The sequence below is a fragment of the Ensifer sp. NPDC090286 genome (genome assembly GCF_044769565.1).
Classification (GTDB): Bacteria; Pseudomonadota; Alphaproteobacteria; order Rhizobiales; family Rhizobiaceae; genus Ensifer.
On sequence record NZ_JBIVYF010000007.1, the window covers coordinates 339,669 to 442,780 of the forward strand.

The following is a 103,112-nucleotide window of genomic DNA, read 5'->3' on the forward strand; positions in this document are numbered from 1 at the left end:
TCGTCACGCATCGAGCCGCCGGGCTGGATGACAGCCGTGGCACCCGCCGCAATCGCCGAGAGCAGACCATCGGCAAACGGCAGGAAGGCTTCGGAGGCAACAGCCGAGCCCTTAGTGAGCGGCGTTGCGAGGCCGAGCGCCTTGGCGGCTTCTTCGGCCTTGATCGCGGCAATACGGGCGGAATCGACGCGGCTCATCTGGCCGGCGCCGATACCGGCGGTCTGGCCGTCCTTTGCGTAAACGATGGCGTTCGACTTCACGTGCTTGGCGACCTTGAAGGCGAACTTCATGTCTTCAAGCTCCTGCGCCGTCGGCGCGCGCTTGGTGACGACCTTGAGTTCGAGGTCCTCGACCATGCCGTTGTCGCGCGTCTGCACGAGCAGGCCGCCCGAGACGGTCTTGGCCGCAAGGCCCGGGATGCGCGGGTCCGGCAGACCGCCGGTCGTAAGCAGACGCAGGTTCGGCTTGCGCGCAATCACGGCCTTGGCTGCGTCGCTGACAGCAGGCGCGATGATCACTTCGGTGAAGAGCTTGACGATCTCTTCGGCCGTTTCCGCGTCGAGTTCCTGATTGAGCGCGATGATGCCGCCGAAGGCCGAGGTGGAATCGCAGGCAAGCGCCCGGCGATAGGCTTCAACAAGCGTCGGACCAGTCGCGACGCCGCAAGGGTTGGCGTGCTTGATGATGGCGACAGCCGGTGCCTTCTCGGGCAGGAACTCGGCCACCAGCTCGAAGGCCGCATCCGTGTCGTTGATGTTGTTGTAGGAGAGCTGCTTGCCCTGCAGCAGCGTCGCGGTGGCGACACCCGGGCGGTTCTCGCCGGTCAGGTAGAAGCCCGCCTTCTGGTGCGGGTTCTCCCCGTAGCGCATCTCTTCCTTCAAGACGCCGCCGATCACCCGGTGGCGCGGCATCGGCGTGTCGAGCGCCTCGGCAAACCAGTTGGAAATGGCGGCGTCGTAAGCCGCGGTGCGGGCATAGGCCTTGGCGGCCATCTTCTGGCGGAAGGCATAGGTCGTCTTGCCGGAAGCAAGCTCTTCGAGCAGCACCGGATAGTCGGCCGGATCGGTGACGATCGTCACGTAAGCATGGTTCTTGGCCGAAGCGCGGATCATGGCCGGACCGCCGATATCGATGTTTTCGACGGTTGTCGGATAGTCGCCGCCCTTGGCCCGGACTTCCTCGAAGGGATAGAGGTTGATAATCGCAAGATCGATGGCGGTGATGCCGTGCGTCGACATGGCAGCAACGTGATCCGCATCGTCGCGGATCGCCAGGAGGCCGCCGTGAACGCCCGGATGCAGCGTCTTCACGCGGCCGTCCATGACCTCGGGGAAACCGGTCAGCTCGGAAACGTCGCTCACCGGCAGGCCGGCCTCGGAGAGCGCCTTGTGCGTGCCGCCCGTCGAAACGAGCCGGATGCCCTTCTCGTTAAGAGCGCGCGCGAGCTCGACGACACCCGTCTTGTCGGAGACGGAGAGGAGGGCGGTGCGGACCGTAACCTCGTTCGGGGCGGGGATTTTCTTGGAGGCGACAGCCACAACCATGCTCCTTTGGCGGCGCCGGACGCCCCGGGAGGAAGCTCCGGCGGTTGAGATGGCTGCCCGTTAGCATAGCTTGCCGGGCGAAGGAACCTCGCCGAGCCTGAAGATCGCGATGAATTTGGATCGGATCGATCCAAATTCATCGATGCGACCGTTCCTGAAACGTGACCGGAAAACCTGAGGCGCTTTCTTGGCCTTGCCCGACCTCAAGACAGGCGGCTCAGTTGGCGCGCGAAAACGTCCACTGGATCTCCGGCTGCTGCGCGATCGCAAAGGTCACCGTCAACTGCTGCGAGGCCCGGATACCCGAGGGATCGGCAAAGAAGATATCCTCCTCGACCGCAAGCTCGCCGTCCTGGCAGGCAAACAGCCAGATCTCGCCGTCGGGCGCCGTCAGGAAGATCTCGCGCGCGCTGTTCTGGCGAATGGCGACCGCTGGGTGAATGTGAAAGCGCGCCACGGCAACCGCCGTTTCCCCTGGTTCCGGATCGCTGCCGTCGGCGCGCGACAGCCGGTCGCGGCCGCGGATCATGCGGCCGCCGTTCAGGACACCGATGCCACGCTCGTGAACGAGGCCGAAGGCGGAAAGGTAGCCGTCATGGCTTGCCGTCACCGACTCGAGCCCGCCCGCCTCGTCCTTGCGGGCCGCCGTCACTTGTCTGACGCCCGACGTCATGATCGGTCCGAGAAAGCGCGACTGCGAGAAGCGTGATGACGAGGTGTCGTTCACCGTCACGGTCGAATGGGCAGCCGTCATCCGCGCCATCTGGCGGAACCGCTCCCCGGCAAACTTCGGCGCACCGGAATTGACGACGAAACGCGTCTTGCCCGAGGACATTTCGAAGGACAGGCAACCGGCATGGGCGCTGCGCGACAGGTCGACCGAAAGCGGCCGCCCGGTGTCCATGATGACGACTGTGTTTTCCATCGCCATACGTTCGTAGTGGGCGTGGGGCAGCGAGCGGAAGGGTTCGCCGGCCGTCTCGTCATAACGCAGCACCGACGCCAGTTCATGCGCCAGGACCGAAGTGGCGCCGTTGAACAGTGCCAACTCACCACCCTGATGCCGGAAGAAGCGCAGGGCCGGGTACATCCGGTCGATGCAGGGAATGAGGCGCGACGGCACGTCATGGCCGAGATTGACGTAGGTCTGGCGGAGCGGCAGCAGGTCCAGCAGCAGTTCGAGGCCGGCGCGCGGGCTGCGCGAGAAGTGGCTGCCGTCCGCCAGGATCTGCCGGTCGAGTTCGAGATCGAGGTGGCGCGATGCCTTGCGGATGGCGCTGGGCGATGCCGGCATGGAAACCGACGCCATGGCAAGCGCAAGCCGCACCCGAAGCCTCTGCTCACCGTCGCGCACCGTATCGGCGATATGCCTGAGATAGCGCACCTGCAGCGCCAGGCTCTTGAGGAAGCGCCGGTAGAAGCCATGCTCGGCATTGCGCAGCACGACGGGCGAATGGGACAGCCAGGCGATGATGCGCTGCGCCATGATATCCGCATCCCAGGCAACGCCGCCGAGATCGCGTCCATGGGTGCCGATCCAGTCGTCGACGATCTGCCGCAGCCGGACGAAGCCTGCATCCTCGCGGATCGCCCGCAGGTGTCGCAACCAGCCGAAGGAATGCAGCCGGGCGGCAAATTCGCGCGACGGCAAATCGATCTCGAACGGCGACTCGCCCTCCGTGTCGAGCACGCGGCCGGCGAGCGGGAAACGCCCGGCAAGAATTTCTTCCGCGACAAAGGGATCGACGGCCCTGAGATCCGTCGGCGCAACAATCAGACGATTGGGGGTGGAGCCGGTGAAGCGCAGCGTGGAGACGCGCCCGATCGACAGGCGACGCGACACACGGCGCCAGCCTTCACGCACATACAGGTAAGAAAGCCTTCGCCTGCCGGAAAACAACATCAACGCCGCCGGTTACCTCATTTCTGGCACGATCGCTCACGTCATCGGAGCCGGCCAGGACCTCGCGCCAGCGCCCGCATGGTGCCGCGAAGACCATTAAACTTTTATCAATCCTGCCATCTTTGATAGGCTTCCCGGTCGAAAGCGTCAAATGATGCGGTGGAACAGGGCCTTGAGGCCCAGTTCCAAGCGCTGAAATGCGAGTTCGCGCTGCTATTTGCGGCGAATCACCGCTGCGTAGAAACCATCGAGGCCGCTCGAAAACGGAGCGTCGAGCGGCAGCATGGCAGGCGTCGTCCGCATTTCGCCGACCGGCGTGATCGCGTCCTCGAGCCCCGGCCAGTCGGCGGCGGAAATCGGCACCCGCTCGTAGCTTTCGCCAGAACCGATGACCCGAGAAACGACCTCTTCGCCTTCGCGCGGGTCGAGGGAGCAATTGGAGAAGACGACCGTGCCGCCGGGCTTGACCACCGTCAGCGCATGACGAAGCAGCCGCTCCTGCAGGTCGGCGAGCTTTTCGATGTCTTCCGGTCCCTTGGTCCACAGCACGTCAGGGTGACGGCGGGTCGTGCCGGTCGAAGAGCAGGGGGCGTCGAGCAGGGCGGCATCGAACAGCGTCTCCGGCTGGAAGTCCGCCATGTTGACTTCCTTGGTCTCGGCCTCGAGCCCAAGCCGCTTGAGATTGCCCTTCAGCCGACGCAAGCGGCTACCGGACTGGTCGAGCGCCGTCACTTCGGCGCCGGCGAGGATGAGCTGGGCGGTCTTGCCGCCGGGTGCGGCGCAGAGATCGACGGTCCGCTTGCCCTTGAGGTCCCCGAAGAGCCGCGCTGGGATCGATGCGGCCGCGTCCTGGACCCACCATGCGCCATCATCGAATCCGGCTAAGGAAGGGATCGAGCCGGAGAATGCGCCGAGCCGTACCGAGCCGGTCGGCAGGACGGTACCACCAAGCCGCTCTGCCCAAGCCGCAGGCTCGGATTTGACGGAGAGATCGATCGCCGCCGGAGTCAGCTGTGCCTCGGCGATCTTCTCGGCCGCCGCGGCGCCATAGTGGGCAATGAGGCGCTCGAAGAACCATTCCGGCATCGCCGGAATGTGGCGCGTGCTTTCGAGAACGGCATCCTTTTCACGCGATAGACGCCGCAGCACGGCGTTCACGAGATTGGCGAAACGGCGGTTACGCGGATCGTTCTGTGCCTGTTCGACAGCGAGATCGACAGCGGAATGATCAGGCACGTCCAAATAGAGGATCTGTGCCGCCGCCACGGCAAGCACGTGGTCGAGCGCCCGCGCACCCTCCGGCAAGGGCGTCTGCAGCAGCGAGTTGATCGCAGCCTGCACGCGCGGCAGATGGCGAAGGGCGGAATTGAGAATTGCCCGGACCAGGGCGCGGTCGGCTTCATTCAGCTCGCGATAGGCAGGGTTGCCGTGCTCGCTGTCGAGCATGCCGTCGAGCGACGTCTTGCGGTCGATAACGGCCGCCAGGATCTTCGCGGCGGCCTGACGCGCTCTCAGGCCAGGCTTCTCCGGACCACGCGGCGCCGGGGCAGGCTTCTTCGACTTTACTGCGCCGCCGTTGCGGTGCGATCGTTTCGGACGTGAATCGTTGTTGTTTTCTGCGGACATCAGGACCAGGGACCTTTGGGCGGTTCGGAACCACCGCGACCCCAACCGGTAGAGGGCACAGAGCGCGATTTGCGCACGGGATTATCAGCCCGAACCGGCGGCGTCGAGACCGAAGACATCTCCTGGGCCATCTGCTGCAGGGCGGCGATGCGGTTTTCGGTGTTCGGGTGGGTCGAAAACAGGTTGTCCATGCGCTCGCCGGAGAGCGGATTGATGATGAACATATGCGCCGTAGCCGGGTTGCGCTCGGCATCATCGTTGTGGATCTGATGGGCGGCGCCTGCGATCTTCTGCAGCGCCGAAGCGAGTGCGAGCGGCTTGCCGCAAATCTCGGCGCCACGACGGTCGGCCGAGTATTCGCGCGTGCGGCTGATCGCCATCTGCACCAGCATCGCCGCCATCGGCGCCACGATCATCGCCACCAGCGTGCCGATGAAGCCGAGCGGATTGTTGTTTTCACGGTTGCCGCCGAAGAAGAAGGCAAAGTTGCCGAGCATCGAGATCGCGCCGGCAAGGGTGGCCGTCAGCGTCATCGTCAAGGTGTCGCGGTTCTGCACGTGGGCGAGTTCATGCGCCATCACGCCGGCGACCTCGTCATAGTTGAGAGCGTGAAGCAGGCCGGTCGAAGCGGCGACCGCAGCATTCTCCGGATTGCGGCCGGTGGCAAACGCGTTCGGCTGCGGGCTGTCGATCACATAGACGCGCGGCATCGGCAGCCCGGCATTGCGCGCGAGGTCGCGAACGATGCCGTAATATTCCGGCGCGCTGCGCTCATCGACCTCCTGCGCGCGGTACATGCGCAGCACCATCTTGTCGGAGTTCCAATAGGAGAAGAAGTTCATGCCTGCGGCCATGACGAAGGCGATCATCATGCCACCGCGTCCGCCGATGGCGAAGCCTACCGCCATGAACAGGGCGGTCATGACTGCAAGCAGCATGGCGGTGCGGACAAGGTTCATCAGAAGGCTCCGGGTCGTCGACGTTTCACGTGAATCAGGGTTCCCGTACGGGGAACGGCATCCTATATGATGGGTGCAAACACCCAATTCTTCAATATTGATGCACGAATCCGGATACCGTTCAGATGCAGAACGACAATGACAACGTTGCCGACCGCCCGAAGAAGCCGCTGACGCCTGCCGCCGTGCGGGCGCTGAAGGAGGCGGAAGAGCGGCGCCAGGCCGAAATCAAGAAGGAACTGCCGCCGGAGATCGGCGGGCGCGGGGGCGAAGATCCAGCCCGCTACGGCGATTGGGAGATCAAGGGTCGCGCAATCGACTTCTAAGTTCGGGTCGGTCGCCTGCGACCGCGATCTGAATCCGGCTCACGAAATTGTCCGGCTTGCCGAGACAGGTGCCGCATCGGCGACACCGGAGATCTTACACCATCTGCGACGTTAGGAGAGCCGCCGCACGCCCGAGAGGCGCGCGGCGGCTTTTCAAGGTCAGGCCTTGTTCTGGCGGTTCGCGATCAGATCGTCGACGACGGCCGGATCGGCGAGCGTCGAGGTATCGCCGAGCGCGCCGAAATCATCCTCGGCGATCTTGCGCAGGATGCGGCGCATGATCTTGCCCGAGCGGGTCTTCGGCAGGCCCGGAGCGAACTGGATCTTGTCCGGCGTGGCGATCGGGCCGATTTCCGAACGGACATGCTTCACCAGGGCGGCGCGCAGCTCGTCGTTGCCGATTTCACCAGCCATCAGCGAGACATAGCAATAGATGCCCTGGCCCTTGATCGGGTGCGGATAGCCAACGACGGCCGCTTCCGAGACGAGGTGGTGCGACACGAGCGCCGATTCCACTTCGGCCGTGCCGAGACGGTGGCCCGATACGTTCAAGACGTCGTCGACGCGGCCGGTGATCCAATAGTAGCCGTCTTCATCGCGGCGGCAGCCGTCACCGGTGAAATACTTGCCCTTGTAGGTTGCAAAGTAGGTCTGGCCGAAACGCGCGTGATCGCCATAGATCGTGCGCATCTGGCCCGGCCAGCTGTCGATGATGCAGAGGTTGCCGTCGGCAGCGCCCTCGAGCACGTTGCCTTCATTGTCGACAAGCTGCGGCTGAACGCCGAAGAACGGCCGCGTAGCCGAACCCGGCTTGAGGTCTGTCGCACCCGGGAGCGGCGTGATCAGGATGCCACCAGTCTCGGTCTGCCACCAGGTATCGACGATCGGCGATTTCTGCTCGCCGACGACATTGTAATACCACTCCCAGGCTTCCGGGTTGATCGGCTCGCCGACCGAACCGAGCAGGCGAAGCGACGAGCGTGAGGCGCGCTTGACGAAGTCGTCGCCGGCGCCCATCAGCGAACGGATCGCCGTCGGCGCGGTGTAGAAGACGTTGACCTTGTGCTTGTCGACCACTTCCCAGAAACGCCCGGCATCCGGGAAATTCGGCACCCCTTCGAACATCACGGTCGTCGCTGCATTCGCGAGCGGACCATAGACGATATAGGAGTGGCCGGTGACCCAGCCGACGTCGGCGGTGCACCAGTAGACCTCGCCATCGCGATAGTCGAAGACATATTCGTGCGTCATCGACGCATAGACGAGGTAGCCGCCGGTCGTATGCAACACGCCCTTCGGCTTGCCGGTCGAGCCCGAGGTATAGAGGATGAACAGCGGATCTTCCGCCTTCATCTTCGCCGGCTCGCAATGCGGCTTCACGGTCGCGATTTCCTGGTGATACCAGAGGTCACGGCCCGGTGCCCAGGCGGTCTTGCCGCCGGTGCGGCGCACGACCAGAACCTTGTTGACGATGACATGCTGCTTGGCTGCGATGTCGATCGCCGTATCGGTGTTTTCCTTGAGCGGGACCGGCTTGCCGCCGCGAACGCCCTCGTCGCAGGTGATGACGAAGGTGGACTCACAGTCGACGATACGGCCGGCAAGCGCATCCGGCGAAAAGCCGCCGAAGACGACCGAATGGATGGCGCCTATGCGGGCGCAGGCAAGCATCGCATAGGATGCTTCCGGGATCATCGGCATGTAGATGGTGACGCGGTCACCCTTCTTGACGCCATGCTTCTTCAAGACGTTGGCAAGGCGGCAGACCTGCTCGTAGAGCTGGTTGTAGGTGATCTTCTTGTCGATATAGGGATTGTCGCCTTCCCAGATGATGGCGGTCTTTTCCCCATGCGTCTTCAGGTGGCGGTCGATACAGTTGTAGGAGACGTTGGTAAGGCCGTCTTCATACCACTTGATCGAGACCTTGCCCTTGAAGGATGTGTTCTTGACCTTGGTATAGGGCTTGAACCAATCGATCCGTTTTCCGTGCTTGCCCCAGAACTTTGCCGGATCGGAAACGCTCTCTTCGTACCACTTCAGGTATGTGGCGTTATCAAGCAGCGTCCGGCTCTTGGCAGACTTCAACACCGGATAGATTTTGGCGGACATATTTTCCTCCCTACGCATTCCTAGTGCGGTTCGCCCCTCCTAGGGCTCCCCCGTTTCGCGCACATTCATAGCAGGTCAAATGCCCGCCGCAATTAGACAAAAGGACATTTGGAACTGAAGAATTGCAATTTCGCGACAACGACGGTATAGAGGCCCACATTTCCCGGAAATCAGTGGTAGACTCCACGGCCCGCGACACCGGCGCGGCGGACAAAAGGACTATATCCATGGCTCAGCAACTGCTTATGCCCAAGGCGACCGCCGTCTGGCTGGTTGACAATACCGCGCTGTCCTTCGACCAGATCGCGCAGTTCTGCAAGCTGCACCCGCTCGAAGTGAAGGCGATCGCCGACGGTGAATCCGCGCAGGGCATCAAGGGCCTCGACCCGATCGCGACCGGTCAGCTTTCGCGCGACGAGATCGCCCGCGCCGAAGGCAACCCCAACCACAAGCTGAAGCTGTCCGAGCCGAAGGTTCGTGTGCCTGATAGCAAGCGCAAGGGCCCGCGCTACACCCCGGTTTCCAAGCGCCAGGATCGCCCGAACGCCATTCTGTGGCTGGTTCGCAACCATCCGGAACTCAAGGACGCGCAGATCTCGCGTCTCGTCGGCACCACCAAGTCGACGATCGAACAGATCCGTGAGCGCACCCACTGGAACTCCGCCAACCTGACGCCGATGGACCCGGTAACCCTCGGCCTCTGCTCGCAGATCGACCTCGACCTCGAAGTCGAACGCGCTTCCAAGGGCCGTCCGCTGCCGACGGCTGCCGAACTCGGCCAGACGCTGGAATCGGCCCAGGAAACCGAAAAGCTGGGCTTCAGCTACGAGCGCGAGGAAGAGAAGGAAATCGACGCCGATGCCGTCTTCGCCAAGCTCAAGTCGCTGAAGTCGGACCGCAAGGACGAGGACGAAGACGATCAGTACTGATCGCCGTCCAGCCCAATGAAAAAAAGCCCGGATCGACGATCCGGGCTTTTTTGTTGGTCGGTGCTCGGCAACGAGTTCAGTAGGCCGAGCCGGACGGATCGTTGAGATTGTGCCGCTCGGTCCCCTTGAGCGGCGGATTGAAGATGCTGACGAGGATCAGGTCTTCGTCCTTGCCGCCGCGCAGGAAATGCTTGTCGTGCTGGTCGAGCACGTAGATATCGCCCTTGTTGATCGGGAAGACCTTGCCCTGCATGTCCTCGACCTCGCCGTGCCCGGCGATGCAATAGCAGGCTTCGAGATGGTTGCGGTACTCGAGCAACGATACCGTTCCGGCGCGAACGACCGTGTGGCAGACGGTGAAGCCCATGCCATCCCGCTCGGTCAGCAGTCGGTGGCTGGTCCCGCTGCCCCATTCGACAAAATGGTCGGTAGCTTCGATCTGCTGCAGGCTGCGCACGAACATAGATTTCTCCATCTGTAAGGATTTCTAATGTCTACGGACGGGAAGCTCTCTCCCAATCCGGTGATAACCCCAGTATCCGTTGACAACGGTGACCAATCAAACGACCTTTCCTCAAGCCATTGATGAGGAAAGCTTACAGATGATGTTGCCACCACTCGGCATGCTGCGCGCCTTCGAAGCCGCGGCGCGTCTGGCGAGCTTCTCCCGCGCCGGCGACGAGTTGCATGTGACGCACGCGGCCGTCAGTCACCAGATCCGGCTGTTGGAAGAGTGGTTCGGCCGACCGCTCTTCGTGCGCGAGAAGCGTGGGGTCAGGCTGGCTCCAGAGGCCGAGAACCTGGCCGCGGTATTGACATCGGCATTGGAGCGCATCGCTGCGGAAACGGAACTGCTGCGACTGAACGCCAAGGCGCAGGTGAGCGTTGCCTGCATACCCTCGATCGCCACGCGCTGGCTGATCCCGGCACTCGGCGAATTCCTGCACCGTCACCCGGAGGTGGACGTCAAGGTCGTCTACGCGATGGCCGAGCAGCAATTGCGGGAAACCGGCTGTGACGTCCTCATCACGCTCGGGGCCGACAAGAGCGAAGGGACGCGTTCCGACCCGCTGTTCTCCCGCATCAACCGTCCGGTTGCGAGCCCTCGCTATCTCGAACGAAAAGGCGCGCTCACGTCACCGCAGGCGATCGCGTCAGCCGATCTGTTGCACGACGAAACGACGTCACGCTGGCGCGATTGGCTGGCAAGGGCAGGGCAGGAGGCCACGCAGACGTTACGTGGCCCCGTGTTTCAGGACTTCAACCTTTTGGCAACGGCAGTCATTGCCGGCCATGGCGTGGCGCTTTGCCCGATCGAAGTCTTCCGGCGCGAAATAGACAACGGAGACCTGGTGATCCTGTCCGATATCGCCACCCTGGAGGACGAAAGCTACTTCCTGATCACCAAAGTCACACGCTCAAAGGCCGCAGCCAGTTTCAGTGATTGGTTTGCTGCGGTCGTGCACGCCTAATGCGGCGTGCACTGCGCAAATTCATGAGCCGGCTTAGCAATCACTAGACGCCGATGCCTCGCCCATGCAGAGCGACGGTGATTTCGTCGAGGATGACGGGATCATCGATCGTCGCCGGCATTTTCCAGGGCTGACGGTCGGCGATCTTCTGGATCGTGGCGCGCAGGATCTTGCCCGACCGCGTCTTCGGCAGCCGCTTGACGCAGATCGCCAGCCGGAAGGCAGCAACCGGTCCGATGCGTTCGCGCACGAGGCTGATGACTTCGCGTTCGATCTCCGACGTTTCACGGGAAACATTGGAGTTGATGACGAGGAAGCCGGCCGGGATCTGGCCTTTCAAATCGTCGGCAATACCGATGACGGCACATTCGGCGACATCGGGGTGGCTGGAGCAGACCTCCTCCATCGCTCCGGTGGAGAGGCGATGGCCAGCCACATTGATGATGTCGTCCGTTCGCGCCATGATGAAGATGTAGCCATCCTCATCAAGATAGCCGGCATCGGCAGTCTTGTAGTAGCCGGGAAACTCGTCGAGATAGGCCGCTCGGAACCGGTGGTCTGCATTCCAGAGCGTCGGCAGGCATCCGGGCGGAAGCGGCAGCTTCACGACCACATTGCCGAGCGTACCGGCGCCCACCGGATGTCCGGCATCGTCGAGGATCTGAACGTCGTATCCCGGCAGCGGAACGGCCGGCGATCCGTATTTTACCGGCAGAAGGCCGAGCCCCATGGGATTTCCTGCCACAGGCCATCCGGTTTCCGTCTGCCACCAGTGATCGATGACGGGCACGCCGAGCGCCTTCTCGGCCCAGTGGATCGTGTCGGGATCCGCCCGTTCACCGGCCAGGAACAATGCGCGGAACTTCGACAGGTCGTATCGGCGAACGTGAGAGGCCTCCGGATCCTCCTTGCGGATTGCCCTGAGCGCCGTCGGCGCGGTGAACATCACCACGACGCCGTGCTCGGCTATGATACGCCAATAGGTTCCGGGGTCCGGCGTGCCGACCGGCTTGCCTTCGAACAGGATCGACGTGCTGCCATTCAGGAGCGGGCCGTAGACGATGTAGGAATGGCCGACGACCCAGCCGATGTCGGATGCGGCCCAGAAGACTTCACCCGGCTGCACGCCGAAGAAGTTCTCCATGGACCATTTGAGCGCGACCATGTGGCCGCCATTGTCGCGCACCACCCCCTTGGGCTGGCCGGTCGTGCCCGAGGTGTAGAGCACATAGAGCGGATCGGTCGAGGCGACCGGCACGCATTCGGTTTCTTCCCCCGCCTCTTTCGCCGCGGCGAGCGCCCACGCGAAATCGATGTCGCGTCCCTCGGTCATGGCGGCTTCCGCCATCTCGCGCTGGAAGACGAGGCAATGGGCCGGCTTGTGGGACGCGATGTCGAGCGCCGCATCCAGCAGCGGCTTGTAGGCGACGGTACGACCGGGCTCGATACCGCAGCTTGCGGACACGATCAGCTTCGCCTGGCAATCGTCGATGCGTACGGCGAGCTCGTTGGCGGCAAAGCCGCCGAAGACCACGGAATGCACGGCGCCGATGCGCGCAGCCGCGAGCATCGCAACCGCCGCCTGCGGGATCATCGGCATATAGATGATGATCCGGTCGCCCTTGCCGACCCCCAGCTTGCGGTAGACGGCGGCCAGGGCCGCTACGTCGGCGAGCAGAGATGCGTAGGAGATGCGCTCCACCCGCCCGGTGACGGGGCTGTCATAGATGAAGGCGATCTGCTCGCCACGACCCGCGGCCACATGGCGATCCAGGCAGTTGTAGCAGGTATTGGTAACGCCATCGGCGAACCAGTGCCCATAGATGCCGGCGTCCGCATCGAACGCCCGTGCCGGTCTTGCAAACCAGTCGATCGCATTGGCTGCATTGGACCAGAAACTCTGCGGGTCCGCTTTCCAGCCCGCGTACACGTCGGCATAGCTGCTCGCCATGTCCGTTCCTCCCTGCGCATGTTGCCGGACATGTCCGGCCTCCTCGTGCACAAGGATAGGCTAATGAGAGACGAGGGGAACCCCGACGAAAGCGGTATGTGGCGAAGTGACCTCAGCGTGCGCCGAAAATGGCCGAACCGACGCGAACGCCGGTGGCGCCGAACTGGATAGCCGTCTCGAAATCGCCGGACATGCCCATCGACAGCTTCTCGAGCTTGCAGGCAACGGCCAGCTTGGCAAGCAGAGCAAAGTGCGGACCGGGATTTTCCTCGACCGGCGGAATGCACATCAGCCCCTCGATCGAAAGACCCAGTTCGCTGCGGCAGAGATCCACGAAGGCAACCGTCTCGTCCGGCGCAATGCCGGCCTTCTGCGGCTCCAGTCCGGTGTTGACCTGCACATAGAGCCTGAGCGTTCGGCCCTGCTTCTGCATTTCGGCTGCGAGCGCGCGGGCGATCTTCTCGCGATCGACCGTCTCGATGACATCGAACAGCGCGACGGCTTCCGCCGCCTTGTTCGACTGCAGCGGGCCGATCAGGTGCAGTTCGAGACCGGGCGTCTCGGCCTTCAGCTCCGGCCACTTGCCCTGCGCTTCCTGCACGCGGTTCTCGCCGAACACCCGCTGTCCGGCCGCGATCACCGGGCGGATGGCATCAGCGTCGAAGGTCTTGGAGACAGCCACCAGCGTGACGATGCCCTTGGCACGACCGGCGGACTTCTCCGCCGCCTGAATCCGGCTCACGACATCCTGCAACCGCTCTTGAACTTCCATGGACCTGCTCTCCGACACGGGATTTCCAAACCACTGACCGAGCGGCTTAGGCAAAGTTGAGCCGATTGCCAAGGCCGCTCCGCCGCGGACCGGCTCAAATCCGCCAAAGTGTCGCGCCAAACCCTTCAAAAACTTGACCGTCAGGCGGTTTCGTGGTGAAGGTCACCCCAACTATCATGAGGCGCAACTATGCGCCGCAGAACTTCCGGAACATCGAAAAGACATGTCTAGCGAACGATACAATCCGCGTGATGCCGAGCCCCGTTGGCAGCAGGAATGGGAAAAGAACGAGGTCTTCCAGACCGAGAACGATGATCCGCGCGAAAAGTACTACGTGCTCGAGATGTTCCCCTATCCCTCGGGCCGCATCCACATGGGCCACGTGCGCAACTACACCATGGGTGACGTGGTGGCGCGCTACAAGCGCGCCCGCGGCTTCAACGTGCTGCACCCGATGGGTTGGGACGCCTTCGGCATGCCGGCCGAAAACGCCGCCATGGAGCGTGGCGTGCACCCGGCCAGCTGGACCTACCAGAACATCGCATCGATGAAGGCGCAGCTGAAGGTCATGGGCCTGTCGCTCGACTGGAACCGCGAGTTCGCAACCTGCGACCCCGCCTATTACCAGCGCCAGCAGTACCTGTTCCTGGACTTCCTGGAAAAGGGCCTCGTCTACCGCAAGCAGTCCAAGGTCAACTGGGATCCGGTCGACAACACCGTGCTGGCCAACGAGCAGGTGATCGACGGCCGCGGCTGGCGCTCGGGCGCTCTGGTCGAACAGCGCGAACTGACGCAATGGTTCTTCCGCATCACCGACTTCAGCCAGGAACTGCTCGACGCGCTCGATACGCTGGATCAGTGGCCCGAGAAGGTGCGCCTGATGCAGAAGAACTGGATCGGCCGCTCCGAGGGCCTGTCGCTGCGTTGGGAAATCGTCGAAGGCACCGCCGGCGACGCGAAGGAACTCACCGTCTACACCACCCGTCCCGACACGCTCTTCGGCGCCTCGTTCCTGGCGATCGCTGCCGATCACCCGTTGGCAAGGCAGGTGGCGGCCAGCAACCCCGAGGTCGATGCATTCTGCGAGGAATGCCGCCGCGCCGGCACCTCGCTCGCAGCCCTTGAAACGGCCGAGAAGAAGGGCATCGACACCGGCATTCGCGCCAAGCACCCGCTCGATCCGAGCTGGGAACTGCCAGTCTATGTCGCGAACTTCGTGCTGATGGACTACGGCACGGGCGCCATCTTCGGCTGCCCCTCCGGCGACCAGCGCGACCTCGACTTCGCCCGCAAATACGATCTGCCTGTCGTTCCGGTCGTCATGCCGAAGGACGGCGACGCCGCGACGTTCGCTATCGGTGACGAGGCCTATATCGGCGACGGCGTGATGATCAATTCGCGCTTCCTCGACGGCCTGTCGACGGAAGACGCCTTCGAGACCGTTGCTTCGAAGCTCGAGAAGGAACTGCTCGACGGCGCGCCACGTGCCGAGCGCAAGGTCAATTTCCGCCTGCGGGACTGGGGCATCTCGCGCCAGCGCTACTGGGGCTGCCCGATCCCGGTCATCCATTGCGAAGACTGCGGCGTTGTGCCAGTTCCAAAGGCCGATCTGCCGGTCGTGCTGCCGCCGGACGTTACCTTCGACAAGCCGGGCAATCCGCTCGACCGTCACGCCACATGGCGCCACGTCGCCTGCCCGCAATGCGGCAAGGACGCTCGCCGCGAGACGGACACGATGGACACCTTCGTCGATTCGTCCTGGTACTTCACGCGCTTCACCGCGCCGTGGGAAGACAATCCGACCGACCCCAAGGTCGCCAACCACTGGCTGCCGGTCGATCAGTACATCGGCGGCATCGAGCACGCGATCCTGCATCTGCTCTATTCGCGCTTCTTCACCCGCGCGATGAAGGCGACCGGTCATGTGGCCGTCGACGAGCCGTTCAAGGGCCTGTTCACGCAAGGCATGGTCGTGCACGAAACCTATAGCCGCGGCGAAGGCGCCCAGCGCGAATGGGTGACGCCGGCCGAAATCCACATCGAGGAGATCGATGGACGCCGCCGTGCGACGCTGATCGAGACAGGTGAGGACATTGCCATCGGCTCGATCGAAAAGATGTCGAAGTCGAAGAAGAACGTCGTCGATCCCGACGACATCATCGCCTCCTATGGCGCCGACACCGCCCGCTTCTTCGTTCTCTCCGATTCACCGCCGGATCGTGACGTGATCTGGTCGGAAGCCGGTGTCGAAGGATCGCATCGCTTCGTGCAGCGCGTCTGGCGCCTGATCAGCGAAGCGGCCGAGAAGCTGCGCGCGATCGAGGCCGCTCCAGCGCTCGAAGGCGAGGGACTGTCGGTTTCGCAAGCCGCGCACAAGACGCTGCGTGCGGTGGAGGCGGACTATGACAAGCTCGCCTTCAACAAGGCCGTGGCGCGCATTTACGAGCTCGTGAACACGCTTGCCGCACCGCTGACACAGGTAGCCGCCGGCAAGGCCGACACGGCCCTGGCAAGTGCCGTAAAGGACGCAACGACGATCCTGATCGACCTGATCGCACCGATGATGCCACACCTCGCCGAGGAATGCTGGCGCCAGATCGGCGGCGAGGGGCTGATTGCGGAACGCCGCTGGCCGGCGTTCAACCCGGCCTTGGTCGTCGAGAACGAAATCACCATGCCGGTGCAGATCAATGGCAAGAAGCGCGCTGATTTGACAATCGCGCGCGATGCGGATCAGAGTGCGATCGAAAGCGCCGTCCTGGCGCTCGATGCCGTCAAGTCCGCGCTCAACGGCAGCAGCCCCAAGAAAATCATCGTCGTGCCCCAGAGGATCGTCAATGTCGTTGTCTGATAGAGCTGGTTTCCGTATCCGGTCGATTCCGGTACTGGCTGGCGTGCTCATGTTGACCGCGCTCGCCGGCTGCCAGGTCCGGCCGCTCTATTCCGACCCGGTCGGCACCTCGACGGCACTGGCGGCGATCGAGATTTCCGAAGCCAACGACCGTGTCGAGCAGGAAGTGCGCAACGCGCTGATCTTCCTGGCCGCAGGTGGCCAGGGAGAGCCCGCGAACCCGCAATATCACCTGGCGCTCACCGTCACCCACCGCTCGATGGGCGTGCTCTACGATCAGGCCAAGGACCGCGCCGGCGCCGGCCGTATCGTCGTCAAGGCGGACTACAATCTGACGAAGATCGGTACGGGCGAGACCATTAAGTCGGGCAACCGCACGGCCGTGGCCCTCGTTGACTTCCCGGTTCAGGAATTTGCCAAGGTGCGCGCCGTCCGTGACGGTGAAAACCGCGCGGCCAAGGAACTGGCCGAGCTGATCCGGGCCGACATCGCCGCGGCTCTCAGCCGCTAACCGGTGTCGGCATGAGCGAGGTCAAGTCGCACGAGTTTGACTCCTTTCTCCAGAAGTCAGCCGGAGTCTACCGGCTTTTCATCCTCTACGGGCCCGACCGCGGGCTCGTCTCCGAGCGTGCTTCGGCAATCGCCGGGCGCTGCGGCGTGCCGCTCGACGATCCCTTTTCCCTGTTGAAACTCGACGTCAGCGAGCTGACGCAGTCGCCCGGGCGACTGCTCGATGAAGTGAACTCGATCGGCCTCTTCGGCGGAGAAAAGCTCGTCTGGGTCCGTGGCGCAGCCAACGAAAAGCCGCTGGTCGATGCCTTGCAGATCCTGTCCACCGAACCACCGACCGGAAGCTATGTGATCGTCGAGGCCGGCGACCTGAAAAAGGGGTCGGCACTTCGAAAGATCGGTGAAAGCGCCCGTTCGGTCGCCTGTATCGCCTGTTACAGCGACGATACGCGCATCCTGCAGGCGCTGATCGACAAGGAACTCGGCGACGAGAAGCTGGGCATCAGCCCCGCGGCGCGGCAAAGGCTGCTGGAGGCGCTCGGCGGCGACCGCCTAGCCTCGCGCAACGAGTTGCGAAAGCTCGCGCTCTACTGCCGCGGCAAGTCCACGGTGGACGAAGAGGACGTTCTCGATATCGTTGGCGATGCCAGCGCCATCTCCGTCGACGATGCCGTCGATGCGGTGCTGAAGGGCGACCTCGATGGTTTGCTGCACGCCATGCAGAAGATCACGACATCCAAGACGCCGGCCTTTCTGGTGCTGCAGGCGTGCCTGCGCCAGTTCCAGCAACTCGATGTGATGCGCGCCGAGATGGACGCAAGCCGTCAGCAGGCCGGCCAGGTGATCGCCACCCTCGGACGGGGTCTGCACTTTCGCCGCAAGCCGATCGTCGAGGCAGCCTTGAAGCACTGGTCGGCCCCGGCCATCCGCCGCGAACTCAATCGTCTGCAGACGACCATTTTTCAGAGCCGCAGCCGTGCGAGCCTGGAAGAAAGCCTCGTGCTACAGAACCTGATGGCGATCGCGGTGCAGTCGGCGCGACGCTGAGCTCTCCGCCCAGGCCTATTGCCGCTTCCAACGCTGAGTGCGAGTTTCACCGGCAGGCTTAGGGCGTGTCTGCCTGAGATGTTTGGGTGCCTTCAAGTCACCAGCCGAATTAAGCTGGATGCGAAAAGATCTCGTTATATCAAACAATTAGGCGCACCGCTCATCGAGCGACGCGCCATCGATGCATGAATTCGAGATCTGAAGGAGTGGCTTATCGCCGCTCCAGCAGCCGGCAGATTTCTTCAAGCTGATCCAGCGTCTTGTAGGCGATGCGCAGATGGCCACCGGACGCCTTGTGGTTCACGGTGACTTCAAGCCCGAGGCTATCGGACAGCGTGCGCTCGAGCGCCAGCGTGTCCGCATCCTTCTCGTCGCGACGGGCGGTCTTGCCGTAGTTCGGATCGTTCTGCGCCCGAATGTCGTTCTGCGCGATACGCTCGGCGTCACGCACCGAGAGACCCTTGGCAATGATCGCCCGGGCGAGGGTGGCCGGATCCGACGTCGGAATGAGCGCGCGCGCGTGTCCGGCCGACAGCGTGCCTTCCGACAACATGTCTCGAACCGGCTCCGGCAATTTCAAGAGACGCAGGCTGTTGGCCACATGGCTTCGGCTCTTGCCGATGATCTCGCCGAGATCGTTCTGCGTATAACCGTGCTCGGCAATCAACTGCTCGTAGCCAAGCGCTTCGTCCAGCGGATTGAGATCCGAGCGCTGGACGTTTTCAACGATGGCGATTTCGAGCGCCGTGCGATCGTCGACGTCGCGAATGATGACCGGGATTTCGGTGAATCCGGCCAACTGTGCTGCACGCCAACGGCGTTCGCCAGCGATGATCTCGTAGCGATCGGCGCCGATCGTCCGGGCAACGACCGGTTGAACGATCCCATGCTGGCGGATCGAATTGGCAAGATCCTGCAGTTCAGCCTCGTCGAACTGACGACGCGGGTTGCGCGGATTGCGCGATACGAACTCGATCGGTACGCGCCGATCGGGATTAACCGGGGCAGGGGCGGCCGCGCCCGTTTGCAACGGCTGATCCATCTCGCCGATCAACGCGGCCAGTCCGCGACCGAGCCGCCTCTTCGAGCTATCGTCGTTCATATCGTCACCCGAGTTAAATTACGCTACCGAAATGATTATGCCGCCTTGCGCTGGCGCTCACGCTGAATGACTTCCGAGGCCAGCTGCAGATAGGCCTGGCTACCGGCGCATTTCAGATCATACAGAATGGCCGGTTTGCCGTAGGACGGCGCTTCCGAGACGCGAACATTGCGCGGGATCAGAGTGTGGTAGACCTTGTCGCCAAGATGCGTCCGCACGTCGCTGACAACCTGCTGTGCCAAGTTGTTGCGCGAATCGAACATGGTCAGGACGATACCCTGGATATCCAGGCTCGGATTCACGGTCCGGCGTATCTGATCCACGGTCTCCAGCAGCTGGCTCAAGCCCTCGAGCGCGAAGAATTCGCACTGCAGAGGCACAAGCACCGAATGGGCCGCTGCCATCGCGTTCATCGTCAGCAGGTTGAACGATGGCGGGCAATCGACCAGCACGTAGGAGTATTCCATTGCGGCGGGGCTGACCAAGGCCTTGCGCAAACGGAAGACACGATCCGGTTCCTGCGCGATTTCCATCTCGACGCCGAGAAGATCCATTGTCGACGGAATGATCGCAAGGTTGGGGACCGCCGTTTCCTGGGCGATCTCGCCGATCCCGTGCGATCCCATCATCAATTCATAGGACGACAGGTTTCGATCGCGGCGCTGGATACCAAGACCGGTACTGGCGTTGCCCTGAGGGTCGAGATCGACAATCAGGACGCGCTCGCCGATGGCCGCCAATGCGGTCGCCAGGTTGATGGCCGTCGTGGTTTTACCCACGCCACCCTTCTGATTTGCGATTGTGATGATCCGGTTTTTGCCACCAAACATGTTTCCGCTCGCGATCACTAAGCCTTGCGTGACAGATTTGCGATCTCGAGCACAACAGAATCCGGCTCGACCACGCTTGGATGTTTTACCAGATCAAACTGATAGCGGCCAACGGCTTTGTCGATTTCGCGCTGGTAATCCCGCCCTTTGTGAAAATAGGCGACTGCTTTTTGGTCCTGTGCCGTCATCCACGGCGCAGAATAGTCAAGCAGCAAGGTCAAATCCGCGAGCGCGCGCGCAGAAACAGCATCGGCGCGGGGAATAATTGCGCCCGCATCTTCGATTCGAACCGGGTGAACGGAGCCGCGTGCGCCCGTTTCTGCCAAGGCGACACGCAAAAAGGCAGCCTTCTTGTTGTTGCTTTCGACGAGATGCACCCAGCCGTCAGCAAACTCGGCGAGATAGATCGCCGTGATCACGCCGGGAAAACCACCACCGCTGCCGAGATCGACCCAGGTCTTCGGACCCGGCGACAGCTGCGCGAGTTGCAGACTGTCGACGATATGCCGGCGCCAAAGATCCTCGACCGTCGACGGCGCTACAAGATTGATCGACTTCGCCCACTTCTGAAAAAGTCTGGCAAAATGCTCGAACCGTTCATTCGTTTCACGTGAAACACGCAGTCCGTTCAAGACATCGATTGGACTCGCCTTCATTGTACGCTGGCCTTTTCTTCACGTTCTACGTTACGGTTCTGTCGCTTCAGCCATGCCAGGATCAGCGATGCCGCGGCCGGCGTCATGCCGTCGACCTTCATCGCCTGAGCCAGATTGCGGGGCGCCTGCTGCTTGAGCTTCTGCTTCAACTCATTGGAGAGGCCCGAGAGCATTTCGAAGTCGAAGCCATCGGGTATGACGAGATTTTCCTCGCGCTGAATGCCGGCAATATCCGCGGCCTGGCGATCCATGTAGACGGCATAGACCGCATCGATCTCAAGCGCCTCAACGACGCGCGGACCAATCGACGACAGCTCGGGCCAGATCGGCTGCAAGCCGGCAATCGACTGATCGGGATAGGACAGGATCTCGAAAGCGGTGCGCCGTTGGCCATCCTGATTGAGCTTCAAGCCATGACGGTTACCTTCAGCCGGGGTAACCGAGAGGCTCTTCAGCAGCGCGCGCCCCTCATCGAAACGCGCACGCCAATCGACGAAGCGATCGCGGCGCGCATCGGAGATGCAGCCGATCTCCATGGCAAGCGGTGTCAGGCGTGCATCGGCATTGTCAGCCCGCAGCGACAGTCGGTACTCCGCGCGGGAGGTGAACATGCGATAGGGCTCGGTGATCCCACGCGATGTCAGGTCGTCGATCATGACACCGATATAGGACTGCGTCCGGCTGAACACGACCTCGGGACGGTTCGTCGCGATCAACGCGGCATTCAATCCGGCAACGAGACCCTGGGCGCCCGCTTCTTCATAGCCAGTCGTGCCGTTGATTTGCCCGGCCAGAAAAAGCCCCGGCATCTTGCGCACGGCAAGGGTCGCATTCAATTCGCGCGGATCGACGTGATCATACTCGATGGCGTAACCAGGCTGGAGGATTGCGACATTCTCCAGGCCGGGGATCGTCTTGATAAAGGCTTCCTGAATGTCTGCCGGCAACGATGTCGAAATACCGTTCGGATAGATCGTGTCGTCGTCAAGCCCCTCCGGTTCCAGGAAGATCTGGTGACCATCACGCTCGCCGAACCGTACGATCTTGTCCTCGATGGACGGGCAATAGCGCGGTCCAACACCCTCGATCTGACCCGAATACATCGCCGACTTGCCGATATTGTCGGCAATTATCTTGTGTGTCGCTTCCGTGGTGCGCGTCACGCCGCAATCGATCTGGCGGTTCACAATCCTGTCAGTCATGAACGAGAAGGGCACCGGATCCTCGTCCGGGCCCTGGCGGCCAATACTTGCCCAGTCGATGGTGCGTCCATCCAGGCGGGCGGGCGTTCCAGTTTTCAGGCGGCCAAGCCGCAAGCCAAACCGTAACAAAGTGCCGGAGAGCCCGACGGACGGTTCCTCACCAACGCGACCGGCGGGGATCTTTTGATCGCCGATATGAATGAGGCCCTTCAAAAACGTGCCCGTCGTCAGGACAACGGACCTGGCTCGGAAGCTTCGGCCATCCTTCATGACGACACCTTGGATATGGCCCTGGCCTTCCAACAGGTCGAAGGCATCGCCCTCGATAACCGTCAAATTGTCGATGGCAGCGATCTCCCGCTGCATGGCTTCGCGGTAGAGGCGACGATCGGCTTGGGTGCGCGGTCCACGCACCGCCGGTCCCTTGCGGCGATTGAGCAGACGAAACTGAATGCCGCCGGCATCGGCGACGCGCCCCATCAAGCCGTCCATCGCATCGATCTCGCGCACCAGGTGTCCCTTGCCCAGGCCGCCAATGGCCGGGTTGCACGACATAACCCCGATCGTCGATGCCTTGTGCGTGATCAACGCCGTGCTGGCGCCCAGACGCGCGGCTGCAGCCGCGGCCTCGCAGCCGGCATGGCCACCGCCAATGACGATTACGTCAAATTGCATCTTTGCCTCTTCTCCGGGGTTGACCCCGGCACGAATCGTTTCACGTGAAACACGATGAAGGACTCGCACACGTTGTATTGCTCTGCCCCACGGCCTACTTCCCGATACAGAATTCGGAAAATATCACATCGAGAAGGTTCTCAACATCCACGCGGCCGGTTATCCGTCCAATTGCGTCGCCAGCAAGGCGCAAGAGTTCCGCGCGTATGTCCAGCCCCAGATCCTGCCTTGCCAGGCTGTCGTCGATCGACCGTTGTGCCTGCCGCATGCTATCGACATGTCGCCGCCGCGACGGTAGCGACAGCGACGTCCGCCCACTGAGATCGGGCAGGTGTCCCGCGATCGCGTCCAGCAGTTGTTCCATGCCGGCGCCGGTTTTTGTCGAAACCAACACGTCGGCAGAACCATCGCGCCAACTATCACTGCCGCGATCGAGTTTGGTTCCGACGCGCAGCACCGGCGTCATCTCGGATGCAAGGTCGGATATGACATCAAATCCATCCGGCGCATCGGCCAGCAGCAAGATCAGATCCGCTCTCTCGATAATTTCTCGCGCGCGACGAATGCCTTCTTGTTCGACTTTCTCGTCGGTCTCCCGCAGCCCGGCAGTGTCATAGAGCTTCACGGAGAATCCGGCTAAGGAAAGGTCCACGGAAAGAACATCGCGCGTTGTGCCGGCGATCTCAGTGACGATGGCAATGTCGCGCTGGGCCAGCGCGTTGAGCAAGCTCGACTTGCCGGCGTTCGGCTCACCCGCGATGACGATCTTCAGCCCGTCGCGGATGATCTCCGCGATCGGTGCGTCGGCAATATGCGCTGCGATCTCTTGCGACAGCAAAGACATGTCCCGCCAGATGCGCTCGCTGACCGATCCCGGCACGTCGTCTTCATCGGCAAAATCGAGTTCGGCCTCGATCATCGCCCGCGCATGGGTCAAGCGCTTCGCCCAGCCGGCATAGACCTTCGACTGTCCGCCGCCGGAATGCTCGATCGCCAGCCGACGCTGCATTTCCGTCTCGGCAACAATCAGGTCAGAGAGACCCTCCACCTCGACCAGATCGAGCTTGCCGTTCTGAAACGCGCGGCGCGAAAACTCACCGGCTTCCGCATGGCGCAAACCCTCGAGCTTCGAGAGTTCCTCAAGCAACGCGTTGACCGCGGCGCGGCCACCATGGATCTGGAACTCGGCGCAATCTTCACCGGTAAAGGAGGCAGGTCCGCGAAAGTAGAGAACAAGGCCGCTATCGATGACATCACCGTTACGAGACCGAATCGATCTCAATGCCGCCGACCGCGGCGAGGGCACCCCACCACATAGTGCCTGCAGCACTGCTTTGGTATGCCTTCCGCTGACACGCACGACTGCGACGCCGGCGGGCAGAGCTCCGCTGGAAAGCGCATAGATCGTTTGCGTCGCTGTCATGGGCTCACCTGAAAAGACCGCGGGCGCCTGTAGGCGCGTCGATGGTCGAAACAATGGGGATCGTCGAAGTTCCCGACCGGATCGTCCTGCTTCGCGGAGTGCGCTCACACAGAGCCGAACGGTATCTCAAAGGGTCGGCGTGCTTATGCCGAAAGAATGCTGAAATTTCAAGATGCCGCTGCATCCTCGCGTTTCACGCCCGCACGTGTTTCACGTGAATCAGCAGGAGCGACGGCGATCCAAAGGCGGGGTAGAGCGGAGATCGTTGCGAAACCGAATCGAAGGCAGTGGTGAATCCGGCTAAGGTTTTGAAACGAAAAAACCGGCCGACACATGGTCGACCGGCTTATCACAATTGGCGATAAACGCGTCTTAGGTGTTCATCGAGTCGAAGAAATCGCCGTTGTTCTTCGTTTGCTTGAGCTTGTCGATAAGGAACTCGATCGCGTCCGTCGTTCCCATCGGCGCTAGAATACGGCGGAGCACGAAGATCTTCTGCAGATCCTGGCGCGGAACGAGCAGGTCTTCCTTACGCGTACCGGACTTGAGAATGTCCATCGCCGGGAAGATGCGCTTGTCAGCGACCTTGCGGTCAAGCACGATTTCCGAGTTGCCGGTACCCTTGAACTCTTCGAAGATGACTTCGTCCATGCGGCTGCCGGTATCGATCAGCGCCGTTGCGATGATCGTCAACGAGCCACCCTCTTCGATGTTGCGGGCGGCACCGAAGAAGCGCTTGGGGCGCTGCAGGGCGTTCGCGTCGACACCACCGGTCAAGACCTTGCCCGATGACGGAACAACGGTGTTGTAGGCGCGGCCGAGGCGGGTGATCGAGTCGAGCAGGATGACGACGTCACGACCGTGTTCCACGAGGCGCTTGGCCTTTTCGATCACCATTTCGGCGACCTGAACGTGGCGCGTCGCCGGCTCGTCGAAGGTGGAGGAAACGACTTCGCCCTTTACCGAGCGCTGCATGTCCGTCACTTCTTCCGGACGTTCGTCGATCAGGAGAACGATCAGGTAGCATTCCGGATGGTTCGCGGTGATCGAATGGGCGATGTTCTGCAGGAGAACGGTCTTACCGGTGCGCGGCGGCGCGACGATCAGGCCGCGCTGGCCCTTGCCGAGCGGTGCGACCAGGTCGATGACGCGGGCCGAAAGATCCTTCGAGGTCGGAACATCGAGTTCCATCTTGAAGCGCTCGTTCGGGTAGAGCGGCGTCAGGTTGTCGAAGTGAACCTTGTGACGGATCTTTTCCGGATCGTCGAAATTGATGGTGTTGACCTTGAGGAGGGCGAAGTAGCGCTCGCCTTCCTTCGGTCCGCGGATCGGACCCTCGACCGTGTCGCCGGTCTTCAGCGAGAAGCGGCGGATCTGGGAGGGCGAGATGTAGATGTCGTCCGGGCCTGGGAGGTAGTTTGCATTCGCCGAGCGCAGAAAGCCGAAGCCGTCCTGCAGCACTTCAACGACGCCTTCACCGATGATCTCGATATCCTGGGCCGCGAGCATCTTGAGGATTGCGAACATCAGCTCCTGCTTGCGCATCGTGCTGGCGTTCTCCACCTCGAGCTCCTCGGCGAAAGCGAGCAGATCGGTCGGCGTCTTGTTCTTGAGTTCTTGTAGCTTCATTTCAGCCATGAAGGATCCATGTTTGGTATGGGTAGTGGAGAGATGGCGAGTATTGATTAGGGAGCTGCAGCTGGAAGGGGCAGGCTCTTGTCTTTGTCACAAGCCATGAAGAGGAGATGGCAGAAAATAGCGATTCACGTGAAACCCTGCAAGGGGCTGTCGCAAATTAGAAACGCCTATGACAGGCCGCAAATCGATTAAATTCAAAATGGCTTCACGACGACCATGATGACGATGAGGATCATCAGGAGGGTAGGGGCCTCGTTCATCAACCGCCAATAGCGCGCGTCGTGTCTGTTTTCGTCGCGCTGAAAGGCGCGCACCGCACGGCTGAAACGCATGTGGACAACCGTCAGCAGCACCACGAACAGAAGCTTGGCATGCAGCCAGCCACCCTGGAAGCCATAGACGCTCCAGGCGAGATAAAGCCCGAGCACCCAGGAAATCATCATCGCCGGGTTCATGATGACCTTCAGGAGCCGCAACTCCATCATCTTGAAGGTTTCCGACTGGGCCGAACCGGGCTCGGCATCCGTGTGGTAGATGAACAGCCTGGGCATGTAGAGCAACGCCGCCATCCAGGACATCACGGCGATAACGTGCAGCGCCTTGATCCAGAGATAGAGATCATCCGGACGCCAGACGAACAGACCGACAAGAAGCGCCGCGAACGCGCCGAGCGCGATCGCTGCCCTGAGCCGTGCCCTGTTGCCGGGCGCCCGATCGGTCTGCTTCTCCGTCATCACCTTGCTCCGCGAACCCGGGCAACCAGCGCCGAGACGTGATCGGGATCTGCCTGCGGCGTTATGCCATGGCCGAGATTGAAGATCAGCGGACCGTGACCGAGTGCCTCGAGAATGCGGTCGATGCCTTCCTCAAGCGCCACGCCGCCGGCGACCACCCGCATCGGATCGAGATTGCCCTGTACCGGCCCTTCCTTCTGCAGGTCCCTTGCGAAGGAAAGCGGAACCGTCCAGTCGAGGCCGATCGCGTCAGCGGCGGTCGCCTGCCGATAGCCGTTCAGAAGCTGCCCTGCGCCCTTTGCAAAGGCAATGATCTTTGCCTGCGGCCGCTGCGCTCGAACGGAGGTGATGATCCGCTGCACCGGCTTGATGGCATAGCGGGCGAATTCCTCTTCGCCGAGAACACCCGCCCAGGAATCGAAGATCTGCACCGCATCGGCGCCGGCATCGATCTGCCGCACGAGATAATCCGCCGACACATCCGCCAGAAAGGCGAGCAGATGATCGAAGGCTTCAGGATTGCGATAGGCGAAGAGACGGGCAGGAGCCTGATCCGGCGTACCGTGTCCGGCGATCATATAGGTCGCAACCGTCCAGGGAGCGCCACAGAAGCCGAGCAGCGTCGTTTCCGAGGGAAGTTCTGCGCGCAACCGCGAAACCGTCTCAAAGACCGGCTGGAGGTGCTCAGCGATGCCCTCTGGCTTCAGGAGCCGGATACCATCGACATCGATCGGATCCATTCGCGGCCCATGACCTTCTTCGAAGCGCACATTGCGTTTCAGTGCATCGGGAATGACCAGGATGTCGGAGAAGAGAATGGCAGCATCGAAAGCGTAGCGACGGATCGGCTGCAAGGTGACCTCGACGGCGAGATCGGGCGTGTAGCAAAGATCGAGGAAGCTTCCGGCGACAGCACGTGTCGCCCTGTACTCCGGCAGGTAGCGTCCCGCCTGCCGCATGAGCCAGATCGGAGGAGGTGACACCGTCTTCCCTGCCAAAACTTCCAGAACCTTTCTGCGCGTTTCGGTCACGGATCGTCTCTCCCAATTTAAAATCAAAGATATTTAGAAGGTTTCTATTTCTTAGAGTCGGTGGGTATCAAGGATTAAAACAACCCACCGACTTATCCACGACCGGCGATCGCGGCGCCACCTGACGGGACAATGAGAGCGATCTCTGGAAAAACAGCGTGGTCAATCTCGGAAACGTTTTTTGAATCATGTCTTTAAGCCGCGCTCGATTTTTGCCGCGCCTGTGGAAAAGCGGTTGATACGCGTGACACTTTGTCCCCACCGCGAGTCTTGTCCACATCCGTCCCGAAACAATGTCCGCGACAGTGCCAATTGTGAATAACTCGGCTGTTTTCCACTTGCCTGGATCCAGGCCCCGTCGTTAGCTGTGTTTCATCCCGGCTTATCAACAGCACCAGGAGAATTGCGTGGAGAACAAGAAAAACTACTTCCACCTTCACCTGATTTCGGACTCAACGGGCGAGACTCTCATTGCCGCCGGGCGCGCTGCCGCGGCCCAATTTCAAAGCTCGCATGCGCTCGAGCACGTCTATCCGCTGATCCGAAACCGCAAGCAGCTGCTGCAGGTTCTCGACGCCATCGATGGCGCACCGGGCATTGTTCTCTATACGATCGTGGATCGCGAACTCGCCGACATCATCGATCGCCGTTGCCGCGAGATGGGTGTTCCTTGCGTCTCGGTGCTCGATCCGATCATCGACCTTTTCCAGTCCTATCTCGGATCCCCGTCGCGGCGGCGCTCCGGTGCTCAGCATGTGATGGATGCGGAATATTTCGCCCGCATCGACGCACTCAACTTCACCATGGACCATGACGACGGTCAGCTGCCGGCCGATTTTGACGACGCGGATGTCGTTCTCGTCGGCATCAGCCGGACGTCGAAGACGCCGACCAGCATCTATCTCGCTAACCGTGGCATCAAGACGGCCAACATCCCGATCGTCCCGGGCGTGCCCCTGCCTGAAAGATTGATGGAAGCGACGAAGCCGCTCGTCGTCGGGCTGATCGCGACGGCCGACCGTATTTCGCAGGTGCGCCAGCATCGGGTGCTCGGAACGACGCAAGGCTTTCACGGCGATCAGTACACAGACAAGGCCTCGATTACCGAGGAACTGAAATATGCCCGGTCTCTCTGTGCCCGCAACAATTGGCCGCTCATCGACGTCACCCGCCGTTCGATCGAGGAAACCGCGGCGGCGATCGTTGCCCTGCGTCCACGTCTGCGTTAGAGCGGATTCGAACAATTCGGGAACCTGAATGATGACATCTTCGCTCGTCCTGGCCTCGGCCAGCCCGTTTCGCCGGGCGCTTCTGGAAAATGCCGGCCTGGTTTTTAAAGCGAGGGCAGCCGAGATCGATGAGCGCGCGCTGGAAAAGCCGCTTGAAGATAAAGGTGCAGCACCCGAGGCCGTCGCTCTCGAACTGGCGGAAGCAAAGGCGCGGGATGTGGCGCGGCATTTTTCCGGAGCGCTGGTGATCGGTTCCGATCAGACGATGTCCCTGGGCTCGCGGGTCTACCACAAGCCGAAGACCATGGCGGAAGCCGCCGCACACCTGCTTTCGCTTTCCGGCCAGACGCACCGACTCAACAGTGCGATCGTGCTTCTTCGTGATGACGAGATTGTCTGGCGGCACCTGTCGTCCGCCCACATGACCGTACGACCGCTGACAGCGGGGTTCGTCGAGCGCCATCTGGAGCGTGTCGGCGAGAAGGCGCTTTCGAGCGTCGGCGCCTACCAGCTGGAAGGTGAGGGCATCCAGCTCTTCGAAAAGATCGAGGGCGACTACTTCACCATCCTCGGTCTTCCGATGCTGCCGCTGCTCTCCAAACTCCGCGAACTGGGAACGATCGATGCGTGATTCACGTGAAACATTTGTTAACCACGCCTTCGTCACCGGCTATCCGATCAAGCATTCCCGGTCGCCGTTGATCCATGGTTATTGGCTGAAAAAGCTCGGGCTGCCCGGCAGCTACCGCGCCCATGAGGTCAAGCCGGAAGACTTTGCCGTCTTCGTGGCCAGCCTCAAGGATGGGACATCCGGTTTCAGCGGCGGCAATGTCACCATTCCCCATAAGGAAGTGGCCTGTCGGCTGGCGGATCAGCCGGATGAGCTGAGCCAGGAACTCGGCGCTGCCAACACGCTGTGGGTTCAGGATGGAAAGGTGCATGCCACCAACACCGACGGCCGCGGTTTCGTTGCCAACCTCGACGAGCGGGCGGCCGGTTGGGACAAAACGTCGACGGCGGTCATCCTCGGCGCCGGCGGCGCCAGCCGGGCGATCATCCAGGCTGTTCGCGACCGAGGCATCAAGACGATCCATGTCGTCAATCGCACCGTCGAACGGGCGCAGGAACTTGCCGACCGGTTCGGCCCGGCGGTCGAAGCCCACCCGATGGGCGCACTCAAGGACGCAATGACCGGCGCAGGCCTGTTCATCAACACCACCTCACTCGGCATGGACGGCAGCGAAGCACCGGCAATCGACTTCGGTGTCATGGCTCCGAGCGCCGTCGTCACGGATATCGTCTATGTTCCCTTGAAGACGCCGATCCTGGCACAGGCAGAAGCGCAAGGCTTTGCGACCGTCGACGGTCTGGGCATGCTTCTGCATCAGGCGGTGCCCGGCTTCGAACTCTGGTTCGGCTGTCGGCCGACGGTGGACGCCGCTCTTCGACAATTGATTATCGACGACATGGACAGGCACTGATGATTATCCTCGGGCTCACCGGATCGATCGCCATGGGCAAGTCGACGACCGCCCAGATGTTTCGCGACTTCGGGGTGCCGGTGAACGATGCCGACGAAATCGTGCATCAGCTCTATAGCGGCGAGGCGGTCGCACCGGTGGAAGCGGCCTTTCCCGGAAGCACGAGAGATGGAAAGGTCGATCGCGCCGAACTTTCGCGCCAACTCATGCAGGCACCAGAACGGCTGCGCGAACTCGAGGCGATCGTCCATCCGCTGGTGCGCGGCAAGGAGCAGGAGTTCCTTGCGGAAAACCGCGCCGCCAATGTGCCCTTTGTGGTCCTCGACATTCCTCTTCTGTTTGAAACGGGCGCGGAAAAGCGGGTCGATCGCGTCGTCGTGGTGACCTGTTCGGCCGAGCTGCAACGCCAAAGGGCGCTGAAGCGCCCAGGGATGACCGAGGAAAAACTCGCGATGATCCTTGCGCGGCAGGTCCCGGACAGCGAAAAGCGTAAACGCGCCGACTACATCATCGATACCAGCGACAGTTTCGACGTCACCCGGGCCCAGGTGAAGGCCGTCGTCGACCAACTCGCAGCCAGCAACGGAGACGCGGATGCGTGAGATCATCTTCGATACGGAAACGACAGGCCTCGACAATCGCGAGGACCGAGTGATCGAAATCGGCGGCGTCGAACTCGAGAACCAGTTTCCGACCGGCCGCACGCTGCACATCTTCGTCAATCCCGGCAGCCGCAAGGTTCACCCGGATGCGCTCGCCATTCACGGGATCACCGACGAGTTCCTGAAGGACAAGCCGCCCTTTGCCGATGTCGTCGAGGAAATCCTCGGCTTCTTTGGTGATGCCCGCTGGGTCGCGCACAACGCCACCTTCGACATGGGCTTCATCAACGCCGAGTTCGCACGGCTGGGAATGCCGCCGATCGCGAACGATCGGGTAACGGATACGCTGGCGCTCGCCCGCCGCAAAAATCCGATGGGACCGAACTCGCTCGACGCACTGTGCCGCCGGTATGGTATCGACAATTCGCATCGCGCCAAGCATGGCGCTCTTCTCGACTCCGAACTGCTGGCTGAAGTCTACATCGAGATGCTCGGTGGCCGTCAGGCCGCACTCGGGCTCGTGTCCAGCAAATCGACCGGCCAGGCGATCGAACTCGATGAAGCGCCGATCCTAATCGGCCAGCGGCCGCGCCCCTTGCCGAACCGGCTCTCGGAGGCTGACCTGGCCGCTCATGCGGCGTTGATTGCAAAGATCGGTTCCAAGGCGATCTGGACAAAATACGAACCTCAGGAATGAGGCAGATACGAAAAGCCCGGCACATTGGCCGGGCTTTTCGTTTCAGCAATCTGAAATTCGATCAGTTTGCGGTTTCGTTCGAAACCTGGGCGCGGACCTTTTCTTCGGCCATGCGCTGGGCAAACATCTGCGCGAAGTCGATCGGGTCGATCATCAGCGGCGGGAAGCCGCCGTTGCGGGTTGCGTCGGCAACGATCTGACGGGCGAACGGGAACAGCAGGCGCGGGCACTCGATGAAGAGCAGCGGCAGCATGTGCTCCTGCGGGAAGCCGGCAACGCGGAAGACGCCGCCATAGGCGAGTTCGACGTTGAACAGAACGCGGTCACCGTCCTTGGCTTCTGCGTTCAGCGAGAGCACGACGTCGAAATCGTTCTCTGCGAGCGGGTTTGCATTGACGTTGACGTTGATATTGATCGCCGGCGCCTTGTCACGGGCCTGCAGCGAACGCGGCGCGCCCGGGTTTTCGAAGGAAAGGTCCTTGATATACTGGGCGAGGATGTTCAGCGTTGGGCTCTGCTGCGCGCTGCCGTTGCCGTTGGATGCGGTATCAGTCGTCATAAGGGTTCCTCGACAAAAATAGGTGAGGCCATCTAGCATTTCGGCCTAGGGCTTACAACCCTGCGGGCCCGGCGCTTTCCAGCGGACGCGCGGCCTTACGCTCCAAGCGGAGAGCTGAAAGAATGCTCCGGAATATGGGCGATAGCGTGCCGTTCCTGCATTCTGCCGGTATGGTCTTGGCTAGGGCCGGCGGCGATCACCGACCTGCGGCGGGTCCTCGTCGTCGGTCCGCGAAAATTCGCCGTCTTCCAGATCGATGACGCGCGGTGAAGGGCCCGGTTCGCGCGGACGTGTCCAGCCGGCACTGGAGGCAGCGGTCACGATCGTCATTCGCTTGCGCAGGAAACCGGCAACCGCATTGCGCACGAAAGGCAAAAACAGCAGGAGGCCGATCACGTCGCTGACGAAGCCCGGTACCACCAGCAGGATCGCCGCGACGAACAACAATGCGCCGCCAAGCACCTCCCGGCCCGGGTCGCTGCCGTTGCGCGCGGCGTCCTGCATCCGACGAATGACGGTAAATCCCTGGACTCTCAGCAGGATAACGCCGACAAATGCACTGGCAAGAACCAGAAGCAACGTCATCAGGAGGCCGATCTCTCGGCCGACGACAACGAAACCGGCGATCTCGGCCAGCGGAAGCCCGAGGATGGCAAGGGGGATAAGAAATGAACGCATCGATGCTGCCCGAAAATGTAACCTGGTGTCACATCCCCGTCTAAGGGTGCGACATCGCCATTTGAATGATCTATTCTTGCGGACTATATGGAATAGCCACGAGAAATTCTAACAGCGGTTCCGGGTGGAAATGGGCTCTTTTGACTTCATCACGTTTTTTTTCCTGATCGCCGCGGTGGTCATTTTCCTGCAACTGCGCAGCGTCTTGGGCCGCCGGACCGGGAACGAGCGGCCGCCGTTCGATCCGTATTCGCCACGCGACATGAGCCAGGGGCCGGATAACGGCGACAAGGGCAAGGTCGTGCAATTGCCGCGCCGCGAGAATGCGGACGAAGAAGCGAACCGCTACGAAGCGATCGACGCCTTTGCCAAGACCGGAACGACGCTGAACACGCAGCTACGGGCGTTGAGCGATGCGGATCAGGGTTTTGATCCCAAGGAATTCGTCAACGGCGCCAAGATGGCCTACGAGATGATCGTCATGGCTTTCGCGGACGGCGACCGCAAGACGCTGAAGAATCTGCTGTCCCGCGAGGTCTATGAAGGCTTCGACGCAGCGATCACCGATCGCGAGCGCAAGGGCGAAGTCGTCAAGTCCACCTTCGTCGGCATCGACAAGGCGGACATCATTCACGCCGAAGTGAAGGACAGCGAAGAGAACATCACCGTTCGCATCGTCAGCCAGCTGATCTCGGCGACCTACGACAAGCAGGGCGGTCTGATCGACGGCGACGCCGAGTCCGTTGCGGAGGTCAACGATCTCTGGACCTTCGCGCGCGACATTCGCTCGCGGGATCCGAACTGGAAGCTGATCGCCACCGAATCCGAAAACTGAGCGGACGCGGTACCGATGTCCTATCGACTTGAGCCAGCCCGTTTCTCCGAGCTTCCGGGCTGGCAGGATGATGATCCGACCACGGTGATCGAGGCGATGCGTCGCTGTCACCAGCATGTCTCGACGGTCAAACCCTATCGCACGGGTTCTCTCGGGATTTCGGTCGACGATCTCGCGCCGGCCTTCTCCGCATCGCAGCAGCAGGTTGAAAGCGCAGAGAACGCGCGGGCGTTTTTCGAAGCGCAGTTCGTCCCCTTCCGGATCGTGCCCGAAACGGGTTCCGGTTTTGTCACGGCCTTCTACGAGCCCGAGATCCATGTCCGCGCCGAACCGGACGAGACCTATCGCTATCCGCTCTACCGCCGGCCGGACGATCTGGTCGATGTTCATGATGGCAACAGGCCGGAGGGCATGGATCCCTACTTTGCCTTCGGCCTCTCCGAGGGTGGACGCATCAGCGAGTATCCGGACAGGCAGGCAATCGAGCAGGGCCATCTGGCCGGCCGCGGCCTGGAGATCGCCTATGCGAAGTCCAAGGTCGAGATCTTCTTCGTTCATGTCCAAGGTGCCGCACGGCTCCGGTTCCCGGATGGTTCGCGTCGTCGCGTCACTTATTCGGCCAAGACCGGGCACTATTTCTCAGCGGTCGGCAAATTGCTGATCGAGCGCGGCAAGATCGATGCCGCCACCGTTTCGATGATGAGCATTCGCGACTGGCTGGAAGCCCATCCCGACGAGGTCGATGAAGTTCTCTGGCACAACCGGTCGTTCATTTTCTTCCGCGAGGCAGAGGTCGAGGACGAGCGGTTGGGGCCGATTGCCGCCGCCAAGGTCTCGCTCGAACCGAACCGCTCATTGGCCGTCGATCGGCTGATCCACACTTTTGGCGTTCCCTTTTTTATCGCCAGCGAGAGCCTGACGCGGCTCGATGACGGAAAGTCCTTCCAGCGTCTGATGCTGGCACTCGATACGGGCTCGGCGATCGTCGGCCCGGCCCGCGGCGATATCTTCACCGGGTCCGGTTTCGAGGCTGGCGAACGGGCCGGAGCGGTTCGCAATGCGGCCGACTTCTATGTCTTCGTTCCCAAGGCGGCCGCGGCCCGTTACGGCCATGGCTAAGGACAAGAAGCTCTCGGCCGAGGATCGCATTCTCTGGGGCAAGGTTGCCCGTTCGGCGAGACCGATGCCCGGTCGGCTCGTCGACCTCATGGAGATTCTGGCCGAGGCCGAACAGGCAAAGCCTCCGGAAGAGGCGAAGGCCAAGCAGCAGCTGCAACAGCCGGCAACGGCCGCCGAGCAGTCGGGCATAGCGCTGACGAAGAAGCCCGGCGAAAAAGTGCATCATCCTCTGGAGCGGCCGGTCAAACGCAAGCTGGCCAAGGGGCACCTGGTGCTCGAGGGGCGGATCGACCTGCACGGCATGATCCAGAGCGAAGCCCATGGTCTTCTTCTGCAGTTTCTGCTGAGGGCGCACGAGCGGGGGCTGCGGCATGTGCTCGTCATTACCGGCAAGGGTACCTCGTTCGGCAGCGACGGCGCCTTGAAGCGAGCCGTGCCGCTCTGGTTCTCGCTTCCCGAATTCCGGCCGCTGATCTCGTCCTATGAACCTGCCGCCCGAAACCATGGCGGCGACGGCGCGCTCTATGTTCGCCTGGCGCGGGTGAGGGGCAGTGCGCTATGACACCCTTCGGCCAGGCTCTGCGCGAACTCCGGCGCCGCAAGGGCGTATCGCAGAAGGAGATGGCGAAGGCGATCGGCGTCTCTGCGGCTTATCTCTCGGCGCTTGAGCACGGAAAGCGCGGTGCACCGAGCTTCGATTTCCTCCAGCGCGTCACCGGTTACTTCAACGTGATCTGGGACGAGGCGGAGGATTTGTTCCGCATCGCCAATGTCTCCTCGCCGAAAACGGTGCTCGACACGTCGGGTCTGACGCCCGAGCACACCGCATTTGCAAACCGTCTGAGCGAGCAAATTCGCGCTTTGTCTCCGGAGACGATCCGCAAGCTGGAAGATGTTTTGGAAAAAGCCACATTTCCTGATAATGACAGGGGATGAATGCTTGTTTCCGGCCGCTGCCTGGCGGTCCGGGATTTGGAACCGTGGACAAATTTCCTATAGTCCGCGAGGCGTCCGAGACGTGATTCGCAACGAATCACCATGTCCGAAGAACCTGGAAAGACCCGTACCGTATGACCGATACTCCTGAAACCGCAGCCGGCGCCAGCGCCGAATATGGTGCCGATTCCATCAAGGTGTTGAAGGGCCTCGACGCCGTACGCAAGCGGCCGGGCATGTATATCGGCGACACGGACGATGGCTCCGGCCTGCATCACATGGTGTACGAAGTCGTCGACAACGCCATCGACGAGGCGCTTGCCGGCCACGCCGACGTGGTCACGGTGACGCTCAATCCGGACGGATCCGTAACCGTGACCGACAACGGTCGCGGCATCCCGACCGGCATCCACAAGGAAGAGGGTATCTCGGCCGCCGAGGTCATCATGACCCAGCTGCACGCCGGCGGTAAGTTCGACCAGAACTCCTACAAGGTTTCGGGCGGCCTGCATGGCGTTGGCGTGTCGGTGGTCAACGCGCTTTCGGTCTCCTTGAAGCTGAAGATCCGCCGCGACGGCAAGATCCACGAGATGAGCTTCACCCACGGCGTCGCCGATGGTCCGCTCGCCGTCACCGGCGATGCGGGTGACGCGACAGGCACCGAGGTGACGTTCCTGCCGAGCGCCGAGACCTTCTCCAAGACCGAGTTCGACTATAGCACGCTCGAACATCGCCTGCGCGAGCTCGCCTTCCTCAATTCCGGCGTCCGCATCATGCTGACCGACAAGCGCCATTCCGACGTCCGGCAGGACGAACTGATGTATGAGGGCGGCCTCGAAGCTTTCGTCGCTTATCTCGACCGCGCGAAGAAGCCGCTGGTGCACAAGCCGGTGGCTATCCGTGGCGAAAAGGACGGCATCACCGTTGAAGTGGCGATGTGGTGGAACGACAGCTACCACGAAAACGTGCTCTGCTTCACCAACAACATCCCGCAGCGCGACGGCGGTACGCATATGGCGGGCTTCCGCGGGGCGCTGACCCGACAGGTCACGTCCTATGCCGATACGTCCGGCATCACGAAGCGGGAAAAGGTCACGCTCCAGGGTGAGGACTGCCGCGAAGGCCTGACGGCCGTGCTTTCGGTCAAGGTTCCCGATCCGAAGTTCTCGTCGCAGACCAAGGACAAGCTGGTGTCGTCGGAAGTGCGACCGGTGGTCGAAAGCCTCGTCAACGAGGCGCTGAGCACCTGGTTCGAGGAACACCCGACCGAAGCCAAGATCCTGGTCGGCAAGGTCGTCGAAGCGGCTGCCGCCCGCGAAGCCGCCCGCAAGGCCCGCGAATTGACCCGCCGCAAGGGCGCGCTCGACATTTCCTCGCTGCCCGGCAAGCTGGCGGACTGCTCCGAACGCGATCCAGCCAAATCCGAAGTCTTCCTGGTGGAAGGTGACTCGGCAGGCGGTTCCGCCAAGCAGGGCCGGTCGCGCGAAAACCAGGCGATCCTGCCGCTGCGCGGCAAGATCCTCAACGTCGAGCGCGCGCGCTTCGACAAGATGCTGTCGAGCCAGGAAATCGGCACGCTGATCACCGCGCTCGGCACCTCGATCGGCAAGGACGAGTTCAACGCCGACAAGCTGCGCTACCACAAGATCATCATCATGACGGACGCCGACGTCGACGGCGCCCACATCCGTACGCTGCTGCTCACCTTCTTCTTCCGGCAGATGCCGGAACTGATCGAGCGCGGCCACATCTATATCGCCCAGCCGCCGCTCTATAAGGTGACGCGCGGCAAGTCGGCGCAGTATCTCAAGAACGAACAGGCGCTCGAAGATTACCTGATCTCGATGGGTCTCGAGGAAGCGACGCTGCAGCTTGAATCGGGCGAAGTCCGCGCCGGGCAGGACCTGCGCGAGGTGATCACCGACGCGCTGCGCCTGCGTAACCTCATGAATGGGCTTCACTCGCGCTACAACCGGGCGATCGTCGAGCAGGCGGCCATTGCCGGCGCGCTGAACGTCGAGCTCAACGGCCAGCGCGACGAGTACGAAAAGACCGCCGCCGAAATCGCCCGACGTCTCGACGTGATCGCCGAGGAAACCGAGCGCGGCTGGACCGGTACCGTCACCAGCGAAGGCGGGCTGCGGTTCGAACGCATGGTGCGCGGCGTCAAGGAAGCCGCGGTGCTCGACATGGCGTTGATCGGTTCGTCCGATGCGCGCTACATCGACCAGCTGGCGTCGAAGCTGAAGGAAGTCTACTCGGCGCCGCCGGTATTGCGTCGCCGTGACGGCACGCAGGAGATCAGCGGCCCGCGCGCGCTTCTCGACGCGATCTTCGCCGCCGGCCGCAAGGGCCTGTCGATGCAGCGCTACAAGGGTCTGGGCGAAATGAACGCCGAGCAGCTCTGGGAAACGACGCTCGATCCGAACGTCCGCTCGCTGCTGCAGGTCCGGGTGACCGACGCCACCGACGCCGACGGTCTGTTCTCGCGTCTGATGGGCGACGAGGTCGAGCCGCGTCGCGACTTCATTCAGGAAAATGCGCTGAGCGTCGCCAACCTCGACATCTGATCGAGGTCATTGCAGAGACAAAAAGAAAATCCCGGCCTGAGAGCCGGGATTTTTGTTTGTGCTTCACTCGCCCTTGAACTGGCCCTCGAAGGCGAATTCGCCGACCGGCTTGCGCTGGCTCGGGATTTCGCGTGCGCGCAGATCGTCCGGCAATGTCGAGGAATCCGCAAGCCGGCCGATCGCGACGGCGGCTTCGACCCGGTAGTGTTCGGGAACGTTCAGGGCGTGCATCGCCTTGTCGCGATCGATGCCCGCCATGCCATGGGTGTGCCAGCCCGCAAGCGAGGCCTGCAAGGCGAGGCTGTACCAAGCCGCCCCGGTATCGAAGGCGTGGGTATAGGCATGCCGCATTTCGCCGTTCTGTGCTGCATTATGCGTTCTTGAAATCACAATCAGCAGCGCTGCCGCGTTCTTCGCCCAGCGTTGGTTTCCCTCGTCGAGCGTTTCGAGCAGCACCGGAAAGCGATCCGTGCCGCGACGCGCATAAACGAAACGCCAAGGTTGGCGGTTGCTGGCAGACGGCGCCCACCGGGCCGCTTCGAAGAAGGAAAGTAGGGTCTTTTCGTCGATTTCCTCGTTGGTGAAGGCGCGGGGCGACCAGCGCTCGATGAACATGGCATCGATCGGATGGTCAGCTTTTCTGTTGTCGGTCGCCGTCATGGACATGCCTCTTCTCGGTGTCGCGTGAACTTGGGAACGCCGCCGGACCGACGGGCGGCCCATGGTTTGATTCGTTTCGAACGCTACATGAGGACGGATGGCGAAGGAACGGGTTGGATGCACGCAAACGTGAGCGCCCGTTCGCCTAGTGCGCCTCAGGAAATTGCAGAAACGGCGACTTGAGGTCATTGCCGTTTCCAAGAAAAAAGTTGTATAAGTTCTGTAGGATTTGAGAGAGGACGGATCATGTCGTTTAAGGACCCATCATTGTTTCGCCAGGCAGCGCTTATCGGCGGCGAGTGGATCGAGGCGGACGCGGCAAACGCGATCGAGGTGAACAACCCGGCGACGGGTGAAATCATCGGTCGCGTGCCGAAGCTCGGCGCCAAGGAAACCAAGGCTGCGATCGAGGCCGCGCGTGTCGCCCAGAAGGGCTGGGCAGCGCGCACGGCCAAGGACCGCGCCGGCGTCCTGCGCAAATGGTTCGAGCTGATGATCGAGAACAAGGAGGATCTCGGCCGTATCCTGACGTTGGAGCAGGGCAAGCCGCTGGCCGAAGCGACCGGCGAAATCGTCTATGGCGCAAGCTTCGTTGAGTGGTTTGCCGAAGAGGCGCGCCGTCTCTATGGCGACCTGATCCCCGGCCACCAGCCCGACAAGCGCATTCTGGTCATGAAGCAGCCGATCGGCGTCGTTGCAGCGATCACGCCCTGGAACTTCCCGAACGCGATGATCACCCGCAAGGCCGGCCCGGCCTTTGCCGCCGGCTGCGCCATGGTGCTGAAGCCGGCCGCCCAGACGCCGTTCTCGGCGATTGCGATCGCCGTTCTGGCCGAGCGCGCCGGCCTGCCCAAGGGTCTCTTCAGCGTCATCACCGGTTCCGCCCGCGAGATCGGCGCCGAGATGACCTCGAACCCGGTCGTGCGCAAGCTCACCTTCACCGGCTCGACCGAAGTGGGTGCGGAACTCTATCGACAGAGCGCGGCCACCATCAAGAAGCTCGGCCTCGAGCTTGGCGGCAACGCGCCCTTCATCGTCTTTGACGATGCCGATCTCGACGCGGCCGTCGAAGGCGCGCTGATCGCCAAGTTCCGCAACAACGGCCAGACCTGCGTCTGCGCCAACCGCATTTATGTGCAGGACAAGGTCTATGACGCCTTCGCCGACAAGCTCGCCAAGGCGGTCGCCAAGCTGAAGATCGGCAATGGCGTCGACGAGGGCGTGATCCTCGGCCCGCTGATCGACAAGGCGGCGCTGGAGAAGGTGGAGGAACATGTCGCGGACGCCACCTCGAAGGGGGCTCGCGTCATCCAGGGCGGCAAGCGTCACACCCTCGGCGGCACCTTCTACGAGGCGACGGTTCTGGCTGACGTCACCCAGGCGATGGCGGTTGCACGCGAGGAAACCTTTGGGCCGGTCGCCCCGCTCTTCCGCTTCACCGACGAGGCCGACGTGGTCGAGCAGGCAAACGACACCGAGTTCGGCCTTGCCTCCTACTTCTACGCCAAGGATCTTGCGCGTGTTTTCCGTGTGGCTGAAGCGCTGGAATACGGCATGGTCGGCGTCAACACCGGGCTGATCTCCACGGCCGAAGCGCCGTTCGGCGGCGTCAAGCTGTCCGGCCTCGGACGCGAGGGCTCGCGCTACGGCATCGAAGAGTTCACCGAGATCAAATACGTCTGCCTCGGCGGCGTCGCGTAAGATACGGTACCCAATCTGAAAAACCGGCCGGAAAGTTCTGGCCGGTTTTTTTCTTTGCCGATAGAAATCTCGTAATTGCGGGATCGAGGCATCGCTCGTCCCGTCGCATTGCAGGAGGAGACGACCCATGCCGGCACCGAAGAACCCCTTCAAAGCAGCGCTGCGCGAAAACCGCTTCCAGCTCGGGCTGTGGGTGGCGCTTGCCAGCCCCTATGCAGCCGAGGTGGTGTCCGGCAGCGGTTACGACTGGCTGCTGCTCGACGGCGAGCACGCGCCGAACGATATCCCGTTGCTGTCGGCGCAGTTTCGTGCCGTCGCCGCATCGGCGAGCCACCCTATGGTTCGCCTGCCGGTGGGCGATACCGTGCTGATCAAGCAGATCCTCGACACCGGCGTGCAGACGCTCCTGATCCCCATGGTCGAGAGCCTGGCCCAGGCGCAGCAGCTGGTGCGCGCCACCCGCTATCCGCCGCATGGTGTTCGCGGGGTCGGCGCCGCCCTCGGGCGCGCCTCCGAGTTCGGCCGCATCGGCGATTATCTCCAGACCGCCGGCGATGAAATCTGCCTGATCCTGCAGATCGAAAGCCGCGCCGGTCTTGCCGCCATCGACGAGATTGCCGCGCTCGATGGCGTCGACGGCCTCTTCATCGGTCCCTCCGATCTGGCCGCCGACATGGGCTATCTCGGTAAGCCAGGCCATCCGGAGGTGCGCGCGGCGATTGCCGACGCGTTCGAGCGCATCAAGAAGGCCGGCAAGGCACGCGGCATCATGACGCTCGATCTCGAGCAGGCGCGCGACTATCGCGAGATGGGCGCCGATTTCATGGCGATCGGCACGGACGTCACTTCGCTCGTGCGTGCGACGACGACGCTGCGCCAGGTGTTTCTCGGCGAAGAGACGTCGGCTCCGAAGAAGCAGGAATCCGGCTACTGATCGCAGATTGCCTGGAGTTCGGGCATCGCTACGCCCGGGCTCCAGCGCCGCAAATCGACGATCCGCCGCTCGATTTTTTCGCGGTGGTGGTTGGCGATATCGCTGAGGCGGTGATTGAGGAACGGGTTTCTGAAGCGTTCCAGCGTCGCGACAACATAGTCTGCCGCTTCGCTCTCCAGGCCCTTCGTAGCGAAAGCGGGGATCACTTCCGACTGATAGATGCGGTCGAGACGCGCTGCGACGTCGGCGTCGGCCAGGATTGCCCGCACAGTCTCCTTCGGGTCGCGGACTTGCCTAAGCCAGAGATCGGCCAGCACCGTGTGGCCGAGATTGAGGATGTGGAGCTTCAGTTTCTCGTAAGGCGTCAGGTCATCCACGAGCTTTACGCAGGGGTGGATGCATGGGGGCCGCAAGCCGGGCTGGTTTTCGATTGCCCAGAGCGCATAGGGCTCGGCAATGGCACCGGCCGGCTCGAGCGGCTCGGAGACGATGCGGTCGACCAGCGTATTCGCCCAGACGACATCCTTGTCCAGCCAGTCGGCAAAGGCTTTGTCTTTCACCCGCTCCGCCGCGAGCCGCAGCATCAGCGCCTTCAGCACGTCGCCGTTGCGTGACACCAGTTCGCAGGGAAGCATCGTCAGGGGACGCCCGCCTGCGTCGAAGCGCGCCTTCAGGAGCAGAAGCAGCTTGCCCGGAAAGGAACGGGGAACTTCTGTTATCGGATCGTCCTCGCCGACCTGGTAGCCCGTGTCGCCGGTGTTAGAGATCAGGATTTCGGCTTCCTCGGCGACAATCGCCCGGATCTCGCTCCAGTTTTGGTTGGTTGAAAGCGCGCGCACGACGCTTGTCACGTGCTGCGTCGCGTCGATCCTCTCGCCTCCCTGGATGCCACGAATGATAACGGGAAAGCCCTCGGGGCGGGCGAGCGCTGAAAGCCGCCCTGACCGTTCGCTTGACCCGGTCGTCTGAACGATCGTGATCGGTCCTGCTGCCTCTCCTCTCTTCAAAGCCTCGCTGATGAAGAGATCGGCATGCGCCTGAAGGAAACGGCTCGTCCCGAATTGCACGATCGGCGTCGGCATGCGTAGGCTCCGATAGCTGGCTATGGAATGGATTGGAGAAGGGTTTCGCGCGCCGACTGAAGGTGTCGCCGGCAGGCCTGTTCGGCCTTTGCCGGATCGTGCGAGCGCAGCGCTTCGATATAGGCGAGGTGTTCTTCCAGCGCACGGGCGTTGCGCTGGCGGGCGTTCGTCTTGTTCCACTGGTAGTGATAGTGGAAGACGATCGCGATGATGTCGTAGAAATCGACGATGAACCGGTTGCTCGATGCCTTGTGCACCAGCAGGTGAAATTGCTCGTCGAGCTCGGAGAACTCCCGGTAACGGTTGTCGATGTCGGCGAGGATGTCCCGGTGCAGGGCCTCGATCTCCCCGAGTTCTTCCCAGGCCGGATGGTCGTCGGGCAGGGAGACAAAGCGCGCCGCCGAGCGCAGCTCGAACATCTCGCGCACTTCTGTCAGTTCCAGCGCGAATTCGCGGGTAAAGCCTTTCAGGATCCAGTGGCTGTTCGGCCGCTTCTCGATCAGGCCGAAGCGGCTGAAGCGGATCAGGAACTCGCGCACGCTGGTCGTACCGGTCCCGATGTCGCGTGCCAGTTCCAGTTCGTTGATCTGCATGCCCGGCTCGGCACCACCGGCGAGAATCCGGCGCATGAAGCTGCGCTCGATGATCTCGGCCAGTGAATCCGTCTCTTCCGTCGGAAAATAATCGTCGGGCCGGGGTTGGCGCAGCACGCTCTTCTTGCGCTTGTCCCAGGCGATCAGATGCAATTCCTCGAAGCGGCCAAGGATCGCCCGCACCGTCGTCCGGCTGACGCCGAGCATCTGCCCGAGCTCCGGCTCGGAGGGCAGCGAGGATGTGTCCGCCAGCAGCTTGAGGCAGCGGTTATAGGCATCCTTGAAGACGGTGTTCTGTTTTGCCATGGGCGACGTCCGGATCGTTCGAAGTTTTCTGCGCTTACGCGGAACGCTCCTCTATCCCGTCGCTCCGGTTTTGTCTGCGTCTGTCGTCCATATCCGTTCCTCTCAGCCGCTCCGGGGCATCTCGGCCGTGCCGTCGATGTTTTCGCTATAATACCCATTGACGGCAATCTGTCTATTGTAGATAAAAGACAGAACGAAAATCATTAGGGAGAAATCGGGTGTCCGCGCCGTCCACCATCCTGCTCGCACCGGAGGACAATGTTGTCGTGGCGACGCTGGCGATTGCCGCCGGCGACGTTCTGCCAAACGGCGTGCGCGCGGCGGCAAAGGTCGATGCCGGACACAAGATCGCCATCCGCGCCATCCGCGCCGGCGAACCGGTCGTCAAATATGCCCAGGCGATCGGCCGGGCGACCGCCGATATCGCGCCGGGTGACCACGTGCACGCCCATAACCTCGCCTTCGACAAGGACCGCCTGGCGATCAGCCCTCAAGGGGCGCCGGAGGCGGCAAGCGATGCCGACAGGGCGCGCACCTTCATGGGCTATCGAAGAGGGGACGGCCGGGCGGCGACGCGAAACTACATCGGGGTCGTCGCCAGCGTGAACTGTTCTACCACCGTCTGTCGCGCCATCGCCGAGGAGGCGAACAGGCGCATCTTGCCGAGGTACGAAGGCATCGATGGTTTCGTGCCGATCGTGCACGATCAGGGCTGTGGCATGTCTTCGACCGGCGACGGCATGGCCAATCTGCACCGCACGCTCGCCGGCTACGCCCGCCATGTCAATTTCGGCGGCGTGCTGATGGTCGGCCTCGGCTGCGAGGTCAACCAGTTGACGCTCTATGGCCAAAGCGGCGCCGGCGCGGAGAAACGCCATTTCAACATCCAGGAAGCCGGCGGCTCGCGCCGTTCCGTCGAAAAGGCGCTGGGCATTCTCGAGGAAATCGCTGCTGAAGTCGGCAAGGAACGTCGCGTCGCTATCCCGGTCAGCGAGATCATCGTCGGTCTGCAATGCGGAGGGTCGGACGGGCTTTCGGGCATTACGGCCAACCCGGCGTTGGGTGCTGCGGTCGACATCCTTGCGGCCGCCGGCGGCACGGCGATCCTCTCCGAAACTTCGGAAATCTATGGCGCTGAGCACCTGTTGCGCAGCCGTGCCGTCAACGACGCGGTCGCGGTGAAACTCGATGGGCTGATTGCCTGGTGGGAGAACTATGTGGCGATGCATGGCGCTTCGCTCGACAACAATCCTTCGCCGGGCAACAAACGGGGTGGCCTGACCACCATCCTTGAAAAATCTCTCGGCGCCGTCGCCAAGGGCGGTCGCTCGCCGCTGAACGCGGTCTATCGTTACGCCGAGCGCGTGACCGAGCACGGGCTCGTTTTCATGGATACCCCCGGCTACGACCCGGTATCGGCCACCGGACAGGTTGCCGGCGGCGCCAATGTCATTGCCTTTACCACCGGTCGCGGCAGCTGTTTCGGCTGTCGGCCGGCGCCGTCGATCAAGCTCACCAGCAACACGGCGCTCTACCGGGCGATGGAAGAGGACATGGATATCGATTGCGGCGTGATCGCTTCGGGGGAGGCGAGCATTGCCGGGCTCGGCCGCGAGATCTTCGACCTGATCGTCGAGACTGCCTCCGGCCGCAAGACCAAGAGCGAGCTTTTCGGCTACGGCGATAATGAGTTCGTGCCCTGGCATTTGGGCGCAACGCTCTAAATACCTAAGGCATCCTGGGAGGAGGAAACGGGGAATGCAGACGAGACGGATCGGTCGAACCGACCTATCGGTGACCGAGTTTAGCTTCGGCGCTGCCGGTCTTGGCGGCCTCTACCGCGAATGCACCCGCGACTCCGCGATCGCGACCCTGGACGCTGCCTGGCAGTCGGGCATGCGCTACTTCGATGTCGCGCCTTTCTACGGCCTCGGTCTTGCCGAGCGTCGTGTCGGCGACTTCCTGCGCGACAAGCCGCGTGATCAGTTCGTGCTTTCTACCAAGGTTGGTCGTCTCCTGCGTCCGGTGCCGGAAGACAAGGTGCCGGACTATTCCTACGTGAACCCGCTGAATTTCGACGTCACCTACGATTACAGCTATGACGGCATCATGCGCTCGGTCGAGTTCAGCTATGCCCGGCTCGGGCTCAATCGCATCGACATCCTCTATGTGCACGATATCGGCGTCTACACCCATGGAGCCGCTCGCAACGCGGTCTACCTCCGGCAATTGCTGGAGGGCGGCCTCAAGGCGTTGGAGGCGCTGAAATCCTCGGGAACGATCGCGGCCTATGGGCTCGGCGTCAACGAGGTGCCGGTCTGTCTCGACGTCCTGCGTCAGGCCGATCTCGACTGCATCCTGCTCGCCGGGCGTTACACGCTGCTCGACAGGTCCGCTGTCGCCGAACTGCTGCCGCTCTGCGAGAAGAAACAGACTTCGCTTGTCGTCGGCGGGGTGTTCAACTCGGGCATCCTGGCGACGGGGCCGGTCGAAGGCGCGCATTTCGACTACATGCCGGCGACGGACGATATCCGGCAAAAGGTTGCCGCCATGGACGCGGTTGCGCGCGGCATGAATGTGCCGCTTGCCGCACCTGCCATGCAGTTTCCGCTCGCCAGTCAGCAGGTCGCCTCGGTGCTGCTCGGCACCGCCAAGCCGCAGAGCCTGGCGCGCAACATGGCGCTCGCCGAGCACCGGTTTTCCGCCGCCGATTTTGCTGCTTTTGAACCGTTCACACTGGTCGCACCGGAGCTCGGAGACGAGCCGGTTCGGGTCTAACGGACGGCACCAAAGCGCCGTCTGAAATGCTGTTCCGGCAGCTTGCCAAGCCGGGATTGTCGTATTAGCATTCCAATATGTTTTTTATCGATAAAAGGTCGATAAGCCAGCACCTGCGATCGACCTCCAAGAAGTGGAACACGGTGCACCAAGAGGAGAAACCTGGGATGAGCATTCTGAAAAGCAGCCTGACCCGCCGCGCCTTTACCGCCTTGGCCGGCGCCGCGATGATCGCCGGCATGTCGCCGGTCGCCTCCTTCGCACAGGACGTGACGATCCCGATCATCGTCAAGGATACCACGTCCTTCTATTGGCAGATCGTGCTGGCCGGTGCCCGCGCCGCCGGCAAGGATCTCGGCGTCAACGTGCCGGAACTCGGCGCTCAATCCGAATCCGATATCAACGGCCAAATCAGCATTCTCGAGAACGCGGTTGCCGGCGCCCCGGCTGCCGTCGTTATTTCGCCAACGGAATTCAAGGCGCTCGGCAAGCCGATCGATGAAGCAGCGAAGGCCGTGCCGATCATCGGCATCGACTCCGGTGCCGACTCCAAAGCCTTCTCGTCGTTCCTCACCACTGACAACGTCCAGGGCGGCCGCATTGCTGCTGACGGTCTCGCTGCAGCGGTCAAGGAAATGAGCGGCAAGGAAGAGGGCGAAATCGCCATCATCACCAGCCTTCCGGGTGTCGGCTCGCTCGACCAGCGCCGCGAAGGCTTCCTCGATCAGGTCAAGACGAAGTATCCGGGCTTCAAGGTCGTCGTCGATAAATATGCCGACGGCCAGGCAACCACCGGCCTCAACATCATGACCGACCTGATCACCGCCAATCCCAACCTTGTCGGTGTCTTTGCGTCCAACCTGATCATGGCGCAGGGCGTCGGCCAGGCGATCGCCGAAAACAAGCTCGGTGACAAGATCAAGGTGATCGGCTTCGACAGCGACGACAAGACCGTCGGCTTTCTCAAGGAAGGCGTTCTGGCCGGTCTCGTCGTGCAGGATCCCTACCGCATGGGGTATGATGGCGTGAAGACAGCGCTCGCGGTCTCGAAGAAGGAGAAGGTCGAGGCGAATGTCGATACCGGCGCCAATCTGGTGACCAAGGCCAACATGGCCGAGCCGAAGATCGACGCTCTCTTGAACCCGAAGGTCAAGTGACGACGGCTGCGGCGGGCGTTGAGCCTGCTGCACCCGCTTGCGGCCGGAACGAGGACCGGCCGCAAGCGATCTCTGCGATGGGAGGAATGCGCAGATGACCGACTTGCAAGAGCAACGCGACATCAGGACCGAAGGACTGCATGTGGCGACACGCCACCCGGTTCCGAAAGGCGAGCCTATCCTGGAGCTGCGCGCCCTGCAGAAGAAGTATGGTGCCGTCGAAGCCTTGAAGCCCGCATCGCTGACCTTTCTGTCCGGTGAAATTCACGCGATCGTCGGTGAGAACGGTGCCGGCAAGTCGACGCTGATCAAGCTTCTGACCGGCGTCATCAAGCGCACGTCCGGCGAAATCTTCTGGTGCGGAAAACCCGTTCAGCTCGGTACGCCGCAGGAGGCGATCGAGCGCGGTATCAATGCCGTGCATCAGGAGGTCGTGCTTTGCGCTCACCTGTCGGTCGCGGCCAATATGTTTCTGGGCGACGAGATCAATCGCAATGGCCTCATGCGCAAGCGCGCCATGACCGATGCGGCACAAAGCGTGCTGGATGATCTCGGCTTCAACCTTCCGGCCGGTGCCGTGCTTGGTAGCCTGACGATCGGCCAGCAGCAGCTCGTCGCCACGGCGCGTGCCGCCATGCGCGGCACGCAGTTTCTGATCTTCGATGAGCCGACCGCCTATCTCACCCGGCAGGAATCGGCGCAGCTCTTCCGGCTGATCCGAAGGCTGCAGGCCGAAGGGGTGACGATCGTCTATATCAGCCACCGCATGGAGGAAGTCTTCGAGCTTGCCGACCGTGTCTCGGTGCTGCGTGACGGCACCCATGTCGGCACCCGCAAGATCGGCGAGACCAACGAGGCGGAACTGATCGCACTGATGATCAACCGCACGATCGAGCAGATCTATCACAAGGAACATTTTCCGCCGGGCGCGGCCATCGTCGAGACGCGCAACTTGAGCGGTCCCGGCTTTCAGGATGTGTCGCTGACAGTGCGCGCCGGCGAGATCGTCGGCCTTTATGGGCTCATCGGCGCGGGACGCAGCGAGTTTGCGCTCGGCCTTTATGGCCGGCACCGGCCAACGGGTGGAGAGGTCTACTGGCAGGGCCGCAAGGTGGAGATCGCCAACGAACGTAAGGCCATGGACCTCGGCATTGCGCTTGCGCCGGAAAGCCGGCGTGACCAGGGCCTCTGCCTCAACCTGCCGATCGGCCTCAACATCAATCTGCCGGTATTCAACCGGCTGACGCGCGGCCTGACGATCAACGGCCAGCAGGAGCGGGAAAACGCCGACCGGCAGATCCGCGACCTGAAGATCAAGACGCCGTCACGCCGCGTGCTGGCGTCTGCCATGTCCGGCGGCAACCAGCAGAAGATCGTCATCGGCAAGTGGTTGAGCCACGGCGCCAAGCTTTTCATCTTTGATGAGCCGACGGTCGGGGTCGATGTCGGCACCAAGGCGGAAATCTATCGCCTTTTCGCGCGGCTTTTGGAGAACGGGGCGGGCATCATCCTGATCTCGTCCTATCTGCCGGAGGTCTACGAATTGGCGGACCGGCTGCATGTGTTCCGGCGCGGACGACTGGTCGCCAGCCACGACTATCGCGCCGCCAGCCATGAGGAAGTGCTGACGCAGGCGATTGGCGTTTGAACCGATAAAAACAAACTTGAAGGATGCAGGGAGGAAGACGATGAGTGCGGAAACGGTGGAGAGCGGCGCCAGCGCGGCGCCACGCAAGGGCGTGAGCATTCTGTTCGGCCTCACCCTCCTAGGGTTGCTTCTGTTCCTGTGGATGCTGCTGGGCTTCGCGACCAACAGCTTCTGGACGCCCAACAACATCAGCAACCTGCTGCGCCAGGGGGCGATGACGGCGATCCTTGCGGTTGGCCAGACCTTCGTCATCATCACCGCCGGCATCGATCTGTCGGTCGGTGCCGTGGTAGGCTTTACCAGTGTCATCGTCGCATGGCTGCTGGCCGCCGGCGTTCCGCTCTGGATTGCCATCATCCTGACGCTCGCCTTCGGTGTGCTGATCGGCGCCTTCCATGCCTTCGGCATCGTACGCATGGGGCTGCCGCCCTTCATCATCACGCTGGCAACGCTCACGTCGCTCCGTGGCATCGGCCTCCTGATCACCAATGGCTCGACTATCTCGATCACCAATGAGGCCTTCACCAATTTCTCGCGGGCGGATTTCCTGGGCGTTCCGAGCCTGTTCTGGATGGTGATCGTGGTGGCGATCCCGGCCTATGTCTTCCTGCATTTGAGCCGTTTCGGCCGCTATCTCTTTGCTGTCGGCTCCAACAGCGAGGCGGCGCGCCTCTCCGGCGTCAACGTTCACCGCACGATCTATCTCGCCTATATCCTGTCGTCGACTTGCGCCGCCTTCGTCGGCCTGCTGCTTGCCTCGCGCATCGGCATCGGCAACGCCACTCAGGCGGAGGGCTGGGAGCTTCAGGCGATCGCCTCGTCGGTCATCGGCGGCACCAGCCTGTTCGGTGCGGTCGGCTCGGTACATGGGCCGCTGCTCGGCGCCTTCATCCTCGCGACGATCAACAACGGCGCCAACCTCTTGAACGTCAACTCGTTCTGGCAGCGCATCATTACCGGGGTACTGATCATCGTTATCGTCTATTTCGACCAATTGCGTCGCCGCAGCGCCCGCTAGGCGCTGCCGTATTCGAGAGAATTGCCATGAAAGCCGTGCTCTGCCCGCAACCCGGTCGGCTGGAGGTCGTCGACCGCACGCCAATCGAAACCGTGCCGGACGGTTGGGTCCGCCTCGCCGTCAGCCATGTCGGCATCTGCGGTACGGACTACCATATCTTCGCCGGCAAACATCCGTTCCTCGAATATCCGCGGGTCATGGGCCATGAGATTTCGGCGACGGTGATGGCCGGCGGGAAAGGGACGACGATGGCGCCCGGCACGCCGGTCGTGGTCAACCCCTATCTCGCCTGTGGTGCTTGCGTTGCCTGCCGCAAGGGCAAGCCCAATTGCTGCACGGCCATCAAGGTTCTCGGCGTCCACACCGACGGCGCGTTTTGCGAAGAGATCGTCGTGCCGGAGGGCAATCTTTATCCGGCGCAGGGCCTTTCGCCGGAGGCCGCCGCCACCGTCGAGTTCCTGGCGATCGGCGCCCACGCGGTCCGCCGTGCATCGACGGATGCGGGGTCACGGGCGCTTGTTATCGGTGCCGGACCGATCGGACTCGGCACCGCGATCTTTTCCCGCATCGCCGGCCATGACGTGGTGCTCGCCGATACCAGCGCCGAGCGGCTGGAGTTTGCCGCCCGCAAACTCGGCTTTGCCAAGGGCATCGTCGTGGATAGCGATACGGCGGCGCGCGTTGCCGCGGCGACGGATGGAGACGGTTTCGATGTCGTCTTCGACGCGACCGGGCATGGCGGCTCGATGCAGGCGGCCTTCGCCCACGTCGCCCACGGTGGCACCCTGGTCTTCGTCAGTGTCATCAAGGACGATATCCGCTTCTCCGATCCGGAGTTCCACAAGCGCGAGATGACGCTGGTCGGCAGCCGCAACGCGACCCGGCAGGATTTCGACCATGTCGTCGCATCGATCGCGTCCGGCCTGGTACCGGTGGAGGCGCTGATCACCCACCGCACCACGCTGGACGGCGCGGTTGCCGATCTGCCGCGATGGGCGGAGGAAAAGGCGGGCCTGGTGAAGGCTGTCATTCAAGTGGCGGCCGCTTGAGCGATGGCGGGTTTGCTGCATTGCCACAGGGATGCGCACCCCATCTTTGCTGCTGAGAGGCGCCAATTATCCCAGAAAAGGCCAGGCATTGCGGCTCGACGCACGAAAATAGCGGAAAACGGCCAGTTTCGAGCAAGCTCGTTTGCAAATCGTCAGGAATCCGGATTCATTCTGGCTTCAGGCCTTGTATCGAGGCGAGACGGGTATATTTGTTGCACTGCACAAGAAAAGTGGTAGTCTGGCAGCGATTGCGGACACCAAGACAAACAATCGCAAGCTTGCGTCCGACCGGGAGCGGCGTTGTCGTTGATTGAACCAAGGGGTACGCTTCCCATGTTCTACCAGCTCTATGAACTGAACCACGCAATGATGGCGCCGTGGCGCACGGCAGCCGACGCCATGCGGCTCGCGTTCAGCAATCCGATGAACCCCGTCTCGCACACCTATTTCGGTCGCGCCGCCGCAGCCGGTCTTGAAGTGTTCGAGCGCTCCACCCGCCGTTATGGCAAGCCTGAGTTCGGTCTTCCCGAGACGGTCGTCGATGGTCAATCGGCTTCGATTTACGAGCGCATCGTCTGGCGCGCGCCGTTCTGCAACCTCATTCATTTCGAGCGTGCCCTGCCCAAGGGCCGCGCGCCCGATCCGAAGGTGCTCATCGTCGCGCCGATGTCCGGCCACTATGCGACGCTGTTGCGCGGCACGGTGGAAGCCCTGCTGCCGCATTCCGACATCTATATCACCGATTGGATCGATGCCCGCATGGTGCCGCTCAGCGAAGGCACCTTCGATCTCGACGATTACATCGACTACGTCATCCAGATGCTGCATTTCCTCGGGCCTGACACCCATGTGATCGGCGTCTGTCAGCCCGCGGTGCCGGTGCTTGCTGCCGTCGCATTGATGGAAGCTGCCGATGATCCGCTGTCGCCGGCGACGATGACGCTGATGGGCGGACCGATCGACACCCGCATCAACCCGACCGGCGTCAACCAGCTCGCGGAAGAGCGTTCAATCGAATGGTTCCGTGACAATGTCATCATGCCGGTGCCGTGGCCGCAACCGGGTTTCATGCGCATGGTCTATCCGGGCTTCCTGCAGCTCTCCGGCTTCATGTCGATGAACCTCGACCGGCACCTGATCGCCCATAAGGAGTTCTTCGCCCACCTGGTGAAGAACGATGGCGACGCCGCCGAAAAGCACCGCGACTTCTACGACGAATATCTCGCCGTCATGGACCTGACGGCCGAATTCTACCTGCAGACGGTGCAGGTGGTGTTCATGCAGCATGCGCTTCCGAAGGGCGAGATGATGCATCGCGGCAAGCGCGTCGACACGACGGCGATCAAGAAGGTGGCGCTCCTGACGGTCGAAGGCGAGAACGACGATATCTCTGGCGTTGGCCAGACCCAGGCGGCGCAGACGATCTGCACCAACATCCCCGACCACATGCGCCTGCATTACATGCAGCCGGATGTCGGCCACTACGGCGTCTTCAACGGCTCGCGCTTCCGTCGCGAAATCGCGCCGCGCATCGTCGCTTTCCACCGCGAGCACGCGCGCCACGCGAAACCGGTGAAGCAGCTGATCAAGGGCGGCAAGTCGGCCTGATCTCGGCGGCGCGGCCGTTTTGACCGCGTAGAGTCAAGGGTTTGTCCGATTCCGGGGGAGGGCGTCTTGCAGAGCCAAGAGCGCCTTCCCACATCGTTTTCATCGGGCCGCATGGGCGGCCCGGATGATTGCGAGGAATCCTGAAGATGAACCAATCTGCAATGATCCGTCCGGATTGGACGCCCGCGACCATCGCCCTGATGGTGCTTGGCTTCGTGGTCTTCTGGCCGCTCGGCCTGGCCATGCTCGCCTACATTCTCTTTGGCGAAAAGCTCAAGACGTTCAAGAAAGACGCAAACGATACGGTGGATGGCATGTGCTCGGCTTTCAAGCGCGGCGGCCGCCGTTCCAACTGGACGCATCGCACCGGCAACGTCGCCTTCGACGACTGGCGCGAAGCTGAACTTACCCGTCTCGACGAGGAACGCCGCAAGCTCGACGAGATGCGCGAAGAATTCGACAGCTATGCGCGCGAGCTTCGCCGCGCCAAGGACCAGGAAGAGTTCGACCGCTTCATGCGCGACCGCAAGAACGGCGGCTCGGGCCCGATTGTCGAAGCCCACTGACCTGACGAAACCGCTTCCGGCGTTTCACATGAAACGCCGGATCACTTTTGGCATGCACCCCAACCTGTGAACTGTAGGCGAAAGCCCCGCGAATCGGTTAGAAAGCCTGCATGTTCCCTTCCTTCAAGCGGCGCATTCAACCTGCACCACCCGCAACGACGCGGCAGATCGAGGTCGCCGGCAAGTCCCTGCCGCTGACGATCAAGCAGAACGCGCGCGCGACGCGCATGACGCTGCGCATCGAGCCGGGCGGCCGGGCGCTGAAGATGACGGTGCCGCAGGGACTCTCCGAGCGAGAGGTCAACGCCTTCCTGACACGGCACCAGGGGTGGCTGATGACCAAGCTCGCCCGCTTCTCCGGCGAGAGCCAGATCGAGGAGGGCGGTTCCATTCTCATTCGCGGCATCGCCCACCGCATCGAGCGTACCGGCAAGATCCGCGGGCTCACGGAAGCGATCGTGATCGATGACGAACCGGTGCTGCGCGTCAGCGGCGGCGAGGAACACCTCAACCGGCGCATCGTCGATTTCCTGAAGAAGGAAGCCCGCCAGGATCTCGACCGGCTGGTGGCGATCTACACCGGCCGTATCGGCCGACGGGCAAAGTCGCTGTCGCTCAAGGACACGCGCAGCCGCTGGGGATCATGCTCGGCCGACGGGGCGTTGAGTTTCTCCTGGCGCATCGTCATGGCGCCGCCAAGGGTCATCGCCTATCTCGCGGCGCATGAAGTGGCGCATCTGCAGGAAATGAACCACGGCCCGAACTTCTGGGCGCTCTGCGGCAGATTGTGCCCCGATACGGAGGACGCCAAGCGCTGGCTCCGCCGCAACGGCACGATGCTTCACGCGATCGACTTCGATTGAATCCCGGAGGGCGATGAGCGGCTCGTTATGCGCGGTGGCGCAGCGCTTCGCGGATCTTCTCGTCGGTCTTGTATTGGCTGAGCGCATAGACCGACCAGATCGCCGCCGGAACCCAGCCGATCAGCGTCAGTTGCAGGATCAGGCAAATGAGGCCGGCAAAGGGGCGGCCGATGGTAAAAAACTGCAGCCAGGGCAGGATAAGCGCGAGCAACAGGCGCATCAGTCTCTCCGTTGTGGTAAAATGCATATGGTGAAAGCGCGCCTGCCGCGCAAGGGGCGCACACCCGGCGAAGGACGGGTGCAGGGGCGCTGAGTGACCGCTTTTGCGTCGGTTTTTGGCTCGACTCGCGCGGCATTTCATGCAAGGTCGCTTCTCATGAAAACCCAAGTGAAGATATGCGGGCTGAAGACCGCGGAAGCGGCGGAGCGTGCTGTCGCGCTCGGCGCATCCCATGTCGGCTTCATCTTTTTCCCGAAGAGCCCCAGGAACATCGAGCCCGACGATGCCGGCCGCATCGCCGACAGGATTCGCGGCCAGGCGAAGATCGTCGCCGTCACCGTCGATGCCGACAATGACGAGCTCGACGAAATCGTTTCGGCGCTCAACCCGGATATCCTGCAGCTTCATGGCAGCGAGGACGCGGATCGACTGCTGACGGTCAAGGCAATGTATGGCCTTCCCGTCATGAAGGCCTTTTCGGTGCGCGAAGCATCGGACCTTGAAAAGATCGATGCCTATATCGGCATCGCCGATCGCTTCCTCTTCGATGCCAAGCCGCCAAAAGGGTCCGAATTGCCCGGTGGCAACGGCGTTTCCTTTGACTGGAAGCTGCTCGATGCGCTTGACGGAAGCGTCGATTACATGCTTTCCGGTGGTCTTAACGCCGACAACATCGGCGAGGCCATGGCGCAGACCAGCGCGCGTGCCATCGATATCTCCTCCGGCGTCGAGAGCGCGCCGGGCGTCAAGGATCTGAAGCTCATGGAATCGTTTTTCAATGCCGTTCGCCAGGCGGAGGCGGGCATGCCACGGTCAGGGAGCAGGACGTGAACCAGGCGCCAAAGTTGAATTCCTTCCGGGGTGGCCCGGACGAGGACGGCCGTTTCGGTATCTTCGGCGGCCGCTTCGTGGCCGAAACTCTGATGCCGCTGATCCTCGACCTTCAGAACGAGTGGGACAACGCGAAGAACGATCCGGCCTTCAAGGCGGAGCTGGAGCATCTCGGCGCGCATTATATCGGCCGCCCGAGCCCGCTCTACTTCGCTGAGCGGCTGACGGCCGAGCTTGGCGGCGCCAAGATCTACTTCAAGCGCGAAGAGCTGAACCACACCGGTTCCCACAAGATCAACAACTGCATTGGCCAGATCCTGCTCGCCAAGCGCATGGGCAAGACGCGCATCATCGCTGAGACCGGCGCCGGCCAGCATGGCGTGGCTTCGGCAACCGTCGCCGCCCGCTTCGGCCTGCCCTGTGTCGTCTACATGGGCGCGACCGACGTCGAGCGCCAGGCGCCGAACGTTTTCCGCATGAAGCTCCTGGGCGCCGAGGTAAAGCCGGTAACCGCCGGCAGCGGCACGCTCAAGGATGCCATGAACGAGGCGCTGCGTGACTGGGTCACCAATGTCGACAACACCTACTACCTGATCGGCACGGCTGCTGGCCCGCATCCCTATCCGGAGATGGTCCGCGATTTCCAGGCCGTCATCGGCCAGGAAGCCAAGGAGCAGATGCTCGCTGCCGAAGGCCGGCTGCCGGATCTCGTCATTGCCGCCGTTGGCGGTGGCTCCAACGCGATCGGCATCTTCCACCCGTTCCTCGATGACGAGAGCGTCAAGATCGTCGGCGTCGAAGCCGGCGGCAAGGGCATCGAGGGCGACGAACATTGCGCCTCGATCACCGCCGGATCGCCCGGCGTGCTGCACGGCAACCGCACCTATCTGCTGCAGGACGGCGACGGACAGATCAAGGAAGGCCATTCGATTTCGGCCGGCCTCGATTATCCCGGTATCGGTCCGGAGCATGCCTGGCTCAACGATGTCGGCCGCGTCGAATACGTGCCGATCATGGACCACGAAGCGCTCGAAGCCTTCCAGACGCTGACCCGTCTCGAAGGCATCATCCCGGCGCTCGAGCCGTCGCATGCGCTTGCCGAGGTGATCAAGCGCGCGCCGAAGATGGGCAAGGACGAGATCATTCTGATGAACCTCTCCGGCCGTGGCGACAAGGACATCTTCACCGTCGGCAAGTTACTGGGAATGGGGCAGTAAGATCATGACCGCACGCATGGACAAGCGATTTGCCGATGTCGCGGCCGAAGGACGTCCGGTCCTCGTCACCTATTTCATGGGCGGCGATCCGGATTTCGAGACGTCGGTCTCGATCATGAAGGCGCTGCCGAAGGCCGGCGCCGACGTGATCGAACTCGGCATGCCGTTCTCTGACCCGATGGCCGACGGCCCGGCGATCCAGTTGGCTGGCCAGCGCTCGCTGAAGGGCGGCCAGACGCTTGAAAAGACGCTCGAAATCGCCCGCCGCTTCCGCGAGGACGACGAGCGCACGCCGATCGTGCTGATGGGTTATTACAATCCGATCTATATCTACGGCGTCGATCGCTTCCTGACGGATGCGCTTTCAGCCGGGATCGACGGCCTGATCGTCGTCGACCTGCCGCCGGAAATGGACGACGAGCTCTGCATCCCGGCGCTGGAAAAGGGCATCAACTTCATTCGCCTGGCGACGCCGACCACGGACGACCGTCGCCTGCCGAAGGTGCTCGAAAACACCTCCGGTTTCGTCTATTACGTGTCGATGAACGGTATCACCGGATCGGCTCTGCCCGATCCGTCGTTGATCGGTGGCGCCGTCGGGCGTATCAAGGCACACACCAATCTGCCCGTCTGCGTCGGTTTCGGCGTCAAGACGGCGGAACATGCAAGGGCCATCGGAGCATCTGCCGATGGTGTGGTCGTCGGTACGGCGATCGTCAACCAGATCGCGTCGAGCCTGACCGAAGAGGGCAAGGCGACCGATGCGACGGTTCCGGGTGTCGAAGCGCTGGTGAGAGGGCTCTCGGCAGGCGTGCGGTCCGCACGTCTCGCAGCAGCCGAATAATTGCCTATATTAGCGCGCACAACCCGAAGGAAATCTTCAGGAGTTACTAAGTGAACTGGATCACAAACTACGTTCGGCCGAAGATCAACTCGATGCTGGGCCGCCGGGAAGTTCCGGAAAATCTCTGGATCAAGTGCCCGGAAACCGGCGAGATGGTGTTCCACCGCGATCTCGAGGAAAACAAGTGGGTCATCCCGCAGTCCGGCTTCCACATGAAGATGCCGGCCAAGGCGCGGTTGAAGGACCTGTTCGACGGCGGCATTTTTGAAGCGTTTCCGCAGCCGAAGGTTGCCCAGGATCCGCTGAAGTTCCGCGATTCCAAGAAGTATTCGGACCGTCTGCGCGACAGCCGCGCCAAGACCGAACTGGAAGACACGATTGTCGCCGGTCTCGGCCGCGTGCAAGGTGTCAAGCTCGTCGCCGTCGTGCACGAATTCAACTTCATTGGCGGCTCGCTCGGCATGGCTGCCGGCGAGGCGATCATCAAGGCCTTCGAACGGGCAATTTCCGAGAAGTGCCCGCTGGTCATCTTCCCGGCTTCGGGCGGCGCGCGCATGCAGGAAGGCATCCTGTCGCTGATGCAGCTGCCGCGCACCACGGTTGCCGTCAACATGCTCAAGGAAGCCGGCCTTCCCTATATCGTCGTGCTCACCAACCCGACCACCGGTGGCGTTACCGCATCCTACGCGATGCTCGGCGACATCCACATGGCCGAGCCGGGAGCGGAAATCGGCTTTGCCGGCAAGCGCGTGATCGAGCAGACCCTGCGCGAGAAGCTGCCGGAAGGTTTCCAGACGTCGGAATACCTGCTGGAGCATGGCATGGTCGACATGGTCGTCAAGCGCCACGATCTGCCGTCGACGCTCGCCCGGGTCCTGAAGATCCTGATGAAGAAGCCGGCGGAAGCCTCGAAGCTCAACGGCGGCACGCAGCCGGCCGCCTTGCCGGTCGCTGCCAGCGCCTGAAGCGCTGCGTCGGCGGAACTGTATAGAACAAAATGATGCATCTCCGCGATTTCTATTGTGCGGAGATGCTGCAACTCAGGGCGTTACAGCGATCGGTAGAAGGCCTATAGGGCGCGCGCTGTAGCAGCCGAGCGTGTCGGGGCGGGGTTAAGAGATGGCAGCGGTGGAAGCCAGCGAAGCGGGCTACGAGATCGAAAAACTTCTCGCCCTTCACCCCAAGGGCTTCGACCTGTCGCTGGACAGGATCACCCGGCTTCTCGCAGCACTCGGCAATCCGCAGGACCGCCTGCCGCCGGTGATCCATGTCGCCGGTACCAACGGCAAGGGCTCGGCAACCGCGTTCTCTCGGGCGATCCTGGAAGCGGCCGGCCTCAGTGTTCACGTCCATACCTCGCCGCATCTCGTCAACTGGCACGAGCGCTATCGCCTGGGCGTCAAGGGCGGCAAGGGAAAGCTCGTCAGCGATCCCGTTCTCGCCGATGCCGTGCGCCGCGTTGCTGAAGCCAATGGCGGCGAGAAGATCACCGTCTTCGAGATCCTGACCGCCGTTACCTTCGTGCTCTTTGCCGAGCATCCGGCCGATGTCGCGATCATCGAGGTCGGCCTTGGCGGCCGTTTCGATGCGACCAACGTCATTGCCCGTCCGGCCGTTTCGGTCGTCATGCCGATCTCGCTCGACCACCAGGCCTATCTCGGTGATCGGGTGGAGCTGATTGCCGCCGAGAAGGCCGGTATCATGAAGCGTGGTTGCCCTGTGGTGATCGGCCAGCAGGAAGAAGAGGCCGCCCGGGATGTGCTGGTCTCGACCGCCGAGCGTCTCGGCTGCCCGATGTTCGTCTATGGCCAGGATTTCATGGCGCATGAGGAGTTCGGTCGCCTCGTCTATCAGGACGAAGGCGGGCTCGCCGACCTGCCGCTGCCGAAGCTGCCGGGCCGGCACCAGTATGCCAATGCTGCAGCGGCGATCCGCGCGGTGCGGGCGGCCGGCTTCGATGTTTCCGAAGCGGCGATCGAGCGTGGTCTCGCGGGCGTCGAGTGGCCCGGACGCCTGCAGCGGCTGACCAGTGGCAAACTCACGCATTACGGTCCGGTAGGCGCGGAAATCTGGGTCGATGGCGGCCACAATCCCGGCGCCGGCCAGGTGATCGCGGAGGCGATGGCGACCTTCGAGGAGCGCGAATCGCGACCCTTGTTCCTGATCATCGGCATGATCAACACCAAGGAGCCGATCGGCTACTTCCGCGCTTTCCTCGATCTCGCCGAACAGGTCTTCACCGTTCCGATCCGCGGCTCCGATGCTGGGCTTGATCCGGTGGCGCTTGCCAGCGACGCCGCATCGGTCGGCTTCGAGGCCTCCGCGGTCTCGTCCGTCGCCGAGGCGCTGACGATCATCTCCAATCTGGTCGACGAAGACCCGGCGCCGCCGCGCATCCTGATCGGCGGCTCGCTCTATCTGGTGGGCGACGTGCTTGCCGACAACGGCACGCCGCCGAAGTGATCAAGGTCTGGCTCAGCCAGACCGCTTCCAGATTGAAGACAAGAAAAAAGCCCGGCATGCCGGGCTTTTAATATTCTCAGCGGTGAATCCGCCTTATGCGACCGCCGTGGAGATCCACGAGGACAGAGCCGTCTTCGGAGCGGCGCCAACCTTGATGTCGGCCACTTCGCCGGCCTTGAACATGGCGAGCGTCGGGATCGAGCGAACGCCGTACTGGGCGGCCAGTTCCGGGTTTTCGTCGATGTTGAGCTTGGCAACCTTGACCTTGCCGGCGAGTTCGTTCGAGATTTCCTCGAGGCTCGGCGCGATCATCTTGCACGGGCCGCACCATTCAGCCCAGAAATCGACAACCACCGGCTCGGCGGAGTTCAGCACTTCCTGCTGAAAATTGGACGTATCGACCTTTACAGTAGCCATAGACTGCTCCTTGCGTTCGGAATCTCAGTATCCAGATGTTGTGTCTCATGTGAGAAGGCACCGCTGGATTTTCAATATCGGGTATCTCACTTTGTCGCGAGGTCTTCAAGGCTCCTGTCGAGCGCTTGATCGGGAACGACGTGGATTGCCGGCCCCTCGGTGAAGATCAACACGCATCGAAACGCATGCGCCGGATAAAGCGGCTGCAGGAGGGCGCGGTAGATTGCAAGCTGTGCCGTGTAAGCGAAGGGAATGTCGCCGGGCGATACCGGCACCTGCCGGTTGGTCTTGAAGTCGGCAATCGTCACGACGCCATCGCCGACGGCCAGCCGGTCGATCCGGCCGGAAACCGCATGCTCGCGCTTGCCGAGCGTCAGCGTGCCCATGACCGAAACCTCGGCCCGGCTGCTCGCCGAGAACACTGCGCCGAGGTCCGGATGGGCGAGCACCGTTTCGATGCTGGCGATCAGTGCGGCGCGCTGAGCCGGCGGCCAGCTGGGCACGGATCGTTCGAGATAGCGTTCGGCCGCGGCCCGGCGATCGTCTTCCGTCATCGAGGGCAGAACCTGCAGCAGACGGTGCAGGATGGCGCCCCGCAGCATCGAGAGATTTGCCGGCGCCTTTTCCGAGAAAAGAGCCGAGCCGACGAGCGCATCGCCGTCATCCTCGTCGACCGCAATGCCGACGCCGGAAGGGGTGAGCGGGCGCGGCAGCCGCTTTTGCGGCGGTAACGGCGTCGAAAGTGCCTTCGGCAGCGCGGTTGCGGGACGGCCGGAATCGGCCGAGAGCGCATCGCCGGAGGGCAGATCGCGCTCGAGCTGTTTGTCGCGCCAGGCATGGCCAGACCATTCTTCGCCGCCGGCATGGAAGCTGGTCGGGTGGCCGCGGCCGCTTTCATCTCCGGCAAGGCTCGCCTGAACCATGGCATGCCATGTATCGGCCACGGCCCGCTGGCCGCGATAACCGCAGACGATCAGGCGGTCGGCGGCGCGGGTCATGCCGACATAGAGCAGGCGACGATATTCCTCCTCTGCCAGCGTCTTCAAGCGCTCGCCGTCGGCGCTGATAAGCGAGTTCGATTCCGCGCCCGGCGCGCGCCACACCGGAAGCGGCAGGACGGTGCCATCCCTCTGGGCGAGTTCCAGAAAGCGGAGCGAGGGCACATGCTGGTTGCTGAACGCCGCCCCGCCACCATCGGCGAGGAAGACGACCGGCGCTTCCAGGCCCTTGGCTGCGTGCACCGTCATGATCCGGACTTCGTCGCGTTCCTTGTCCTGCTCGCGCTTGACCGTCGGTGCTTCCATTTCCAGCGTCGAGACGAAGGCCTGCAGGCCGGGCAGGCCGCTTCGCTCCTGGTCGAGCGCGAAGGTCAGGAACTCGTCGAGAATGTCGCTGACCTCGGTGCCGAGACGCGCGAGAAAGGCGGCGCGGCCGCCATGCACGCCGAGGACGCGGGCATAGAAGTCGTGCGGCGCCAACTGGCTTGCGAGCGCCATGTAGGATTTCAGCGTTCGCGACGTCTGGTGAAACAGGATGCCGTCATCGGCTTCGTGCTGCAGCCGCTGCCAGAGGCTTTCGCCCTCGCCGCGCCGCGCCGCGAGTTCGAACAGCGCGTCCTCGCCGAGGTTGAACAGCGGGCTCTTCATCAGCGCGGCCAGCGACAGGTCGTCCTGCGGCAAAAGCACGAACCGCCCAAGGGCGAGCAGGTCCTGCACGGCAATATGCTTGGTGAGCACCAACCGGTCGGCGCCGGCGACGGGGATGTTGTTGCGGCGCTTGAGCGCTCTCGTCAGCGCGTTGACAAAGGCGTCGCGTTTGCGAACCAGCACGATGACGTCGCCCGGACGCATCGGCCGGCGAACACCCTTCTCGACGATCGTCTCCTTGCCGATCCAGCTTTCCAGCGTGGCCGCGATCCGCCGGGCGAGGATATTGACCGGCGCGCTCTCCGGTGTCGCGTCGAAGGCGGCGGTCCATTCCTCGTCCGTATCCACCGGTTCGGCGGCGATCACGTCCCAGATGTCGACGGCGCCGGGATGGCCGATGCGGTTCGAAGCATGCACCACCGGCTCGCTGCGGGCGCTGAGGCCCCGCGCATGCGCCGGATTGGCAAAGACGGCGTCGACGGCCGAAAGCACGTCGACGGTCGAGCGGAAGGAAAGCTGCAGGCGGATCGGCTCGAAAGCCTTGCCGCCGTCGCGCACCCTGCGCTCGGTTTCCTGGCTCTCGCGCGAAAACCGCTCCGGACGCGCACCCTGGAACGAGTAGATCGACTGTTTCTCGTCACCGACGGCAAACATCGTGCGGGCGGCACCGCGTGCGCTCTCGCCCGAGAAGAAATCCGAAGCCAGTGCTTGGATGATCGTCCACTGCGCCGGGCTGGTGTCCTGCGCCTCGTCGACGAGGATATGGTCGATGCCCTGATCGAGCTTATAGTGCACCCAGGCGCTGACATCGCCGCGGGCAAAGAGCGCTGCCGTCCGGTTGATCAGATCTTCGAAATCGAGCTGGCTGCGCCGCCGCTTCAGTTCCTCATAGTCGGCATTCAGCCGCTCGGCGAGCGTCAGCGCCGCCAGCGTCGCCTCGAACATGCGGAGGATGCTGATGTGATCGATGCAGGCGACGACATGGCGATGCGCCTCGTCCAAGAGGTCAATGAGATCGGGGGCAGCCTGCTGCATCGCCTTGTTGAGGAAGGCGGATTGCGCCCGCGGCTTGCCGGTGCCGGTGAAGAACAGATGACGCAGGCCGTCATAGCGCGCGCTGAGGTCCGTCATCTTCGAAACGGTCCGCAGTCCCTCCGCGAAGTCGAGCACCTTCGTGCCGCCGACGCTGGCGGCGAGCGAGAAGTACCGCTCAAGGGCCGCGCCGTTCAGACCCGCCAAGGGCCAGATCGTCGCCATGGCGCTGTCGACGCTTTCCCCCGGGACTAGCTTCAGCGCCCGGCGCAGCTCGGCCTCGGTGCCGCCGAGCCCGTCGGCATGTTCGAGAAAGACCTGGATCGCGGTTCGGTTTTCGACGATTGCGGCCAGAAGTTTTTCCAGGCCGGTATCGTCGGCGATGTCGAGCACGGTGGCAAAGGCGTGGGCAAGCGCCGGATCGTCCTTGGCCGCGGTCGCGGTCAGCAGCAGCCGGCGCGCATCGGCCAGCAGAACCGCAGCCGCGCGATCGTCGAGAACTGAGAAATGGCCGGCGACGTTGGCCTCCAGCGGGAACTGGTGCAGCAGCGCCTCGCAAAAGGCGTGGATCGTCTGGATCTTCAGGCCGCCCGGGGTCTCCAGCGCGCGGGCAAACAGGCGGCGCGCCTCCTGCAGCTTCAAACGCCCGGGCCGTTCGCCCTCGATCGCCTCGATCCGCTTTTCCAGCGTCGCGTCGTCGAGCGTTACCCATTCGGCCAGCCGTTCGAAGACGCGGTTCGACATTTCGGACGCCGCCGCCTTGGTATAGGTGAGGCACAGGATCGCCGATGGGCGGCAGCCGGCAAGCAGCAGCCGGATCACCCGCTGGGTCAGCACATGGGTCTTGCCGGAGCCGGCATTGGCCGACACCCAGGCGGAGCGGTCCGGGTCCGAAGCCAGCGACTGCCGGCGCGAGGTCCAGTCGAGCCAGCCCTGAGGCGTCGCCTGCTCGGGGCCGAGGCTGTCATCCCTCATCGCCATCCTCCTCTTCGCTGTCGGCCGTCGACCATTCGGCTACGCGCGCCAAATGGTCGTATTCGCCGCCGTAATCGCGCTCTTTCTGAACAATCACGCGCGAGGCAAAGCCATGTTTTCCGGAGAGCAGCGCAGCCAGCAGCTTCCTGAGTTCGGCAAGCGACTCGTCCGCAAGCTGATCGGCGGACTTCGTCTCCTTCGACTTGCTGCCTTCGTTGTTGACCGCCTCCGATTTGAAGCGTGCGCCGGGCTTGAGCCGGACATAGAGCAGTGACTGCGGGTGGCTGGGCGGCATGTCCTTGAAGGCGCCTGCCTTGAGCGCGGCCGCTTCCAGCGCCAGCTGCGGGTCGAGCAGCACGCGCGCTTCCTTGGTCGATGGGCTGGAGCCGGTCTTGTAGTCGATGATCTCGACGCTGCCGTCGGTCAGCGTGTCGAGCCGGTCGGCAATGCCGGTCAGCCGCATGTCGGCGACGCCGAGTTCCATCGATGCCGCGACTTCGGTGCGCGATCGGCGGATGAAGCGTGCGCGCTCGCGCTCCCATTTGATGAAGGCCAGACCGACGGCCGCGAAGCGTGGGCGCCAGATCGTGTCGATATGGGTGGGCAGTCGCGCCTCGTTAAAAGCCTCGTTCAGCAGCCGGTGCATGATTTCTTCGGCCGACGGCGACATCAGATCGACGCCGGAGCGCACGAAACGTTCGACGATCTGGTGGTAGAGCGTGCCGCGCTCGGCCGGGCCGGGGTCGCTGTTGAATGGCAGCAGCGGGTGCAGCCGAAGAATGCGTCGCGCATAGATCGCATAGGGGTCGCGCCGCAGTCGCGACACTTCGCTGAAGGAGTATTTGCGCGGCTGCAGGTCGGCCGGTGGCTTGGGGGCAGGGCGCTCGGCCAGCGGCTGGCGGCCGCCATCGTCCAGCATGCGGGCCCAGGCGAGATAGTCGGCGCCATTGGCGTGCAGCACTTGCGTCAGCCGCTCGCCGCCGAGCGCCAGCAGTCGCTGCAGCCAGCGCGAGGCGACGGTCGGTGCTGCGCCCTGGCGCATCGAGCGAGTGAAGATCAGCCTCCGTGTGCCGCAGGCCATCTGGAAGTCATGCGCAAGCTGGCCGATCCGTCGTTCCGGCGGCTCGAGACCGATGCCGGTCTTCATGGTGCGCGACAGGAAGGGATCGTTGGCGGTCTGGCCCGGCCAGTTGCCCTCGTTCAGGCCGCCGAGAACCACCAGGTCCATGCTCTGCAGGCGCGATTCCAGCGCGCCGAAGATGAACACCCGCGGATGGCGCATGGAGCGCGGTTTGACCGAGGCGCTGGCCGACAGTGCCTCGACAACATCGCACCATTGCGGCCCGTCCGCAGTCATCTGGCCGTCGGTTTCGATGATGCCGCGAAGGAGGGTTGCGAGCGTATCGGCGGCCTCGCCGGACCAGAGTCCGCCGAGGTCGCCGCGCTCATCGGCGCAGGCCGCTTCCAGGGCCTCGCCGGTGCGCATCGCCCAGTCGGCAAAGCTGAACTCGTCCGAGAACACGCGGCTGCCGTCCCGGCTGCGCGTCAGCGCGGAGGCAAGCGGTGCGACCGCGAGACTGATCTTCGCCGCCACGTCGCGGGCGGCCTGAAGCGCGTCATCACCGATGCCGATGCGCCATTCCGGCGGGTGGCGATCGGCCTTGTGCTGGACGATCGCCGCGTCGAGCACAGCTTCGAGGGCCAGCAGATCGACTGTCGCGGTGCTGCCGCGCAGTGCCATGCGTTCCAGCGCGTCGGCGCCTTCGCGCATCCTGTCGCGGGCAAGCCCGAAGCGGGCCAGCGGATGCTTGAGCAACGCGACGAACGGCACGGGATCGCCGGGGCGCAGGCAGGCTTCCAGCAGCAGCCGGAGCAGGCTGCCCTGTGGCGTCGCGGTGAGAGGCGTGCCGGCGGAATCGTCGGCCTCGATGCCGAAGCGGGCAAGCTCGGCGCCGACCCGCCGTGCGAGATTGCGGTCCGGCGTGATCAGCGCCGCCTGGCTCTCGTCGCTGCCTTCGAGCGCGAGCCGCAAGGCGACCGCGATTGCGGCCGCTTCCTCGCGCTCGTTGGCGGTTTCGATGAGCGCTGCATCCTCGAAAGCCCTCTGCAGCAACGCCGGATCCAGTTCGCTGCGCATCTCGGTCCAGGCATTAGTCGCCTTGGCCGGCAGAAGTGCGTGCGACAGGATCTCGGCGCGGAAGTCGAGATCGACCTCGGCGCTGGCCAAGGTGACTACGTCGGGCCGCAGAACGGCCATGCGCTTCAGCAGCCGGTAGAAGCCGTATTGCGGGTGGCTGCGGCTTGCCGGGTCCGGCCTGCCGTCAAGGGCGGCATCAGTGACGATCATGTCCCATTCGGCCTCGCTCATCGTCTGGTCGAGGCCAGGCAGTACGATCGTGCCATTGGGCAGCTTCTGCACGGCGGCAATAAGTGCAGCCGTTGCGGGAATGGAGCCGGTCGAGCCGGCAATGATGATCGGTCCCTCGAGCTTGCCGTCGGCGATGCGCTGCGTCTCGGCCTGCAGGATGGCGTTGCGGTGGCGCGCGGGCGAGGATTGTTTCAGCTCCTCGAGCCGCTCCGGCCAGTAGCTACGGGCGATCTTCAGGAATTCGAGCGTCAGCTGCCACCAGAGCGCATGTTCGCCTGCATCGAGTTTGTCGAGCTTGTCCCAGTTGAGCTCTTCCGTTTCCATCGCGTCGACGAGGTCGGCAAGGTTGCGCGCAAGCCAGATCGCATCGGCGGGACTTGCCGGCGCAATCAGCGGGCTCTCCGCATGGATGTCGAGCACCACCTTCGGCAGCCGATTGCGCCAGGCGAGGATCAGCCGGCCAAGCTCGATCAGGCGTGCGGTGCCGGGAAGGGGCGGAGCCAGATCGAGGATCGCCGGTACCTCGGCATCGAAGAAGCCGCTGTCGTCTTCGGTCTCGCCGAGCGCCTTGATGGTGGGCAGGATGGTGGAGCGGCCGCCGAGCAGGTCGACGAACTCGGACCGGAGCACGCGGGCCGAGCGCCGCGTCGGCACGAAGATCGTTACCCCCGCGAGCGGCAGGGGATCGGCCGGGTCGTAGCGGAAGTCCGGGGTCAGGCTACCGTCACAAAGCTTTTCGGCGAGCGTCTTCAGGAAGGGGAGACCGGGCGGGATCGTGAAGACGTTGGACCGGCGGCCACGCACGCTCATCCCTCCGGCTGGTGGCGGCGGATCGCCGCCTCCGCTTCGCCGATCGCCTCGGGCGTTCCGACTGTCATCCAGTGACCGTCGAGCAGCAGGCCGTAAAGACGGCCCTCTTCGGCGGCGCGATCGAAATAGATGTTGAGATTGAAGGCGTCGTCGGGCGCGTCGGCAAAGAGCCGGGAATGCAGCGCGATTGCACCGGCATAGACGACCGGGTTCGGCAGGCCTTCGGCGTAACGCGCGAGCTTGCCGTCGTCACCCAGCGAGAAATCCCGCTTGCCGTTGTGTCCGGTCGTATCCTCGTCGCGCACGCACAGGAGCAGCATATCCATGCGCTCCGCGTCGAAGGCGGCGGAGAGGCGCACCAGGTTGCTCGGCTTGCCCTTGGGCTCGCCGACCCAGAAGAGATCGGCATTCATCACCAGAACCGGACCTTCCGGCAGCAGTTTCAGCCCCTTGGCGAGACCGCCGCCGGAATTCATCAGGGCCTGGCGCTCGTCCGAAATCACGATCTCCGGGGCACTGCGTCGGCTGAGATGGCCTTCCATCTGGTCGGCGAAGTGGTGAACGTTGACCACCGCCGTGCTGACGCCGGCCTCGACCAGGAGGTCCAGGACGTAGTCGATCATCGGCTTGCCGGCGATCTCGACGAGCGGCTTCGGCATCGTGTTGGTGATCGGACGAAGACGGGTGCCGAGGCCCGCGGCGAGCACCATCGCATTGCTGATCGACATTGATTCTCTGTCAGTTCGCTGATTCGGAAACGAGGATTCCGGTCTTCATACACCAGTCGTGCAAGGGTTTCAGCGATTCATGTGAAAGCGCCGCCTTAAGATAGGCGAAAGTGCGCGGCATGTGTTTCATGTAGCCGGGCTTGCCGTCGCGCTGCATCAGCCGCACCCAGATGCCGACGAGCTTGCAGTTGCGCTGTGCCGACATCAGGTGCCAGTCGCGCAGGAACGTTGCCTCGTCGAAGCTGCCGCTGGCGCGCCGTTCGGCGAGATAGGTCTCCATCATCCGGCCTGCGAGCGAAGGCGCGATGGTGACGCGGGCATCCTGCACCAGGGACGCGACATCATAGGCGGTCGGGCCGATCATTGCGTCTTGGAAGTCGATGAGACCGATCCGGTCCAGGCCTTCGCGGTCGTCCCGCCAGATGATGTTCGGCGAGTGGAAGTCGCGCAGCAGCAGATTGGTTTCGGAGGTCCGCAGAAGGTCGATCAGGCCACCCCAGATTTCGCCGTATTCGCGTTTTTCGTCGTCGCTTGCCGCTTCGCCGCGTTTCCAGGGGAGATACCAGTCGGTCAGGAGCCGCGTCTCGATCTTCATCGCCGTCCGGTCGAAATCCGGAATGCGGTGGATCACAGTCGGCTCGACGCTGATCTCGGCCTCGGACCGTTCCGCGTGCAGGCGGGCAAGCAGCCGTGCGCTCTCGATGTAGCGTTCGTCGATCGGTTCTCCGTTCGCATCGAGAACGCCTCCCGAGCCGAGGTCCTCGATCAGGAGGATGCCCTCATCGAGATTGCGGGCGTAGATTTCAGGCGCCGCAAAGCCGCGGGCAATGAGCATCTGGTCGACGGCGACGAAGGGAACGACATCCTCGGCGATGTGCGCCAGTTGCTGATAGTACTTGCCGTCCTGAAGGATCGGGCCCGGCTTGTGCCGCGGCGAATCCATCAGAATCCGGCTAACGGAACCATCCGCCGGGTAAATGCGCTCATAGGCTCGGATCGAGGCGTCGCCACTCAGGTGCCGGCGCCGCGCTTTCGAATGTCCGTTCGTATCGAGAAACGCGCGGATCGCCAGCGTCCGGGCGATGCGCTGTAGCGTGGCATCAGGTGCCGAAATTTCGACGCGCCGTCCGTCCTTCTCGTGGGTGATGGCAAGCGTGATGCGGCTTGAGGGCAGGGCGTCGTCCGCCCGTTCCGGCCACTCAACCAGGCAGATGCCCTGCGACAGGGCTTCATCGAAGCCGAGTTCGTCGAGTTCGCTGGAATCGGCCAGCCGGTAAAGGTCAAAATGCGCGACGGGTATGCGCAGGTCGTAGCTCTGGACTAGGGTGAAGGTCGGGCTCGGCACTTCCAGGCCGTCGTCATCGGCGACGGCTCTGAGAAACGCGCGTGCCAAAGTGGATTTGCCGGCGCCGAGATCGCCCGAAAGGGCGACGCAGTCGCCAGGCTTCAGGGCGAGCGCCAGGTCTTCACCAAGCTCGATCGTTGCCGCCTCGTCCGCAAGATGGCGTTCGATCGCCGGCATTATTCGGCCGCGACGGTGGAGGGCACGTCGGCCGAGGGAATGCGGCAGGTTACTTCCGTGCCTTCGCCTTCCTTGCTGCGGATCGCGACAGTGCCGTGATGCAGGCTGACGAAGCTCTCGACGATTGAAAGCCCGAGCCCGGCGCCGCCGCGTTGGCCATGGCTTTCGAAGCGGTTGAAGACGGTGTCGAGCACGTCCTGCGGAATGCCGGGGCCGCTGTCGGAGACCGAGAAGATGAAGTCGCTGCCCTCGCGGCGGCAGGCCAGTTCGATGACGCTGCCATCGGGCGCGAAGTTCGCGGCATTGGTGAGCAGTTTGACGAAGATCTGCTTCAGGCGCTGCTGATCGGCGACCATCCGGCCGAGATTGTCGGGTGCTGCGATCCTCAGCGTGACGCCACTCTCGATCAGCCGGTCGGCCATCTGATGGGCGATGTCGTCGAGGAAGTCCGTCAGGCTGATGTCGGCGAGGTCGAGCTGGACGATACCGGCATCGACGGTCGCAAGATCGAGGATGTCGTTGACAATCGTCAGAAGCAGCGACGAGGACGTGGCGATGTGCTCGACATATTCGGCCTGGCGCTCGTTGAGGTCGCCGAAGGCAGGCGTCTTCAAGAGATCGGCGAAACCGATGATGTTGGTGAGCGGCGAGCGCAGCTCATAGGATACATGGTGCACGAAGTCGTTCTTCAGCGCGTCGGCCTTGCGCAGCGCCTCGTTCTTTTCGGTGAGCGCGCGCTCGACCCTGACGCTATCGGTGATGTTGACGAAGGTCAGCATTGTCTGGGCGTTCGGCAGCGGGATGACGGCGTAGTCGAGGATCAGCCCGGTGCGGAGTTCGAGAATGCCGCGGCTCGAGGGCCGTTCGTCGTCGAAGCTGGTGATGATGTGCGTGAAGCGCTTCCAGCCGTCCGGCTGGTCGTAGGAGAGTAGGCAGGCCTGTTCGATCGCCCGGATATGGGTGCCGGGTTTCGCTTCCGCCTCGCTGATACCCCAGATCGCGCGAAACGCTGGGTTCGACAGGCGGATGCGGCCGTCCGGACCGAACACGGCCACGCCTTCGGCCAGATGATCGATGGTTTCGCCCTGGACCTGGACGAGGGTGTTGTAGCGCGTTTCGAGATCAACCTTCTCGGTCAGGTTCTCGAACACCCAGGTAACGCCACCCTGCGGACGGGCGGTTGCAAAGACCCGCAGCGTCTGACCGTTCGGCAGGTGCCAGAGGTCGCTCTGCGTGTCGAGCGCCTGGTAGACCGACAGCGCGTTCGCCTTCCACTGTTTCCAGTTGAGCTGTTCCGGCAATTGGCCGCCGGCGCGCAGCCGGTCGAGCACTTCGCCGTTGTCCGGCTTGCGCTCGAGGAAGCCGATATCGAGGTTCCACAGGCGCTGGAAGGCCTGGTTGTAGAACTGCAGACGCTGGTTGCCGTCGAAGATCGCGACGGGCGTCGCCAGATGGTCGAGCGTTTCCGCATGGCTCTTGAGCGTGCGGTTGAGCTCTTCACGCACGGCCTCGATGCCCGAGATATCGACTGCGATACCGGCCGAACCAGCAGCGCTGCGGGCGTCGACGACGTCGAAGAAGGTGCGATTGCCGCGCACGACGGTCGAGACCTTGTCGTGGAAAGGCGTATCGAAGGTCGAGACCGACCGGATCTTTTCACGCGCGACGGTCGCAAGCAGTTCGCGCTTCTCCGCGACGGCGGTGGTGACATCGGGCGCCTCGACGGCGTCGGCATAGGCTTCGTTGACCCAGACGAGCGCGCCGTCGGTGCCGCGCTGCCAGACGGGCAGGTCGATCGCGTCGAGGAGCGTATGGAAGGAGCGAAGCGCGGCATTGAGCCGATCGTGTTCGAGCTTCAGTTCGGCGAGCTCCGCCCGCATGTTGTTGAGCGCGATGAAGCGCACGAAGGCGCGGCCGCCGGAAACGCGTCCCTGAGCCTCCAGCACTTCGTTGCGCTGTGTTTCAATGACGAGATCGAAGCTGCGGGCCTGGGTGCGCAGCGCCTCGATCGATTTTTCCAGCTCGCCGGCGGACTGCGCTTTGACCCAGCGGCCGAAGGCCAGGAAGTCGCGATCGTCGGAAGGCGCGCCGGTTTCCGCTGGCAGCTGGCCGAGCAGTTCGGCGCGTTCAAGCAGTCCGTCCCAGATGACGATCCGGCGGTTCTTGTCGGCGACCAGCGCCTGGTAGCGCGAGAGGCGCTGGTTGGCGTCGGAAAGGTCGGACCTAAGCTCGCGGTTTTCCGCCTCGATGTTGCCGCGCTGGCGGATCAGCCAGATCGCCGAGATCATCGCGGCGGAAATGACGCCGATCAGCACGGAAAAGGTGACGACCTCCGACGAGCCGAAGATGCCGGCCTTTTGCGGGACAACCTGGGCCAGTGCGTCCGTGGCGGTGAAAAGCGTGGTGCCGGCCAAAAGGCGGCGCAGGAATTTCGGACCCTTGCGGCGGATGGCCGGAAAATCTGTCTGGTCTTTGTTCATGGCGCTGCCATCCCCGTCTGTCCGAAGGGTGCTGCCGGCCTTGCTGCGCCTTGCACAGTTCCACCGGGGCCCTGTTCAAGGGTCCGCGTCAGTTCCGCTTGCATCCCCGGTCTGTCTCCGTCTGTTTGCCGCTAATTCGACAAGACATCCCATCCGCGATGCCCAAGGTCCGCACCGGCATCACGAATCAATGGGTTAGAGCATACTTCCTAGTCGAATCGTCGGGAAGGGAGAGGCCCAAAAAAGCGGCCGCGCTCTCTTGTCAAGAACGCGGCCACAAGATGTTGTGGATTGCCCGGGTAACGATTAGTACCGGTAGTGCTCAGCCTTGAACGGGCCCTGGGTCTTCACGCCGATGTAGTCGGCCTGCTCTTCGGAAAGTTCCGAGAGCTTGGCGCCGAGCTTCTTCAGGTGCAGGCGAGCGACCTTCTCGTCGAGCGCCTTCGGCAGGACATAGACTTCGTTCTTGTACTTCTCACCCTTGGTGAAGAGCTCGATCTGAGCCAGGACCTGGTTGGAGAACGAGGCCGACATCACGAAGGACGGGTGACCGGTGGCGTTGCCGAGGTTGAGCAGGCGACCTTCCGACAGAAGGATCATGCGGTTGCCCTTCGGGAACTCGATCATGTCGACCTGCGGCTTGATGTTCGTCCACTTGAGGTTACGCAGAGCCGAGACCTGGATCTCGTTGTCGAAGTGGCCGATGTTGCCGACGATCGCCATGTCCTTCATCTCGCGCATGTGGTCCATGCGGATGACGTCCTTGTTGCCGGTCGTCGTGATGAAGATGTCGGCCGAAGAAACGACGTCTTCGAGCTGAACGACTTCGAAACCGTCCATGGCAGCCTGGAGCGCGCAGATCGGGTCGATTTCTGTGACCTTGACGCGGGCGCCGGCGCCCGAGAGCGAGGCAGCCGAACCCTTGCCGACGTCGCCGTAACCGCAGACAACGGCGACCTTGCCGGCCATCATCACGTCGGTGCCGCGACGGATACCGTCAACCAGCGATTCCTTGCAGCCGTACTTGTTGTCGAACTTCGACTTGGTAACGCTGTCGTTGACGTTGATCGCCGGGAACGGCAGCAGGCCCTTGGCCTGGAGCTGATACAGACGGTTGACGCCGGTGGTGGTTTCTTCGGTCACGCCCTTGATCGCGTCGCGCTGCTTGGTGAACCAGCCCGGCGAAGCGGCAAGGCGCTTCTTGATCTGTGCGACGAGGATTTCTTCTTCTTCCGAACCCGGGTTCGAAAGCACGTCCTCGCCGGCTTCGGCGCGGGCGCCGAGCAGGATGTACATGGTGGCGTCGCCACCATCGTCGAGGATCATGTTGGAAACGCCGCCGTCGGCCCACTGGAAGATCTTGTCCGTGTAGGTCCAGTATTCTTCGAGCGTCTCACCCTTGACGGCGAAGACCGGAACGCCGCTGGCGGCGATTGCGGCTGCGGCGTGATCCTGGGTCGAGAAGATGTTGCAGGAGGCCCAGCGCACGTCGGCGCCCAGCGCAACCAGCGTCTCGATGAGGACGGCGGTCTGGATGGTCATGTGCAGCGAGCCGGTGATGCGCGCGCCCTTCAGCGGCTTCGAAGCGCCAAACTCTTCGCGGCAGGCCATCAGGCCCGGCATTTCCGTTTCGGCGATCGCAATTTCCTTGCGTCCGAAATCGGCGAGTCCGATGTCGGCGACAATGTAGTCCTGAGTGGTGGTCATGGAGTTCTCCGGGCTGATCTCTTCAAGCCGCGCGGCCTTGGGCCATCGCCGCGGCGCGATTATGCCTCCCACGCCTATACGACGCGGTGAGAGTGCGACCGATCTATCAGGATTCAGGGTGAAGAGCAACCGTGATATAAAGAAGTCTTTATATCTTTATATTGCTGTCAGATTTCTTCGCCGAACTTGTCGGCGACCAGCGCGTCGAGCGCATTCAGCGCCTCTTCGGCCTGCACGCCGCTGGCCGTCACGCAAACGCTGCAGCCGGTGCTGGCGGCCAGCATCATCAGCCCCATGATCGAGGTTCCGCCAACGGTCATGCCGTCCTTCGAAACGGTGATCTCGGCGTCATAGGCCTCGACCGTCTGCACGAACTTTGCTGACGCCCGCGCATGCAGGCCTCGCTTGTTGATGATCAGCAGTTCGCGCGTCAGCGACATGTCGGGGCGGTGATCCATTACTTTCCACTCAGGACGCGGCTGGCGACGTTGATGTACTTCCGTCCGGCTTCCGAGGCCTCGACCAGTGCCTTGTCCATGTCGCTCTCGCCGCGCACGCCGGCGAGCTTGATCAGCATCGGCAGGTTGACGCCGGCGATCACTTCGACCGTGCCGCTGCGCATTACCGAGATGGCGAGGTTGGAAGGGGTCCCGCCGAACATGTCGGTGAGAATGATCACGCCGTTGCCTTCGTCGACATTGGTGACCGCGTCGAGGATATCCTGCCGACGCTGGTCCATGTCGTCCTCGGGGCCGATGCAGACGGTCTCTATAGCTTTTTGCGGACCGACAACATGCTCAAGCGCATGTCGAAATTCCTCAGCCAGCTTGCCATGGGTGACAAGCACAAGTCCGATCATGGGTATCTTCGCTCCAACTGCACACGCAATTCACTGATGGCCAGATATCGCAATGCAGCAATTTCGTCCACCTGTTGGGGAGGGCATCTTGGCAAGGAAAAGGGGAAGTGCAAGCCAAAAATGCCGAAAAACCGGTCGCGCTGACGGTAAATCGGGCTAGAAACCTATTTTTTCAGCGATGAGCGCCTGCAAAATATTGAGAACCTGTGCGCCATCTTCAACGGGAACGCGAACAATCGGCAATGCTCGCCCGAGTGGCAGGGGCAATGTCTCATCATCAGGCGGTAGGCGCGGGTCGAATGGGGCGCTGATGGGTAGCAAGGCCCAGTCCATCACGGCGCTGGGCACGGTTTCGATCGTGCCGATCCCGGCGCCGCGGATTTCGATAAGGCCGTGAATGGAGGGCGGGCAGCGCGCCACGATCCGGTCGTGTTCGAGCGTAAGATCCACTCGGTCATCGGCGACCAGCGCTGCAAAATGTCCGGCCTGCCGGGCGGCCGTGATGCAGGCGAGCGCCAGTCTGGATTTGCCGGAGCCGGACGGCCCGGTGATCAGGAAGCCGCGCGTCCCGAGCACGATCGCAGTGCCGTGGACATTGGCGCGGGCTGTTGTCACGCGTGCGGCTCGGCGGGAAGGGACAGGATGAAGCGGGCGCCGGCGATACGGCCATCCGGTCCGGCGATGTTTTCGGCCTTGAGCGTGCCGCCATGGGCTTCGGCGATCTGCCTGGAGATCGACAGCCCGAGGCCGGAATTCTGGCCAAAGTCCTCGCCTTCCGGACGGTCGGTATAGAAGCGCTCGAAAATGCGGTCGATGTCTTCGGCCTGGATGCCGGGACCATTGTCCTCGATATAGACGAGGCAGCGTGAGCGCGAGCGCGTCAGGCGCACGACGATCCGCCCGCCGTCCTCGGGCACGAAGGACCGGGCGTTTTCGATCAGGTTGGTAATGATCTGGCCGATGCGCAGGTCGTAGCCGCTGACGGCAAAGCGCGCCTTGGGGCTGTCCTTGCGGTCGATGACGAAGTCGAGCAGCACCGACTTCTTCTTGCTGCGGACCTGGCGCGAGATATCGACGAGGTCGCCGAGAAGTTTTTCCAGATCGATCGTCTTGGCGTCGCTGCGGGCAAGTTCCGCGTCGAGACGCGAGGCGTCGGAGATATCGCTGATCAGGCGGTCGAGGCGCCGGACGTCGTGCTGGATGACATCCATTAGCCGCTTCTTCGATTCGTCGGTGCGCGCCAAAGGCAGCGTCTCGACGGCGCTGCGCAACGAGGTGAGGGGATTTTTCAGCTCGTGGCTGACGTCGGCGGCAAAGTTCTCGATCGCGGCGATCCGGTCGTAGAGCGCAGTCGTCATCTCACGCAGCGCGACCGAAAGGTTGCCGATCTCGTCCTGGCGCGAGGAGAAGTCGGGAATTTCCTCGCGCTCCTTGGCGCCGCCGCGGCGCACGCGCACGGCGGCTGCAGCCAGGCGCCGCAGCGGATTGGCGATCGTCGACGACAGAAGCAGCGACAGGATGATGTTGACGAGGGCCGCGACGCCGAAGACGCGGATGATGGCGAGACGCTCAGCCTGGACGATCTTGTCGATGTCGCCGGCCTGGGTCGAAAGCAGGAGCACGCCGAGAACGGCGCGGAAGCGCTGAACAGGCACCGCCACGGAAACGATGAGCTCGCCCTTCTCGGTAACGCGTTCGACATAGCCGCGCACGCCCGTCAGCGCATTGGTGACCTCGGGATAGATCGAGCCGTTGCCACCCGGCGGTTCCTTGTAGAGCGGCAGGTTGCCCGGCTGCAAAAGCTTGTTCAGCCAGCTGTTGAGCTTTTCGCCGATGCCCGTCGATTCCGGCTCGATCGGCGGCAGGTCGAAGCGCAGCACCTGGCCGCCGCTATAGAGATGGCGCGAATCGAGCAGCAGGTCGGCGTCCGCATCGAACAGGCGGGCGCGGGTGCGCGTCGGCGAGATCAGGCGCCTTAGAACTGGCGCGACGCGTTCCTGGATGATCGGGAAGTCGAGGTCCTCGTCGCTCGGCAGCGGCGTGATGCTCTGGCCGGCCTGCAGTTCCAGCAGCTTTTCGGGATCGATGGTGATCGAATTGGTATCGACGGAAGCGGAGGCCGAGATCGCGCCGGCGATGATTTCGCCCTGGGTCAAAAGGCTTTCGACGCGCGCATCGATCAGCCCCTCGCGGAACTGGTTGAGGTACATGATGCCGCCGACCAGAACGACGAGCGCTACCAGGTTGAAGAAGACGATACGGCGGGTGAGGCTCGAGAAGACGGCATTGCCGAAGAGACGACGAATGAGCGTGAAGGGATGCGCCCAGCGGCGCTGGCCCTTCAGTGCCTGGGCACGCCCGTCATTGTCTTCAATGTCGCCCTGCAAGACTTCTACCAAATGTCCCGCTCCCGCGCGGACTGTCCTTCATAATCGTTCGATGGCGGCGGCGCTGCCGGCCGGTTGCGCCGCCTTCCATGGTTTTGATCCGAAGAGGGCGGAGATCGTGTCGAGCCTCACAGGAGGCCGTCACCATCGCGCCGCTTCAAATGCGCCACTCTGGGCGCAATGGCAAGCCCCGTGGCTCAGGCACTCTCCCGGAAACGATAGCCGACACCGTAAAGCGTCTCGATCATGTCGAAGTCGTTGTCGACCATCTTGAACTTCTTGCGCAGCCGCTTGATGTGGCTGTCGATGGTGCGGTCGTCGACATAGACCTGTTCGTCATAGGCCGCGTCCATCAGTGCGTCGCGGCTCTTTACCACGCCCGGGCGCTGCGCCAGCGAATGAAGAATGAGGAATTCCGTCACCGTCAGCGTCACCGGCTCGCTCTTCCAGGTGCAGGTGTGGCGCTCCTGGTCCATCACCAGCTGCCCACGCTCGAGCGAGCGCGACGGCGCGTCGGTTGCCTTGACGGTATTGTTCGTGTTGGCCGCCGCGGCTTCGCGGTTGGCGGCGCGGCGCAGGATCGCCTTGACGCGTTCGACCAGCAGGCGCTGCGAGAACGGCTTGGTGATGAAGTCGTCGGCGCCCATCTTCAGGCCGAAAAGTTCGTCGATCTCTTCATCCTTGGAAGTGAGAAAGATCACCGGCAGGTCCGACTTCTGCCTCAGGCGGCGCAGCAATTCCATGCCGTCCATGCGCGGCATCTTGATGTCGAAGATCGCAAGCTGCGGCGGCCGGGCGAGCAGACCTTCGAGCGCGGAAGCGCCGTCGGTATAGGTCTCGACCTTGTAGCCCTCCGCCTCCAGGGCGATGGATACGGACGTCAGAATATTCCGGTCATCATCGACAAGCGCGATGGTCTGCATCGTGTTCAACTCCGTCTTTTGAGGTGCCGGTCCCGTCCCCGAAACTCCGGCATTCGCGAGTCACGGGTGCGTTAGTGAGTATAAAGGTGGAACAAATTGTGGCGAAGCCCAAAAAGCACCTGTCGTAACGATAGGATAGGTCCCGTCAGATCGGTGTTCGGGATGTCGATTTCAACCGATTAAAAAAACGATAATTTTCTTTAAATCGATTAATATACTGAAATCATTATTCTTTTTTTGACGTCGCCTTGTTTTTGAGCGAGCATGCAAGTAAGGTCCGGCGAAATTCAACGCCAATGGCCAAACACGAAGGAAGCTTGACCATGGAGCAACTCGGCACTCGCAATCTCGCGAACGGCTTGGAAAAACTCGGCTTTATCGACCTGGAAACGGTTCGGTACAACCTCGAAGCCGCAGAGCTTTATGAGGAAGCTCTTCGCCGCGGCGAGGCCGAACTGACGGCACACGGTGCGCTCGTTGCCCGCACCGGCCAGCACACCGGTCGCTCGCCGAAGGATAAGTTCGTCGTTCGCGATGCGAACACCGACGACCAGATCTGGTGGGACAACAACAAACCAATGTCGCCGGAGCATTTCGCTCTGCTGCGCAAGGACATGCTCGAGCATGCCAAGGGCATGTCGCTCTACGTGCAGGACCTGGTTGGCGGCGCCGACGCCGACAACGCGCTGCCGACGCGCGTCGTGACCGAGTACGCTTGGCATTCGCTGTTCATCCGCAACCTGCTGATTCGTCCGGCCCGCGAAGCGCTCGGCGCCTTCCTGCCGAAGCTGACGATCATCGATCTGCCGAGCTTCAAGGCTGATCCGGAGCGCTACGGCTGCCGCACCGAGACGGTCATCGCCTGCGATTTCACCAACGGCCTGATCCTCATCGGCGGCACCTCCTATGCCGGCGAGATGAAGAAGTCGGTCTTCACCGTCCTCAACTACCTGCTGCCGAAGAAGGGCGTCATGCCGATGCACTGCTCGGCAAACGTCGGCCCGGCCGGCGACACCGCGATCTTCTTCGGCCTTTCCGGCACCGGCAAGACGACGCTTTCGGCCGATCCGACCCGCACGCTGATCGGCGACGACGAGCACGGCTGGGGCGAGCAGGGCGTCTTCAACTTCGAGGGCGGTTGCTACGCCAAGGCGATCCGCCTGTCGGAAGCGGCCGAGCCGGAAATCTACGCCACGACCCGCCGCTTCGGCACGGTCATGGAAAACGTCGTGCTCGACGAGCGCCGCGTGCCTGATTTCGACGACGGTTCGCTGACGGAAAATACCCGTTGCGCCTATCCGCTCGACTTCATCCCGAACGCCAGCGACACCGGCACCGCACCGCAGCCGCGCACCATCATCATGCTGACGGCCGACGCCTTCGGCGTGATGCCGCCGATCGCCAAGCTGACGCCGGAACAGGCGATGTACCACTTTCTGTCCGGCTACACCGCCAAGGTCGCCGGCACCGAAAAGGGCGTCACCGAGCCGGAAGCTACCTTCTCGACCTGCTTCGGCGCGCCGTTCATGCCGCGTCACCCGTCGGAATACGGCAACCTCTTGAAGGACCTGATCGCCAAGAACGGCGTCACCTGCTGGCTGGTCAACACCGGCTGGACCGGCGGCGCCTACGGCACCGGCAGCCGCATGCCGATCAAGGTGACGCGCGCTCTGCTCGCGGCCGCCCTTGACGGCTCGCTGAACGCTTCGGAACTGCGCACCGACGCCAACTTCGGCTTTGCCGTTCCGGTCTCGGTTCCGGGCGTCGACGACGGCATCCTCGACCCGCGCTCGACCTGGGCCGACGGTGCAGCCTATGACGCACAGGCCCGCCGCCTCGTCGACATGTTCATCACGAACTTCGCCAAGTTCGAGAGCCATGTGGACGGCAGCGTCCGCGACGCTGCTCCGGGCACCAAGATCGCCGCCGAATAAACATTGTCGGCTATGATTCACGTGAAACCCGGTCCTTGTGGCCGGGTTTTTCGCGTTTGTGCCTGCTGTATTTCCCCTCGAAAGCCCTTCGATTAAAGGGGAGCCAAAGTGCTGTGGCGACCTTTGCGCGTCCGATGGGCCGCGCGGCGCCGCAGTGTTTTCAACGGGTTCGCTCTGTGCCATAGATCGGGCCGAGGTGAACCATGGCCAGCGACCCGCTCTACATAAACGACAATATCGTGATTGCCGGCTGGGAGCTGACGGAGCAGTTCGTGCTGGCCGGCGGCCCGGGCGGGCAGAACGTCAACAAGGTGTCGACCGCCGTCCAGCTCTTCTTCAACGTCCAGGCGTCTCCGGCGCTTTCCGACCGTATCAAGGCCAATGCCCTGAAGATCGCCGGCAAGCGCGCCTCGAAAGAGGGCGTGCTGATGATCGAGGCGAGCCGCTTTCGCAGCCAGGAGCGCAACCGCGAGGATGCGCGCGAGCGGCTGAAGGAGTTGATCCTCAAAGCCGCCGAGCCCCCACCGCCGCCGCGCAAGAAGACCAGGCCAACGCGCGGCTCCGTCGAGCGGCGTCTCAAGGAGAAGTCCGGGCGCGGGGAGATCAAGAAGCTCAGGGGCCGGCCTGGAGGCGATTGATTCTTTTTGCGGCTCCCTTGCCTTTTGGCGGGCAGCGCCCTCTCTTATCGAGCAGTGTTTTCGCAAAAGGAGATATTCATGGGTCTTTTCAGCTTTATCAAGAACGCCGGCAAGAAGCTTGGCATCGGCGGCGACGACGATGCTCCGGATGCCGAAAGCGTTCAGAAGGAACTTGCATCCCACGATCTCGGCACGAAGGACGTGCAGGTGGAAGTGGCCGGTGACAAGGTCGTGCTGAAGGGTGTCGTGAAGGACCAGAGCGTCTTCGAAAAGGCGGTCGTCGCCGTCGGCAACACGCTCGGCGTGTCCGCGGTCGAGGCCTCCGAACTCAAGGTCGCCGATGCCGGCGCAGCACCTGCTCCGGCAAAAGCGCCCGTCTTCTATACGGTCAAGAAAGGCGACAACCTCTGGAAGATCGCCGAGGCGCAGTACGGCAAGGGCAAGGGCGCCAAGCACACGGTGATCTTCGAAGCCAACAAGCCGATGCTGACCCATCCGGACAAGATCTATCCCGGCCAGGTTCTGCGCATTCCGGATCTGGATGCGGCCTGAGCGTGTCCTTTAGGCGGTCTCTTGCAATTGCCGCGCTGGCGAGCCTCTGGCTTGCCGGCGTTTCTCTGGCGCAGCCCTTTCGTGAACCCGCCAAGGGCAGCACGGAGCGTGCCGCCATCCTCGACGCGATCCGTCCCGCGGTAGAGGCGGAGATGCGCGGTCCGGTCGAATTCGTCGTCACCGCCATGCGTGCCGCGCCCAACTGGGCCTTCATGCAGGTCGAGCCGCAGCGTCCCGGTGGCGGATCCATCGACCTGTCGCAAACCGGGTTGCGTGACGAGGCCGACATGATGGATGGTCTGACGGTGTTCGCACTCGTCAGCTTCCAGAATGGCCGCTGGAACCTGGTCGATCACGTTGTCGGGCCGACGGATGTTGCCTATGCCGGCTGGCCGCTGCGCTATGGCGTTCCGGCTGCACTTCTCGGCCTGGAGCAATAGGGGCTTTCAAATGCAGGTGCTCCCGAAAGGGATCAGACATATTCCGGGCTATCTCGATCGCGCCCGACAGGAACAACTGGTCGAGGCGATAAGGTCCGTCGTTGCCGAAGCGCCGCTGTTCGTCCCGGAAATGCCGAAGACCGGCAAACCCATGTCGGTCCGCATGACCAATTGCGGTGCGCTTGGCTGGGTGACCGACCGCGATCGCGGCTATCGTTACCAGGCTCAACATCCGCTGACCGGCCGTCCCTGGCCGGCGATTCCGGATGTGCTGATCGATATCTGGCAGGCGGTTTCCGCCAGCAACAAGACCCCGGAAGCCTGTCTGGTGAACTTCTACTCCGAGGAGGCCCGCATGGGGCTGCACCAGGACCGCGACGAACGCGATCTGGAAACGGCCGTGGTGTCGATCTCGCTCGGCGACAGCTGCCTGTTTCGCGTCGGCGGCAATACGCGCGGCGGCCAGACCATGTCTTTCCGGCTGGAAAGCGGCGATGTCGTGGTGCTGGGTGGGGAAGGGCGGCTCGCCTTCCATGGCGTCGACCGCATCTATCCGAGCACGTCGACGCTGCTGAAGAATGGCGGGCGGGTCAACCTGACGCTCCGCCGCGTCAATCCCTAATGATGCGCTGAAAGCTCAGAGCTTCCTGAGCGCCACCTTTTCCGTCAGGTGGTTCGGGCCCTTCTGCAGGATCAGGTCGGCGCGCGGGCGCGTCGGCAGGATGTTCTGGTGCAGGTTCTTCAGGTTGATGTTGTGCCAGAGCCCTTCGGCAATGGCACGGGCCGCATCCTCGCTGATGGTCGCGTAGCGGTGGAAGTAGGATTCCGGGTTCTTGAAGGCGGTTTCGCGCAGCCGCATGAAGCGGTTGACGTACCAGCTGTGGATCAGGCTTTCCTCGGCGTCGATATAGATCGAGAAATCGAAGAAATCCGACACCATCGGCACGATCTTGCCGTCGGCCGGCAGGTTGCGCGACTGCAGAACGTTGATGCCTTCGAAGATCAGGATATCCGGCCGGTCGATGACCGTGTACTGGTCGGGCAGCACGTCATAGGTCAGGTGCGAGTAGCTTGGCGCCTTGACGTTCGGCTGGCCCGCCTTGATCGCCGACAGGAAGCGTAGAAGCGCGCCGACGTCGTAGCTCTCCGGAAAGCCCTTGCGGTCCATCATGTTTTCGCGCTGGAGCACGGCGTTCGGATAGAGGAAGCCGTCTGTCGTCACCAAGTCGACCTTCGGGCTCGACGGCCAACGCGCCAGAAGCTGTGCCAGGATACGGGCCGTGGTCGACTTGCCGACGGCGACCGATCCGGCAATGCCGATGACGAAGGGGGTCTTCGTCTCGGACATGCTGAGGAAGCGCTTGCGCTGCTCAAAGAGCATCTGCGACGATTCCACATGGGTCGAAAGCAGGCGTGACAGCGACAGGTAGATCTGCCGCACTTCGCCGAGATCGACCGGGTCGTTCAGCGAGCGCAGGCGCTGCACCTCGTCGGCCGTCAGCGTCATCGGCGTGTCGGCACGGAAGCGCGACCACTCCTCGGCGGTAAAGAAGTGATAGGGCGAAGTGTCCCGCTTCTGCAGATTGTCCGGCAGGTCGGCCGCTTCGATGTCTTTCGCCGCTATCGTCATGGGGTCTGCCGATTTGCCTTTTCCTGCAGGCCGGATTGGTTGGTCCGCCGCTGAAGTTCGTTGAGCACATCCTGCAACGGAACGTCGGCGATCTTCAATACGACCATCAGATGATAGATGAGATCGGCGCTTTCGGCGACGAGATTCGCGCGGTCGTTGCTGATCGCGGCGATCACCGTCTCGACCGCTTCCTCGCCGAGTTTCTTGGCTGCCTTCGGCTGGCCGCCGGCGACCAGCTTTGCCGTCCAGGATTGGTCCGGGGCCGCCTGCGCGCGTGTTGCGACGATGGCCTCGAGGTCGGAAAGAGTGAAATCTGCCATGGAAGATCCTGAAGCTCAGTCGAGGCGCATGGCGATGCCATGCTCGGCCATATAGCGCTTGGTTTCGCCAATGCTATAGGTGCCGAAATGGAAGATGGAGGCGGCGAGAACGGCGGTTGCGTGACCGTCCCTGATGCCGGCGACCATGTGGTCGAGCGTGCCGACGCCGCCGGACGCAATCACTGGCGCGCGCACCGCATCGGCAACGGCGCGGGTCAGCGCGATGTCGTAGCCGCTCTTGGTGCCGTCGCGATCCATCGAGGTCAGGAGGATCTCACCGGCGCCGAGATCGACCACCCGGCGGGCAAAATCGATCGCGTCGATGCCGGTCGGCTGGCGTCCGCCGTGGGTAAAGATCTCCCAGCGATCGGCTTCGCCGTCCGCCGAGACCTTCTTGGCGTCGATCGCAACGACGATGCACTGGTTGCCGAACTTGTCTGCCGCTTCTGCGACGAATTCCGGGTTCTTCACCGCGGCCGTGTTGATCGACACCTTGTCGGCGCCGGCCAGAAGCAGCTTGCGGATATCAGAAACCTGGCGCACGCCGCCGCCGACGGTCAGCGGCATGAAGCATTGTTCGGCGGTGCGGGCGATGACGTCGAAGATCGTCTCGCGATTGTCCGAGGACGCAGTGATGTCGAGGAAGCAGAGTTCGTCGGCGCCGGCGGCGTCATAGGCGCGGGCCGCCTCCACCGGGTCGCCGGCGTCGATCAGGTCGACGAAGTTGACACCCTTGACGACACGGCCGTCCTTGACGTCGAGGCAGGGGATAACGCGGGCTTTCAGCGTCATGGTTCAAGCCTTTCTCGCGGCGCGGATCAGATCCAGCGCCTCCTGCGGGTCGATACGGCCGTCGTAGAGCGCGCGGCCGGAGATGGCGCCCTCGAGCTTGCGTGCATCCGGCTCGACCATACGCCTGATATCGTCCATCGAGGCGAGGCCACCAGACGCGATGACAGGAATGGAAACCGCGTCCGCCAGTTCCAGCGTCGAGGCCCAGTTGATGCCGGTCAGGATGCCGTCGCGGTCGATGTCGGTATAGATGATCGCCGAAACGCCAGCGCCCTCGAACTTTTTGGCAAGCTCGATCACGCCGAGTTCGGATGCCTCGGCCCAGCCTTCGACGGCGACCTTGCCGCCCTTGGCGTCGATGCCGACGGCGACCTTGCCCGGGAACTTGGCGCAGGCTTCGATGACGAGCGCCGGATCACGAACGGCGACGGTGCCGAGGATGACGCGGGCAAGCCCGCGCGACAGCCAGTTTTCGATATGGTCGAGTGTGCGGATGCCGCCGCCAAGCTGCACCGGGTTCTTGGTCGCCTTGAGAATGGCGTCGACGGCGGCACCGTTGACCGTCTCGCCGGCAAAGGCGCCGTTCAAGTCGACGACGTGCAGCCATTCGAAGCCCTGGTCTTCGAAGGCAAGGGCCTGGGCCGCCGGGTCGGGGTTGTAAACCGTCGCCTGGTCCATGTCGCCGAGCTTCAGGCGCACGCATTGCCCGTCTTTCAGGTCGATCGCGGGAAAAAGGATCATGGGTCTGTCCAATCAGTCGTGCGAAAGCTCAGGGCTTCCAGCGCAGGAAATTCGAGATGAGGGCGAGGCCGAGCGCCTGGCTCTTTTCCGGGTGGAACTGTGAGCCCGCCTTGTTGCCGTTGGCGACGAAGGCCGTGACCGGTCCGCCATAGTCGGCCTCGGCGACCACGTCGGCCGCGTTCTCGGCGGCCAGATGGTACGAATGCACAAAATAGGCATGCAGACCGGCTTCGCCAACACGGATGCCGTCAAACAGTGGATGCTCGCGTTTGAGCTTCAGCGTGTTCCAGCCGATCTGCGGGATCTTCAACGTCGTGTCGGCGGGCGTCATTTCGACGACATCGCCGGGGATCCAGCCGAAACCATGGGTGATGGTCTTCTCAAGCCCGCGCGACGACATCAGCTGCATGCCGACGCAGATGCCGAGGAACGGCCGGCCAGCCTGTTCGACCGCCTCCGTCAACGCTTGCTCCATGCCGTCGACGGCGGCAAGGCCGCGGCGGCAATCGGCATACGCGCCGACGCCCGGAAGCACGATGCGGTCGGCGCTCGCCACCCGCTCCGGCTTGTCGGTAAGGTCGATCTCGGCTGCAATGCCGGCTTCGCGGGCGGCCCGTTCAAAGGCCTTGGTGGCCGAGCGCAGGTTGCCCGAGCCGTAATCGATGATGGCGACGCGCATCAGCGTTCTCCGTAGGAATCAAAAAGGCCGAGACCAGGGCCGCCACTTGAGGGCTTGCGCACGGTCCAGTCGGCCGGGGAAGGGGCGGCGGGCTTGGTTTCGTTCGAAGCCAGGCGCGTGAAATAGATCTCTTCGGCCGCTTCGAGATTGGGCGCCGGCACGATGGAGCGTAGCGTCCAGTCACGGGCCGTCAGGCTGCGCGCCACCAGAACAGGTCCTTCGAGCGCCACCACCAGCCGAAGCGCGAGGTGCGCCAGGAGAGACGGCAAGAAGCCGCTCTCGTGGTTCGACAGGAATATTAACGAGATCTGCAGAACAGCAACTGCGATGCCGATTGCCCATTGGCGCTTGGCGAGAAGCCAGAGCGCCGGGAAAAGGAAGGCCCACCAGGAAAAGCCGTCGGCGACGAAGCGCGCCCGCTCGTCGTTGGCGCGCGCACCCGGCGGGGTGAGGATCATGTAAGAAGCCATGAGTCAAAGCCAGTGACTGGCCGCTTAGGCAAGGGTCCCCTTGGTCGAGGGAACGCGGCCGGCCTGGCGCGGGTCGATTTCTGTTGCGGTGCGGAGCACGCGGGCGACGGACTTGAAGCAGGTCTCGGCGATATGATGGTTGTTGGCGCCGTAGATGTTCTGGATATGCAGCGTGATCCCGGCGTGCTGGGCGAGCGCCTGGAAGAATTCGCGCACGAGTTCCGTGTCGAAGGTGCCGATCTTCGGCGAGCTGAAGGTCACGTTCCAGACGAGGAACGGCCGGCCGGAAACGTCCACAGCCGCGCGCGTCATCGTCTCGTCCATGGCAAGGTCGAGCGAAGCGTAGCGGGTGATGCCGCGCCGGTCGCCGAGCGCCTTGGCAATCGCCTGGCCGATGGCAATGCCGGTGTCCTCGACCGTATGGTGATCGTCGACATGCAGGTCGCCGTCCGTCTTGATCTCCATGTCGATCAGCGAATGTCGGGCGAGCTGGTCCAGCATATGGTCGAAGAAACCGACGCCGGTCGAAATCTTGGAGATTCCGGTGCCGTCGATGTTGACCGATACGGATACCGCGGTTTCGTTGGTCTTTCGCGAAACCTCTGCGGTGCGGCTGGACGTGGCTTCTGCCATCGGGCTCTCCTGTATACGCTGACGCGGCTCCTTATCAGGCAAAAGCTGAAATATCCAGAACTTGAACGGTCGATTCGAATCATCCGGTGCCGGCCGCCGAACGAAGATTGCGCCGGCGGCCTGTTGCCATTTGCAAACCTGTCTGCCGTACTTACATAGGCCTCAAGCAACCAGGCTCGTGTCACGAGCCGCAATGCCCCGCGTATCAGGGGCCCACGGGTAATTTCATGAGCGAACACAATCCCTACGGAACGATGCATGCGACGACCATCATCACGGTACGCAAGGATGGCAAGGTGGTGATGGCTGGCGACGGCCAGGTGAGCCTCGGCCAGACCGTGATGAAGAGCAACGCGCGCAAGGTGCGGCGGCTTGCCAAGGGCGACGTGATTGCCGGTTTTGCCGGCGCCACCGCCGATGCCTTCACGTTGCTGGAACGGCTCGAAGCCAAGCTCGAGCAGTATCCCGACCAGCTGATGCGCGCTGCCGTCGAGCTCGCCAAGGACTGGCGCACCAACAAGTATCTGCGCAATCTCGAAGCGATGATGCTGGTCGCCGACAAGTCGATCACGCTGGCGATCACCGGCAATGGCGACGTTCTCGAACCCGAGCACGGCACGATCGCCATCGGATCGGGCGGCAACTACGCCTTTGCCGCGGCCCGCGCCCTGATGGATAGCGACAAGTCGGCCGAAGACATCGCCCGCCGGGCGCTGCAGATCGCCGGCGACATTTGCGTCTACACCAACCACAATATCGTCGTGGAGACACTGGATGCCCAATGAGCCCGCGCATGTCAGTTTCGTGCCGGTGGTCGATGACGATCTGCCGATGCTGCATGCCTGGCTGAGTGAACCGCATGTGCGGCAATGGTGGGGCGACCCGGACAAGGAAGTGGCGCTGATCCGCGAAGGCTGTGAGACGGGCGAAGTGGAAGGCTTCATCTTCCACGTGGCCGGCAAGCCGGCGGGCTACATCCAGTCCTGGGTGCCGGCCCAATACCCGGACGACGAGCCCTGGGCGAAGGACATGCCGGCCGATGTGCCCGGCATCGATATCTTCATCGGCCCGGCGGAACTGACGGGCAGGGGCGTCGCCTCGCTCGCGGTCCGGGCCTTTGCCGGGCGGCTCTTTGCCGCCGGCGCCCCCCGCGTCGTGATCGACCCCGACGCCGGCAACCGAAGGGCTGTCAGCGCCTACACCAAGGCCGGCTTCGTGCCTTACGCAGAATGGATTGATACGTCCGGCCGCACCCTCCTGATGGAGCTGACGCGGACCGAGTTTGAGAGGACTACATGAGTACGTTTTCACCCAGGGAAATCGTGTCGGAACTCGACCGTTTCATCATCGGCCAGAACGACGCCAAGCGCGCCGTGGCGATCGCGCTTCGCAACCGCTGGCGCCGCCAGCAGCTCGGCGACGAGCTGCGCGACGAGGTGATGCCGAAGAACATCCTGATGATCGGACCGACCGGTGTCGGCAAGACCGAGATCTCCAGGCGTCTTGCCAAGCTCGCCGGCGCGCCCTTCGTCAAGGTTGAGGCGACCAAGTTCACCGAGGTCGGCTATGTCGGCCGCGACGTCGAGCAGATCATCCGTGACCTCGTCGAGGTGGGCATCGGTCTCGTACGCGAAAAGCGCCGCGTCGAAGTCAAGGCCAAGGCGCACCAGAACGCCGAGGAGCGCGTGCTCGATGCGTTGGTCGGCGCCACCGCATCGCCGGCAACGCGCGACAGTTTCCGGAAGAAGCTGCGGGCCAACGAGCTCGACGACAAGGAAATCGAGATCGACATCGCCGAGACCGGTGCGCCGGGCGGTTTCGAAATCCCCGGCATGCCGGGCGCCAATATCGGCGTGCTTAACCTTTCGGAAATGTTCGGCAAGGCGATGGGCGGCCGCACCAAGAAGGTCAAGACGACGGTCAAGGCCTCCTACGGCATACTGATCGACGACGAATCCGACAAGCTGCTCGACAACGAGCAGATCCAGCGCGAAGCCATGAAGGCGGTAGAAGACGACGGCATCGTCTTCCTCGACGAGATCGACAAGATAGCCTCGCGAGAGGGCGGCATGGGTGCCGGCGTATCGCGCGAAGGCGTGCAGCGCGACCTGCTGCCGTTGGTCGAAGGCACCACCGTTGCGACGAAGTATGGGCCGGTCAAGACAGACCACATCCTCTTCATCGCGTCGGGCGCCTTCCACGTGTCGAAGCCCTCGGATCTTCTGCCGGAATTGCAGGGCCGCCTGCCGATCCGCGTCGAGCTGCGGGCGCTGACGAAGGAAGACTTCCGCCGCATTCTCACGGAAACCGAGGCGAGCCTGATCCGCCAGTACAAGGCGCTGCTGGAAACGGAAGAGGTCAAGCTCGATTTCACCGACGATGCGATCGACGCGCTCGCCGAGGTCGCAGTGCACCTGAACACCAGTGTCGAGAACATCGGCGCCCGCCGACTGCAGACGGTGATGGAGCGCGTGCTGGACGAGATTTCGTTCAACGCGCCCGATAGCGCCGGCAAGGCGGTGACGATCGATGCCGAATATGTGCGCAAGCATGTCGGCGATCTCGCCGCCAACACCGATCTGTCGCGCTACATCCTGTGACAAATCGGCCGTAGCGGCTGGGCAAACGCCCGCAACCCTGAATACGCAGGCCGCCTGTCTCTCGACAGGCGGCCGCATTTTTTCTAACACGGATGCGGTTACCGATCGTGGTCCGGGCATTTTTCCGACATGATCTTGGCGTAGGAGCGCCCCGCCGACCGAGGCAGCCTCCACCAGTCACAGGAAGAAGAGATCGTGCGTTTCACCGCCTGCATGCTCGCTATCGCCACGTTTTGCCTGACCGCAAGCCAGTCATTCGCCGCGACCGACGTTCCGCCGGGCAACCGCAACGTCGAGCAACCGGCGATCCCCGGCGCATCCGTGCGCCGCACCAAGGCCGGCCGCACGTCCTTCGACGCCAAGTTCGACAAGGTCCGCGATCTCCTGGCGACCGACAAGCAGCTGATCAGCAAGATCAAGTCCGTGTCGCGCGCCTATGGCATCGCGCCGATCCACATGGTCGGCGCCATCGTCGGCGAGCACACCTACAATGTTGACGCCTACGACCGGCTGCAGTCCTATTACGTCAAGGCGGCGGCCTATGCCGGCAACAGCTTCCAGTTCGGTTATGATGGCGAGACGGTCGCCGAATTCGTGGCTCGCCCGCAATTTTCCGAATGCGGCGCCAAGAAGGGCGCCTATGCGCTGTGGAGCTGCCGCGAGCGGGTCTGGGACAACGACTTCCGTGGCAAGTCGGTGGGCGGCAAGTCCTACCCGAACAACCGGTTCAGCGCCGTTTTCTTCCAGCCGTTCTTCGCCGGCCAGACCTTTGGCCTCGGTCAGATCAACCCGCTGACCGCGCTGATGTTGACCGATATCGTCGCGAAGACCTCGGGCTACGAGCGCCTGGACGAGAACAATGCCGCGGGCGTCTATGAGGCGATCATGGATCCGGACGTGTCGCTCGCCTACATGGCGGCCTCGATCCGTCACTCGATTGACGCCTACAAGTCGATCGCCGGCGTCGATATCTCCACCAACCCAGGCGTCACCGCGACGCTCTACAATGTCGGCAATCCCGATGGCCGTGCGGCCGCACTCGCCGCCAAGATCCAGAGCGGTCAGGCGCAATGGCCGGAGGAGAACTATTACGGCTGGCTCGTCAACGACAAGCTGTCGGAGCTCGAAAGCCTGCTGTGATTCACGTGAAGCACTTTCCTTGATTGCGCCGTAAAAACCTGAAATCCTGGGGCAATCGAGAAAGGCAATCACCATGGACATGCGTCCGGAGCCGTTCGAACCACCGGCTCCCGTTCCCCGTGTCGGCATTCCTTCCTACCTGAAGATCCTCAGGACCGTGCTGCGCAATCCGCTCGAACTGTGGGGCGAGCCGTCCTATACGCTGCCCTGGATCGAGACGAAGTTCGTCACCCAGCGTACTCTGATCGTCAACGATCCCGGCCTCATCCGCCACATCCTCGTCGATAATGTCGCCAATTACGAAATGTCGAAGGTGCGGCGGCTCATCCTCAGGCCGATCCTGCGCGACGGACTGTTGACGGCGGAAGGCGAGGCCTGGAAGCGTTCGCGCAAGGCCATGGCGCCGGTGTTCACGCCGCGCCACGCCAAGGGTTTCGCCGGGCAGATGCTGCGCAGTTCGGAAGCGTTCGTCGAGCGCTATGCTGGAGCCAAGAAGGCACCCTTCACCACCAATGTCGCCAACGACATGACGGAGCTGACCTTCGATATCCTGGCCGAAACGCTGTTTTCCGGCGAGGTCGCCGTCGAGCGCGAAGGCTTCGTCCAGAGCGTCGAGGAACTGCTGCACCGCATGGGCCGTGTCGATCCGATGGACATTCTGCTGGCTCCCGAATGGGTACCGCGTCCGACCCGCATCGGCGGCAGGAAAGTGATGAACCGGTTTCGTTCGATCGTCTCGGAGACCATGGCGCTTCGCCGCCGCAAGATGGTGGAGGATCCGAAGGGCACGCCGCAGGATTTCCTGACGCTGCTTTTGGAGATCGAAGGCAGCCAGGGACTTTCGACCGCCGAGATCGAAGACAACATCCTCACCTTCATCGGTGCCGGGCACGAGACCACCGCCCGGGCACTTGCCTGGACGCTCTACTGCGTCGCCAATACGCCCTCCTATCGCGAGATCATGGAAGCCGAGATCGATGCGGCGATGGCCAGCGGCGCCGAACCGGTCGAATGGCTCGGCCTGATGCCGCATGTGCTTGCCGCTTTCGAGGAGGCAATGCGGCTCTATCCACCGGCGCCGTCGATCAACCGTGCGGCGATCGAGGAAGATGCGTGGACCTCGCCGTCAGGCGAGCGCGTGCGTATCCCCAAGGGTATCGCCGTGCTGATCATGCCCTGGACGCTGCATCGCCACGTTCTCTATTGGGAGAAGCCGCGCGCTTTCATGCCCGAGCGTTTCCTCCCGGAAAACCGCGAAAAGCTGCACCGCTACCAGTATCTGCCCTTCGGCGCCGGCCCGCGCGTCTGCATCGGCGCGACCTTCGCACTGCAGGAGGCGGTGATCGCGCTCGCGGTGATGATGCACCGCTACCGCTTTGATCCGACGGCGGAGACCAATCCCTGGCCGGTGCAGCGGCTCACTACTCAACCGCGGGGCGGGTTGCCGATGAGGGTTTCGGTTCGCTGAAGGTCTTGCCGGGGATCGGTGTCTGTACCGAACGCACCGGAGAATCCGCCGGCTTCGGCTGCTGCAGCATCTTCGACGGTTTCTTGATCGTCTTGATCTGGGCGCAGGTGGCGTCGCCGACATTGTCGCAGGGCTTGTAGACGACGATCTCGCTGCCGGCGCCGTCGTCCCAGACCGCCTGGATCGTCAGCGTCTGCGCCGTTTTGGCGGGTAGCGAGATATAGACATACTCGGCTGTCTCGTCGCCAGGCAGATTGAAAGGCAGCTGCGGATTGCACTTGGCCAGCGGGAAGCGTTGGTCGAGCGCGTCCGAATTGATCGAATAGCGGATTTCCGATAGCCGGCAATGCATCGTCTGCAATGCGGTGAAATAGATCAGTTGCCGGTCGTCATAGTCGCGAAACTGGATCCAGCCGGTCTGCTTGTTGGCATCGAGCATCGCCTTGTAAATTGCGACTTCGGGAAGCTGCGGCTTGTATTCTTCCTCGTCCGCGTTCTGAGCGTGCGCTGCGCCGGTCGCAAGGCCAAGGGAAATAGTTGAAAGCAGCCAAACAAGAGCGAGTGGACGGCGGCGTTGGTGCATGCGCTATGTCTCCGGCCTGCCTTTGTGTCGCTCGACAGATCATCGATGTCTGCGGCACGATGGTTTTCCCTTGAAATATGTCATATCACCGCATCGATCCCCATTGAACCCGGGGCCTCTGCGCCCCGCGCGAATTCCGGACTGCGCGAATTGACCTCCCATTTTCTTCTCGGCATCGACACCGGCGGCACCTACACCGACGCCGCCCTCTTCTCGGAGACGCAAGGGGTGGTCGCCAAGGCCAAGGCGCTGACGACCCGTCACGACCTCGCGGTCGGTATTTCCGGTGCGGTCGAAGCGGTGCTCGATCAGGCCAAGGTGCCGGTCTCGGCAATCAGCATGGTCTCGCTGTCGACGACGCTTGCCACCAATGCGCTGGTCGAAGGGCAGGGCGGTCGCGCCGGCCTCGTCATGATAGGTTTCGGCCCGGAGGATCTGAAGCGCGACGGTTTGCAGGAAGCGCTTGGCTCCGACCCGGTGATCTTCCTGCCGGGCGGGCACAATGTGCATGGCGGTGAGACGCCGCTGGACATGAGCGAGCTCGATGCCGTCCTGCCAACGCTTGCCGGTCAGGTCTCCTCCTTCGCTGTTGCCGGCTATTTCGCCGTGCGCAATCCGGATCATGAAAAGCGCGTGCGCGATCGCATTCGCGAGGTCTCGCACCTGCCGGTCACCTGCAGCCACGAACTGTCCTCGAAGCTCGGCGGGCCGCGCCGAGCCCTCACGACGCTGCTCAACGCCCGCCTCGTCTCGATGATCGACCGGCTGATTGGGTCCTGCGAAGGGTTTCTCAAGGCGCGCGGCATCGACGTGCCCATGATGGTGGTGCGCGGTGACGGTGCGCTGATTTCGGCCGAGGAGGCGCGACTGCGCCCGATCGAAACCATTCTTTCCGGCCCGGCGGCGAGCCTCGTCGGCGCAAGGCATCTGACCGGCCTCGACAATGCGGTGGTCTCCGATATCGGCGGGACCACGACCGACGTCGCGGTTCTCGACGGCGGCCGTCCGCGTCTAGACGCCGAAGGGGCCGTTGTCGGCGGCTTTCGCACCATGGTCGAGGCGGTGGCGATGCGGACCTACGGTCTCGGCGGCGATTCGGAAGTGCGCATCAACGATCGCGGCCTCAAGGCGAAGATCGACCTCGGCCCGCGCCGGCTGATGCCGCTCAGCCTTGCCGCAGCGCTCCACGGCGACGCGGTTATCTCCGTTCTTGAAAGACAGATGCGCGCCCAGCACACCGGGCGCAACAATGGACGCCTTGCCGTCCGCACCGGCCTGCCGGATCATCTCGCAAGCGGCCTGCAGCCACAGGAGCAGGCGCTCTACGAGCGCATCGAGAGCGTCCCCGTGTCGCTGGAAACGCTGCTGGTCTCGACGCCGCAGAAGGCGACGCTTGATCGCCTGGTGGCCCGCGGGCTTGTCCATATCTGCGGCCTCACGCCGTCCGACGCCATGCATGTGCTCGGCCGCCAGTCGCAATGGAACCTGGAAGCGGCGGAACTCGGCATCCAGCTCGCCGCCCGCACCCGCGACGGCTCCGGCCAGCCGATTGCCTCTTCTCCGGAGGCGATGGCGCAGATGATCGTCGACCGCCTGACGCGGCAATCCTCCGAAGTCATCCTGCAGGCCTGTCTCGGCGAGGATGGCGCCGGTGCGATCGATCCCGCCGTGTCTCAGGCCGTCGATCGTGCGCTGACCCGGACGCCGGGCATCGTGCGCTTTTCGCTCGGTCTTGACCGCCCACTCGTGGGCCTTGGTGCTTCGGCGCCGGTTTATTACCCGGCTATCGCCGATATGCTCGGAACCGAAGCCTCCATCCCCGAGGAGGCCGGCGTCGCCAATGCCGTGGGCGCCGTGGTCGGCCAGGTGAGCGCCACGGTCACCGTTTTCGTGACGATGCCGGAGGAGGGCATCTTCGTCGTCAACGGCGCCGGGGCCAGCGCACGTTTTCTCGATCAGGAAGAGGCGTTTGATGCCGCGCGTCGGCGAGCCGAGACGACGGCACTGGAAACAGCACGCACCAATGGTGCCGATGACCCCGCTTCGTTGCTGCGCGAGGAAATCGATGCGCCGGAGGTCGAGGGCAGCCGTAAGCTCGTCGAGGCCCGGTTCATTGCGTCCGCCAGCGGTCGTCCGCGCATCGCGCACGGCTGATCTTTTCCATTTCGGAAACAATTCTTCGCATCCTTGCAGAATTGACAGGGAATGAATTGATGAGAAACTGCGGCCGTTTCACGCGCGTATTGCGCATGGGCTGGTCCGCGACCCGCTTCAGGCGCAAGATCAACATGTTGGGGCGTTTTCATCGCATCCGTTCGGATCGGTGGCGCTCCTTACGTCTATTTCAAGGAGTTGGCAGATGGACCGCATTGAGACCTATGGATTGAAGATTGATGCGGACCTCCATCGCTTCCTGGTGGAAGAGGCGATGCCGGGAACCGGCGTCGAGGCCGAACATTTCTTCGAGCAGCTTTCCGCCCTCGTGCACGACCTGGCCCCGAAGAACCGGGCTCTGCTCGCCAAGCGCGACGACCTGCAGGCCAAGCTCGACGCCTGGTACAAGCAGAACGGCGCGCCGAGCGACATGGAGACCTATCAGGCCTTCCTGCGCGATATCGGCTATCTCCTGCCCGAGGGTGGCGCGTTCAGCGTTTCGACCGCCAATGTCGATCCGGAAATTGCGACCATCGCCGGCCCGCAGCTCGTCGTTCCCGTCATGAATGCGCGCTATGCGCTGAACGCCGCCAATGCGCGCTGGGGTTCGCTCTATGACGCGCTCTATGGCACGGATGCGATCTCGGACGCCGATGGCGCCGAGAAGGGCCGCGGCTACAATCCGAAGCGCGGCGCCAAGGTCATCGCCTGGGCGCGCGACTTCCTCGACGCCAGCGCGCCGCTGGCAAAGGGCAATTGGGCCGATGTCACGTCGCTCAAGGTCGCCGGCAATGCGCTGACGGTCGGCCTCAAGGACGGTTCGAGCACGACGCTTCGCAACCCTGCCCAGTTCGTGGGTCACAGTGGTTCGGAAGGCGGGCGCTTCGAGATCGTTCTCCGGCACAACAATCTGCATGCGATCGTCGTTCTCGACGCGTCCACGCCGATCGGCAAGGAAGATCCGGCCGGCATCGCCGACGTCATCCTCGAATCGGCGATCACCACGATCATGGACTGCGAAGATTCGGTCGCCGCCGTCGACGCCGAAGACAAGGTCGTCGTCTACCGCAACTGGCTGGGCCTGATGAAGGGCGACCTCGAAGAAGAAGTCGCCAAGGGCGGCAAGACCTTCACCCGCCGCCTCAATCCCGACCGCGTTTACACGGCCACCGCCGGTGGTACGCTGTCCCTTCCCGGCCGCTCGCTGATGCTGGTCCGCAACGTCGGCCACCTCATGACGAATCCGGCTATCCTTGACCGCGACGGCAACGAAGTGCCCGAAGGCATCATGGATGCCATGGTCACCGCGCTGATTGCCCTGCACGATGTCGGCAACGGGGGTCGCCGCATGAACTCCCGCGAGGGGTCCATGTATGTCGTCAAGCCGAAGATGCACGGCCCCGAGGAAGTCGCCTTCGCCAGCGAGATTTTCGGCCGTGTCGAAAAGGCGCTCGGCATGCCTGCCAATACCATGAAGATGGGCATCATGGACGAGGAGCGCCGCACCACGGTCAATCTCAAGGAATGCATCCGCGCTGCCCGCGAGCGCGTCGTCTTCATCAACACGGGTTTCCTCGATCGCACCGGCGACGAAATGCACACCTCGATGGAAGCGGGCCCGATGATCCGCAAGGGCGACATGAAGCAGGCGGCCTGGATCGGCGCCTACGAGAACTGGAACGTCGACATCGGGCTCGAATGCGGCCTGTCCGGTCACGCCCAGATCGGCAAGGGCATGTGGGCGATGCCCGACCTGATGGCAGCGATGCTGGAACAGAAGATCGCCCACCCGAAGGCCGGCGCCAACACCGCCTGGGTTCCGTCGCCGACCGCAGCGACGCTGCATGCCACGCACTACCATCGCGTCAACGTTGCCGACGTTCAGGCAAGCCTGAAGAGCCGCGCCCGCGCCAAGCTCTCCGATATCCTGTCGGTACCGGTCGCCGTCCGTCCGAACTGGACGCCGGAGGAAATCCAGCGCGAACTCGACAACAACGCGCAGGGCATCCTCGGCTACGTCGTTCGCTGGGTCGACCAGGGCGTCGGCTGCTCGAAGGTTCCCGACATCAACAATGTCGGCCTGATGGAAGACCGCGCGACGCTGCGCATTTCCGCCCAACACATGGCCAACTGGCTGCACCACGGCGTCGTCACCGAGGCCCAGGTCGTCGAGACGATGAAGCGCATGGCGGCCGTCGTCGACGGCCAGAATGCCGACGATCCGCTCTATGTCGCCATGGCCGGCAATTTCGACGGTTCGATCGCCTTCCAGGCCGCCGTCGAACTCGTCCTCAAGGGCCGCGAACAGCCGAACGGCTACACCGAGCCGGTCCTGCACCGTCGCCGGCTGGAGCTGAAGGCGCTGAGCGCCGCCTAAGCAACTTCTGGGAAGGCCGGTCGAATTTGGCTGGCCGGCCGCCCTTGCGTCGATAGACGCAGACACTGAAGACGCAGACACTGAAAAAGAAAAAGGCCGCCGAGATGATCGGCGGCCTTTCGATTTCAGTCGATCAGTCTTGTTTACTGCTGAACGACGACGCGGGCGCTCTTGCCGGGGCGAACGCGCGAATAGAGGTCGATGATGTCCTGGTTGATCAGGCGGATGCAGCCGGACGAAGCGGCAGTACCGATCGACGACCATTCCGGCGTGCCGTGCAGGCGGAACAGCGTGTCCTTGCCCTGGTCGTTGAAGAGGTAGAGCGCGCGAGCGCCGAGCGGGTTCTTCAGGCCGGGGCCCATGCCTTCTTCGACATACTTGGCGACTTCAGGCTTGCGCTCCGCCATTTCCTTCGGCGGGTGCCACATCGGCCATTCCTGCTTCCAGGCGATATAGGCTTCGCCTTCCCATGCAAAGCCGGCCTTGCCGACGCCGATGCCGTAACGAACGGCCTTGCCGCCGGGCAGCACGTAATAGAGGAAGCGATTCGGCGTGTTGACGACGATCGTTCCGGGGCGCTCGCTGGTCGCGTAATCGACGATCTGGCGATGGAAACGGGTATCGACCTTGCTGATCGGAATGGCCGGCAGCGCGTAACCATGATCCTCAACTGCGCCATAATCGCCGTTAAAGATCTGATTCGTAGCAACCTGTACCGCTGCGGGAGCGGGTTCGTTGGCGGCCGTTTCAGGCTTGGAAGATGTCGTCGAGCAGCCGGCAACGGCGAGTGTCGCCGCGAGGCTGCACAAGAGGAAGGCATTGCGGAAGCGCATGGGATTCTCTTAAAAAGAAGCGAAGTAAAAACTGGGTCGCCGCGACCAACAGTGACTACGGTTATTTTCGATTAGTTTGTGCTATGCAAGAGATTGCGCGGCCACATTTTGGCTGAAAAGTGCAAATTCCATGACCCTTGTTTTTTTGCAACAAAATGACCGGCCCAAAGGGACACCGGACGCATGACGATCCTCTCCATCCATGGCGATAACCCCTTGATCGACGGACGCCAGTCGAATCGCGCGATGATGGTGCGTCGCGGCGTGCAGCGGCTGTTCGCCGAACTGCGCCATTCCGTCCTGCCGGAACTGACCTTGGCGAGCGGGCGGCGCGCCGATCTGATCTCCTTGTCGGTCAAGGGCGAGATCTGGATCGTCGAGATCAAGACATCGATCGAGGACTTTCGCGTCGACCGCAAATGGCCGGACTATCGCCAGCATTGCGACCGGCTGTTCTTCGCGACCCATGCCGGCGTGCCGCTCGATATCTTCCCGGAGGACTGCGGGTTGCTGCTGTCTGACGGTTATGAAGGCCACATCGTTCGCGAGGCGCCCGAACACAAGCTGCCGCCGGCGACGCGCAAGTCGGTGCTGCAGCTTTTTGCCCGTACAGCGGCGCAACGGTTGATGCTCGCGGAATGGGCAGCCGAACGCAACGGCGAACTCGGTGATTCGATCGGCGACATCCTCTCCGGCGGTCGCGACTGAGCCTGGAAGGGAAACGACCGGAGCAGCGGTTTTGCGCCGGTCGCGGAAGCCGGTTGCTTACTTCGGCGCGCGCTTGGCGAGAATGCGCTGCAGCGTGCGGCGGTGCATGTTGAGCCGGCGTGCCGTTTCCGAGACATTGCGCTCGCACATCTCATAAACGCGCTGAATATGCTCCCAGCGGACGCGATCGGCCGACATCGGGTTTTCCGGCGGCTCGACACGCTCGCCCTGGCGCTGCACGAGTGCGGCAAAGATGTCGTCGGCATCGGCAGGCTTGGCGAGATAGTCGACCGCGCCGAGCTTCACTGCGTTGACCGCGGTGGCGATGTTGCCGTAGCCGGTCAGCATGATCATGCGCGTGTCGTCGCGCCGTCCGCGGATCGCCTCGATCACGTCGAGGCCGCTGCCATCGCCGAGCCTGAGGTCGATGACTGCATATTTCGGCGGGTTGCCCTTGGCCTTGGCAATGCCTTCCGCGACCGATTCGGCGATGTCGACCGAAAAGCCACGGGCTTCCATGGCGCGGGCCAACCGCCTGAGAAAGGGCGCGTCGTCATCGACGAGCAACAGGGTGCGGTCCGGCCCGATCAGTTCGGCGTCCTGTGCGGTGGTGCTGGGCGAAGCTGTCGATTTGTCGGTCATTCTCGCAATCCTTGAGCGAAAACAGAACGCTTTCGCCGAGATTATAGGTTTCTTCTGCTGTCGTTCAATAAACTGCGAAATGTCATTTCGCCAGTTTCGTATCCATCAGGGCGCGCGGCCATTCGACGCTGACCCGGGCGCCAGGCCTGTCCGGCCCGCCATTCTCGAAGCGCAGGCGCGCGCCTGAGCGTTCGAGCAGCGTCTTGGCGATGAAGAGCCCGAGCCCAAGGCCGCCGGCGCTGTCATCCTTCTGCCGGCGCGTCACATAGGGCTCGCCGATCCGCTGCAGGATATCAGGTGCAAAGCCGTCGCCGTCGTCGGCGATCGTGACGCGCACCCGATCCGTCGTGTGCTCGACCGTAACGGTCACCTGCTTCTTGGCGTAGTCGACCGCATTTTCGAGCAGGTTGCCGAGACCATAGAGAATGCCGGCGTTGCGGTTGCCGACCGGCTCGGTCGCACGGTCGCCCTTTTCGATGAGCTCGATGTGGATGCCGAACTCGCGGTGCGGCGCCATCACCTCCTCGATGAGCGACGAGAGCGGCAACAGCCGCATGTGCTCCTCGCTCTCGGAGGACAGCGTCGTCAGCCGCTTCAGGATATCGCGGCAGCGTTCGCTCTGGCTGCGCAACAGGTGCACATCCTCGCCGAAGCGCGGATCGTTGCCGAGTTCGCGTTCCATCTCCTTGGCAACCACGCTGATGGTCGCAAGCGGCGTACCGAGCTCATGGGCGGCGGCGGCCGCCAGCCCGTCGAGCTGCGACAGGTGTTTTTCCCGCTGCAGCACCAGTTCGGTCGCCGTCAGCGCCTCCGACAGTTCGCTCGCTTCCAGCGACACGCGGTATGTATAGAAGGCGGCAAAGGCGGTCATCGAGACGATCGCAAACCAGATGCCGGCGGTCAGCACCCGCGGCATCAGGAGAACCGTGCCCGGATACCAGGGCAGGGGGAAGGGCGAGAAAGCGAGCGCGGTGATTGCGATCACCGCAAAACCGGCGAGGATGATGCTGTGCGATTTCGGCTGCGACGCCGAGGAAATGATGACCGGGACGCAGAGCAGCGGCGCGAAGGGATTGGTGAGCCCGCCGGTGATGAACAGCAGCCCGGTGATCTGCGCGAGATCGAGGCCGAGAAGCGCGAAGGCTGCCGGCGGCTGCAGCCGGTGCGTCGGCGGATAGCGCAGTGTGACATAGGCGTTGACCAGCGCCAGGCTGGCGATCAGCACCAGGCAGGAAATCAAGGGCAGCGGAAACTGCAGCCAGAAGGCGGTGATGAGAACGGCGATCGACTGGCCGCCGACGGCCAGCCAGCGCAGCCTGACGAGCGTCTGCAGTCGCAGGCTGCGGTTGCTGGTCTGGTCGTTGTTGTGTTCGAGCGCAACAGTGGTCATTCGTGCCTGCATTCCAATTATCGATGCTTTCGTCTCATGTACCACGGGGCTTTGCCCGTGTCGTCGGCGCCGCGTTGGCCGGATCCTCAGGCCAGGGGTGCTTCGGATAGCGCCCGCGCATGTCGGCGCGCACGTCGCGCCAGGAGCCCGCCCAGAATCCGGGCAGGTCGCGCGTCATCTGGATCGGCCGATGGCCGGGCGAGATCAGCTCGAGCAGCAGCGGCAACCGCCCGTCGCCGATCGCCGGATGGGTCTTCAGGCCGAAGAGTTCCTGTACCCGGATCGACAGCAGCGGCTCGTCGCCGTCGTAGTGGATCGGGTGCCGCTGCCCGGTCGGCGCTTCGAAATGCGTCGGGGCGAGCTTGCCGAGTTCGCGTTGCCGCTCATGCGGGATGAGGGAGAGCAGACCATCGGAGAGATTCGATGGCTTGATGTCGGCAATCGCGGTCACGCCTTGCTGGAAAGGTACGAACCAATCGTCGAGACGGTCGAGCAGTGCTTGATCGGAAACATCCGGCCACGGGTCGCCGATCGAACGGTTGAGGAAGCCGATGCGGTCGCGCATCTGCATCGCCTCCTTGGAGAAGGGGAGAACGGCGAGCCCGAGTTGGCGCACGCCGTCGGCGAGCGCGCGCGCCGCCGATGAGCCGGTCGGTCGTGCGAGCGGTGCTTCCTCGAAGATGATGGCGCCGAGCCGCGTCACCCGCCGTGCCCGCACCTGTCGGCTGGCCTTGTCGAAAAAGCTCTGGTCTTCCCGCGCAATCGCCTCGGGCATATGCGCTTCGACCTCGGCGCGTGTCAGCTCGGCCGCCGCCAGCACGCGCTGGCCACCGGCCCGGCCGGTCAGGTCGGCGATGACAAGCATGGAAGCCGCTGCCAGCCGCTCCGTCTCCGGAATTTCCGCACCCCGCCCGTTTGCCATGACGAACCGTCCGCGGCCACCGCGCTGTAGCGCGATGCGGTCGGGGAAGGCGTGCATCAGCAGCGCACCCGGCTGGATCGGTTCGTGAGATTTCGGAGCCCCCTTCAACTCGGCTGCCATACGCCGCGCAAGATTGCGCGAGGCCTCGGCGCGGTCGCCACGCTCCTGCCGGAAGCGGCGCAGCCGATCCTCGAGATCGATGCTGTTGCCGCCGAGGCCCTGTTCGGTGAGCATGACCGCCAGCAGGCAGGCCGCTTCCGCCTGGCCCTCTTCGGCGGCAGCGACCGCCATGGCCGCAAGCCGCGGCGGCAGGGCGAGATCGCGGATCTTGCGGCCGGCTGGCGTCAGCGCGCCGGTCTCGTCCAGGGCGCCAAGGCTGTTCAGCAGTTTCTTGGCCTCGGCAAGCGTCGTTTCCGGAGGCGGATCGATGAAGGCAAGGGTGGTGGGATCGCTGACACCCCAATGGGCGCAGTCGAGCAGCAGGCCAGAGAGGTCGCTGGCCAGAATCTGCGGCGGCGTGAAGGCAGCGAGCGCCGCGGTCTGGCCGCTGTGCCAGAGGCGGATGGCAATGCCGGGTTCGGTTCGCCCGGCGCGGCCGGCGCGCTGGTCGGCGGACGCACGTGACACGCGCACCGTCTCCAGCCGGGTGATCCCGGTCGCGGCTTCAAAGACCGGAAGGCGCTGCAGGCCGCTGTCGATGACGATGCGCACGCCGTCGATGGTGATCGAGGTCTCGGCGATCGAGGTGGCAAGCACGATTTTCCGGGTGCCTGATGGGGCTGGCCGGATCGCGGCATCCTGCTCCTTCTGGGTCAGGTTGCCGTAGAGCGGCACGATCGCCGTATTGCTATCGAAGCGGTCCTGCAATCGCGTGGCGACGCGGGTGATTTCGGCCTGGCCGGGCAAAAAGGCGAGGATCGAGCCGTCTTCCGTGCGATGCGCTTCGGCAATGGCCCGCAGCATCGTATCCTCGACGCTGTCGCCGCTACGGTCCTGGTAGCGGACGTCGATCGGATAGCTGCGCCCCTGGCTCTCGATGACCGGCGCACCGCCGAGCAGGCCCGAGACCCGCTCGACATCGAGCGTTGCCGACATGACGATGATCTTCAGGTCGTCGCGCAGCGCCGCTTGCACGTCGAGCGCCAGCGCCAACCCGAAATCCGCGTCGAGCGAGCGCTCGTGGAATTCGTCGAAAAGCACGGCTGCGACGCCCTTGAGTTCCGGGTCGTCGAGGATCATGCGGGCAAACACGCCCTCGGTCACCACTTCTATGCGTGTCTTGCCCGAGATGCGGTTGTCGAGGCGCATGCGATAGCCGACGGTTTCGCCGACTTTCTCTCCCAGCAGTTCGGCCATGCGGCCTGCGGCGGCGCGCGCTGCCAGCCGACGTGGCTCGAGCAGAATGATCTTTCCGCCCTTTGCCCAGTCCTGATCGAGCAGGAAGAGCGGAACGAGCGTCGTCTTGCCGGCGCCGGGCGGGGCGGAAAGCACCACGGAGGGGCCTGCGGTGAGCCCATGCGCCAGTGCGGGCAGCACCTCGCGAACCGGAAGCGCAGGAAGCTGTATCGTCACGTCTGGTTCTCCGCCCCTATAGAGAGATGATGGCGCTCGGTGCGTCCGTCGGCTCGTGCATCAACATGTTGCCGGTCTGCCCCCCGCATCGATCGTCGTGTCGGGCAGGGCGGACAGTTCGCAAGTACGGCAATAGCCGGGCCAAGGGCAAGCATGGCGCATTCGTGTCTGCGCTTCGTATGGCGCTTCATTGCTGGGGGCATCTACATCTGACGGCCGAAAGGCCCTTGCTGTCTATATGTAGAAGAGGTCGCTCAGAGGGGCATTTTGACCACACGAAATGGCCGTCAGGTTTTTGACCGTCTGGTCAAAGATTCGCGCTGCAGATTCGCTGGTTTTCCGACGCATTAAATCGACCTAGTTTATCAACAGCTGGAATTATCGTTTATAATCAGTGATTTGTCGATTTTTGAAGTTTTTTTGAAGGTTGCTGTTGACGTGTTCGGGGATGGGGGTCTATAAGCCCGATCACTGACGAGGGCGGCGGCGCTGCTGGCGACGACGAC

Annotated in this window: 91 protein-coding genes (1 of these 91 only partly in view); 45 read left to right on the plus strand and 46 right to left on the minus strand. The window is 62.9% G+C overall.

Translation table 11 applies throughout. The annotated features are described in order from the left end of the window. From purH to htpX, 4 genes are all read right to left on the minus strand, one after another. Positions 1 to 1,538, minus strand: partial view of a bifunctional phosphoribosylaminoimidazolecarboxamide formyltransferase/IMP cyclohydrolase gene (gene purH / locus ACIQUG_RS30485; RefSeq protein WP_402325980.1) — the 5' portion only. The gene continues 73 nt to the left of window position 1, outside the view; the window shows 1,538 of its 1,611 coding nt (coding positions 1-1,538); its start codon is at positions 1,536 to 1,538; its stop codon lies beyond the left edge, outside the window. Between the two features lie 223 nt (positions 1,539 to 1,761). Then, complete coding sequence (locus ACIQUG_RS30490; RefSeq protein WP_402325981.1) at positions 1,762 to 3,447, minus strand: heparinase II/III family protein; 1,686 nt, start codon at positions 3,445 to 3,447, stop codon at positions 1,762 to 1,764. A gap of 213 nt (positions 3,448 to 3,660) precedes the next feature. Next, positions 3,661 to 5,073, minus strand: a complete 1,413-nt coding sequence (locus ACIQUG_RS30495; protein WP_402325982.1) for an RsmB/NOP family class I SAM-dependent RNA methyltransferase — start codon at positions 5,071 to 5,073, stop codon at positions 3,661 to 3,663. Further along, positions 5,073 to 6,032 carry a zinc metalloprotease HtpX gene (gene htpX / locus ACIQUG_RS30500; RefSeq protein ID WP_402325984.1) on the minus strand — a complete coding sequence of 320 codons (960 nt, stop codon included), beginning with the start codon at positions 6,030 to 6,032 and terminating at the stop codon, positions 5,073 to 5,075. Before htpX ends, ACIQUG_RS30495 begins: the two co-directional genes overlap by 1 nt. Positions 6,033 to 6,157: 125 nt before the next feature. Here htpX and ACIQUG_RS30505 point away from each other — a divergent pair, with 125 nt between their 5' ends. Further along, positions 6,158 to 6,358 (plus strand): DUF1674 domain-containing protein, encoded by a 201-nt coding sequence (locus ACIQUG_RS30505; protein WP_402325985.1) that lies wholly within the window; start codon positions 6,158 to 6,160, stop codon positions 6,356 to 6,358. Positions 6,359 to 6,517: 159 nt separating this feature from the next. Here the strand turns inward: ACIQUG_RS30505 and acs are convergent, their stop codons facing one another. Continuing rightward, complete coding sequence (gene acs, locus ACIQUG_RS30510) at positions 6,518 to 8,467, minus strand: acetate--CoA ligase (RefSeq protein ID WP_034800154.1); 1,950 nt, start codon at positions 8,465 to 8,467, stop codon at positions 6,518 to 6,520. A 227-nt stretch (positions 8,468 to 8,694) separates the two neighbouring features. Here acs and ACIQUG_RS30515 point away from each other — a divergent pair, with 227 nt between their 5' ends. Next, complete coding sequence (locus ACIQUG_RS30515; protein WP_034800153.1) at positions 8,695 to 9,396, plus strand: DUF1013 domain-containing protein; 702 nt, start codon at positions 8,695 to 8,697, stop codon at positions 9,394 to 9,396. Positions 9,397 to 9,472: 76 nt separating this feature from the next. Here ACIQUG_RS30515 and ACIQUG_RS30520 read toward each other — a convergent pair whose 3' ends face one another. Then, on the minus strand, positions 9,473 to 9,859 hold the full coding sequence (locus ACIQUG_RS30520) for an ectoine synthase (protein ID WP_043624205.1): 387 nt from the start codon (positions 9,857 to 9,859) through the stop codon (positions 9,473 to 9,475). A 142-nt stretch (positions 9,860 to 10,001) separates the two neighbouring features. Here ACIQUG_RS30520 and ACIQUG_RS30525 point away from each other — a divergent pair, with 142 nt between their 5' ends. After that, on the plus strand, positions 10,002 to 10,868 hold the full coding sequence (locus ACIQUG_RS30525) for a LysR substrate-binding domain-containing protein (RefSeq protein ID WP_402326066.1): 867 nt from the start codon (positions 10,002 to 10,004) through the stop codon (positions 10,866 to 10,868). Between the two features lie 43 nt (positions 10,869 to 10,911). Here the strand turns inward: ACIQUG_RS30525 and ACIQUG_RS30530 are convergent, their stop codons facing one another. Further along, complete coding sequence (locus ACIQUG_RS30530; protein ID WP_402325987.1) at positions 10,912 to 12,819, minus strand: AMP-binding protein; 1,908 nt, start codon at positions 12,817 to 12,819, stop codon at positions 10,912 to 10,914. A 112-nt stretch (positions 12,820 to 12,931) separates the two neighbouring features. Further along, the gene (locus ACIQUG_RS30535) at positions 12,932 to 13,591 is read right to left on the minus strand and encodes a YggS family pyridoxal phosphate-dependent enzyme (RefSeq protein ID WP_402325988.1); all 660 of its coding nucleotides are present in this window, start codon (positions 13,589 to 13,591) and stop codon (positions 12,932 to 12,934) included. Between the two features lie 223 nt (positions 13,592 to 13,814). Here ACIQUG_RS30535 and leuS point away from each other — a divergent pair, with 223 nt between their 5' ends. From leuS to holA, 3 genes are read left to right on the plus strand one after another with little or no spacing between them, the layout of a single operon-like run. After that, positions 13,815 to 16,442 carry a leucine--tRNA ligase gene (gene leuS / locus ACIQUG_RS30540; RefSeq protein ID WP_402325989.1) on the plus strand — a complete coding sequence of 876 codons (2,628 nt, stop codon included), beginning with the start codon at positions 13,815 to 13,817 and terminating at the stop codon, positions 16,440 to 16,442. Then, on the plus strand, positions 16,429 to 16,953 hold the full coding sequence (gene lptE, locus ACIQUG_RS30545; protein WP_043624211.1) for an LPS assembly lipoprotein LptE: 525 nt from the start codon (positions 16,429 to 16,431) through the stop codon (positions 16,951 to 16,953). Before leuS ends, lptE begins: the two co-directional genes overlap by 14 nt. A gap of 11 nt (positions 16,954 to 16,964) precedes the next feature. Beyond that, complete coding sequence (gene holA, locus ACIQUG_RS30550) at positions 16,965 to 17,999, plus strand: DNA polymerase III subunit delta (RefSeq protein ID WP_402325992.1); 1,035 nt, start codon at positions 16,965 to 16,967, stop codon at positions 17,997 to 17,999. 211 nt (positions 18,000 to 18,210) lie between these two features. Here the strand turns inward: holA and ACIQUG_RS30555 are convergent, their stop codons facing one another. The 8 genes from ACIQUG_RS30555 to hemE form a co-directional block, all read right to left on the minus strand. Beyond that, positions 18,211 to 19,101 (minus strand): ParB/RepB/Spo0J family partition protein, encoded by an 891-nt coding sequence (locus ACIQUG_RS30555; protein ID WP_043624216.1) that lies wholly within the window; start codon positions 19,099 to 19,101, stop codon positions 18,211 to 18,213. Positions 19,102 to 19,136: 35 nt separating this feature from the next. After that, positions 19,137 to 19,931, minus strand: coding sequence for a ParA family protein (locus tag ACIQUG_RS30560; RefSeq protein ID WP_192451478.1), 795 nt, complete (start codon positions 19,929 to 19,931; stop codon positions 19,137 to 19,139). A 17-nt stretch (positions 19,932 to 19,948) separates the two neighbouring features. Beyond that, positions 19,949 to 20,587: a 16S rRNA (guanine(527)-N(7))-methyltransferase RsmG gene (rsmG, locus tag ACIQUG_RS30565; RefSeq protein WP_402325994.1), complete on the minus strand. Its 639-nt coding sequence runs from the start codon at positions 20,585 to 20,587 to the stop codon at positions 19,949 to 19,951. Next, positions 20,584 to 22,464 carry a tRNA uridine-5-carboxymethylaminomethyl(34) synthesis enzyme MnmG gene (gene mnmG, locus ACIQUG_RS30570; protein WP_402325995.1) on the minus strand — a complete coding sequence of 627 codons (1,881 nt, stop codon included), beginning with the start codon at positions 22,462 to 22,464 and terminating at the stop codon, positions 20,584 to 20,586. The genes rsmG and mnmG overlap by 4 nt, the downstream gene beginning before the upstream one ends. A 94-nt stretch (positions 22,465 to 22,558) precedes the next feature. Further along, entirely contained in the window at positions 22,559 to 23,887 is a 1,329-nt protein-coding gene (mnmE, locus tag ACIQUG_RS30575; protein ID WP_402325996.1) for a tRNA uridine-5-carboxymethylaminomethyl(34) synthesis GTPase MnmE, read from the minus strand. 372 nt (positions 23,888 to 24,259) lie between these two features. Next, entirely contained in the window at positions 24,260 to 25,525 is a 1,266-nt protein-coding gene (gene rho / locus ACIQUG_RS30580; protein ID WP_089044254.1) for a transcription termination factor Rho, read from the minus strand. Between the two features lie 194 nt (positions 25,526 to 25,719). After that, entirely contained in the window at positions 25,720 to 26,262 is a 543-nt protein-coding gene (hemJ, locus tag ACIQUG_RS30585; RefSeq protein ID WP_402325997.1) for a protoporphyrinogen oxidase HemJ, read from the minus strand. Beyond that, positions 26,259 to 27,290, minus strand: a complete 1,032-nt coding sequence (hemE, locus tag ACIQUG_RS30590; protein ID WP_402325999.1) for a uroporphyrinogen decarboxylase — start codon at positions 27,288 to 27,290, stop codon at positions 26,259 to 26,261. The genes hemJ and hemE overlap by 4 nt, the downstream gene beginning before the upstream one ends. Before the next feature lie 407 nt (positions 27,291 to 27,697). Here hemE and ACIQUG_RS30595 point away from each other — a divergent pair, with 407 nt between their 5' ends. From ACIQUG_RS30595 to dnaQ, 5 genes are read left to right on the plus strand one after another with little or no spacing between them, the layout of a single operon-like run. Further along, positions 27,698 to 28,519: a pyruvate, water dikinase regulatory protein gene (locus ACIQUG_RS30595; protein ID WP_402326000.1), complete on the plus strand. Its 822-nt coding sequence runs from the start codon at positions 27,698 to 27,700 to the stop codon at positions 28,517 to 28,519. Between the two features lie 31 nt (positions 28,520 to 28,550). Continuing rightward, positions 28,551 to 29,150: a Maf-like protein gene (locus ACIQUG_RS30600; RefSeq protein ID WP_402326001.1), complete on the plus strand. Its 600-nt coding sequence runs from the start codon at positions 28,551 to 28,553 to the stop codon at positions 29,148 to 29,150. Continuing rightward, a complete protein-coding gene (locus ACIQUG_RS30605) occupies positions 29,143 to 30,000 on the plus strand; it encodes a shikimate dehydrogenase (RefSeq protein WP_402326002.1) in 858 nt (285 codons plus the stop codon). The genes ACIQUG_RS30600 and ACIQUG_RS30605 overlap by 8 nt, the downstream gene beginning before the upstream one ends. Beyond that, positions 30,000 to 30,602: a dephospho-CoA kinase gene (coaE, locus tag ACIQUG_RS30610; RefSeq protein ID WP_402326003.1), complete on the plus strand. Its 603-nt coding sequence runs from the start codon at positions 30,000 to 30,002 to the stop codon at positions 30,600 to 30,602. The genes ACIQUG_RS30605 and coaE overlap by 1 nt, the downstream gene beginning before the upstream one ends. Further along, positions 30,595 to 31,299 carry a DNA polymerase III subunit epsilon gene (dnaQ, locus tag ACIQUG_RS30615; RefSeq protein ID WP_402326004.1) on the plus strand — a complete coding sequence of 235 codons (705 nt, stop codon included), beginning with the start codon at positions 30,595 to 30,597 and terminating at the stop codon, positions 31,297 to 31,299. Before coaE ends, dnaQ begins: the two co-directional genes overlap by 8 nt. A 61-nt stretch (positions 31,300 to 31,360) precedes the next feature. Here dnaQ and secB read toward each other — a convergent pair whose 3' ends face one another. Both secB and ACIQUG_RS30625 read right to left on the minus strand, forming a co-directional pair. Next, entirely contained in the window at positions 31,361 to 31,858 is a 498-nt protein-coding gene (secB, locus tag ACIQUG_RS30620; protein ID WP_043624236.1) for a protein-export chaperone SecB, read from the minus strand. 180 nt (positions 31,859 to 32,038) lie between these two features. Next, entirely contained in the window at positions 32,039 to 32,536 is a 498-nt protein-coding gene (locus ACIQUG_RS30625; protein ID WP_402326005.1) for an FxsA family protein, read from the minus strand. 130 nt (positions 32,537 to 32,666) lie between these two features. Here ACIQUG_RS30625 and ACIQUG_RS30630 point away from each other — a divergent pair, with 130 nt between their 5' ends. The 5 genes from ACIQUG_RS30630 to gyrB all read left to right on the plus strand — a co-directional run bounded on the left by ACIQUG_RS30630 (position 32,667) and on the right by gyrB (position 37,996). Next, a complete protein-coding gene (locus ACIQUG_RS30630) occupies positions 32,667 to 33,371 on the plus strand; it encodes a Tim44/TimA family putative adaptor protein (RefSeq protein ID WP_043624242.1) in 705 nt (234 codons plus the stop codon). Positions 33,372 to 33,386: 15 nt separating this feature from the next. After that, a complete protein-coding gene (locus ACIQUG_RS30635) occupies positions 33,387 to 34,490 on the plus strand; it encodes a murein transglycosylase A (RefSeq protein ID WP_402326006.1) in 1,104 nt (367 codons plus the stop codon). Then, a complete protein-coding gene (locus ACIQUG_RS30640) occupies positions 34,483 to 35,052 on the plus strand; it encodes a Smr/MutS family protein (protein WP_402326007.1) in 570 nt (189 codons plus the stop codon). The genes ACIQUG_RS30635 and ACIQUG_RS30640 overlap by 8 nt, the downstream gene beginning before the upstream one ends. Then, entirely contained in the window at positions 35,049 to 35,426 is a 378-nt protein-coding gene (locus ACIQUG_RS30645; RefSeq protein WP_043624249.1) for a helix-turn-helix domain-containing protein, read from the plus strand. Before ACIQUG_RS30640 ends, ACIQUG_RS30645 begins: the two co-directional genes overlap by 4 nt. Before the next feature lie 134 nt (positions 35,427 to 35,560). After that, positions 35,561 to 37,996: a DNA topoisomerase (ATP-hydrolyzing) subunit B gene (gene gyrB / locus ACIQUG_RS30650; RefSeq protein WP_043624256.1), complete on the plus strand. Its 2,436-nt coding sequence runs from the start codon at positions 35,561 to 35,563 to the stop codon at positions 37,994 to 37,996. A gap of 63 nt (positions 37,997 to 38,059) precedes the next feature. Here the strand turns inward: gyrB and ACIQUG_RS30655 are convergent, their stop codons facing one another. Beyond that, positions 38,060 to 38,656, minus strand: coding sequence for a nitroreductase family protein (locus ACIQUG_RS30655; protein WP_402326008.1), 597 nt, complete (start codon positions 38,654 to 38,656; stop codon positions 38,060 to 38,062). Between the two features lie 246 nt (positions 38,657 to 38,902). On the opposite strand from ACIQUG_RS30655, the gene gabD reads away from it, so the two are divergent. Both gabD and ACIQUG_RS30665 read left to right on the plus strand, forming a co-directional pair. Next, a complete protein-coding gene (gabD, locus tag ACIQUG_RS30660; RefSeq protein WP_402326010.1) occupies positions 38,903 to 40,357 on the plus strand; it encodes an NADP-dependent succinate-semialdehyde dehydrogenase in 1,455 nt (484 codons plus the stop codon). Between the two features lie 127 nt (positions 40,358 to 40,484). Next, positions 40,485 to 41,291 carry an aldolase/citrate lyase family protein gene (locus tag ACIQUG_RS30665; protein WP_402326011.1) on the plus strand — a complete coding sequence of 269 codons (807 nt, stop codon included), beginning with the start codon at positions 40,485 to 40,487 and terminating at the stop codon, positions 41,289 to 41,291. Here the strand turns inward: ACIQUG_RS30665 and ACIQUG_RS30670 are convergent. Together ACIQUG_RS30670 and ACIQUG_RS30675 are read right to left on the minus strand one after the other, a co-directional pair. Continuing rightward, complete coding sequence (locus tag ACIQUG_RS30670; RefSeq protein ID WP_402326012.1) at positions 41,285 to 42,373, minus strand: mannitol dehydrogenase family protein; 1,089 nt, start codon at positions 42,371 to 42,373, stop codon at positions 41,285 to 41,287. The two genes, ACIQUG_RS30665 and ACIQUG_RS30670, sit on opposite strands and share 7 nt — an antisense overlap. Before the next feature lie 20 nt (positions 42,374 to 42,393). After that, the gene (locus ACIQUG_RS30675) at positions 42,394 to 43,272 is read right to left on the minus strand and encodes an FCD domain-containing protein (protein WP_402326013.1); all 879 of its coding nucleotides are present in this window, start codon (positions 43,270 to 43,272) and stop codon (positions 42,394 to 42,396) included. 218 nt (positions 43,273 to 43,490) lie between these two features. On the opposite strand from ACIQUG_RS30675, the gene ACIQUG_RS30680 reads away from it, so the two are divergent. The 9 genes from ACIQUG_RS30680 (at position 43,491) to ACIQUG_RS30720 (ending at position 53,959) form a co-directional block, all read left to right on the plus strand. Continuing rightward, positions 43,491 to 44,996 (plus strand): UxaA family hydrolase, encoded by a 1,506-nt coding sequence (locus ACIQUG_RS30680; protein ID WP_402326014.1) that lies wholly within the window; start codon positions 43,491 to 43,493, stop codon positions 44,994 to 44,996. 34 nt (positions 44,997 to 45,030) lie between these two features. Continuing rightward, complete coding sequence (locus tag ACIQUG_RS30685; protein ID WP_402326016.1) at positions 45,031 to 46,050, plus strand: aldo/keto reductase; 1,020 nt, start codon at positions 45,031 to 45,033, stop codon at positions 46,048 to 46,050. A gap of 167 nt (positions 46,051 to 46,217) precedes the next feature. Continuing rightward, positions 46,218 to 47,207, plus strand: a complete 990-nt coding sequence (locus ACIQUG_RS30690) for an ABC transporter substrate-binding protein (RefSeq protein WP_034801640.1) — start codon at positions 46,218 to 46,220, stop codon at positions 47,205 to 47,207. A 94-nt stretch (positions 47,208 to 47,301) separates the two neighbouring features. Then, positions 47,302 to 48,855, plus strand: coding sequence for a sugar ABC transporter ATP-binding protein (locus ACIQUG_RS30695; RefSeq protein ID WP_402326017.1), 1,554 nt, complete (start codon positions 47,302 to 47,304; stop codon positions 48,853 to 48,855). Positions 48,856 to 48,895: 40 nt separating this feature from the next. Then, positions 48,896 to 49,873 (plus strand): ABC transporter permease, encoded by a 978-nt coding sequence (locus ACIQUG_RS30700; RefSeq protein WP_192451499.1) that lies wholly within the window; start codon positions 48,896 to 48,898, stop codon positions 49,871 to 49,873. A 26-nt stretch (positions 49,874 to 49,899) separates the two neighbouring features. Beyond that, positions 49,900 to 50,922, plus strand: a complete 1,023-nt coding sequence (locus ACIQUG_RS30705) for a zinc-binding alcohol dehydrogenase family protein (protein ID WP_402326018.1) — start codon at positions 49,900 to 49,902, stop codon at positions 50,920 to 50,922. A 333-nt stretch (positions 50,923 to 51,255) separates the two neighbouring features. After that, entirely contained in the window at positions 51,256 to 52,530 is a 1,275-nt protein-coding gene (gene phaZ, locus ACIQUG_RS30710) for a polyhydroxyalkanoate depolymerase (RefSeq protein WP_043624289.1), read from the plus strand. A gap of 146 nt (positions 52,531 to 52,676) precedes the next feature. Beyond that, on the plus strand, positions 52,677 to 53,096 hold the full coding sequence (locus ACIQUG_RS30715; protein ID WP_043624293.1) for a DUF2852 domain-containing protein: 420 nt from the start codon (positions 52,677 to 52,679) through the stop codon (positions 53,094 to 53,096). 110 nt (positions 53,097 to 53,206) lie between these two features. Next, complete coding sequence (locus ACIQUG_RS30720; RefSeq protein WP_402326019.1) at positions 53,207 to 53,959, plus strand: M48 family metallopeptidase; 753 nt, start codon at positions 53,207 to 53,209, stop codon at positions 53,957 to 53,959. 25 nt (positions 53,960 to 53,984) lie between these two features. Here ACIQUG_RS30720 and ACIQUG_RS30725 read toward each other — a convergent pair whose 3' ends face one another. Then, entirely contained in the window at positions 53,985 to 54,179 is a 195-nt protein-coding gene (locus tag ACIQUG_RS30725; protein WP_034801662.1) for a YqaE/Pmp3 family membrane protein, read from the minus strand. Between the two features lie 156 nt (positions 54,180 to 54,335). Between ACIQUG_RS30725 and ACIQUG_RS30730 the strand changes: the two genes are divergently transcribed. The 5 genes from ACIQUG_RS30730 (at position 54,336) to ACIQUG_RS30750 (ending at position 59,534) form a co-directional block, all read left to right on the plus strand. Next, complete coding sequence (locus tag ACIQUG_RS30730; RefSeq protein ID WP_402326020.1) at positions 54,336 to 55,010, plus strand: phosphoribosylanthranilate isomerase; 675 nt, start codon at positions 54,336 to 54,338, stop codon at positions 55,008 to 55,010. Further along, positions 55,007 to 56,227: a tryptophan synthase subunit beta gene (gene trpB, locus ACIQUG_RS30735; RefSeq protein ID WP_034801666.1), complete on the plus strand. Its 1,221-nt coding sequence runs from the start codon at positions 55,007 to 55,009 to the stop codon at positions 56,225 to 56,227. Before ACIQUG_RS30730 ends, trpB begins: the two co-directional genes overlap by 4 nt. A gap of 4 nt (positions 56,228 to 56,231) precedes the next feature. Next, positions 56,232 to 57,071, plus strand: a complete 840-nt coding sequence (gene trpA, locus ACIQUG_RS30740) for a tryptophan synthase subunit alpha (protein ID WP_192451504.1) — start codon at positions 56,232 to 56,234, stop codon at positions 57,069 to 57,071. A gap of 50 nt (positions 57,072 to 57,121) precedes the next feature. After that, positions 57,122 to 58,036, plus strand: a complete 915-nt coding sequence (gene accD / locus ACIQUG_RS30745; RefSeq protein ID WP_043624309.1) for an acetyl-CoA carboxylase, carboxyltransferase subunit beta — start codon at positions 57,122 to 57,124, stop codon at positions 58,034 to 58,036. Positions 58,037 to 58,190: 154 nt separating this feature from the next. Continuing rightward, a complete protein-coding gene (locus tag ACIQUG_RS30750; RefSeq protein ID WP_043624311.1) occupies positions 58,191 to 59,534 on the plus strand; it encodes a folylpolyglutamate synthase/dihydrofolate synthase family protein in 1,344 nt (447 codons plus the stop codon). A 93-nt stretch (positions 59,535 to 59,627) separates the two neighbouring features. On the opposite strand, the gene trxA is transcribed toward ACIQUG_RS30750, so the two are convergent. The 12 genes from trxA to chvI all read right to left on the minus strand — a co-directional run bounded on the left by trxA (position 59,628) and on the right by chvI (position 77,388). Then, complete coding sequence (gene trxA / locus ACIQUG_RS30755) at positions 59,628 to 59,951, minus strand: thioredoxin (RefSeq protein ID WP_034801674.1); 324 nt, start codon at positions 59,949 to 59,951, stop codon at positions 59,628 to 59,630. Between the two features lie 86 nt (positions 59,952 to 60,037). Beyond that, positions 60,038 to 63,604 (minus strand): double-strand break repair helicase AddA, encoded by a 3,567-nt coding sequence (gene addA / locus ACIQUG_RS30760; protein ID WP_402326022.1) that lies wholly within the window; start codon positions 63,602 to 63,604, stop codon positions 60,038 to 60,040. Then, positions 63,594 to 66,776 carry a double-strand break repair protein AddB gene (gene addB / locus ACIQUG_RS30765; RefSeq protein WP_402326023.1) on the minus strand — a complete coding sequence of 1,061 codons (3,183 nt, stop codon included), beginning with the start codon at positions 66,774 to 66,776 and terminating at the stop codon, positions 63,594 to 63,596. Before addB ends, addA begins: the two co-directional genes overlap by 11 nt. 2 nt (positions 66,777 to 66,778) lie before the next feature. Then, positions 66,779 to 67,510 (minus strand): nucleotidyltransferase family protein, encoded by a 732-nt coding sequence (locus ACIQUG_RS30770; protein ID WP_402326025.1) that lies wholly within the window; start codon positions 67,508 to 67,510, stop codon positions 66,779 to 66,781. Between the two features lie 10 nt (positions 67,511 to 67,520). Then, entirely contained in the window at positions 67,521 to 69,032 is a 1,512-nt protein-coding gene (tsaE, locus tag ACIQUG_RS30775) for a tRNA (adenosine(37)-N6)-threonylcarbamoyltransferase complex ATPase subunit type 1 TsaE (RefSeq protein ID WP_402326027.1), read from the minus strand. Further along, positions 69,032 to 71,512: an ATP-binding protein gene (locus ACIQUG_RS30780; protein ID WP_402326028.1), complete on the minus strand. Its 2,481-nt coding sequence runs from the start codon at positions 71,510 to 71,512 to the stop codon at positions 69,032 to 69,034. Before ACIQUG_RS30780 ends, tsaE begins: the two co-directional genes overlap by 1 nt. Positions 71,513 to 71,818: 306 nt before the next feature. Continuing rightward, positions 71,819 to 73,219 (minus strand): adenosylhomocysteinase, encoded by a 1,401-nt coding sequence (gene ahcY, locus ACIQUG_RS30785; RefSeq protein ID WP_034801698.1) that lies wholly within the window; start codon positions 73,217 to 73,219, stop codon positions 71,819 to 71,821. A 167-nt stretch (positions 73,220 to 73,386) separates the two neighbouring features. Continuing rightward, positions 73,387 to 73,677: an HPr family phosphocarrier protein gene (locus ACIQUG_RS30790; protein ID WP_402326030.1), complete on the minus strand. Its 291-nt coding sequence runs from the start codon at positions 73,675 to 73,677 to the stop codon at positions 73,387 to 73,389. Then, positions 73,677 to 74,078 carry a PTS sugar transporter subunit IIA gene (locus tag ACIQUG_RS30795; protein ID WP_034801684.1) on the minus strand — a complete coding sequence of 134 codons (402 nt, stop codon included), beginning with the start codon at positions 74,076 to 74,078 and terminating at the stop codon, positions 73,677 to 73,679. The genes ACIQUG_RS30790 and ACIQUG_RS30795 overlap by 1 nt, the downstream gene beginning before the upstream one ends. Positions 74,079 to 74,234: 156 nt before the next feature. Next, positions 74,235 to 74,693: an HPr kinase/phosphorylase gene (locus tag ACIQUG_RS30800; RefSeq protein ID WP_402326032.1), complete on the minus strand. Its 459-nt coding sequence runs from the start codon at positions 74,691 to 74,693 to the stop codon at positions 74,235 to 74,237. After that, positions 74,690 to 76,423 carry a sensor histidine kinase gene (locus tag ACIQUG_RS30805; protein WP_246765060.1) on the minus strand — a complete coding sequence of 578 codons (1,734 nt, stop codon included), beginning with the start codon at positions 76,421 to 76,423 and terminating at the stop codon, positions 74,690 to 74,692. The genes ACIQUG_RS30800 and ACIQUG_RS30805 overlap by 4 nt, the downstream gene beginning before the upstream one ends. Positions 76,424 to 76,662: 239 nt before the next feature. Beyond that, entirely contained in the window at positions 76,663 to 77,388 is a 726-nt protein-coding gene (gene chvI / locus ACIQUG_RS30810) for a two-component system response regulator ChvI (protein WP_043626797.1), read from the minus strand. Positions 77,389 to 77,711: 323 nt separating this feature from the next. Here chvI and ACIQUG_RS30815 point away from each other — a divergent pair, with 323 nt between their 5' ends. The 5 genes from ACIQUG_RS30815 to ACIQUG_RS30835 all read left to right on the plus strand — a co-directional run bounded on the left by ACIQUG_RS30815 (position 77,712) and on the right by ACIQUG_RS30835 (position 81,574). Further along, the gene (locus ACIQUG_RS30815) at positions 77,712 to 79,322 is read left to right on the plus strand and encodes a phosphoenolpyruvate carboxykinase (protein WP_402326033.1); all 1,611 of its coding nucleotides are present in this window, start codon (positions 77,712 to 77,714) and stop codon (positions 79,320 to 79,322) included. Positions 79,323 to 79,525: 203 nt separating this feature from the next. After that, a complete protein-coding gene (gene arfB, locus ACIQUG_RS30820; RefSeq protein ID WP_192451515.1) occupies positions 79,526 to 79,960 on the plus strand; it encodes an alternative ribosome rescue aminoacyl-tRNA hydrolase ArfB in 435 nt (144 codons plus the stop codon). Positions 79,961 to 80,038: 78 nt separating this feature from the next. Then, complete coding sequence (lysM, locus tag ACIQUG_RS30825) at positions 80,039 to 80,512, plus strand: peptidoglycan-binding protein LysM (RefSeq protein WP_043616146.1); 474 nt, start codon at positions 80,039 to 80,041, stop codon at positions 80,510 to 80,512. Positions 80,513 to 80,514: 2 nt separating this feature from the next. After that, entirely contained in the window at positions 80,515 to 80,952 is a 438-nt protein-coding gene (locus tag ACIQUG_RS30830; protein ID WP_402326036.1) for a hypothetical protein, read from the plus strand. 10 nt (positions 80,953 to 80,962) lie between these two features. Then, positions 80,963 to 81,574 carry an alpha-ketoglutarate-dependent dioxygenase AlkB gene (locus tag ACIQUG_RS30835; RefSeq protein ID WP_402326038.1) on the plus strand — a complete coding sequence of 204 codons (612 nt, stop codon included), beginning with the start codon at positions 80,963 to 80,965 and terminating at the stop codon, positions 81,572 to 81,574. Positions 81,575 to 81,589: 15 nt separating this feature from the next. Here ACIQUG_RS30835 and coaA read toward each other — a convergent pair whose 3' ends face one another. Genes coaA through hisB form a run of 7 tightly spaced genes read right to left on the minus strand, consistent with a single transcriptional unit; the run spans position 81,590 to position 86,217 of the window. Further along, the gene (coaA, locus tag ACIQUG_RS30840; protein ID WP_402326039.1) at positions 81,590 to 82,582 is read right to left on the minus strand and encodes a type I pantothenate kinase; all 993 of its coding nucleotides are present in this window, start codon (positions 82,580 to 82,582) and stop codon (positions 81,590 to 81,592) included. Next, complete coding sequence (locus ACIQUG_RS30845) at positions 82,579 to 82,902, minus strand: phosphoribosyl-ATP diphosphatase (RefSeq protein ID WP_192451519.1); 324 nt, start codon at positions 82,900 to 82,902, stop codon at positions 82,579 to 82,581. The genes coaA and ACIQUG_RS30845 overlap by 4 nt, the downstream gene beginning before the upstream one ends. 15 nt (positions 82,903 to 82,917) lie before the next feature. Beyond that, on the minus strand, positions 82,918 to 83,694 hold the full coding sequence (gene hisF, locus ACIQUG_RS30850) for an imidazole glycerol phosphate synthase subunit HisF (RefSeq protein ID WP_192451520.1): 777 nt from the start codon (positions 83,692 to 83,694) through the stop codon (positions 82,918 to 82,920). A gap of 3 nt (positions 83,695 to 83,697) precedes the next feature. Next, on the minus strand, positions 83,698 to 84,435 hold the full coding sequence (hisA, locus tag ACIQUG_RS30855; protein WP_192451521.1) for a 1-(5-phosphoribosyl)-5-[(5-phosphoribosylamino)methylideneamino]imidazole-4-carboxamide isomerase: 738 nt from the start codon (positions 84,433 to 84,435) through the stop codon (positions 83,698 to 83,700). 28 nt (positions 84,436 to 84,463) lie between these two features. Beyond that, a complete protein-coding gene (gene hisH, locus ACIQUG_RS30860; RefSeq protein ID WP_060608913.1) occupies positions 84,464 to 85,114 on the minus strand; it encodes an imidazole glycerol phosphate synthase subunit HisH in 651 nt (216 codons plus the stop codon). Further along, entirely contained in the window at positions 85,114 to 85,584 is a 471-nt protein-coding gene (locus ACIQUG_RS30865) for a DUF2628 domain-containing protein (RefSeq protein ID WP_402326041.1), read from the minus strand. Before ACIQUG_RS30865 ends, hisH begins: the two co-directional genes overlap by 1 nt. Before the next feature lie 24 nt (positions 85,585 to 85,608). After that, positions 85,609 to 86,217: an imidazoleglycerol-phosphate dehydratase HisB gene (gene hisB / locus ACIQUG_RS30870; protein ID WP_402326042.1), complete on the minus strand. Its 609-nt coding sequence runs from the start codon at positions 86,215 to 86,217 to the stop codon at positions 85,609 to 85,611. A gap of 227 nt (positions 86,218 to 86,444) precedes the next feature. Between hisB and hslV the strand changes: the two genes are divergently transcribed. The 5 genes from hslV (at position 86,445) to ACIQUG_RS30895 (ending at position 91,425) form a co-directional block, all read left to right on the plus strand. Continuing rightward, positions 86,445 to 87,002 (plus strand): ATP-dependent protease subunit HslV, encoded by a 558-nt coding sequence (gene hslV, locus ACIQUG_RS30875; RefSeq protein ID WP_051659613.1) that lies wholly within the window; start codon positions 86,445 to 86,447, stop codon positions 87,000 to 87,002. Continuing rightward, positions 86,992 to 87,516, plus strand: coding sequence for a GNAT family N-acetyltransferase (locus ACIQUG_RS30880; protein ID WP_402326043.1), 525 nt, complete (start codon positions 86,992 to 86,994; stop codon positions 87,514 to 87,516). The genes hslV and ACIQUG_RS30880 overlap by 11 nt, the downstream gene beginning before the upstream one ends. Beyond that, the gene (gene hslU, locus ACIQUG_RS30885) at positions 87,513 to 88,817 is read left to right on the plus strand and encodes an ATP-dependent protease ATPase subunit HslU (protein ID WP_402326044.1); all 1,305 of its coding nucleotides are present in this window, start codon (positions 87,513 to 87,515) and stop codon (positions 88,815 to 88,817) included. The genes ACIQUG_RS30880 and hslU overlap by 4 nt, the downstream gene beginning before the upstream one ends. 195 nt (positions 88,818 to 89,012) lie before the next feature. Next, positions 89,013 to 89,957 (plus strand): DUF1402 family protein, encoded by a 945-nt coding sequence (locus tag ACIQUG_RS30890; protein ID WP_402326045.1) that lies wholly within the window; start codon positions 89,013 to 89,015, stop codon positions 89,955 to 89,957. Between the two features lie 73 nt (positions 89,958 to 90,030). Beyond that, a complete protein-coding gene (locus tag ACIQUG_RS30895) occupies positions 90,031 to 91,425 on the plus strand; it encodes a cytochrome P450 (protein WP_402326047.1) in 1,395 nt (464 codons plus the stop codon). Here ACIQUG_RS30895 and ACIQUG_RS30900 read toward each other — a convergent pair. Beyond that, a complete protein-coding gene (locus tag ACIQUG_RS30900) occupies positions 91,379 to 92,008 on the minus strand; it encodes a hypothetical protein (protein ID WP_402326048.1) in 630 nt (209 codons plus the stop codon). The genes ACIQUG_RS30895 and ACIQUG_RS30900 overlap by 47 nt on opposite strands. Positions 92,009 to 92,158: 150 nt before the next feature. Here ACIQUG_RS30900 and ACIQUG_RS30905 point away from each other — a divergent pair, with 150 nt between their 5' ends. Together ACIQUG_RS30905 and ACIQUG_RS30910 are read left to right on the plus strand one after the other, a co-directional pair. Continuing rightward, positions 92,159 to 94,162, plus strand: a complete 2,004-nt coding sequence (locus ACIQUG_RS30905; RefSeq protein ID WP_402326049.1) for a hydantoinase/oxoprolinase N-terminal domain-containing protein — start codon at positions 92,159 to 92,161, stop codon at positions 94,160 to 94,162. Positions 94,163 to 94,367: 205 nt separating this feature from the next. Continuing rightward, positions 94,368 to 96,539 (plus strand): malate synthase G, encoded by a 2,172-nt coding sequence (locus ACIQUG_RS30910; RefSeq protein ID WP_402326050.1) that lies wholly within the window; start codon positions 94,368 to 94,370, stop codon positions 96,537 to 96,539. A gap of 143 nt (positions 96,540 to 96,682) precedes the next feature. Here ACIQUG_RS30910 and ACIQUG_RS30915 read toward each other — a convergent pair whose 3' ends face one another. After that, complete coding sequence (locus ACIQUG_RS30915; RefSeq protein WP_043616102.1) at positions 96,683 to 97,372, minus strand: L,D-transpeptidase; 690 nt, start codon at positions 97,370 to 97,372, stop codon at positions 96,683 to 96,685. Between the two features lie 183 nt (positions 97,373 to 97,555). On the opposite strand from ACIQUG_RS30915, the gene ACIQUG_RS30920 reads away from it, so the two are divergent. Next, positions 97,556 to 98,080, plus strand: coding sequence for an MmcB family DNA repair protein (locus ACIQUG_RS30920; RefSeq protein ID WP_402326052.1), 525 nt, complete (start codon positions 97,556 to 97,558; stop codon positions 98,078 to 98,080). A 57-nt stretch (positions 98,081 to 98,137) separates the two neighbouring features. Here ACIQUG_RS30920 and ACIQUG_RS30925 read toward each other — a convergent pair whose 3' ends face one another. The 3 genes from ACIQUG_RS30925 to hrpB form a co-directional block, all read right to left on the minus strand. Beyond that, complete coding sequence (locus ACIQUG_RS30925) at positions 98,138 to 98,722, minus strand: ActR/PrrA/RegA family redox response regulator transcription factor (protein WP_034802128.1); 585 nt, start codon at positions 98,720 to 98,722, stop codon at positions 98,138 to 98,140. An 82-nt stretch (positions 98,723 to 98,804) separates the two neighbouring features. Further along, positions 98,805 to 100,112, minus strand: a complete 1,308-nt coding sequence (locus ACIQUG_RS30930) for an ActS/PrrB/RegB family redox-sensitive histidine kinase (protein ID WP_402326053.1) — start codon at positions 100,110 to 100,112, stop codon at positions 98,805 to 98,807. Between the two features lie 34 nt (positions 100,113 to 100,146). Next, the gene (hrpB, locus tag ACIQUG_RS30935) at positions 100,147 to 102,606 is read right to left on the minus strand and encodes an ATP-dependent helicase HrpB (RefSeq protein ID WP_402326054.1); all 2,460 of its coding nucleotides are present in this window, start codon (positions 102,604 to 102,606) and stop codon (positions 100,147 to 100,149) included. Positions 102,607 to 103,112 lie beyond the last annotated feature (506 nt).

Excerpts from the sequence above, each read along its gene's own strand:
- ACIQUG_RS30490 (WP_402325981.1), bottom strand. The coding sequence starts at position 3,447 with ATGTTGTTTTCCGGCAGGCGAAGGCTTTCTTACCTGTATGTGCGTGAA.
- ACIQUG_RS30495 (WP_402325982.1), bottom strand. The coding sequence starts at position 5,073 with ATGTCCGCAGAAAACAACAACGATTCACGTCCGAAACGATCGCACCGC.
- htpX (WP_402325984.1), bottom strand. The coding sequence starts at position 6,032 with ATGAACCTTGTCCGCACCGCCATGCTGCTTGCAGTCATGACCGCCCTG.
- ACIQUG_RS30505 (WP_402325985.1), top strand. The coding sequence starts at position 6,158 with ATGCAGAACGACAATGACAACGTTGCCGACCGCCCGAAGAAGCCGCTG.
- acs (WP_034800154.1), bottom strand. The coding sequence starts at position 8,467 with ATGTCCGCCAAAATCTATCCGGTGTTGAAGTCTGCCAAGAGCCGGACG.
- ACIQUG_RS30515 (WP_034800153.1), top strand. The coding sequence starts at position 8,695 with ATGGCTCAGCAACTGCTTATGCCCAAGGCGACCGCCGTCTGGCTGGTT.
- ACIQUG_RS30520 (WP_043624205.1), bottom strand. The coding sequence starts at position 9,859 with ATGTTCGTGCGCAGCCTGCAGCAGATCGAAGCTACCGACCATTTTGTC.
- ACIQUG_RS30525 (WP_402326066.1), top strand. The coding sequence starts at position 10,002 with ATGTTGCCACCACTCGGCATGCTGCGCGCCTTCGAAGCCGCGGCGCGT.
- ACIQUG_RS30530 (WP_402325987.1), bottom strand. The coding sequence starts at position 12,819 with ATGGCGAGCAGCTATGCCGACGTGTACGCGGGCTGGAAAGCGGACCCG.
- ACIQUG_RS30535 (WP_402325988.1), bottom strand. The coding sequence starts at position 13,591 with ATGGAAGTTCAAGAGCGGTTGCAGGATGTCGTGAGCCGGATTCAGGCG.
- leuS (WP_402325989.1), top strand. The coding sequence starts at position 13,815 with ATGTCTAGCGAACGATACAATCCGCGTGATGCCGAGCCCCGTTGGCAG.
- lptE (WP_043624211.1), top strand. The coding sequence starts at position 16,429 with ATGTCGTTGTCTGATAGAGCTGGTTTCCGTATCCGGTCGATTCCGGTA.
- holA (WP_402325992.1), top strand. The coding sequence starts at position 16,965 with ATGAGCGAGGTCAAGTCGCACGAGTTTGACTCCTTTCTCCAGAAGTCA.
- ACIQUG_RS30555 (WP_043624216.1), bottom strand. The coding sequence starts at position 19,101 with ATGAACGACGATAGCTCGAAGAGGCGGCTCGGTCGCGGACTGGCCGCG.
- ACIQUG_RS30560 (WP_192451478.1), bottom strand. The coding sequence starts at position 19,931 with ATGTTTGGTGGCAAAAACCGGATCATCACAATCGCAAATCAGAAGGGT.
- rsmG (WP_402325994.1), bottom strand. The coding sequence starts at position 20,587 with ATGAAGGCGAGTCCAATCGATGTCTTGAACGGACTGCGTGTTTCACGT.
- mnmG (WP_402325995.1), bottom strand. The coding sequence starts at position 22,464 with ATGCAATTTGACGTAATCGTCATTGGCGGTGGCCATGCCGGCTGCGAG.
- mnmE (WP_402325996.1), bottom strand. The coding sequence starts at position 23,887 with ATGACAGCGACGCAAACGATCTATGCGCTTTCCAGCGGAGCTCTGCCC.
- rho (WP_089044254.1), bottom strand. The coding sequence starts at position 25,525 with ATGGCTGAAATGAAGCTACAAGAACTCAAGAACAAGACGCCGACCGAT.
- ACIQUG_RS30600 (WP_402326001.1), top strand. The coding sequence starts at position 28,551 with ATGACATCTTCGCTCGTCCTGGCCTCGGCCAGCCCGTTTCGCCGGGCG.
- ACIQUG_RS30605 (WP_402326002.1), top strand. The coding sequence starts at position 29,143 with ATGCGTGATTCACGTGAAACATTTGTTAACCACGCCTTCGTCACCGGC.
- coaE (WP_402326003.1), top strand. The coding sequence starts at position 30,000 with ATGATTATCCTCGGGCTCACCGGATCGATCGCCATGGGCAAGTCGACG.
- dnaQ (WP_402326004.1), top strand. The coding sequence starts at position 30,595 with ATGCGTGAGATCATCTTCGATACGGAAACGACAGGCCTCGACAATCGC.
- secB (WP_043624236.1), bottom strand. The coding sequence starts at position 31,858 with ATGACGACTGATACCGCATCCAACGGCAACGGCAGCGCGCAGCAGAGC.
- ACIQUG_RS30625 (WP_402326005.1), bottom strand. The coding sequence starts at position 32,536 with ATGCGTTCATTTCTTATCCCCCTTGCCATCCTCGGGCTTCCGCTGGCC.
- ACIQUG_RS30630 (WP_043624242.1), top strand. The coding sequence starts at position 32,667 with ATGGGCTCTTTTGACTTCATCACGTTTTTTTTCCTGATCGCCGCGGTG.
- ACIQUG_RS30635 (WP_402326006.1), top strand. The coding sequence starts at position 33,387 with ATGTCCTATCGACTTGAGCCAGCCCGTTTCTCCGAGCTTCCGGGCTGG.
- ACIQUG_RS30640 (WP_402326007.1), top strand. The coding sequence starts at position 34,483 with ATGGCTAAGGACAAGAAGCTCTCGGCCGAGGATCGCATTCTCTGGGGC.
- ACIQUG_RS30645 (WP_043624249.1), top strand. The coding sequence starts at position 35,049 with ATGACACCCTTCGGCCAGGCTCTGCGCGAACTCCGGCGCCGCAAGGGC.
- gyrB (WP_043624256.1), top strand. The coding sequence starts at position 35,561 with ATGACCGATACTCCTGAAACCGCAGCCGGCGCCAGCGCCGAATATGGT.
- ACIQUG_RS30655 (WP_402326008.1), bottom strand. The coding sequence starts at position 38,656 with ATGACGGCGACCGACAACAGAAAAGCTGACCATCCGATCGATGCCATG.
- gabD (WP_402326010.1), top strand. The coding sequence starts at position 38,903 with ATGTCGTTTAAGGACCCATCATTGTTTCGCCAGGCAGCGCTTATCGGC.
- ACIQUG_RS30665 (WP_402326011.1), top strand. The coding sequence starts at position 40,485 with ATGCCGGCACCGAAGAACCCCTTCAAAGCAGCGCTGCGCGAAAACCGC.
- ACIQUG_RS30670 (WP_402326012.1), bottom strand. The coding sequence starts at position 42,373 with ATGCCGACGCCGATCGTGCAATTCGGGACGAGCCGTTTCCTTCAGGCG.
- ACIQUG_RS30675 (WP_402326013.1), bottom strand. The coding sequence starts at position 43,272 with ATGGCAAAACAGAACACCGTCTTCAAGGATGCCTATAACCGCTGCCTC.
- ACIQUG_RS30685 (WP_402326016.1), top strand. The coding sequence starts at position 45,031 with ATGCAGACGAGACGGATCGGTCGAACCGACCTATCGGTGACCGAGTTT.
- ACIQUG_RS30690 (WP_034801640.1), top strand. The coding sequence starts at position 46,218 with ATGAGCATTCTGAAAAGCAGCCTGACCCGCCGCGCCTTTACCGCCTTG.
- ACIQUG_RS30695 (WP_402326017.1), top strand. The coding sequence starts at position 47,302 with ATGACCGACTTGCAAGAGCAACGCGACATCAGGACCGAAGGACTGCAT.
- ACIQUG_RS30700 (WP_192451499.1), top strand. The coding sequence starts at position 48,896 with ATGAGTGCGGAAACGGTGGAGAGCGGCGCCAGCGCGGCGCCACGCAAG.
- ACIQUG_RS30705 (WP_402326018.1), top strand. The coding sequence starts at position 49,900 with ATGAAAGCCGTGCTCTGCCCGCAACCCGGTCGGCTGGAGGTCGTCGAC.
- phaZ (WP_043624289.1), top strand. The coding sequence starts at position 51,256 with ATGTTCTACCAGCTCTATGAACTGAACCACGCAATGATGGCGCCGTGG.
- ACIQUG_RS30715 (WP_043624293.1), top strand. The coding sequence starts at position 52,677 with ATGAACCAATCTGCAATGATCCGTCCGGATTGGACGCCCGCGACCATC.
- ACIQUG_RS30720 (WP_402326019.1), top strand. The coding sequence starts at position 53,207 with ATGTTCCCTTCCTTCAAGCGGCGCATTCAACCTGCACCACCCGCAACG.
- ACIQUG_RS30725 (WP_034801662.1), bottom strand. The coding sequence starts at position 54,179 with ATGCGCCTGTTGCTCGCGCTTATCCTGCCCTGGCTGCAGTTTTTTACC.
- ACIQUG_RS30730 (WP_402326020.1), top strand. The coding sequence starts at position 54,336 with ATGAAAACCCAAGTGAAGATATGCGGGCTGAAGACCGCGGAAGCGGCG.
- trpA (WP_192451504.1), top strand. The coding sequence starts at position 56,232 with ATGACCGCACGCATGGACAAGCGATTTGCCGATGTCGCGGCCGAAGGA.
- ACIQUG_RS30750 (WP_043624311.1), top strand. The coding sequence starts at position 58,191 with ATGGCAGCGGTGGAAGCCAGCGAAGCGGGCTACGAGATCGAAAAACTT.
- trxA (WP_034801674.1), bottom strand. The coding sequence starts at position 59,951 with ATGGCTACTGTAAAGGTCGATACGTCCAATTTTCAGCAGGAAGTGCTG.
- addA (WP_402326022.1), bottom strand. The coding sequence starts at position 63,604 with ATGAGGGATGACAGCCTCGGCCCCGAGCAGGCGACGCCTCAGGGCTGG.
- ACIQUG_RS30770 (WP_402326025.1), bottom strand. The coding sequence starts at position 67,510 with ATGTCGATCAGCAATGCGATGGTGCTCGCCGCGGGCCTCGGCACCCGT.
- tsaE (WP_402326027.1), bottom strand. The coding sequence starts at position 69,032 with ATGCCGGCGATCGAACGCCATCTTGCGGACGAGGCGGCAACGATCGAG.
- ACIQUG_RS30780 (WP_402326028.1), bottom strand. The coding sequence starts at position 71,512 with ATGAACAAAGACCAGACAGATTTTCCGGCCATCCGCCGCAAGGGTCCG.
- ahcY (WP_034801698.1), bottom strand. The coding sequence starts at position 73,219 with ATGACCACCACTCAGGACTACATTGTCGCCGACATCGGACTCGCCGAT.
- ACIQUG_RS30790 (WP_402326030.1), bottom strand. The coding sequence starts at position 73,677 with ATGGATCACCGCCCCGACATGTCGCTGACGCGCGAACTGCTGATCATC.
- ACIQUG_RS30795 (WP_034801684.1), bottom strand. The coding sequence starts at position 74,078 with ATGATCGGACTTGTGCTTGTCACCCATGGCAAGCTGGCTGAGGAATTT.
- chvI (WP_043626797.1), bottom strand. The coding sequence starts at position 77,388 with ATGCAGACCATCGCGCTTGTCGATGATGACCGGAATATTCTGACGTCC.
- ACIQUG_RS30815 (WP_402326033.1), top strand. The coding sequence starts at position 77,712 with ATGGAGCAACTCGGCACTCGCAATCTCGCGAACGGCTTGGAAAAACTC.
- arfB (WP_192451515.1), top strand. The coding sequence starts at position 79,526 with ATGGCCAGCGACCCGCTCTACATAAACGACAATATCGTGATTGCCGGC.
- lysM (WP_043616146.1), top strand. The coding sequence starts at position 80,039 with ATGGGTCTTTTCAGCTTTATCAAGAACGCCGGCAAGAAGCTTGGCATC.
- ACIQUG_RS30835 (WP_402326038.1), top strand. The coding sequence starts at position 80,963 with ATGCAGGTGCTCCCGAAAGGGATCAGACATATTCCGGGCTATCTCGAT.
- coaA (WP_402326039.1), bottom strand. The coding sequence starts at position 82,582 with ATGACGATAGCGGCGAAAGACATCGAAGCGGCCGACCTGCCGGACAAT.
- ACIQUG_RS30845 (WP_192451519.1), bottom strand. The coding sequence starts at position 82,902 with ATGGCAGATTTCACTCTTTCCGACCTCGAGGCCATCGTCGCAACACGC.
- hisF (WP_192451520.1), bottom strand. The coding sequence starts at position 83,694 with ATGACGCTGAAAGCCCGCGTTATCCCCTGCCTCGACGTCAAGGACGGC.
- hisA (WP_192451521.1), bottom strand. The coding sequence starts at position 84,435 with ATGATCCTTTTTCCCGCGATCGACCTGAAAGACGGGCAATGCGTGCGC.
- hisH (WP_060608913.1), bottom strand. The coding sequence starts at position 85,114 with ATGCGCGTCGCCATCATCGATTACGGCTCGGGCAACCTGCGCTCGGCC.
- ACIQUG_RS30865 (WP_402326041.1), bottom strand. The coding sequence starts at position 85,584 with ATGGCTTCTTACATGATCCTCACCCCGCCGGGTGCGCGCGCCAACGAC.
- hisB (WP_402326042.1), bottom strand. The coding sequence starts at position 86,217 with ATGGCAGAAGCCACGTCCAGCCGCACCGCAGAGGTTTCGCGAAAGACC.
- hslV (WP_051659613.1), top strand. The coding sequence starts at position 86,445 with ATGAGCGAACACAATCCCTACGGAACGATGCATGCGACGACCATCATC.
- ACIQUG_RS30880 (WP_402326043.1), top strand. The coding sequence starts at position 86,992 with ATGCCCAATGAGCCCGCGCATGTCAGTTTCGTGCCGGTGGTCGATGAC.
- hslU (WP_402326044.1), top strand. The coding sequence starts at position 87,513 with ATGAGTACGTTTTCACCCAGGGAAATCGTGTCGGAACTCGACCGTTTC.
- ACIQUG_RS30895 (WP_402326047.1), top strand. The coding sequence starts at position 90,031 with ATGGACATGCGTCCGGAGCCGTTCGAACCACCGGCTCCCGTTCCCCGT.
- ACIQUG_RS30900 (WP_402326048.1), bottom strand. The coding sequence starts at position 92,008 with ATGCACCAACGCCGCCGTCCACTCGCTCTTGTTTGGCTGCTTTCAACT.
- ACIQUG_RS30910 (WP_402326050.1), top strand. The coding sequence starts at position 94,368 with ATGGACCGCATTGAGACCTATGGATTGAAGATTGATGCGGACCTCCAT.
- ACIQUG_RS30915 (WP_043616102.1), bottom strand. The coding sequence starts at position 97,372 with ATGCGCTTCCGCAATGCCTTCCTCTTGTGCAGCCTCGCGGCGACACTC.
- ACIQUG_RS30920 (WP_402326052.1), top strand. The coding sequence starts at position 97,556 with ATGACGATCCTCTCCATCCATGGCGATAACCCCTTGATCGACGGACGC.
- ACIQUG_RS30925 (WP_034802128.1), bottom strand. The coding sequence starts at position 98,722 with ATGACCGACAAATCGACAGCTTCGCCCAGCACCACCGCACAGGACGCC.
- ACIQUG_RS30930 (WP_402326053.1), bottom strand. The coding sequence starts at position 100,112 with ATGACCACTGTTGCGCTCGAACACAACAACGACCAGACCAGCAACCGC.